Raw genomic sequence first — 113,935 nt, forward strand, 5'->3', positions numbered from 1 at the left:
CACACCTTTTTAGAAATAAGCAATAATTCAAAGCCGCAAAAATCCTATCCCTCATCCCTCATCCCTCATCCCTCATCCCTCATCCCTCATCCCTCATCCCTCATCCCTCATCCTTAACAAAGGCTACCATATCATCGCGGTGAATGACTTCATCGCCGTAGGAATAGCCGAGGATACTTTCGATGTCGCTGGTGCGTGAGCCTTTGATTTGAGCAACTTCGTGGGCGGCGTATTGGCATAAGCCACAGGCAATCGCCTGCCCATCGGGAGCGACAATCGCTACGGTTTGGCCACGTCGCCACTCGCCCTCAACCGCCACAATTCCTGCTGGCAACAGGCTGCGGCCTTGCTGAGTGAGGGCTTGCACCGCCCCAGCATCAACCGCAATATGCGCTTGGCGCACGCGCTCGGCCATAATCCAACGCTTGCGGCTCTCCAAGCGGGTGCTGACTGGCCGAAAGCGCGTGCCAATACTCTCGCCAGCGGCCAAACGCAACAGCACATCAGGCTCGTTGCCAGCAGCAATGATCATGCTTGTGCCAGCCCGCGTGGCTAATTCGGCAGCCTGAATTTTGGTGAACATCCCGCCAGTGCCCCGATGCGAGCCAGCCGCCCCCGCTAAGGCATAGACTTGTTCGGTTACCACTGCCACATCGTCGATTAACTGAGCTTCGGGGTTATGGCGCGGATCGGCGCTATACAAGCCAGCAATATCGCTCAAAATGACCAAAAGCTGCGCATCAACCAAATTTGCCACCAACGCCGAGAGCGTATCGTTATCGCCAACCCGAATTTCATCAACCGCCACCGCATCGTTTTCGTTGATAATCGGCAGCACGCCAATTTCCAAACAGGTTAATAAGGTTGCGCGGGCATTGAGGTAGCGCACCCGATCGCGCAGATCGGCGCGGGTCAGCAGGGTTTGGGCAACTGGCACATCGTAAATTTCAAATAATTGGCCGTAGATGTGCATCAATCGACCTTGGCCAACCGCCGCCAAGGCCTGTTTATGGGTCAATTCTCGCCGCCGTTTGGGAAAGCCCAAGCGCTCCCAACCTGCTAATACCGCCCCCGAGGAAACCAACACGACTTCGTGGCCAGCAGTGCGCAAGTGGGCCATCTGACGGGCCAAATCGACCATGCGCGGGCGCTGTAAACGGTCAGTGCCATCGGTCAAAACGCTGGTGCCAAGTTTAATTACAATTCGCATAGTAAGCTCTATTCATCAAGATGAGTATAAAACGCTATTTTAACGCCTAGCTCCAAATTGATTTCAACCAAACCATAAAAGCTGCGTTTTGAAACCACGAAGAGCACGAAGAGCACGAAGATCGAAAATCACGAATGTTATTTTTTTAGCCACGAATTACACGAATTGCGCCAAGCTGTGGCTATCGGCTATTGAGTTTTGACCTTTGACTTTTGACCTTTGATTTGGTATTTCATCCCTCATCCTTCAGCCTTCATCCTTATTTTCTGCCTTTTGATTTTTGACTTCTGAATTTGCTCTATGCTCTATGTTCTATGTTCTAAAATCAACAGGCCACAGAGCAAAATACTCCATGGCCTGTAGGAACTTAGTCGTTATATCAAAGATTATTTTTTGCCAACAGCTTGGGCGTGGGTGTGTTTGACCGCCAAAATTGCTTCAAGCTCGGCTTCTTTGCCCGGCAAGCCATGGCATGCTTTGAACTTCTTGCCGCTATCGCAAGGGCAAGGGTCATTGCGTCCGATTTTGATAATAATGCGGCGGGCTGGAGCAGCTTGCCCAGCGGCATTGCTGACGCGGCGTGCAGCACCACCAACACCTCGTTTGGCTGGCTTGGGTGCTTCTTCAGTAGCGTTTTCTGAGCCACCAGCGGTTTGGGCCATTGCCAAACGAGCTTCCATTTCCAGTTCAACTTGGCGCAAGCGCACTTGCCAGTTGGCTGCATCGGTGAAGAAGTTGTAGACAATCCGGTTTTGAATATTGCCTTTGAGTTCATCGAACATCTTATAGGCTTCGCGCTTGAAAGCCACCAACGGATCTTGTTGGGCAATCGCGACGTTGCCAATGCCTTGGCGCAATTCATCAACCGCCGTCAGATAATCGATCCATTCGCGATCGATTGCGCCGAGCATTTCTTGGCGCTCAAAGTGGGCAAAGAAGGCTTCGGGGCCGCTAACACCAGGAATTGGCTGCACACCACGTTGCAACAAACCAGTGTATTGAGTTGCCAACTCTTGGCCCAAGCGATTGTAGGCTTCTTCGACAACATCGGTCGCAATTTCGCCAATTTCATCAGCTTGGCGGCCTTTGAAACGAGCGGCCAATTCAGTTTCTTGGGCTTTGAGTTGCGGCACAATCGCATACAATTGGCGCAAGAAGCCTTCCATATCTGGCTGATCAAGCTCTTTGTTATCGAGGAAATCTTCGACATGGGCTTCGATTTCGTCAACCACCATCTCAAGGATGCGGTCGCCCATATCTTCGCCGCCAAGAATGGCATGGCGGTCGGCGTAGATAACTTCGCGTTGTTTGTTCACCACGTCGTCATATTCGACCACGTGTTTACGCACATCGAAGTTATAGCCTTCAACCCGCGTTTGCGCGCTTTCGATGGCTTTATCGAGCAAGCCCGATTCGAGTGGCAATTCTTCCTCGCCATCAGACATACGTTCCATCAAGCGTTTGATTGTGTCGATCCGACCGAAGCGGGTCATCAACTCGTCTTCCAGCGAGATGAAGAAGCGTGATGAGCCAGGGTCGCCTTGACGGCCAGCCCGACCACGCAGCTGATTGTCGATCCGGCGGGCTTCGTGGCGCTCAGTACCAATGATGTGCAGGCCGCCAGCGTCCATCACCGCTTTACGCTCTGCATCGACATCGGCTTTGGCTTTGGCGGTTGCTTCGGCCAATTGCTCAGGCGTGGCTTCGGTGATGGTTGTGCCCAGCGCTTTAAGATGCTCCTCGACCAAACCATCGGGATTACCGCCAAGCAAAATGTCGGTACCGCGACCAGCCATGTTGGTTGCAATCGTGATTGCGCCAGTGCGCCCAGCTTGGGCCACAATATAGGCTTCACGTTCGTGTTGCTTAGCGTTCAAGAGATAATGTTCAAGCCCTGATTGATTCAGCAAATTGCTGACAATTTCTGAGCTTTCAACCGAGGTTGTACCAACCAAGACTGGACGGCCAAGCTCGTGCATTTCTTTGATTTCGCGCAACACAGCGTTGTATTTAGCTTTTTGGGTTGCATAAATATGGTCGCGATAATCTTCGCGCACCACTTGGCGATTGGTTGGGATAATCACCACTTCCAAATTGTAGATTTTGCTAAATTCTTCAGCTTCGGTGATTGCTGTCCCTGTCATGCCGCCAAGTTTGTTGTACATGCGGAAGTAATTTTGGAAGGTGATGGTTGCCAAGGTGACGTTTTCGCGGCGGACCTCGACCGATTCTTTGGCCTCAACCGCTTGGTGCAAGCCATCCGACCAACGCCGACCAGGCATCGTCCGGCCTGTAAACTCATCGACGATCACAACTTCGCCATTTTGGACCACATAATCAACATCACGGTGGAAAACATATTCGGCTTTGAGCGCGTTTTCCAAGTAGTGGGTCAATTCGAAGTTCTTGGCATCGTACATGTTCTCGCCTTCGGGCAAGTTGAGGCGTTTTTCCATCACCTCTAAGCCCGATTCGGTCAAAGTAATTGAGCGCGATTTTTCGTCGATCCAGTAATCGCCGTCGAAATCGTCTTTCAAGCCTTTGCGCACTTCGTCGGGCGAGATGCTTGAGCGCTTGAGGCCACGCACCAATGAAGAAAAACGGCGATAGTTATCGCTGGATTCTTGGGCTGGGCCGGAGATAATCAACGGAGTACGGGCTTCGTCGATCAAAATATTATCAACTTCGTCGACAATCGCGTAGTGCAATTCACGCTGCACACATTGATCTTTGTGCTGCACCATGTTATCGCGCAGATAATCGAAGCCATATTCATTGTTCGTGCCGTAGGTCATATCGGCCATGTAGGCTTCGCGACGTGAGCAAGGCCGCCAGTGCACCAAACGGCTATCATCTTGTTTGGCGTTGGGGTCGATATAATTGGGGTCGTAAATTGCTGAATAATCGTGGGCGATATAGCCAGTGCTCATGCCAAGGCTATGGAAAATTGGCCCCATCCAACCACCACCAACTTTGGCGAGATAGTCGTTAACGGTGACCAAGTGTGCGCCACGGCCTGGAATTGCATTGAGAAACAAGGGCAAGGAAGCCACAAGGGTTTTACCTTCACCAGTTTTCATTTCGGCAATCCGGCCTTCGTGTAGCACAATCCCGCCGATCATCTGGACATCGTAGTGACGTTGGCCAATGACCCTGCTTGAGGCTTCGCGCACGAGGGCAAACGCTTCGGGCAACAATTCATCAAGGGCTGAATCTTCGATAATTCGTAATTCTTTTTGATACTCTTTTTCGACGGTTGAATCGTGGCGATTTTCGTCGGCGTAGCGGTCGTCGAGCGCTTCACGATCCGCTTTGGTAAGCTCTGCGAACCGTGTGCGTAATTCAGCCGTTTTTTCACGGAGTTGTTCATCGCTAAGAGCCTTGAATGTTGGCTCAAGGGCGTTAATTTCATCTAAGGTTGGCTGCATTTTCTTCACAACCTTAGCGTTGGGGTCGCCCAGTAGTTTCCCAAGCCATTTAAACATGTGGTACCTCGTGGTGTCTGAATATCGGCAGCACGGCTGCATCGCTAGATTATACCACGCAGCTTTGGCGCTTTGAATGGCTTAAAAGCTGCTTAAACGAAATGTTAACGCACTGCCAATAATCCTCGATCTTCGCGATTAAGCAGCTGTTGAAACTTACCAAGGAAGCGTCCGAGCTGGGGATCACTGCGTTCTAATGGCACGTCATCAAGCGCAAACCAACGAATTTGGGCGAATTCAGCCTGATCGTAATGCAATGCTTGCTGAGAATCAGCCTGCACCACATACCACAACGAAACATCAATATGGCCTGCGGTGAGGCCAACAGTTTCAGTTACGGTAATAAAGCATGGCTCTGGCCAATAAAACTGCGCTTCTATCCCCAATTCTTCCTCAATTTCACGGCTGACGGTGCTGGCTGGATGTTCATCTGGCTCAACGTGGCCACCACAAGGCAACCACAACTGGGCATTACGATGATCAACTAATAAAATCTGAGCGGTCGCAGGATCATAAACCACAATGTAGGAAACGAGGTGCATCGGCGGCGTAGCAGGCTTGGCGGTGCGAAACAATGGCGCATCGCTATCGATCCATGCCACGGTTTCGTTACAATCTGCTTGCTCACGTAAATCCAAGGGGGCAATTTGGGTCACTAAGCTACGAATAGTTGAACGCATAGATTCCTCCAACAATCCTCAATCTGATCCACGAAGGGCACGAAGAGCACGAAGAACGAGAAACCACGAAGAGCGAGAAACCACGAAGGACGCGAAGCTCGCGAAGGCTGTTTTTAGCCACAGATTTTTAGTATGAGGCTATGGGCTATGGGCTATGAGCTTTTGGAACCAGTGTCATTCACCAAACGTTCCGATAGCCTATAGCCTTCAGTCTATAGCCAAACATCCTCTGAGCCTCTGCGTTAAAAATACGCTTTTGCCTTTTGCATTCTGCCTTTTGCCTTTCATCCTTTTAACGCTTCGATGCTACCAACCAGCAAGGGCACGCTATCGTTGATAAAGTTTTCGAGGTTTTGGCAGCGATCACTATAGAGCCAGCGGGCGGCCAAGGCAAATACCGACCAACTGAGCATAGTTGCCAAAAGTTGGCGTTGCATTGCTGCTACGTTGCGTAACGGCAAATAATGATCAAGCCATGTTTGAATATGTTGCTCTAGCATGCGTTTGATCTGGGTTTCAGCCAACGAATCGAAAAAACGATGATATTGATTGCACTGGCCATGAATCATCGCCCAATGGTCGGCGATTGCCCACAGCAAAGCTTGCATATAGCGGGTTGGCGTGTCGGGATAATGCTGCATACGCCGATCAAGAAACATCATAAAGCCATCACGAATCAGTTCATCAACTAAGGCATATTTATCGCTGAAATGAGCATAGAAGGTTGCCCGATTAATCGTCGCAGCTTCGGCAATCTCGTTAACTGTCACTTCCTCGAAGGTACGTGTGCGCAAGAGCTGAATCAAGGCATCGAGAATTAATTTGCGCGTGCGCTTGGTGCGCGGGTCAATTTTAACAGCGTTTCCCAACATTTTGGCTCCTTTGTTGCCTAAGCAACAAATTTTCGTTTTTGCTGGTTGACACTATAGCACGGGTTCTCTATGCTATTCAACAGATGTCAATTAAACAACGAGTGTTGTTTAGACTTCAATTCATCAGTGAGGTTTTTAATCATGGCTCATACTCAAGGTTTGGTCGCAATCACCGGTGCAGCAGGTCAATTAGGACGCTTGGTTTTGCAAGAAGTATTGGCAAAAGTTGGGGCAAATCAAGTTGTAGCAATCACCCGTGATCCAGCCAAATTGGCCGATGTTGCCGCTCAAGGCGTAAAAGTTGTCGCTGGCGATTTCAACGATCCAGCAAGTTTGACCGCTGCGTTGGCCGGAGTCGAACGAGTTTTGCTGATCAGCATCGATGTAGTTGGCAGCGAACGAGTGCGTTTGCAAACTGGTGCGGTAAAAGCAATCGCTGACGCTGGCGTGAAACACATCGTTTATACCTCAGCAACAAATCCTGCCGCAGCCCCAATGGAATTTGTGCGCGAACACGCTGCGACCGAGGAAGCAATTAAGGCCAGTAGCTTGAGCTACAGCTTCTTGCGCAATAACTTCTATTTTGAAACGATCACCGATAAGGTAAAAGGCGCTTTGGCAAGTGGCGTAATTGCCGCCGCCGCTGGCGACGCTGCTGCTGGCTTGGTTGCCCGCGCCGATTGTGCTGCTGCCGCCGCTGCTGCCTTGGTGAGCGATAGCACCGCTTCAGAAGTGTACAACATTACTGGCCCGGTCAGCTTAACCCACAAAGCCATTGCTGAAACCGTCGCTGAATTTGCAGGCCGCGACGTGGTGTATCAGCCAATCGATGCCGCCAGCGCCCAACAACAACTTGAGCAATACGGCCTGCCAGCGCCAGTTGCCGGTTTTGTCGTCGCCATCGATCACGATTTGATCGGCTCAGGCGCGTTGGATGTTGTGAGCAACGATGTTGAGCGCTTGACTGGCAAACCAGCGCAATCATTGGGCGAATATCTTAACGCCAATCGGGCGTTGTTTAGCTAATTTCCCTCACCCCAACCCCTCTCCCGTCCAACGGGCGAGGGCTTTTTGATTCCGTGGTTTTCGAATGATTCAGCGACTCCCCCCTCTCCCGTGGCGCGGGCGAGGGGCTTTTGGTTGTGTGGGTTTGGCATGATTGGGGGTGAAAACGGGTGCTCCCCCTCGCCCGCGTTTTCGTGGGCGAGGGGGTTGGGGGGTGAGGGAACGCTCCACCACCGACCAATCGCTCAAAACCGACCCTTGAAAGAATGGGGCTGGGGGGTGAGGGAACTACACTATTTGCTGGTCGTAGGGTTATGAATTGGCAAGCCAACCACATTGCCCCATTCCGTCCATGAGCCGTCGTAATTGCGCACGTTTTTGTAGCCCAAGAGTTCGTGCAGCACAAACCACGTCAACGATGAGCGTTCGCCAATGCGGCAATAGACCACAGTATCGCTTTCGGGCGTTACGCCAACATCGCCATACAATTGCGTAATTTCATCAGCGCTCTTGAAGGTGCCATCGTCGTTAACTGCTTTGGCCCAAGGCACATTGACCGCGCCTGGAATGTGGCCGCCACGCACCGCGCCTTCTTGAGGATATTCGGGCATGTGCAATTTTTTGCCAGTAAATTCATCGGGCGAGCGCACATCGACCAAGCTATGGCCTGCTGGCAAGTCAATTGCGGTTTGGCGGGCATTTGGGCGGCCAATATGGGCCAGCACATCATCGCGGAACGCGCGAATTTCGGGCTTTGGTTCGCCAACAACATACTGGGTTGGCTCGAAGCTTGGCACCACCCGCGTCAATTCGCGGCCTTCGTCGATCCATTTTTTGCGCCCGCCGTTCATAATTTTGAGCTTTTCGTGGCCAAGCAATTGAAAAACCCAATAGGCATAGCAGGCCCACCAATTATTTTTATCGCCATAAAAAACGATGGTGGTGTCGTTGCTAATGCCAAAGCGGCTCAGCAGCGCAGCAAATGCATCGCCATCAATATAATCGCGAATCTGCACATCATTTAAATCATCTTGCCAATTGATTTTAACCGCGTTAGCGATATGGCCCATTTCATAGAGCAAAATATCTTCATCCGATTCAACCAAACGCACATCGGCATCGTTCAAATGCTCAGCAACCCAATCGGTGCTCACCAACACATCAGGATTCACGTAATCGCTCATCGATTGCTCCTTTATTGAAATTAATAATTAAGCTTCAAGCAAAATCTGATCGTTTTCGATTTTGAGGTTATAGACCTTCAATGGCTCGGTCGCTGGCAATGAGCGCGGGCGGCCACTGGCCAAATCAAAACGTGCGCCATGCAGCGGGCATTCGATTGTGCAATCATCCTCATCCAACTCGCCTTCGTGCAATTCGGCGTAGGCATGGGTGCAAATGTTGCTGGTGGCAAAATACTGCGTGCCACAGCGAAAAATCCCCACTTGCTCGCCAGCAAAATCAACCTGAATCGCTGGCGTGTCGGCCAAATCGTGCAGCGTTGCAACAACTTGATAGCTCATCTCGTTATTCCTTAATTTATTAACTAAATTGATTAACAATGATCGAGCAAAGAAAATGCCGAGGACGCAGGGTTTGCGCCTCGGCGTTGGTAGGCCAGCACTAGCCGACCGAGCCTTCCATTTCCATTTGGATCAAGCGGTTCAATTCGACAGCGTATTCCATGGGCAATTCACGGGTGAATGGCTCCATAAAGCCCAATACAATCATCGAAAGTGCTTCGGCTTCGTCGAGGCCGCGGCTCATCAGATAGAACAATTGCTCTTCGCCGATTTTGCCGACGGTTGCTTCGTGGGCCACAGTCGCTGAATCTTCCTCGATCTCGATGTAGGGAATCGTATCCGAGGCTGAGCGATCGTCGAGAATCAAGGCATCACAGACCACGTTGATTTTGGCGTTGTGTGCGCCCCGTTGAACTTTGGCCAACCCACGATAGGTTGTGCGACCGCCGTTCTTCGAGACTGATTTGTTGGTGATGCGGCTGGTGGTGTCGGGAGCGCCGTGCACCATTTTGGCCCCAGCGTCTTGATGTTGGCCTTCGCCAGCGTAGGCAACTGAGAGCACCTCGCCCTTTGCGCCGCGACCCATCATGTAGACTGCTGGATACTTCATGGTCAACTTCGAGCCAATGTTGCCATCAACCCATTCCATCGAAGCATCTTCGTAGGCAACAGCGCGTTTGGTCACCAAATTGAAAATGTTGTTGGCCCAGTTTTGAATCGTGGTATAGCGGCATTTACCACCTTTCTTCACGATAATTTCCACCACTGCTGAGTGCAGCGAGTTGGTGCTATAGACTGGCGCGGTACAACCTTCGATATAGTGAACTTCTGCGCCTTCATCGACGATAATCAAGGTACGTTCGAATTGGCCCATGTTTTCAGCATTGATGCGGAAATAGGCTTGCAATGGAATATCGACCTTGACACCTTTTGGCACATACACGAACGAGCCACCAGACCAAACTGCTGTGTTCAAAGCAGCAAATTTGTTATCGGCTGAAGGAATGATCGTGCCGAAATATTCCTTGAATAACTCAGGATATTCTTTCAAACCTGTGTCAGTGTCAAGGAAAATTACGCCCAGTTTTTCCCACTCTTCGCGCAACGAGTGGTAAACAACTTCTGATTCGTATTGAGCGCCAACGCCAGCCAAGAACTTGCGTTCGGCTTCAGGAATACCCAATTTTTCAAAGGTATTCTTGATATTTTCTGGCACATCGTCCCAGCTATTTTCGGCCCGTTCGCCAGGCCGCACATAATAGTGAATATCTTGGAAATCCAACTCAGCCAAGCGTGGGTTGGCCCACACGCCACTGACTGGCAGTGGTTTTTTATGGAAAATTTCCAGCGCCTTCAAGCGGCGTTGCAACATCCATTCAGGTTCGCCCTTCATTTCCGAGATCGTGCGCACAATATCGGCATTCAGACCTTTTGAAGATTTGAATGTATAGTTCTCTTCGTCGCGAAAGCCGTACTTCGAGTAATCAAACTCGATCTCGTTTTGTGCAGGGTTGGACATGCCCTGAGCCTCCTATAGTGTGATCACGAATAAGTGATGAGATTACTTGATTCAGAATCTTGCAATTCTGTTTCCAGATGCTGCCATTCATTAGCAGAAAATTCAGCTAGTGTCGTAGCAATTGATTGTTGATAATGCTGCTCACGCCATCGTTCTATCAGTGCATAGATTACCCATAGAACAAGTGCTACTCCAGCCAATCTACCAACGCGAACGATGGTAATTAATGCTGAGTGCGGAGCAAGATGGCTCAAAGGCTATCCTCATCGTCGTCTACGAGATTGACCCCGTAGAGACCGGCTTTGAGCGTTTTGAGCGAGAGCAAGGCGCATTTCAGCCGCACAGGCCCAATCGGTATCCCCAATAAATCGAGGATGGTTTGTTTATCAAAGGCTTTGGCTTCGTCGACGCTTTTGCCAGTGAGTTCTTCGCTGAGCATCGAGGCTGAAGCTTGGCTGATTGCGCAGCCTTTACCTTTAAATTTTACATCAACAATTCGCTCGTTTTCGACCAATAAATAAATGCTGAGTTGATCGCCACACAACGGGTTATGCTCATGTTGCACAATCGTTGCTTGCTCAAGCTCGCCGTAATTTCGCGGATGGCGATAGTGATCTAATATATTTTCACGATATAAATCGTCCACAATGCCTCACAGTTGGAAGGTGTCGCGCGCCAAAACCAAGGCTTCAGCCAAACGATCAATTTCTTCCTCAAGCGTGTATAAGTAGAATGATGCACGCACCGTTGCTGGTACGCCAAAAATATCGTGCAATGGATGGGTACAATGATGCCCAGCCCGCACCGCAATGCCCTGTGTATCGAGGATTGCCGCCACATCGTGGGCATGCACTCCAGCCAAGGTAAAGCTCAACAAGCCACCGCGCTCAGCAGCAGGCGGACCAAAAATGGTCAGCCCATCGATGGCGCTGAGTTTATCCCAAGCGTAGTGGGTCAATTGGCGTTCGCGCTCGTGAATCGCCTCCATCCCAAGCCCATTCAAGAAGTCAATCGCCGCGCCAAGGCCAATCGCCTCGGCAATCGCTGGCGTGCCTGCCTCGAATTTCCATGGGAGGTCGTTCCATGAGCTTTCGCGCAACCCAACCCGTTTGATCATATCGCCGCCGCCCATAAACGGTGGCATCGCTTCAAGTAATTCGCGCCGCGCCCACAGCACGCCAATGCCAGTTGGCCCGCACATTTTATGCCCCGAAAAGGCCAGAAAATCGCAGCCAAGCGCTTGCACATTGACTGGAATATGCGGCACACTTTGCGCTCCATCGAGCAGAACCAAGGCCCCAACCTGCTTGGCGGCGGCAATCACCTGTTCAACTGGATTGATCGTGCCCAGCACATTCGACATATGGGTCATGGCTACGAGTTTGGTGCGTTCAGTCAATAATTGCTCAAGATTGCTCAGCTCAAGCCGACCTTGGGCATCAAGCTCGATAAAATCAAGCTCTACGCCAATTTGGGCCGCCAGTAATTGCCATGGCACCAAATTCGAGTGATGTTCGCTGACCGTGAGCAAAATCCGGTCGCCAGCTTGGAGATTGGCACGGCCCCAGCTTTGGGCAACCAAATTGATTGCTTCGGTGGCGTTGCGGGTAAAAATAATTTCCTTGGTCGATTTCGCGCCAATAAAGCGGCCAATCGTGCGGCGTGTGCCTTCATAGGCTTCGGTCGCCGCTTCGCTAATCTGATACACGCCCCGATGCACATTCGCATTAATCGTGCGATAGTAGCGATCCATCGCATTGAGCACAGCCAGCGGCTTTTGCGCAGTTGCAGTGCTATCCAAATAGGCTAGGCGATGGCCGTTAATCGATTGATCCAAGAGCGGAAATTGCTCGCGAATGGCGTTAATATCAAGGGTTGTTTGTACAGACATAACTCACCAATATCCGATCGACAAAGGACACGAAGCAGAGAAACCGCGAAGAGCACCAAGAATTGCTTTTTGATCCAAGAAGGACACGAAGAGCACGAATGTTTAGATTTGGCGCTTCGGTCAGGGTTCATAGGCAATTAATGGGTTGGGATGTCAACGAACTAAACGTTTCCATTCCAACTTGCTCAGGCTGCCAAAATTAATCAATAGGCCAACCCGAAACTGGGTTGCTTTGAGATAATTAATCAGTTGCGCTTCTTCGAGCGTTGTCAAACGATTCAGCGCTTTTAGCTCAACAATAATTTGGTTGTAACAAATAAAATCAGCAATATTAGGTTTTTTGGAGTAATTGCTGTTTGTAGCGAATTGCTAAAGATGCTTGGGCTGCGAATTGAATTTGGCGTTGAGTCAATTCCAATTCAAGTGCTTCTTGGTACACTGCCTCTAAGAAACCACTGCCCAACTCGCGATGCACTTCTATCGCCGCTCCAACCACAGCGAACACTTCATCGGCCAAAAGAATCGTTGCCATCCACGCCTCCCAAAAACAGTTGGTTCCGAATTACTAGATACACAAACCAACTATTTTTGGGATGGCACAAAAAACAAACTTCGTGTCCTTGGTGCTCTTCGTGGATCACATCATTAAACTTCATCGACCAACAAATCATTTTCATCCACTTGTGAATCACACAAAAAACAAACTTCGTGTCCTTCGTGCCCTTCGTGGATCAAAACTTAGACTTTTTCGGCGACGATGGTTTCGACGCGTTCGCGTACAGCTTCGTCAGGAATCATATCGATGATTTCGCCGACAAAGCCCAACACGATCGTGCGCTTGGCTTCGGCAAATGGCAAACCGCGTGATTGCAGATAGAACAACTGCTCTTCGTCGATTTGGCCGCTGGTCGAGCCGTGGCCTGCCTTAACTTCGTTGGCATCAATCTCCAAACCTGGAATTGAATCCGAGCGTGAAGTTTTGCTCAAGTGCAAGGCATTTTCGCGCAAGTCGGAGTTGGTACCTTGGCCAGTGGCGGGTATTTTCACCATGCCATCGAAAACAGCATAGGCTTCATCATCAACCACGGTTTTGAAGTTAATTTGACCTTCGGTGTTCAAGCCAATGTGATTCAGTTTGGGTGCAACAAGCAAGTTTTGCTTGCCATTGCCATACAACAACCCATTCCAATTGACGCTTGAACCATTGCCGCTCAAATTGGCTTCCAAGGTAACGTGCTGCACAGCGCTGCCAACCACCACATTCAACCATTCTGCTTGGGCATCGCGGTTGATGCGGATTTGTTGGCTACCGAGCACATAGACATTGCTGTTCAGAATTTGTACGCTGCTGAAATTAACTTGGCCACCATCGCCAACCTCAATTTCAACTCCAGTCAAAACCACTGCGCTGGCATCAAAATCAGCTGAGCTAATTTCTTCGATCACATTGATCGAGCTATGGCGCTCGGTCACGATCAGCGTGCGGGGCGCGACAATTGTGCCAGCCTTAGCGACGTGATAGCGAATTCGTACCAATTCTTCGACCACAACATCTTTGGCAACGTGGATGAAAAGCCCACCGTTGACCAAGGCATTGTTGAGCGCTGAATAGGGATCGCGGCTGGTTTGCACAGCGCTGCCAAGCACCCGTTGCACCAACTCGGCATGGCTTTGAATCGCTTCAGCCAATGGCAAAATCGTTACGCCTTCAGCGCCAGCAAATTCAACCGAAACTTCGGCTTCAGCAACGCTATAATCGGCCAGATTAAAGCCCTTGAGGTTGGTTCGTCGCCAATCTGGTTGCTCGGCGGTTTCGAATGCTTGCCATGCTTCGCGGCGGCGGCTCGTGAGCCATTCTGGCTCGTTGCGGCTGGCCAGCAAGGCCTCAAATTGCGCCACATCAAAGGTAGATTGCAAATTAGCTGGCATTGCCAAACACTTCCTCTCGAATGAAATCGTAGCCTTTTTCTTCGAGTTCCAAAGCCATTTCAGGGCCACCTTCGCGCACAATTTGGCCGTTCATCAAAACGTGCACATAATCGGGCTTGATGTAGTTGAGCAAGCGTTGGTAGTGAGTGATGACCAACACGCCAAGTTCAGGCTTTTCGGCTTTAACTTTGTTGACACCTTCGGCCACAATTTTCAATGCGTCGATGTCAAGCCCTGAGTCGGTTTCGTCCATGATTGAGATTGAAGGCTGCAACATGGCCATTTGCAAAATTTCAAGCCGTTTCTTTTCGCCACCAGAGAAACCTTCGTTCAAATAGCGGCGGGCAAAATCAGGAGCCATTTCCAACATATCCATGCGCGATTTGATCACTTTGCGATATTCGGCCATTGGAATGGCGGTCGACTTTGGATCAACGCCTTCTTGAGCGCGATGAGCGTTCAAGGCTGCGCGCAAGAAGTTGGCAACAGTTACGCCTGCAACCGCGACTGGATATTGAAATGCAAGGAACAAGCCCAATTTTGAACGATCGTTTGGTTCGAGGTCAAGCACATCTTGGCCTTTGTACCAAACTTCGCCTTCGGTCACTTCGTAGCGTGGGTGACCAGCGAGGGTATATGCCAAGGTCGACTTGCCTGAGCCATTTGGCCCCATGATGGCGTGAATTTTGCCTTCTTCGATGGTCAGATTAATACCTTTGAGAATTTCTTTGCCATCGACCGCAACGTGCAAGTTGCGAATGACCAAATTGTTGGCGCTCATGACACTCCTATTCAAGATTGCTATTCAAGACAACAGCATGGCATGCCCCTGCATTACCAGCCGCCAAAGAACTTAGTTATGCTTCTCGATCCCAATCTCATCGGCTTTAATCACAAAGTGACAGCCGTTATGACCTTCGACCATGCGGCGTTGAATTTCAACTTCATGGCCGAGTGCAGTTTCCATCATTTGGCGTTCCATGCTACACAAGCTATCGTGGGTTTGCGCGACCTCAAAATAGGGGCAGGCATACTCACTCACCACCCAACCACCACCAGGCGATTCGGCGACATTAATCGACATACCTTTGCGGTTCATCGTGTAGACAAATTGCATCAAGCGCTCACGCAAGGCCACGTTGGCTGGATGATCGCCCGTGTAGAGCGTTGCCAAGCGCGTACCAACCCGACTGAGCAATTGAGCCATACCCTCTGGGCCTTCGGTTGCCAAAATTTCTTCGAGCAACACATTGAGTAACACATCGTAGCCCTTGGGAAACAGCGATTGCGCCTTAGCAGTCAGGGTGTAGCGATAGGAAGGACGGCCTGGGCCTTGGCGAATCTTGCTTGGGCTAATGAGGCCTTGGTTGGTGAGATGAGTTAGTTGTTCGCGCACCGCAGTTGTGCTCACAGCCAGCGCATCTTCCAATTCCTTGACAGTCGCTGAACCTTTACGCTGAATGTAGCTCACAATATCGCCGGCGGGCGTTCCTTCTCGGATACCAAACACGGTCATAGATACCTCGCATGTTGCCTTTGACCATACCGTTGCATGGTTCGTTATTGAGAATGATTATAAATCGAGAATCATTTTCTGTCAATAAAATCGGAAAAAACTGTGTTTATTCGTATCTTCGGCCTGTTTTAAACCAAAATAAGCCCATTGCAGGGCAGATTTGGGGCAATAACCATACCAATGCTTGCGCAATGCAGCCTAGGCGGCTGCAAAAACGTTGATGAGAAGTTGATTAAGCGGCCAATAGTTCTTGGTGCAAGCGTTGGAGTTGGGCAATTGTGCGTTGGGTGCGTGGGTGTTGCTCGCCAAAACGGGCCAGATCGCCTTGCAAACGCACCTCGACGGTTTGCAAATTGCGCCGCCGATTGAGCCAACGCTGATAGTGGGCGGTGGCATGCCGATAGACTGCTTGGGCTTGAGCAAGCACAGGGTTGCCATACATTGCGCCAATCAAGCACCACAAATGTTTATCGCTGGCCAAGGGACGCAAATTGGCAGGGTTATGCCGCCATGCTTTGAGCAAACGGGTATTGGCGTTGACCGCACTGCGAATTTGCTCGGCCTCACTTGAGGAATAGTGTTCAGCAAACCATTGCAATACCGCTTCGATTCCCGTTACTGGATGCATTGCAGACCTCCTAACCAATGTTGGTTTGAGCATAGCAGCACGTTGTGACAACAACTGTCACAAGTTTTTGTCACAATTTCGATTCAGGGGTATAGTTGCGCTCTATTGAAGGCTTGCTGTTGAAAGGAAGATCGACATGGTTTGGTTGAGGGTAGCCCTGGTTGGGCTGATGCTAGCAGTGTTGCTGGGAAGTATCCCGCAAACCCAAGCTGCGAACCCAAACTCTACAGAGCGAATTTTTGGCGAAGGTGAGGGAGATCCAGCAGGCGCATTTCAGGTGCTACGGCTGCATCCGATTCCCACAACAATGAATTTTGGCGATGCTGTGCGTGGGGTCGCCAGTGGCGATAGTTGGTTGGTTGGGGTTGGTCAAAAAACCTTTTTGACGCTTGATGCAGGCAATCATTGGCAACAGCTTGATCCACAAGCGCTGTTTCCGGCAGCGGCAGGCGGCTTATGTTGTCAACAAGCCTTTGCGTACGATTATGGCCGTGATCTGTTTATTTGGTTGTTGCAGTATGCGCCTGATACTCAACGCGGCTTGGTGCGCATTGCATACACCGATAGCGCAGGTTTGGCCGAACACGAATGGGAATGGTATGACGTGCCAGCTGCCCAAGGCTATACTTGGGTTGAGCCACAGCTTGAGCTAAGCGCCAACCAAATTTGGCTAGCAATGGATCGCCAAGCCATCGGCGGGGCAATCGAAAGCACATGGGTCAGTCAGCTTCAAACTGATACGCTTGAAGATGAGTTGGTTTTTATGCGCAGCTATTCATCAGCAACGGAGCGGGCCTGGCACTTGGTGCGGGGAGCCAAAGACATGATGTATTTTGCAACCCACATCAATCAAACAACCTTGCGCATGTATGTTTGGGATGAAAACCAACCAGTTCCTACGACGAGCGACGTAACTGTGGCCGAATGGACAGCAGGCGCGCGAATTTGCCCAACGCCAGATCAGCAGAATTGGTGTGCCGACGATGATGGCCGAATTCGGGCGGGCTGGGTCGCCAAAGGCACGGTCGGGTTTATGTGGAATGCTGTTTCCAGCAACACCATTACCTTTCCCTATATTGATGCAGTGCGAGTCTATGAGCGTGACCTGAGCTTATTGCCATTTAGTTTAGCACGGCCATTTATTTTCAATGCCCAAAATGGCTTTTCGCTGCCGAGTGCTGCGGTGAATGGCCGCGATGATGTAGCGGTCAGTTTTTACCATAGCAGCACCGAGCAATATCCCACCCTTTCGAGCAGCATTTTTGATGATTTTAATGCGCCGCCCCCAGGCTGGGCCTATTACAACGTCCAAAGCAGCAGTACGACACCTCATCAACAGCGATGGGTTGGCCAACTTGATACCCAAGTATTCGGCCCAACCAACCTTGGCTGGAGCGTGACTGGCGCGAGCTTGAATGGCTGTGCTGAGGCCAGCTGTTTGCAGCCATTTATTGCCATATTCAGCCGCGAGCGCGATCGCCCAGCGATTGAGCGCTGGTTAAGCCCGGTTATGCATGAAATATTCAGCCCATTGGTTCAGATGAACTAAAACAACAAAAAACCACTGGTCGAATGACCAGTGGTTTGATTTGGTGCCACCTTCCGGGCTCGAACCGGAGACCCTACAATTTTCAGTCGTATGCTCTACCAACTGAGCTAAAGTGGCATTGGTGGGTGATGAGGGACTCGAACCCCCGACCTACTCGGTGTAAACGAGACGCTCTACCAACTGAGCTAATCACCCATATGTATGAAGAACGAATTGGTGCCCAGAGTGGGACTTGAACCCACACGAGATTGCTCCCACTACCCCCTCAAAGTAGCGCGTCTGCCAATTCCGCCACCTGGGCAGGTGGTTTGCAACATTTGGTTTGTGTTGCATTTCGTTATTCAATTGTTTAGTGCCGTGGTATTATAATCAGCTTTGGCATTCTTGTCAAATTTTATTTTCCTGCGCCAAAAGGCCGTTGTTTCGCCCGCAAAACTAGCTCAATTCTAGCTTTGCTGATTGAAGATTTCCATCCATGGTTCGGCTGATGCCAGCGGGCCAAAACCAACTTGGGCATACAAGCCTTGGGCATTTCTGGTGGCCAACAGCCAACGCCGCAAACCTTGCAACTCAGGGTGCGCGAGCATGCTTTGCACCAGCCACTTGCCAAGCCCTTGGCCCCGATATTCAGCCAAAATATAGACATCATCGATATAAGCAAAAACTGCATAATCGGTAATGACGCGCGCCAAGCCAATTTGCTGCTGGCCGTGATAGACCCCAAAACACAACGAATGCTCGACCGAGCGAATAATCAGCGCTGGATCACGTTCGGCGGCCCAATAGGTTTGGTGCAGCCCAGCAACAATCGCCGCATAATCGAGCAGGGCAGGATCGGTGCTGATTGTATAGTCGCCACGTTGCCATTGCATAAATAATCCTTCACAAAAAACAACAGCCCCAGTTGCATGAACTGAGGCTGTTGCAAAAACGAAGATCTATGGGGTGCAGCTTGGTTTGGCATTCAGCCATGGACTGAAGGTCAAGTTTACGCCGACTGCATCGCCAGTGCCAGCGCCATTTTGCTCAGGGTGATACGGGCCTGAGGCATCGCCCCACCAGTTGTTGCGGGCATCAAAGCCCACATCGCCAGTTAAGCCATAATTTTTGTGACTTTGGAAGCTATTGGCACTAATCAAAATGCGCGAGCCATCTAAGGTTGGGTCGGTTGATTTGATTTGCAAGCCATATGCGCCGCCGCTGAAGCTATTGCACTGGAAGACTGCATTCAACGATTGGTTGAATTGAGCGCGAACATTCGTGCCGCTATTACCACGGAAGCTATTCTTTTCGAGCACAATTTCAACATCATCGGCGGTTGCGCTGAGGCTTACGCCAGTTGCGCCATCGCTGGCTGTGTTGTTAATCACGTTGCTGAATAGGCGTAAGCTCTTGCCGCCACGCACCTCAGCGCTAATCGGCGCATAGCCAACCACGCGGCTGCGTTGCATATCGAAGTTGCCGCCGCTAATATACATGCGGCCTTGGTTTTCTTCAAAGACGCTATCTTGGATGATCGTATTGCCGCCGAGCGCTGAGATTAGCACGCCTTCGGCCCCGCCACCACGTACATCGACCCCGTTCAAATTGGCTTGGCCGCCATTATTAACCACAATCGATTTCCACAAGCTTTGGCCACTTTTGCGGAAGCGCGCGCCATTGGCGCTCAAGCTACCATCAACGACCAACGAGGTATTGGCATCCATCAGCACTTCAACGCCATCGTCAATCGTCAGGGTTGCGCCTTTGGCGATAATAGTATCGCGGCGAACTTTGACTGGGCTTTGAGCGATTGACCAACGGGTATTGCCACGAATCATGTCGTAGGGCAATGGCGTTGGAGTTGGCGTATTGGTTGGCGTTGCGGTTGGGCCTTCGGTCGCAGTCGCGGTTGGCGTTTCGAATGGCTCCTCAGTGCTGCTGGGAGTTTCCATAGGATCTTCGGTTGCCCTTGGATCATCGTCTTCCTCAGTTGGGAAAGGCAATTGATCGGTTGGCAACGGAATCGAATCAGTTGGTACAGGAATATTGGTTGGGGCTGGAGTGCTCTTGGTATCGGGAGTAGGATAATTGCTGCCAGAGCCTTGGGTTGGGGCAGTTGTGCTGCGATTCCCAGTGCTACTGGTTGGAAAGAGCGGCATTGACGTACCACCAACTGGCAACGTTGGAAAAGGATCAATTGTTGGAGTTGGCCCATCGCCCATTGGCGGCGGATAGGCCCCTTCAATTGTTGGGGTTGCCCGATTTGGCGCTGGAGGCCCGACTGGCCCGCCGCCTGCCACATCAGTTGCAGTTGGGCGATTGCTGGCTACTTCGGTGCTGCTAATCAGCGTTGGCGTAATTGAGCCATCGGCAGGGGCCAGCGTTGCTTGGGCCAACGTCGTTGGGCTAGACCCAGTTGCAGGCGCTTCAATTGGCGATTGCGAATTAAGCCCAAAGATTGCAGCCAACACAAAAAATGTACCAGCCATAAGAATTGTCTGATACTGGCGGATTTTTTGCATCGCACGACTTGAACGCAGGGCGCTGAGCAACTTCGCTCGTTGAGTTGGTGGGCCACTTGGTGGCAGGTTTTGCATCTCCATAGTGCGCCATGGTAGCACAGCCTGAGCCATCGTGCAATGAAGATTGGTTAAGAAATTATACTTAGTTGCCCATTGATTATGTCTATGGTATAGTCAGTCTCTACGAGATTTAACCATCAGTTAAAGCAGCATTGACATGCGGTTTATCTTCTTTATGCAGCATGACATTCCAGAACTGAAGGTTCCGCTTTGGTTTAGCCGTCACAGTTGGTGTGAACGGCCTTTCTACATGAATCGTGGAGGATTCTGTGCAATTTAAGGGTTTACGACTCCTAACAGCGTTAACGATGCTGTTCACGTTGATTGGTACTTCGTTGTCCGCGACCTACACCAAGCCGACCAGTGCTGTCTCAACCTCTCTGGTTATTAGTCAATTTCAAACTGCTGGCGTTAATGCCAGCGATGAATTCATTGAACTGCATAACATCAGTGCTAACCCAATCGATCTGAATGGTTATCGCGTAGTATATCGTTCAACGTCGGGAACGACCGATACTGCAATCACCAACTGGTCAACCTCGGTTGTGATTCCTGCTGGTGGGTTTTATCTCTTAACAAACAGCGGCTATGATGGCACTGCAACCTCTGATGGAAGCTTTAGCAGTGGCTTGGCTGCTGCTGGTGGCGGGATCGCCATCCGCAATGGTGCTGCCAATACCGGCACTATCATCGATTCAGTCGGCTTTGGGAATGCTACCAATGCCTTTGTTGAAGGCACAGCTACTGGTGCTCCTGCGGCTAATAGCAGCTATCAACGCAACAATTCAAGCTGTGCTGATACCGATAACAACGCTGCTGACTTCAGCTTGTTAACCCCTTCAGCACCACGCAATAGCAGCAGCCCAGCCGCAACCTGCGGTGGCTCACCTGTTGATAACGCACCAACCGTTGCCAGCACTGTGCCAGCCAACGCTGCCAACAATGTTGCCTTGAACGCTAACGTTACGATCACCTTCAGCGAACCAGTTACCACAACTGGCACGTGGTACACCATCAGCTGTACCAGTGGCGCTCGCACTGCTACCGTTACTGGCGGCCCAACAAGCTATGTGCTTGATCCAAGCAGCGATTTTGCTGCTAGCGATGCTTGTACGGTAACGGTTGTTGCTAGCCAAGTAACTGATCGCGATGGCACGCCAGATCAAATGGCTCAAAACCATAGCTTCAGCTTCAACACTGCGAGCGGTGTTGCCTGTGTCGGCGGCACGGTTACGCCAATCGGCCAAGTCCAAGGCACTGGCGAAACCACCCCTGCCAATGGTACGGTTGTAACCGTTCAAGGGACTGTGGTTGCCGATTATGAAGGTGCTCAACCAGCCTTGCGCGGTTTCTACCTGCAAGATGCTGGCGATAGCAACCCAGCCACCTCGGATGGTATTTTCGTGTTCAATGGTGGCGCTGACCAAGTTGCCTTGGGTCAAGTCGTCCGCGTCACGGGTACGGCTGGTGAAAACCAAGGACAAACCCAATTGAGCGGCAGCTTGACGGTTGAGCTTTGTGGCACAACCAATGTGGTTACGCCAGCACAAGTGACCTTGCCATTCGCCTCAGCTACCGAAGCCGAGCGCTACGAAGGCATGCTTGTGCAGTTCAACCAAAAATTGGTTGTTTCAGAGCACTACTTGTTGGCTCGCTTCGGCCAAGTTACCTTGTCGCTCAACGAACGCTTGATGCAACCAACCAACGTGGTTTCACCAGGTGCGCCAGCTTTGGCCTTGCAAGCTGAAAACAACTTGCACAAAATCATCCTTGATGATCCATTCAACAACCAAAATGCTGATCCGATTCTGTTTGGTCGTGGTGGCAATGGCTTAAGTGCCAACAATACCTTGCGCGCTGGCGATAGCATCACCGGTTTGCAAGGCGTTATGACCTACACCTGGGGTGGCGCAACTGCAAGCCCCAACAGCTACCGCGTGCGGGTCAGCCAATCGCCAAATTTCGTGGCCGAAAACCCACGCCCAACCTCGCTTGAGCTTGATGGCTCGTTGCGCGTGGCTGGGGTTAACGTGTTGAACTACTTCAATACCTTTGGCACAAACGCTTGTACTGGCGGGGTTGGTGGCGCTGCTACCGATTGCCGTGGGGCTGAAAACGCCACCGAATTCACACGCCAAAGAGACAAAACCATTGCCGCAATCATCATGACCCAAGCCGATGTTATTGGCTTGATGGAAATTGAAAACGACGGCTTCGGCAGCAACAGCGCCATCCAAGATTTGGTTAATGGCTTGAACGCTGCAACCGCACCAAACACCTATGCCTTGATCAATGTCGATGCGCGGACTGGCCAAACCAATCCATTGGGCACCGATGCAATCAAGGTTGCTTTGCTCTACAAACCAGCCAAAGTAAGCTTGACTGGCACGACTGCCGTGCTCAACACTGGCGCATTCGGTGAATTCAACACCGGCAGCGGCCCAACTGGTCGTAACCGCCCAGCGTTGACCCAATCGTTCACCGAAACCAGCAGCGGCGAAACCTTCACCGTTGTGGTCAACCACTTGAAGTCGAAGGGTAGCGCGTGTACCGATAACATTAGCCCAGTGCCAAGCGACCCAGATTTGGGCGATGGCCAAGGCAACTGTAACTTGACCCGCAAAACCGCCGCGCAAGAGTTGGTCAACTGGTTGAATACCGACCCAACCAATGTTGATGATAGCGATTATTTGATCATCGGCGACTTGAATTCATACGCCATGGAAGATCCAATCACCGTTATCCGTAACGCTGGCTATGTCAACGTACCAAAAGCCTTGCTTGGCGACGAAGCCTACTCATACATTTTCGACGGCCAAACTGGCTCGCTCGACCATGCCTTGGCAAGCAATTCGTTGTTCGGCCAAGTTGCCGATGTACAAGAGTTGCACATCAACGCCGACGAACCAATTGCCTTGGATTACAACACCAACTTCAAGAGCCCTGGCCAAATCACCAGCTTGTATAGCAACAACGCCTACCGTGCGTCAGACCACGACCCAATCGTGGTTGGCTTGAACTTGGGTGCAGCTCCAACTGCCAACTTCGGCACCTCAACCAAGACGGTCAGCGATACCAGCGTCGAACAAGGCGAAGTCTTCACCTACACCTTGACGATTCGCAATAGTGGCGCGGCAGAAGGCAGCTTCAGCTTGAGCGACGTGATCAACAGCAATTTGCAAATTGTGAGCGTCAGTGCTGGCTTGACCACCAGTGGCCAAACCGTCAGCACCAACAGCAGCCTTGCACCAAACTCAATCAAAACCTACACGATTGCCGTGCGCAGTGTTGGTAATTTCGTTGGAACGGTCAGCAACACCGCTGTGCTCAATAGCGATATTGATTTGACTGCCGATGACGTGACGATTACCGCAACCTCAAACCCAAGCTTTACGGTCTACTTGCCATTCGTGAACAAAAACTAATCTGGCCTGAGACCAAGCGCCCAGCACTAATTGCGGTGCTGGGCGCTTTTTTGTTAATCAGCCCAAAGCCGCTAGCCAAATTCCATTCAAAAGCCCATTCTGATGCTGCCATATCCAAAGCTTATCGATTCAAATCAGTGCCAGATCAACCTTTAGCCTAACGATCAATAAGCCAAATTGGGGCTTGAATGTGCTGATTGCAGGTTGTAAGCTAGCAGCACCACAGCTACTCAATTTGGAGCGAGAGATGCAACACCTCAAACGCATGAGTTTGATCGTCTGTTTAGGCTTGGCTTTGGCAGCATGCGCAATTCCAGGCAATTATTCCTCGGATAATCCACCGACCAGCCCACCAGCCGAATTGCAAATCGAAGCAGGCTTTACGATTAGCCCAATCATTACTGGTCTCGATCAGCCAACTGGGCTAGCCTTCGATCCTCAAGGGCGTTTGTATATTGCGCAACGCTCAGGCAGTGTGCTGATCAAAGAGGGCGCTGATCCGCCGCGCGAGTATGCCACGGGCTTCAATAAACCGCTCAGTTTGCACTGGTTTGAGCAAGCGTTATATGTGGTTGAGCAAGGCCAAATTCAGCGCTTGGATGATCACAACGGCGATGGCAGCGTCGATCAGCAAACAATTTTATTAAGCGATCTGCCTGATCAGATTGAAGCCGCAACCCTTGTCTCCGATGCGCAAGGCTGGCTCTATCTTGGGGTTGGCACCCAAGCAGATCACACTGCAACCGCTGGAATTCAAGAGGGTTATATTCGGCGCTTTCGGGGCGATGGCAGCGAAGCCAGCGTTTATGCAACTGGTTTGCGCATGCCGTTTGGCTTGGCGTTCGATGCCCAACAGCAGTTGTATGCAACCGACAACGGACGCGAAGGCTTAGGCGATGATCTGCCGCCAGATGAGGTTAATCAGATTGAGGCGGGGGCCAATTATGGTTGGCCTGCGTGTTGGGGCCAGCGCCAGCCAGATGCTGATGGCGGCGGCGATCAAGCAGCGTGTGCAACGACCAGCGAGCCAGCAGCGCTTTTGCCAGCCCATAGTGGCGTGACCGGAATTGTCTTCTATCAAGGCACAGCGTTTCCTGCCAGCTATCAGGGCGATGGGTTTATTAGTTTATCAGGTTCGTGGTATAGCCAAGAATTGCGTGGTCATAGCATTGTGCGCATGAACGCAGAAGATCAAAGCATTGTGCCATTTGCCAGCGGCTTTGCGCGCCCAGTTGGCTTGGTTGTTAGCCCGCAAGGACAGTTGCTGGTGGCAGATTATGACCGTGGCATGATCGTTATGATTGCAGCGCAACCCTAAACCTAGAGAAAGTTGCCGAATATGCCTCAATTTATCAGTATTGCATATGAACTGTAAACATTGGGGTTCTCATGTATTTTTTGACAAGCTAATCGCGAAAGTAGGCAGAATCTATGCAACAGCTTATCCTCGCCTGTGGGGTAAATCCATTAGGCCCAATTATTTTACTCTTTGGGACAGCAATTCTGCTATTTATCAGTAATATGACAATTAAATATTTCTTGCTTGCAAAAACCCATCGTTCAAAACGTCGTTCATTAATGATCGATAGTTTGAGCTTGACATTTATTGAAGGCTTTGTAATCGGCTTGGTTATTCTAGCTGCAACAGTGTTGCCACGTGTTGTATTTATTACGAAAATTGGATTTTTATTTTCCTATCAAATTATCATTTGGGCATTGTTTTGCATCATCGATACGTTTTTTATCAAACGTTGGTCAATCCAAACCAAATTTCAAGCGATTAGGCTAGACGACAGTCAACAATTACAGGTTGAGCCAGCACATCGCACTTATCTGCCGCCATGGCTGGTAGCAATCCTATCAAATACATTAATCCTTGGCTTAATTGGCTTATTGGTTTGGATAGTCAATTAGTTTATAACGAGGAGCAGCAATGCAAAAAATAATCCTTGCCTGCTGCTATGGTTTATGGCCCCAATCATTTGGCTGGCTCTATGGGTTTATCGGTTTTTGGGTAATTATAGCGCTTGTTATTGTGGTGAAAGCCTGGGTTTTCCCGCGCAGCCAATGGATTCAGCGGCGGGCACCCTTCCTTAAAAGTTTTTTGCTTTTTATGTCGGGAGCCAGTCTTAGCATGCTTGTGTTGAGCGGCATCTATTTTTTTGCGCCAGCCATGTTCAGCAATCGCCTTGGATTCGTCCCCGCCTATCACGTGATTCTGCTTGGGGCAATCTGCGTTCACGATACGCTGATATTGAACTATTGGCTCAAACAAGGCTATGCCCAAACCATCGGAGTTGATCCAAATCAGCAACTTCAGGTCGAGTCAGCCCAAAGCCACTGGTATCAACCGATCGTGCTTGGATTCGGCACTAATCTCATGCTCTTTTTGGTTATTCAGGCAATGCTTAGCCTTGCTGGCTAATGCCATTGTTACCATGGAGCAAAAGGTTGTTGATTATGACTGCACTTAATAATTCACTTGTAGCCTCAATTGAACCAGACGAGTATGATCCTTGGCTTAGCTTGCGCTATCAAACGCCACAGCAGCAAATCGTGCTCTATAGCGGCTCAATCTATCATAGTGGCATATTTGATGACGATCAAACTGAATTTTGCTTAGATTTTAATTTTGGCCATAGCTACCTGATTCAACCCTATCGCCTCAGGCGGTTTGCCGAATGGCTTGTTTTTGTGCCCATGATCGATCAAGCTACTGAGCTTGATAATGTTTGGGCTGATCACGCCCAGTTTGGGCAAGGGTTGCTAATTCCCCAACACAGCTGGGATGTTGTTTGGCAAGCAGCCGGATTTGCTGTGCGCAGCGCTGCAAGCATCCCACTTGCAACCAATGCCGATCTACAATTGCTTTGGTTGCTGACAAGCCAATTTAAGCAAGTTTCACCAGCCATGACGGGGCTAACAACTTCTATCAAGGCACTTCAGCATGCGATTCTTGCAGAAGCGCCAAACCATCAGCCTTCGATTAAACAGCTGCTGCAAGCAATGCTTGATCAACAACTGCTGCTTGAGCCAACTCCAAGTCCGCAACTCGCCGAAGGCCTGACGATTACAGCTTACTGGACTGACCACCAGCAGCGGATTCAGGAGTGGCCAGCACTTATCGTCCAGCAGCAGCAGCCTTACCTGCTGATTTTTGGCCAGCTGGTTAAAATTCTCGAAGCCTAAAATAGGGCAGTTTGCGGGCAAAAACTGATATGTTGCTGAAAATGCTGAGAGTTACTTGAAAAAGGGAACACAATTGGCCTCGTATCCGTTATGATAAGACAGCCGAAACGATTTTAGTGTGTGGAGTATTGGGTATGCGCTGGATACGCTGGTGTTGGCTGCTGTTGCTGATAGCCCTACCGATCAGTGCAGCATCGGGCCAAGAGCAATCAAATAATGGGCTAATTTGGCAAGTTGAGCCAGTATTTGGCACCACCTATCGCCCTGGCGAGTGGATGGCCTTGCGGGTCAAGGTGAGCAATACTGGCGTTGATCGCAAGGTTGAAATTCACGTTGGCAACTACAATGTTGAGCTTGATGTGCCCGGCGGCAGTCAAAAAGAAACTTTGTTATATGGCCAATTTGATCAAGCGTTTCGGGTGCCAATGGCGCTCTATTTAAATGGCGAAAAACGCGAAACCGCCACGCTTCAACTGCGCTCAACCGATCGCCCGATGGTGGCAACCTTGTTGGAGCAACCGCTGCCCCAATTGACCAAGGTAGTGCTGGTTGCGACTGATAGCAAGCAATTGCCGAATTCGGCGATTGGCCTCGATATGCTCAATGGCATTGCGCTCAATCAGCGGTCGTGGGGCGAGCTATCGCCAGAACAACAGCAAGCAATCAAACGGTGGGTCAACAATGGTGGGATGTTGTTGGTCGAGCCAAATCTGCTTGAAGATTTGCCTGCCGAACTCCAGCCAGCCCAAGTTGCAGGCGAGCAAGCTATTGCCACCACAACCTTAAGCCAAGTATTTCTTCAGCCGTTCAATGAAGCAAGCTTGAATATTGCCCTGCTTCAGCCAAATAATCAATCGGCTGCGAGCCTGAAGCAAGATCAAACGCCGATTTTTGTTAAACGCCCAGTTGGCAAAGGTTTTGTCATCGCCAGTGCGTTTAATCTCGATCAGCAGGAAATCATCGCTTGGCGTGGCTACGAAAATATGCTGGTTTCGCTCTTTCCCCAAGCCCAAAATACTGGCTGGATGGGGCCTGGCAGCAGCGAAAATATGATTCGCGATACGAATGCGCCAGCATTGCTCAACAATTTACCAGCGCTTGACCTGCCACCGCTCAAAACCTTGTTAATTCTGTTGGGGCTTTACATTGTGTTGGCGGGGCCAGTGACCTACCTCGTGCTGCGACGGCTTGATCGCATGGCCCTCGCATGGCTGACAATTCCCTCATTAACCTTGGTTTTTGCAGTGCTGGCCTATGGAATTGGCTCAAAACAACGCGGCACTGATATTTTGGTTCATGATGTGGCCTTAATCTACCCCGATGCTGATGCTAATGCGACCGTGCTTGGCTATGCAGGGATTTTCTCGCCTGTTCGCGACGAATATCAGGTAACAATCAAAAACGGGGCCTATCCACGACCACTTTTGGTCAACCCCAATATGGGCGGCAATAATGGCGGGGTCAATGCAACCCGAGCACTCTATAGCCATCAACCAGGCGATATTCGCGACTTGACGATTAATCAATGGTCGATGGAAATGTTTGCTTATGAACAAAGCATCAGCGATGCGCCGCACGTGCAAATTGAAATCAGCATGCAAGAAAAGAAAATCATTGGCACCGTGCGCAATACCAGCAAATATACGCTCAACGAAGCTGCATTTATTATGTTAGGTAATGCCCAAAAGTTTGGCACAATCGAGCCAGGCGCTGAAAAATCGATTGAATTGCAAATTAACAATAATCCTTCGATGTCGGGCGCAAGCTATTTGCTGTTTCAAAAAGAGCTTGATGCTGGCTATCAAACGCCATCCGGCCCACCACGCGACCTGTTGGCCAAAACCCAAGCACTTGATATTGCACTGCCCAACACCTATAGCTCGGTTGATCGCAACGCCGTGTTTGTGGCATTCGTCGATTTCAATCAATCGGTGATCGATTTGCCCGAAAAACGCTTTGCCGCAACCCAACGCAGCTTGTTAGTACAATATCCACAATTAAGCTATAGCCAAAATGTGGTTGAACTGAACAACAATTGGTTCAGCTATACCATGGAAGAAGATCCCAATATGGGCATGGGTTCGGCCTGTACTACCAGTGCCCGTGGCTCAGGCACAAGCATTTCGCAAAAGACTGGCATCATCCAACTTAACTTACCAGCAACGCTTAGTTCAATCGAAGCCCAATCGTTGCGCTTTTTACCAACAATCGATGGTGGCATGGTCGCACCCAACAAAGTCAACTACGAACTTTATAATTGGGTTACTGGGCAATGGGATGGCCTAAGCTTCAAAAATGGCGCGCTTGATCTGACCACCAACCCAAGCGATTATTTACAACAAGGCAGTTTGCGCATGCGCTACACCATTGATCCATCGATCGACACCACTGCTGGGTTGTGGGGCTGTTTCTCGGTTGGGCCGGTGCTTACGGGAGTGGTCAAATGAGCGAATTAGCGATTCAAACTGTTGATTTACTGCGCCGCTATGGCAAATATACTGCCGTCAACAAGCTTAACTTAGCCATCGCGCCTGGTAGTATTTTTGGCTTTCTCGGCCCAAACGGCGCTGGCAAAACCACAACCTTGCGGATGCTGGCGGGCTTGCTTGAGCCAAGCAGCGGCCAAGTCTTTTTGCATGGCCAGCTGATTCAAAAAACCAGCACAGCGGCAGCCATCGTTGGCTATATGCCCGATTTCTTTGGGGTTTACGATGATCTGCGGGTTTGGGAATATCTTGATTTCTATGCGCGTTGCCATGGAATTGAGCCAGCCAAACGCAAAAGCACCGTTGATGGTTTGCTCGATTTGGTTGATCTGAGCGACAAGCGCAATGCTTTTGTGCAACATCTGAGCCGTGGGATGCAACAGCGCTTGTGCTTGGCTCATGCGCTTGTGCACGACCCCAAAATTTTGTTGCTCGATGAGCCAGCCAGCGGCCTCGACCCCCAAGCGCGGGTTGAATTACGCGAGTTGCTGCGCACCCTACGCGATATGGGCAAAACGATTATTCTTAGCTCGCATATTTTGAATGAGCTAGAAGATATTTGTACCAATTTCGGAATTATGGCGCGTGGCCAATTGCTAGCCCAAGGCTCACTTGAAACCTTGCGCCAACGCAGCCGCCCAGCCCTCCAAATCAAAGTGCTTGATGATTTAGAGCGGGCGATGCGCTTGATTGGCGCTCAATCAGGCGTGTTGCGGGTGCTTGAGCCAGCGGAAGAAACGCCCAACCTGATCGAAGTAGAATTTGATGGCAATGAGCAGCAAGCATCACAGTTGCTGCTTAATTTAGCGCGCGCCGAGTTGCCAATTGCCGATTTCCATCGCGAAGACGATTCGCTCGAACGGCTCTTTTTGCAGCTTGTCAATGACCATGTTACGGAGGAACAGCTATGAGCAATCGTGCGGCGAGCAGGCGTTGGAGATTGCAACCAAACCCAATTGTGGTCAAAGAGTTGCGTTCGCGTATGCGTGGTGGTCGAGCCTTTATCTTGCTCACGGGCTTTTTGCTGGGCTTGGGATTGGTTGGCTATGGCTTATTTCTGCGCGCTACCACCGGCCAAAACAACGGTGCACCGATTTTTAGTGCTCAAGTTGGCCAAACCCTGTTTGCAGGCTTAGCCTTTATGTTGCTGTTTTTGGTGATTCTGATTGCGCCAGCAGTAACGGTTGGGGCAATTAGCAGCGAGCGCGAACGCCTCACCTACGAAATGTTGATTGCCACCAATTTGCCATCGCATCGCTTGCTATGGGGCAAATTGATTTCAGCGCTATCGTACATTGCGCTTTTGCTTTTGGCGGCAATTCCGCTGGGCAGCATTGTCTTTCTCTTTGGTGGGATCACCTTGCGCCATGTCATCCAAGCAGCAGTTATTATTGTGCTGAGTGCCATCACCAGCGCCATGCTTGGGATTTGGGCCTCGGCAATGACCGGCAAAACCGGACGGGCAGCGGTCGTCAGCTATGTAATTATTGCCTTGGTGTTGGGTGGATTTTTGTTTGGAGCAGAAATCTGGACGAATCGCACGACCGATCCAGTACCAACTGGGTTATTAGCGCCAAACCCGATTAGCGCCTTAGCTTCGAGCCTTGGAACCTTATCGGGGTCAAGCAGTAGCGGCATGCCATTTGAAGCAATCCCGAGGGCGGCTGGCGGCGGGCCTGGTTGGTGGCCAGGCAGCAACCCCTTCAGCAATACGGGCCTCAATTTTCCAGGTTGGCGAACCTTTTCGATTGGCATTTACCCAGCAACCGATCAATTTGGGCCTGATGGCATGCCAATTATTGCCGAGCCACGTTCGGTTTGGCGCATTACCATCATCATTTTGATTATGGCATGTCTGGGCTTCTTTTGGATGGCGCTGCATGCCGTCAAACCACGCCGCCGCTGGTGGCCAACCTGGGGCGACGCAGCAATGCTCTCAGTCACCTCGCTCAGCTTGCTTGGTTTGGGCTTTTGGATTGGCTGGTGGTTCCGTTAGACCAAGTTCAAGCGCCAATCAATAGCTCAAAAACACGAATTAAACGCCAACCCCGCGCCAATTGGCACGGGGTTGATGCATTGGAAGAAAAGACCAGGTTATGGAGTTGGGGTTGGTTGTTGCAAGGTTGGCGTAATGCCCGTGGTTGCAGTTGCCAACGGCCCAGTAGTCATAGGAGCTAAGGTTGTGGTTGGCTGGGTTGTTGGCATCAACGAAGGCACGGCCACCACATTTTGGCCTGGCGTTGTCGTCGTATCAGGAAACAGCAAACTCATTGGGGGCAACTTGAAGAAATACAATATCCCTAAGAGCGCCGCCAACACGACCAACGAACCTAGAATGCCCCACCCCGATAAACCACCGCCTTCGGCCTTGGCCGCAGCGCGCGGCGCAGACGCAACAGGACGGGCATGAGCCTCGGCCATCGCTGGAGTCAAACGACCTGAAGCAGTCAGCGGCACGTGCTGTAGGGTTTCATCATCGTGCATCCCAACTACCGCCATAGGCTTGGTGCCAGTTGGCCCAGCAGGCAACTCAAATTCCTCAGTGATCGGGTCGGCACTGCGGGCTGGCGTATTCAGTGGCTGGTTTAATAATGTTTCCAGCAATGGATCATTAGCTTCAAGCTCATCAAGCTCATCAACTTCAACCAACAAAGCGGTGATATTATCGTAACCGCCAACTCCATTGGCCAGATCGATCAGCTTTGGCACAATCTGATCGAATGGCAACGTATTGATCGTACGTAAAATGGTTGCCTCATCAACGAAGCCATGCAAGCCGTCAGATGAGATCAAAAAGCGATCGCCAACCTGAACAGGCTCGCGAAACACATCAACTTGAACCTCGCGTTGATGCCCAACGGCGCGGGTAATGATGTTTTTGATCTTCGACTGTGACGCTTGTTCGCGGGTCATTAAGCCTGCGCGAACTTGCTCTTCAACAAATGAGTGATCAACCGTAATTTGGCGCATCGAGTTATTGCGAATTAAATAGGCTCGACTATCGCCAACATTGGCTAGAAACGCTACATTTTTGAAAACCAGCAAGGCCACCGAGGTGGTTCCCATATTGCCACGGCCACGGTCAAACACAGCCTGATTCGCACTCACGATAGACGTAGTGAGGGCCTTGGGAATATCGGTTTGAACAACGTTCGGAAATGTTGCCAACATGGTTTGCACAGCCGTTTGACTGGCGACTTCGCCAGCTAAATGACCGCCCATGCCATCGCAAACAACAAAAAGTTGGATTCCGTTTGGTAGCGGGTCGCCCACGCCATAGGCATCTTGGTTAACTTCGCGTGAACGCCCAATGTCGGTTTGTGCGCTGTGGCGTAGCTTCATCGATACTCCTGTCAATCCCGGGACGATTTACATCGTGAGTGTATCGGCGCGAGTATAGCATAGGCCGTACTATGCGGCAACAATTGATTCACGGCGTAAAATACATTTTGAGCTATTTTTGTTATTGTATTGATCATCTGGGTGAATGTCTATAGGCAGAAAGCCCAAAAAGCCCTGTGCTATAATTGCGCAATTAAAGATCCGCATGAAAGGTATTGGTTTTTTGTATGGCATTTGCAATCGGGATTGATCTCGGTGGCACCCATTTACGGGCTGCCTTAGTAGACCGAGAAGGTGAAATTCTTGCCCATGAACGGATTCGGACTGAAGCCCACGAAGGTGCCGAGGCAGTGGTTGGTCGGATTACCCAATTAATTAACGCCATGATCGCTGCGGCGAATGGTGAAACAATTGTCGGCGTTGGCATCGCCGCCCCAGGCCCGCTTAATCCTTTTACGGGCACGGTCATTACTATGCCCAATTTGCCAGGCTGGGAGAACTTTCCGATCCGCGAACGAATCGCAGCCCAAGTGCCCTTCCCTGTTGTGCTGGGCAACGATGCCAATCTCGCAGCAGTTGGCGAATGGTTGTTCGGCGGCGGGCGAGGCATGCAAAATATGATCTATGTCACAATTAGCACTGGCGTTGGCGGCGGCGTTATTTGCGATGGCCGTTTGTTGCTTGGCTACAATGGCTTTGCCGCCGAAGTTGGCCACATGGTGCTCGATCCCCACGGCTTTGCTCCAGCTACGCCTACTCCCGCAGGCTCGTGGGAAGCCTTGGCATCGGGCACGTTTTTGGCCTACCACGCTGCTGAAGCGATGCGCGCTGGCACAGAAACGGTGCTTAATCAATTAACCACCCCCGATGCAGTGACGACCCATCATTTGGATCTTGCGGCCCAACAAGGCGACGAGTTGGCAATTCGCTTGATCGAAAACGCTGGTTTTTGGTCGGGCATCGCCTTTGTCAACCTGTTGCATATGTTCAGCCCTGAGGCAATTTTCGTGGGTGGCGGGGTCTCCAACTTAGGCGATCGCCTGCTCAACCCAGCCCGAGCCGAAATTAGCAAACGCGCCTTGCCTGGCTATCGCAATGTGCCAATTCATCAAACCAAAATGGGCGATAACCTTGGCGTGCTCGGTGCCGCCGCCTATGCATTTAGCTCAGTCGAATTCGCCTAGTTCTCTGGCAAGCCGCTCGGTTCCAAAGCATCCCGCTAACGCGTCTTTGGGTCTTGGCGGCTTGGCGTTTTTAGCACAAAGGATTTCAGCATGTCGCTCAGGATTCGCCGCAGTGAAATGACCTGCCCAGCGCATAGCCTCGCCATGATCAGCAAAGCCGCTGTTTCTGAGGCCGATGAGGTCATTATCGATTTGGAAGATGCGTGTGCAGTTTCACAAAAAATTGCTGCCCGCGCTACGGTCATTCAGGCCTTGCAAACGCTTGATTTTGGTCAAAAGCTGGTGGCGGTGCGGCCAAACGCCGTCCAAACTCATTATCACTATCGCGATGTGGTTGAAATTGTCGAGGCTGCTGGTGATAAAATCGACGTGCTGGTGATTCCAAAAATCGAAACTGCTGATGATGTGCGCTTTGTTGATCGTTTGCTGAGCCAAATCGAAGCCAATATTGGCCTTGCGGTTGGTTCGATTAAACTCGAAGTATTAATTGAAGGCACGCGGGCGTTGCAAGCGGTTGAGCACATTGCCAATGCTTCGCCGCGTTTGGAAAGCCTGATTTTTGGTTTGGCCGATTATGCAGGCGATTTGGGCGCACGTTCTGCTGACGATCAATGGGGCATGTTTGCCTACCCCAAGCACAAAATGCTGGTTGCTGCCAAAGCGGCTGGGCTGGCGGCGATTGATAATGTAACGTTTGCCTTCCGCGATTCTGAGGCTTGTCAACGCGATGCTAAGCGGGCCGCTGCGATGGGCTTCGATGGCAAATGGGCAATTCATCCAGCCCAAGTGCCAATCATCAACCAAGCCTTTTTGCCAACTGCCGCCGAAATCGCCGAGGCCCAACGCTTAATCAACGCCTATGCCGCCGCCGATCAAGATGCAGGGTTGGGCGCAATTGCAATTGATGATCAGATGATCGATGCGGCAAGTTTGCGGGTGCATGCCAAAAAATTAGCCCTCGCCCAACGCGCAGGGTTAGTGGAATAGTTCAGAATGATGGTGATTCCCTCACCCCCCAGACCCCTCGCCTACTGAACGCGGGCGAGGGGGAGCAGCCGTGGTTCACCAAGGAATTGGGAGAGAACCACAGGATTAAAGCCCCTCTCCCGTTGGGCGGGAGAGGGGTTGGGGTGAGGGGAACGGATCTCACTAGCCATAACTCAATCAATTTCGTGCCTCATGATATACTGTGAGCAGACTGACATTGCAAGCCCTCACACATAGGACATAAAAAACACAATGGCTGAACAGACGCACATTCGCAACTTTAGCATTATCGCCCACGTCGATCATGGCAAAACTACCCTCTCGGATCGCCTGTTGGAAGTGACCCAAACTCTTTCATCACGCGAGATGCGTGCCCAAACCCTTGATGCCATGGATTTGGAACGCGAAAAGGGCATCACAATCAAGATGCACCCCGTCCGGCTAGAATATACTGCCAAGGATGGTCAACAATATGCCTTGCATATGATCGACTGCCCTGGTCACGTTGACTTTAGCTACGAAGTTTCACGCTCGTTGCAAGCCTGTGAAGGCGCATTGTTGATCGTTGATGCTTCGCAAGGCATCGAAGCCCAAACCTTGGCCAATGTCTACTTGGCGCTCGAAAACAATCTCGAAATTATTCCAATCTTGAATAAAATCGATTTGCCTGGGGCCGAGGTTGAGCGGGTTTCCGAGGAAGTCGAGCATGTGCTGGGCTTGCCACGCGAAGAGATTATTTTGGCTTCGGGCAAGGAAGGCACCGGCGTGCCCGAAATTCTCGAAGCAATTGTCGCCCGCATTCCACCACCAAAAGGGAAGAACGAAGCCCCAGCCCGCGCGTTGATTTTCGATTCGCAATATAACGCCTATAAAGGGGTGATTGCCTATATTCGGGTCGTCGATGGCACGATTCGCACTGGCGATAAATTGCGCTTGATGGGCACCGACGTGCTGACCGAAGCGATGGAAATTGGCTTCTTCCGGCCCGGCATGGTTGCTGGACAATCGCTCAGCGCTGGCGAGGTAGGCTACATCGCGACGGGCTTGAAGTCGGTGCGCGATTGCCAAGTTGGCGATACGATCACTCTAATTGATAACCCTGCAACGGAAACCTTGGCTCCCTACGAACCAGCCAAACCAATGGTCTTTGCTGGTTTGTATCCCGTTGATTCAGGCGATTACACCTTGCTGCGCGATGCGCTCGATAAATTACGCCTGAACGATGCAGCGCTTTCCTTCGAGCCAGAAACCTCAGCCGCCTTGGGCTTTGGCTTTCGGGCTGGCTTCTTGGGCTTGCTGCACATGGAAATTGTTCAAGAACGATTGGAACGCGAATACAACATCGACTTGTTGATCACCGCGCCAAGCGTGGAATATCAAGTGTTGACCCATGCTGGCGAGATTTTGATCATCGATAATCCGTCGGAATTGCCCGATGTTGGCATGATCGATCAAATCGAAGAGCCAATGATGGCGATCAGCATTATCGTACCAACCCGCTATATCGGCGTGGTGATGGAATTGGTCACTGGCAAGCGTGGCGTGTTCCAAAGCATGGATTATCTCGATAAAGAGCGGGTGGTGCTGAAGTACGAAATTCCACTTTCTGAAATTGTGGTCGATTTCTACGATTCGCTCAAATCGCGCACCCAAGGCTATGCCTCGTTGGATTATCATCTGAGCAGCTATCGCACTTCCGATTTGGTGAAGCTCGACGTATTGGTCAATGGCACGCCAGTCGATGCGCTTTCGATGATCACCCACCGCGATAATGCCTATCGCCAAGGCCGCCAATTGGTCGAAAAGCTACAAAAGCTGATTCCACGCCAAATGTTTGAAGTGCCAATTCAAGCAGCAGTTGGCTCACGGGTCATCGCCCGCGAAACCATTCGCGCAATGCGCAAAGACGTGTTGTCGAAATGTTATGGTGGCGACATCAGCCGCAAGCGCAAGCTCTTGGAAAAGCAAAAAGAAGGCAAGAAGCGCATGAAGATGGTCGGCAACGTCGAAATTCCGCAAGATGCCTTTATGGCGGTCTTAAAGCTCGACAGCTAGGCCTGAGATTCCCTCACCCCTCTCCCGTTGGACGGGCGAGGGGATTTTTCGTTCGGTGGTAAAGATCCCCTCTCCCCAGCCCCCTCGCCCGTGACGCGGGCGAGGGGCTTTAAGCCTGTGGTTTTGCATGATTTGTGGTAAACATTGGTGCTCCCCCTCGCCCGCGTTTTCGTGGAAGAGGGGGCTGGGGGGTGAGGGAACGCTCCACTGCCGACCAATCGCTCAAAACCGACCCTTAAAAGGAGCGGGCTGGGGGTGAGGGAATACGAAAACAGCAACTCCACACGCATCAAAACGTGTGGAGTTTTTTTGTGCCTGTGATACTTTGGCATGTTATTGGTATTAACTTACGAACGTTCATTGAGAATCGAACCTAGCGCGAGGTAGCCTCATGACCAATGAGCAGGAGTTAAGTTTTGACCAACTCTATACCACCCATTTCAAAGCAATTTACAACTATGTGTACTACCGAGTGCATAACAACGCCGTTGCCGATGATCTGACGGCGCAGATTTTTGAGCGTGCATTGCGCCATTTTGACCAATATCAACCAGCCAAAGCGCCATTTGTGGTTTGGTTGTTTACCATCGCGCGGCGGGTTGTGCAATCGTATATGCGTCGTCAACGCTTAATCCAATGGTTGCCGCTCGATAGCTTTCGCGAATCGCACAACCAGCACAACCCAGAAACTGTTGTGTTGGCCCAAATCGAACAGCAAGCCTTATTGACGGCGCTGCGAGGGCTGAGCCAACGCGAACAAGAGATCATCACGCTTAAGTTTGTGGCTAGGCTAACCAATCGTCAGATTGCCCAAATTAGCAGCTTAAGCGAATCGAATGTTGGCACAATCGCCGCCCGCAGCTTGCTCAAATTACGCCGTTCACTCAGCCAGTCGCAAGGAGAAACCAATGTCGAAACAACAACCCCAACCTGGTCGCACTGATCGCGGCTTGATCGCCGAAGAAACTGTGCTGAGGCTCTTGAGCGAAAGCGACCCTTCGGCTCAGAGTTCGCTCTATCAGCCGCTTCGCCAACGTTTATTCCAACAAAAAACATATAAGGAGATTAAACCAATGCGGACACCACGTTTTGCTTTGCTGTTTGGCTTGGCGTTGGTCGCGCTGCTGGCGCTAACGCCAGTTCGCAGCAGTTTGGCCGCAGTTTTACAACAATTTGGCTTGATTCGGGTCACTGATCAGGCAACTTCAGGCCAACAATTCCAAGGCCAGCAACTGCCTGCCTATGATCCAAGTTTGCCTGAACCAACCAGCGTGCCAGCACCAAGCATCGCAAGCATCGAAAGCCTTTCAAGCCAACTTGGCAGCCATGTGTATGCTGCAAGCACTGTGCCAGCTGGCTATCAACTTTTGGAGCGCCACATGAACGTTGGCAGCATCGGTTCGACCGTGATTAGCTATTATGCGAATCAACAAGATACGACCAATGCCGATCAGGCAATGATCAGCCTGAGCCAAACCCACCAAACTCAAGCCAATGCCCAAGCCTACGATTTTGCGGTTGGTTCAGCTGCTAGCACACCAGTGCAAGTGCGCGGCGTTAGCGGCCTCTGGATTGAACAAGCACCATTGTTGTTGGCCGACGATGGGACTGGTCATTTCACAACTGTCGGAGTCAATGTATTGGTTTGGAGCGACGGCGCTAATAGCTTCAAACTCGAAAGCAATCGTTTGGACTTAGCAGCAATGAAAGCTTTCGCTGAATCACTCCAATAAATCGAACATCCCTATAATTCAAGCCCAACCCAAATGCAGATTTTGGGTTGGGCTTGAAATTTAAAGGCTAGATTCGCGCCGCAGGTGACCGACGACGTTGGATAAATCCCGCCAAAATTGGCGTGCCAACGCCAAGTGCGGCAATCCACAGCGCTTTGTACAGCACTGGCAAGAAACTAGTGGGGAAATTGCTTGGCACATCGCCAATCAACACCAACATGCCGAGCGTTACCGCAACGCCCACGATATAAATGAGCAGCAGCTGCCACCAAGCAACATGGCCTGTTGCCTGATGCCGCTGCCATGTCGTTGCTAAAATTCGCCCTAATTGATCAGCGCTGCCAAATTGATCCAGCGCAGTTGTCACCGCCGTCGCCTGATCAGCACCTTGCTGCATTGCTTGATCAACCAACGCCTCAAGATGGCTGCGAAGCTCACGAATTTCATCTGTGCGCTGAGCGGCAGGCAAGTTGGAAAATTCGGCAGCCACGGTTTTCAAATAACGTTCAATTCGATCAGATGCTGGGGTCATAGCTCAGTCTCCGTTTGCCCATCAGGGCTTCAATTGCCGTAGCATAGCGTCGCCATGCAGCAATGCGAGTTTCCAACTCGGCCAAACCGGCAGCGGTCAAATGATAGACTTTGCGCGCAGGCCCTTGGGCTTGAATTTCCCACGAGCTGGTCACCCATTCGGAGTTTTCCAGCGTGCGTAACGCAGGGTAGAGCGAGCCTTCACGCATACGCAAAACCTGATCACTATCGCGCTCAATCGCCCGCGCAATTGCATAGCCATGCAACGGGCCATGGGTCAAAACACTGAGAATTAAGGTGGGCAAATCACCCCGAGTTAAGTCAACACTCATTGCACCTCCCATATAGCAACTGGCTAGGAGTATACATAGATTCAAGATGTATGTCAATATGTAACTTATATAGATAAATTAGCTCCTAGCTCCTAGCAATGCAAGCACTAACCTCGTGCTAGTCATCGATCATTGCGCTGCGTGATGGAGTATGATCGCTATGAGCTACCAAGCGATCGTATTTACGCATGGCAAAATTAATCATCAGATAGCCAAGTAGTACACCGATTGCATTCATTAACACATCATCAATGTGGGTAATTCGAAATTGATAGCCAAAGATTAACCCAGTCACTAGCTGAATTGTTTCTGTACTAAAGCCAACCAGCAGCGCAATAGCAAACACGCTTTGGATGCGGAGCTTTTTGAATAAGCGTAAAAATATCCCAAACGGAATGGTAAGAATTATGTTGAGGAGATACGATTTGAGTAATCTTAAGACATCATCATGTTCATCAAACACAAAATATTGTTGCTTAAAGGGAATCAGATAGATAGCTTCGCGATAAGGATAATTTTTGATAGTATTCCAAAGTGATATACCATGATAATTTATTGGTAAACAGATTTGGGCAATTAACCCAAAAATATAGACTATGAAAAGACAATACAGCATTACTTTATATCTAGGTTTATCGTTTTTCAGCATCCATAATGCTAAGGGGATAATAATAATCAGCGAATAGCCAAGAAATGCTAATGTTTGGCGTAGCATATCGTATGCATCATCCATGCTAAAACAGTCGAGTTCATAACTCTGTGCAAGATCATTGAGGCTGAGTGGAGTTGAGCAATCTATGCGTGCAGGAATGGGAAGAAGAAGACTAAATTGCGGCAGTTGCAAGCTCGCTGATGCTTAAATTGCGAATTTCTAAGGCTTGGGCTTGGTGGGCCAGCACGCCGCCACGCACAATCCCGCGCGGTGAAACCTGAGCATATTGGTTATCGAGCCAGAGAATCAAGCCTAATTTGCTGGTTGGCAGATTGTGTGTTTTGAGCACCAATTGCTGATCCAGCCAAAATTCGACCCGATCGGCATACCAATCGATTTGATAGTGTTGCCAAGCATTCCATTTGAGCTGAATCGGCTGGCTGCGCACGCCCAAGGCCAATTGCAGCAAGGGCAAGCAACAGCGTTGGCGCAACCAGCTATTTTGGCTGAGCAAAACGGCCAAGGGAGCAAGTGGTAACAAAGCCAAACACAGCGCCAAACGCGGCACAAAACTCATCGCGAGCCAGCCATTGCTCGCACCATTAGCAGTTAATTCAAGTTTGCTGGCCGCGCTTGCATAGAAAAACCACAACGCTTGAGGCAAACGCAAACGCCGCAAGCCAGTGCCAGCAGGATCATTCCACCAACCAAAGCCTGCGGTACCCACAAAATGCTCAGGATCACCACAAAACTGGGCTTCAAGGTGCAAGCGAACTGGCGCATGCCAACATAAATCGCCAGCAACATAATCATCCAATTGCGCATCGCTATAAACTATGCGATCATGCTTGGTAAGGGCTAAGCGCACTCCAGCAGCAAGCGGCTGAATCTCAGCATTGTTGGGTGTCCAAGCATGCCAGCGCCGCCCCCAAAACGAGCGAAACGTCATTAGGAGACTCCTATGTCGCAAGCATTGTTAATTTTTGATGGAACCTGCGATTTTTGCACCCGCGCCGCCCGTTGGATCAAAAAACTCGATCGCCAGCAACGAATTCGGATTGAGCCATTTCAAAAAGCTGGCATTCCCGAATCGGTTGGCTTAACCTATGCCCAATGCGAGCAAGCAGCATGGCTGCAAACCAGTGATGGTATATTGTGGCGCGGAGCTGGGTCGGTTAATGCGGCGCTGAGCATTGCCACAGGCAAGCGTTTGCCATTGATTTTGTACCAAATGTGGGGCATCCGCCAGATTCAAGATAGCGTCTACAAACTGATTGTCAAATATCGCCATCGGATTCCAGGCGATACCCCGCATTGCCAACAGTTTCCCGCCGATTGCGCGCGCTAAGCAGCGTTCAACTGTTCGAGCAGCCATTCAAGCGCCCGTTGCGCCGAAGCCTGCTTATTGCCCAGCCGATCGTAGGGCCAAATATGTTGCTCGACCAAGGCTTGATTCGGCAAAGCCAAACCTAAATACACTAAGCCGACTGGCTTTTCAGCGCTGCCGCCACCAGGCCCAGCAATGCCAGTCGTGCTTAGGCCAACCGTCGCGCCAAGTGCTTGGGCTGTGCCTTGAGCCATGGCTAAGGCTGTTTCTGCACTCACCGCGCCAACCGTTGCGAGGGTTGAAGCTGGCACATGCAAAAGCTGCTGTTTGGCGCTGTTGGCATAGGCGATGATGCCGCCCAAATAAACCACAGAGCTGCCAGCAATGTTGGTCAGCCAATCGCCTAGCAAACCACCAGTGCACGATTCGGCGGTAGCGAGCGTCCATTGGCGTTGGGCCAAGGCCGTAATGACTGCTTGGGCTAAGGCCATCGATTTAGCCTGCACGCTGTTTGCCAAGTAATTGAAATGCCGTAAAGCCTAAATAAATAATAGCACCAATAATTAAAAGCTTGATTAGGCCCTTAAACAGCGTGCCAACAAACAATAAGGCCAGAATGACCACAATAATTTGCACAAGTTTACGATTCATTATCGATTCCTTCTATGATAAGCCAATATCCCACGTGGCGGCGATTTCTTCTTTGGTGAATGAACGGAAGGCTAAAACCGTCGAGGTGCGCACAATCCCCTTTAGGCTGCCAATTTGGTCGGGCACGGTTTTGGCCAGTTGATCGTAATCGGCCAAGCGCACAATTGCGATAATATCCCATTCGCCGGTAACCGAGTAAACCTCGGCCACGCCTTCAATCGCGGTCAGGCCAGCTGCTACCCCATTGGCGGCACTTGGTTCTGTTTGAATATGCACAAATGCGGTGATCATTGCTGGTTCCTCGCCATAGAATGCAAAAAATTCAGCTTATTTTAACATATTTGCCATGCGCCAAGCGTACAAGGGTTAATTATATAAGCCCCTCACCCCCAACCCCTCTCCCGTGGCGCGGGCGAGGGGCTTTTCGTTGCCTAGATTTTGCCATGAATTATCATGGAAACATGGTCTTTCATAATCTAGCTCCCCCTCGCCCGCGTTCAGTGGGAGAGGGGGCTTGGGGGGTGAGGGAAGCTTAGGGCAGTAGGCGCAAGCGTTGCAACCTCACTGTTTGCTGCTCAGCGCCAGCCACCACCGGATCAAGCCGCAGCATACCAATTTGGCCTTGCCAAGTTGGAATTTGGCTCAGATCGAGGGTATAGGTATGCAGCGCGCCATCACCAATCACATCCCAAGCAACCGAATGATCTTCAGTTGCGCCTTCGCCTGGAGCCATCCAATACAGTTGGCCGTGTTGATTGGGCAAGCTGGTGGCCATCGTAATTTCTAGTTTGCGCCATTGAGCACTATCAAGCGTGATGCGTGGGCTAAGCAAATGCGGGTCTTGCTCGGGCACAAATTGCCAAGCATCAACCCACGTCGTGCCAGCGATAAAATTCTCGCGCCAACCCAAACTCCAATCTTGCCAATGCCAATCGGGCATACCTTGAGGAATGGGGTCGAGCTTAAAGTAGCTGGCATAGGTCAGGGTAATTGGTTGCGCTTGGTGCAAAAACGGCGCAAAGCATTCAGCCACCGCTTGCGGCTCTAAGCCATAGCGTTCGAGCAAAATTGGGCTAGGCGCAACCGCCTGCTGATCGAGCCAAACTGGATAGCCAGAGCTAGTGGTATCGACAATTTTGGCGCTAATTTCCAAGCAGCCATGCTGCCAATCGCCAGGGCTGACACTGAGCGGCAGACTATTTGGGCGGGCAAATTCATATTCTGCATACAAGGCTTGCAAGCCATTTGGCACGAGATAAAAATCATTGCTGCTGCCAATTTGGGCCAATTCAGTAATGATCATGCGATCTTGATCGTTGGCAGCATTGCCGTTGGCTTTAATTTGCCAGCCATTGTTTAAAGCCAAGCCAACCAAAGCCGCGCTGAGGGCTGGCTGCCACCACGGCCAACGCGCCAAACTGAGTGTATTTAGCGCCAGCGTGATCAACAAGGCCCACGGCGGCAAGCAGGCAATCCAAAATTCAATATTATCTGGCTCCCACCAGCCAAAAAAGAGGCTGTAGCTTACCAGCCAGGTTGTGGCCAGCAACACCAACGGGCGGGATTGGACCCAAATCTGCCGCCAACGCCAGCCAATCAGGCCAAGGCTTGCCAGCAAAACGACACCCCCAAGCCAGCCATGAATCGTATGTTGCCAACCGCTAAGCAAATTGCCAACACTCGTTGCGCTTGGCGTAGCACCCCACAAGCCAGTATTGGCATATTCAAACAGCCATTGTTGGATTTGTGGCCAGCTGCGAAAGCCACTCAAGCCAAACATCACAAGCGCATAGCTACCGCCAACTACCAGCAAGCCAACCAAAGCATAGTGGATGAATGCCCGCCAGCGTTGGCTCCATAGCGTGGATTGCCAATTGGCACTCAGCCAAACCGCCAGCACTGGCAACAACCACAACACATTAGTTTGATGAAACAGAATCGCGCCGCTATGCGCCAAACCAAGCCAGCGCCATAAGTTCACGTTTTGGGGCGTTTCAGCCAAGCGCAGCAACAAACCGGTGGCAATAATCAAAAACAAGCCAGCCAAGGTATAGACCTCGACTTCAACCGCGTAATACCACCAGGCATATGCGCCGCCAACCAGCAGACTGCCAATGCTCGCCAACCATGCTTGCTTGGTGAGGCGATAAAGCAACCTCCACCAGATGATCACGCCGCTTGCGCCAGCCAGCACATTGAGCAATTGCAACGGTCTAAAAGCCATGCCCTGATAGCCCACAACCTGACTGAATCCATAAACAATTTCGCCAAGCGGCCCATACAACAAATGATGGGGATGAAACGATTCGCGCCACGGTTTGGCTTGCACCGCCGTCGCATACGAATAGGCATCGAAAGTATGAATCTGCGTGAGCGTTAGGCTATAGAGCAGAACTAAGCCCAGCCACGCCAAACCAAGCTTTAAACGAAATTGTTGCTGCATTGCGGTATCCAGAAAGCGCGCTAAAACAATGACACAGCCTGTTGTTACAGACTGTGCCATAGTACCATTGAATGACATTCAGCTTATTTGGTCGTCCAAGGCAGATAGACTTTATAGCTAACTGCTGGAGCGGTCACGATAACCGTACCTTGCATATTGCTGTGCAACGTACAGACATAACTGAAGCTACCAACCGTATCAAAGGTTACTGCATACTCTTGGTTTTGGCTCAGAGTGCCCGACTCCCAAGTAAATGGGGTTTGAGTACGGGTTGTGTCATGGGGAGCGCTATCAAGGTTGCGCCACAGAACATTGGTACCCAAGGTAACCGTAATGGGAGTTGGGCTAAAGCGGAAGTTTTGAATGTTGACGGTTTGGGTCGCGGTGTAGGCAAAGTTTTGGGTTACGCTCTGATTGAGTGCAACCGTGACTGTTGCCACTTGCGTTTCCAAGGCCATCAAATCGCTCGCGATCGTGTAAGTGCCTGGCGCTAAGGTCAAGCTATACACCCCTTGAGCGTTGGTTTCGGTCGTCACGTTGCCTGGGTTAGCGGTGATCACCGCGCCAGCACGGCCAATGCCGTTGAGGGTCACGCTACCAGTTGCAGTACCAGTTGGGCCACCACTAAAAGCAAAATCTTCGGTAGTAACTTGGCCTTTGACAATCGTCACTTGGCGGGTAATTGGATCTTGGCCTGGTACAGTTACGGTGGCGGTATACACGCCTGATGGCAAGCTGGTGCTATAGACACCAGTGGTTTTGCCAAATTCAACCACGCCAACGCTGTTTTCCAAGCGCACGGTGGCCGAAGTTGCGGCAGTGCCATTAAGCGTGATGCGGCCTTGCAAGGTTGGGGCAATTGCGGTCAAGGCATTGACATAGCCATGGCCAAAGGTGTTGTTTGGAATGCTTGAGCCAGGTACGCCACCACAGGTTTCGGTTGAAGGAGCAGCGGTTGCGGTTTCTTGCAAGATTGCGCGCGTCAGATCAACTTGGCCTTGCAATTCTGGCCGAGCTGACCACAACAAGGCCACCACACCAACCACGTGCGGGCTAGCCATACTCGTCCCGTTGCTTGAGCCATAGCTGGTGTCACTGCTGCGGGTAGCCGAACGAACACTAACCCCTGGAGCAGAAATATCAGGGCCAAGTCGGCTTACGCCGTTATTGGTAGCAGGGCCACGGCTGCTAAAATCAGCAATTAGACTAGCAGAATCGTGGGCACCAACTGTAAAGCTTTCAGGATAAATTGCGACTGGTGTTCTAATCGAGCTACAGCCCTCATCACCATAATTTCCGGCCGAAGCCACAAACATAATCCCAGCATTGGTCACGTTTTGAACTGAGGTCTGAATCCCATCAGCAGGCGTATTATTACAGCCTTCATCTGCTGGACAGCCCCATGAGTTGTTAATCACATGCGGAGCTTTGCTGGGGTCGCCTTCAGCGCTGGTGCCAGCACTTGGGAATGGAGCCAACATCCAGTCGATACAGCGGATATAGGTTGCAGGTGTCCCAGCACCAGCATCCATGTTGCGGCAGGCAATCCACTTCGCACCTGGCGCAACCCCAATTTGCTCACCAGAGCCGTTATCACCAACCACTGTCCCAACAGTGTGAGTCCCGTGTGAGTTATCGTCACATGGTGCGTTAATCGCAATCCCACAGGGGTTGGTGCCACCTAATGAGGTACGAATACCATCATACCAGTTGTAATCGTGGCTGGCAGTTGTGCCGTTCCAGCCGCGATATTTGTTCTTGATGGCGGCGTGCGTCCAGCGCACCCCAGTATCTTCGCCAGCAATCACAATCCCTTGGCCAGTAATACCCTTGGCCCAGACTTGCGGAGCTTTAACGTAGTTCACACCCCAGGTTATTGCATTGACTGCTTGTGGTGCGGGGCTGGTTTCAGCAACAGGGTTTTCAACCTTGGCCACAATCGTATCTTCGATCAATTGCTTGACGCTGGCTTGTTCAGCCAACCATTGAGCGCTGGCTAAATCAAGCGTCGCATACACGGCGTTGACTGAAAGAAAGCCTTCTGATTGAATTCCACGGTTGCTGAGTTCGTTTAGGAGCGGGGTTTGATCGCGTTGGGCTTGTTGGCGCAAGGCGGCGACAACGGCAGCACCTTTGGCTTCTTTGCTTGCTAAGCGATCAGCGAAGTTGGTGTCGACTTGGGCGTGTAACAACACCAAGGTTGGTACTCGTTGGCCTGCATTCAGCTTGGCCAGAAGGGCTGAATCGGCCTTGTTGGCCAAGCGATCGGGTGTGTTGGCGGAGGCGCTTGGCAGACAAAAGCCCGCTAACACCATCAGGAGAATGAATGGTTTGAACAGACGCATAGGCTCCCCACAACAGGTAAAAGATATTAACTTAGCTGCAAGTATAGCAAACTTTTGGGCATGGTAAAATAGCATGATGCTGATAGATTGCGACATGCTTGAAATGGACGATTATGGAAGATTTTTTGCGCCGAGCAGCGGCGGATTTACATATTGGGGTTGAACAAACCAGCCCAACCACGTGGACATTAACTATTCCCGGCAGCTTGGCTCGGGTTTTTGGCAAAGAAACAGTCTTGGTCACAACTGATAAACAAGTTGCGGCGCTCGACCCTGATCTACAATTGCTTTCGCCCAACTCATCGTTAACCTTGCGCCTCGCCGAGCAGTTGCGTTCACGCGGGCGGCCAACCCACCGCGCGCGCTTGGAATGGTATCCTGATCAAGCTAGCTTGTTGGCCGATGTGCAGCAAGCGCAGCTAATTCAAGGCCCAGCCTTGCAAATTAGCGCCTTGCAACAGCATATTGTGCTGCGGATTACCTTCCGCATTCGTTTTGAGCGCGAAGTGATCGAAGAAAAAATGGTGGCTTGTTGTGTCGATTATGAAACTGGCCAAGTTTGGCCCACGGTTACCGACATCACCAATCTGCGTGAGCAATTAACGCCCTTGCCCACAACCGGCCTAACCGAGGAGCACGTGAATGTCGCCTTGCACCATGCTCGGCGCTGGCTCGAACGCTTGCTCTACCCGCAAAAAGCCCTGCACGAAGCCCAACTTGCCCAATTGCTGGCGGTCGAAAAAGCGCGCATCAATGCCTTCTACGATGCCCTAGAGGAAGATTCAGGCTTAGCCTTGGGGGCCAAAGAGGGCGAATCGAACAAACAATACGCGCTCGAAGAAGAACGCAAACGCTTGCTTGATGAGCAAGAATATCGTTATGCGCTTTCGCTAGCCGCCGAAACGGTAAGCGTCGCCACCCTCCACGTGCCAGTTTTGCACATTGGCAGCAAACAACAAGCACAATTAATCGCGATCTCGCCCTTGTTTGAGCCAATGATTCAATTGCCCCATTGCCAAGCCTGTGGCCGTCAAGCAAGCTTAGTCCAACACAAAAATCAACTTGTTTGCAATGTTTGCCATCAAGTGCTCGCTCAATAGTGTTTTTTTTCAAGCCAATTTTAGTTCCCTCACCCCCCAACCCCTCTCCCGTGGCGCGGGCGAGGGGGAGCACCCGTTTTTATCAGGGATTTTTGCACGAACCACGGCGTTAAAGCCCCTCGCCCGCGCCACGGGAGAGGGGTTGGGGTGAGGGGATCTTAACTACTACCCTTGAAAGGGAGAGGGGTTCGTTAACTCACACAATTCATCTATTAACAAAAGTTAATAAATTGATCGGACTTAAGGCGCTTGCACGGGCTGCCAAACACCCCTATGATACTAGCCAAGCATAGATCCTTTGGCCACGAGCATTTCACCCTTTCTATGCACATCGGTCATACCAGCCACTAGGCTTGGCTTTACCCTGATCGTTGGAGAATTGAAAGGGGAAGTATGCGTTACACCCAAGCATATCTTGAAGCGTTGCGTCCAATTGGCGACCCTGCCGCCGATAGTTTAATTGCCCAGTTGGCTGCTCATGGCGATTTAGCGCGCGTAAGCCAAGTGCTGCGCCAAATTGCCAAAAACGACCAGCCATCGCCCCACGATTTGCCGCCGCTGCTCATTGCATGGCTCGCACAACATTCTACTCCTCCTGCAACGATCGATTGGCAACGAATTAATAATGGGGCAGCTTTTTTTGCCCGCTATGGCATGGCAATTACGGTTGTGCTCTCAACCGCCGCGTTGGTTGGCTGTTATGCGGCCCAAAAAGGGGTCAAAGTGCTCACCCAAACCCAGCGCTTGCAAACCGAACCCTACCGCCGCGTCACCGAATCGGGCCATTTTGTGATGGCAGTCTTGCAACCAAATGCTTTACAAGCCAATGGCGAAGGATTGCAGATCATTCAAAAAGTGCGCCTGATGCACGCCGCTGTGCGCTACCACATTGACCAAGCTGGCCAATGGAATTACAGCGAACTGGGGGTGCCAATTTGCCAAGAAGATATGTTGGGCACGCTGATGGTGTTTTCGTATGGCGTAATTTGGGGCTTGGAGCAACTTGGCTATCGCATCGCCAAGCAGCAAGCAGAGGATTTTCTGTATACGTGGAATCTGATTGGCAGCTTGATTGGCATCGATCCTGCCAGCTTGCCACGCTCAATCGCCGAAGCCGAAGATTTGGCCTATAGCATTTCGAACCGTCAGCATGGCCCTTCGGACGAGGGCCGCGAACTGACCCAAGCACTGCTGGCAATGCATACGGGGCTATTACCAAGCCGTTTTTTCGATGGCATGGTTCCCGCATTGATCCAGCATTTGGCAGGTGCTGAGGTGGCGGCATGGATGGGCGTGCCCCAAACCCGCTGGAAATATGCGCTACGCTATCTTAAAGCGCTCAACAGCGCCATGCGGACGATTACCCAGCACGTTCCTCTAATCGATACCCAATTCGATCGCTTAACATTTTTGTTGTTGCAACGCTGGACGGGCGCAATTCATCGTGGCGAGTTGAGCGCAACCCTCAATGAATGGAGCGCTTAATTCAATCAAGCCCCCCGCTAATGCTACACTAAAGCCAATCTGGCGCTTGCCACGATTGGTCTTTTTTAGGTCTTGACAGTATTCGATTTACAGTGTAAATTCATTTATAAGATTTACACTGTAAATCTATTGAGGTTTTGGAATGGCGCGAACGCGGAATCATGTACTCAATGCTGAAACAACCGTTCAAATTAAGCAAGCAGCTCGCCAACTTATGGCGCAGCATGGCACAGCAGGCTTATCAATCCGAGGGATTGCCAAAGTGCTGTCGGTGAGTCCTCCGGCGCTGTATCACTACTTTGCCAACTTGGACGACCTGATTACAACCTTAATCGCTGATAGTTTTAATAGTTTGGCCGATCGCTTGGATGAGGTCGGACTCAAAAGCCGAACCAAGACCAAGGCAGGCCGCTTATTAGCTGTGCTCGAAGCCTATCGCAGCTGGGCGTTTGAGCATCCAATCGATTTTCAACTGATCTATGGGAATCCGATTCCAGGCTATAACGCCCCGCGCGAAATTACCGTACCTGCCGTGGTGCGCACGTTTGTCACCCCAGTACGCTTGGCCGATTTAGCCATCAAAGCTGGCGAATCGAGCCTCAACGAATTTGTCATGACCGAGGCCTGTGCCGAACGCATGACCGCCATGATTACCCAAAATAACTATCCAGTTTCGCTTGAATCGATGTATGTTGTGATGACGCTTTGGACGCAAATTCATGGCCTGATTATGCTGGATTTATACGGGCATCTTAGCTCGAATGTTGGCAATGCTGAGGAATTCTATCGCCATCGGGTGATGGAAATGCTGCACAGTTTTGGCTTTCACGACTTAACTTAATCAACCTGGCAATGACACTTAAATTGGCCTTGGCAATAAGGCTGAGCTTGCTGTTGCCAAAATTAATAAGGAAACTCCCCATGACAAACGAATTACACGTTATTTTTGGCACTGGCCCAATTGGCAAAGCGACCGCCCGCTGTTTGGTTAGCGCAGGCAAACAGGTGCGAATGATTAATCGTTCCGGCAAGGCCAGCCATCTGCCAGAGAGCGTTGAAGTGCTAGCTGGCGATATTTACGATCAACAATTCGTCGCGCAGCAAGCCCGCGATGCCGCCAGCGTTTACCAATGTGCCCAGCCAGCCTACTACGAATGGACGAGCAAATTTCCCGCTATGCAAGCGGCTGTGATCGCAGGCGTAGCCCAAAGCAATGCGCGCTTGGTCGTGATGGAAAATTTGTATGGCTACGGCCGCTGCACGCAGCCAATGACCGAAGCAACGCCATTTGCCGCCCACACCCGCAAAGGCAAACTGCGCGCCCAAATGAGCGAGCATCTGTTTGCAGCCCATCAGGCTGGCCGAATTCGCGCAACCAGCGTGCGCGCCTCAAATTTCTATGGCCCAGAATATCAGCTGATGGGCGATCAGGTGGTGAAACCTGCTTTGCAAGGCAAAAAAGCAACCTTGCTTGGCAATGCAGATATGCCACATAGTTTCAGTTATGTCAATGATATTGGTGCAACGCTGGCGCTGTTGGGCAGCGATGATCGCGGTTTGGGCCGCCCGTGGCATGCACCAAGCCCAGCCGCGCTGACCCAGCGCGAGTTTGTAGCAATTTTGGCCAAGATTTTGGGCAAGCCAGTTGGCTATCGTACCATCAACACAGCGATGGTTTGGCTACTTGGACGCTTTGTCAAAGAAATTGGCGAAACGGTTGAGATGATGTATGAGTGGCAAGCGCCGTTTGTGATGGATAGCAGCGCGTTTAGCCAAACCTTCGGGCTTGAAGCCACGCCAATCGAAGAGGGAATTCGCTCGATGGTGGATTGGTTTCGCAATTAACCAGCGGCGCAGCGCAGGCGTTCAAAAGCTTGCGCTGCACTCCAACGCCTCGGCCAGCAGTTGTTTATAGTCGCTGCGCGGAATTTCATAGGCTCCAAAGGTTGCCAAATGCGGCGTGATAAATTGGGTATCGAGCAATTGGAAACCGCCAGCCCGTAAGCGCTCAACCAACGCTACCAAAGCAACTTTGCTGGCATCGCGCACCTTGCTCCACATACTTTCGCCAGCAAACAAGCCAGCCAAGCCAACCCCATACAAGCCACCAACCATCTCGCCAGCTTGCCATGCCTCGACGCTATGCGCCAAACCACCAGCGTGCAATTGGCTATAAACTTCAATAAATTCTTGGCTGATCCAAGTTTCGTCGCGTTCAGCACAGGCTTGCATGGTTTCACGAAACGCCGTATCAAAGCGAATTTCAAAGGTTTGGCGGCGAATCGTGCGTTGCAACGAATGCGCCACATGAAAACGCTCATCAAGCGGAATAATCGCCCGTGGATCGGGATCGTACCAATAAATTTGGCCATCCTCGGCCATGGGAAAGATCCCTTGGGCATAGCCATAAATCAATAATTGTGGTGAGAGTCGCTTGGTCATGCTATCATGTCTCCAAAAAGTGAGGTCAATCAACCAATGAATACACCACGGGATGTGGCAACCGCCGAACCACAAACGACCACTGATGTCGAGCTAGATTTTATCACGCTCAGCGATGAGGAATTGGAAAAGCCCTATCGGGTGATTTTGCAAAACGATGATATAACCCCCATGGAAGTGGTGGTCTGGGTTTTGGAAAAGGTCTTTGAGCAATCGTTTGAACAAGCCAGCAGCATTATGCTCGAAGCCCATCTCAAGGGTCATGCTTTGGTCACGATTTTGCCCTTCAAAGAGGCCAATTCGCGCGTGTATAGCGCCCAAAGCCGCGCCCGCGATCTGGGTTTTCCGCTCGTTTTGTTCCTCGAACCGGATTTTTAAGCATTGGAGGTCGGGGGCTGGTAGTTGGGGCAGGACATTGGAGCTATGAAGTTCGGTATGAATGAGATGCATGCCCTCACCCCCAGCCCCTCTCCCACTGCACGCGGGCGAGGGGAGCATGGGCCTCGTGGTTTGCCAGCTCATAGCCATAATTCTCTGTGTTAAGTATTTGATCCACGAAGGATAAGTTTTTTCGCCCCCAATTCCACAGTCGGTATGAATGAGATGCATGCCCTCACCCCCAGCCCCTCTTCCACTGCACGCGGGCCAGGGGAGCGTGGGCCTCGTGGTTCGCCAGCCCATAGCCATAATTCTCTGTGTTAAGTATTTGATCCACGAAGGATAAGTTTTTTCGCCCCCAATTCCACAAATTGTTGCGATTATGTTCCTTTAGCATCTCATCCTTCATGCCTCATCCTTGATAATTTCGCAACTCTGCGCCTCTGCGTTAAATTTCTGCCTTTTGACTTTTGATTTTTGCCTTTGCATGTTCCCATAGCCCATAGCCTATATTTTGACTCCTGCCTTTTGCCCTTTGACTTTAGCTTTCATCCTTCATAATTCATCCTTCATCCCTGTATTAAATGTCATAGCAATTGTCACAACTGCGGTGTATGCTAGCCCTAGCATAGCAGCGGAGGACACAATGATTATTCCTTGGATCTACTACGTTCAAGCTGATGAACAATTATTAGTCGAGAGTTTTAGCCGCCGTTGGACGGTCAATGGGCCGCAACGCTACACCGCTCGACCCTTCGAGCGAATTACGCGGCGCAACGGTTTGGTGCTTGGCCCAACCGAATATGTGTATGTCACCGATTCCTTGAGCGGCCAAGTACGGCTCGAACGCGGCCCACAACTGCTCTTCCCCAACGCCTACGAAGAGCTTGGCAAAATCCTTTTGGCAATTCCGCTCAAGAAAAATCAATATGCCCGCATTTTGGATCGCAGCACGGGCCAATTACGGGTTGAGCGCGGCGAGCAAAGCGTCTATCTCCAACCCAACGAGATTCAAGTTGGCGCGATTGAGGCTGGCTATAATATCGATGAGCATCACGCTGTTTTGGTGCGCAGCACCACCGATGGCCAATTAAACCTCATCACCACGCCGCAAGTCTTTATTCCCACCGCCGAACAAGAAGTGATCGAGCATCGCCAACGGATTTTGCTCGAAAACCATGAAGTTGTGGTAATTAAAGATCGTGATGGACGCTATCAATTTCGCCGTGGCAGTCAACGAGATCGCTCGTTCTTCCTCGAACCATACACCGATTTGGTGACTTTTCGCTGGTCGTCGGGCTTGCACAAAGATAAACGCAATTTAGTCATCACCCATTTGGATATTCGGCCAAAATTTATGTGGTATGCCTTCGAAGCCCGCACCCAAGATAATGTCGAAATTTTGATCGATATTACCTTCTTTTGGCAATTGGCTGATGTTGAGGCCATGATTGTGAGCACCGATGATGCACCAGGCGATATTTGCGCCCACGCTCGTAGCGCCATCATCCAAGCTGTTTCGCAAACCAGCCTAGAACGCTTTTTAGCCAATTTCAATAGCATTGTGCGCGATGCAGTAATTGTGCCCGAAGACGATTTTTATGCAGAGCGCGGCGTAAAATTGCATTCGGTCGAAGTGCGCTCAATTACCTGCAAAGACCCCAATACCCAGCGCGTACTGCAAGAAATTATTCAAGAAACCACCAATCGGCTCAATCGGTTGCAAAAACAAGAGAGCGAGAACGAAATCAAGGTCAAGCAACTTGAGGGTGAAATTGTGGCCCAGGAAACTCGCAGCCGCTTGCTCGAATTGCAGCGCCGCATCGCCCAAGCAGAAGCCGAAACCCACGGTTTGGCCGAAGCCGAGCGCGTCCATGCGTTTATCCAAGGCCTCGGCGACGATTTGCCAATCAGCGAAAAGTTGGCGATTTTCAATATTCTGCGCCGCCAAGAGGCAATTGCAAGCCTCAGCCAAGGCAAGGCCCAGTTGTATCTCACGCCTGCTGATATTAATTTGAGCCTTGAGCATCATTAGCGAGGGGCCAGGGGCTAGAGATTGGGGATCGGGGATCAGATAATGGGATTTATTTAACCACGAAGAACACGAAGAGCACGAAGGTTTAAGCTATTGAGTCCCAAGTGCTTATTCGTGTAATTCGTGCAATTCGTGGCTAAAACGGCTGGTTTTTAACGCAGAGGCGCAGAGCACCGAAGGATGAATTATGCGAGATGAAGGATTAAAGCCAAAGTCCAAAAGCCCATAGCCTAGAGCCTCATTCCCTTCGTGCTCTTTGCGTTCTTCGCGGTTTCGCGCTTCGTGCTCTTCGTGCTCTTGGTGGATCAAAACTCATTGCTCATCCCGACGCTGCACAAACCGAAATTCGCCGCCTTTTTCGACATCCATCACATGGCCGCGCCAAACGATGCGCTGCGGGGCAAGCAAAGCCTGAATCAATTGCAGGGGAATTAGCAATTCTAAAAATGGCACGAGCAGCCAATAGCGGCGTGGCGTGGATTGCTCAAGATACTGCTGATCGATTTGGATGAAATTCAATAGCCCAAACAGCGTGTAGATCGCACTAAACCAGCGCTGGCGTTGGCTTGGGCGCAGCACGGTTACAATTGCCAAAATTAAAGGAAACATGGTTGGCACAATCACCAAACACAACAACAAACTGCGTTCGCGCCGATTCAAATGGCGCAACAACGATTCGCGCGGAAAAATAAACCAGCGTTGAATCAAGCTCCGATAACGCTGAGCATTGGTCACGGTCGTGCGAATTGCATGGCGCATGCTGGTTTGTTGCAAGCCCAAGCCAGCCTGTTTGACCCGTTGCGCCACCGCAAAATCATCGGCCAAAATATGCTCTAGGCCATTGAAGCCATTCAATTGCTCCAGCACGTCGCGCCGCAACGCATAGAACATGCCATTAATCGTAAATGGCTTGCTCACTTGAATATAGGGCACATAGGTCAGCAAGCTATTGCTATTGACAAACAGCGCCACCAAACTCGACCAAGCATTATCAAACGAGCGATAGTAGGGCAAACCAAACGCCAAGCCAACGCCCGCTTGATCCAGCCATGGCAAACACGCTTCCAAGCCATAGGCTGGCAGGCTAGTATCATCATCGAGCACGCAAATGATCTGGCCTTGGGCTTGCGCCAAACCAGCAATTAACTTGAAAGTTTTGGGATTCACCCGCTCCGCAGGTGCAGGCAAGCTGATAATCCGAATTGTTTGGTTGGCATATTCAGCTTGCAGTTCATGGCAAAGTTGCTGCGCTACCGCATCATTGTCATCAATCAGCCACAACCATTCGCGCCCATAGCTGCTTGGTGCATCCAAGTTAGCCCGTAAACAAGTTGCTAAATGCGGATCGCCGCTCAAAATTGGTTGCAGCAAACTCACCAAAGTTGTCGCTGGCTCGCGCTGCGATTGAGGCGTGGGCTGGCGAAAAAAACGCCAAACTTGCCACCACTTCCAGCAGCGTTGGCCAAGCATTAAGCCGCACAACAGCAGCCAAAGCCGTTTAATCATGATTTTGCTCCTTGCCCAACCACTGCGCTGCTGCCAAATGCCGCAACCGCATGCGCTCGCCACGCCAAACAATTGTGTCATCGCCAAGCAAGCCCCAGAGCATCAGCAATGGGTCAAGCAATGTTCCCAAAATACTCAACGGCCAAGCCCACCACGGCGTTGTTTGCTGGCAATAACGCCGCATTTGCCAAGCATGCAAGCTCAATTGCGCCGCCAAACAAGCCACCAACCAAGGCCGTAGCTTCGCATTAGGCAAACTTGCCAACGCCAACAGCGGCGGAATCGGCTGAGCAGCGCTCGTCAGGCCAGTTACTAACTTATCGCGCTGATTAAGCTCAGGCAACATCAACACCCGCGGAATCGTAAACCAGCGCTCCATCTGCAAGCCATAGGCCTTGAGGTTGGCAAAATAATTATCAACACTGTAGATTAATGGCGTTTGTAGATTGCGCAAGCCATGTGCTTGTACCCGCCGCGCCAACTCATGATCATCATCAATTCGCCCATGCATGGCTTCAAAACCACCAATTTGCTCAAATACGCTGCGTTGCAAGGCAAATTGATGCCCAGTAATCGTGTATGGCTCGGTCAGCGTCGCTACGCCCACGTAGCTTGGCAAGGCATTGGCGTTCACAAAATTGCTCATCAAAGCCGAAGGCAAATTTTGCCAATTCGTATAACAGGCCAAGCCGAAAATCGCCCCAACCTGTGGCTGTAACAGATACGGAATTGCTTGGTGCAAGCCATCAAGCGGCAACGTCACATCGTCATCAACAAACCAAACCACATCGGCTTGGGCTTGGGCCAACGCTGCGCGCATCTTACCCAATTTCGAGGCCAAGCGGCCCCAATCAGGCTCAATTTGCAAAATGGTAATTGCATGATTTGGATTGTTTTGCTGTAGCGCAGCACAGATTGCAAATGTTGCCTGATCAGCGCGATCAACCACCCAATAATGATTAAGCTGGCCAGAATAGCGCAACTTCAGCCGTTGCTCCAACGTTGTGGCCAAATCGAATACGCCATGGGTCAAAGGCTGAATTAAATCAATGCTTGGCCAATCATCAGGCGCAGCAGGCTTGGGCTTGGCAAAAAAGCGCCGCAACACCAACCAACGCCAGCAGCGGTCAAGCAAATACCACAGGGCCAACAATCGCATTATGTCGCCTCAATCTGCACCAACGCATAATCAATATATTCATCAATTTGGGCTAGCGAAGCGCAATGTTGGGCCTGTGGCACGCGATAATAGCTCGCCGTCGGGTAATACTGGCGCAATAATGCTTGATCACGCCGCCCAAACAAGCCATCGTGTTCAGCCACAATCATGGCCAGCTTGCCATGCCACCGCGCTGCACCCAAATGCCAATCCAGCTCGCGCCACCAGCGCAGCAAGCTCAGATAATCGTGGCGTTGCATTTTTTGCAGATTTTGCTGCAACCGCTCAGCCCAAAATGGCCGCAGCATGGTGGCCATTGGCTGCAAAAATTGCTGCGTGCCGCGCCAAAACAGCCAACGTACCAAGCCCAATGGCAAGATCGCGACCAGTGGATGCAGCAAACTAAGCCATAGCCAACGCCAACGCCGCGGCACACCAGTATCCGAAAGCAGCAAGCCTTGAGCTAATTGAGGGCGATAGTGTAAAACTGCCTGCGCAATCAAGCCGCTATATGAGCCAGCCACAATCCAACTCGCTTCAAATTGCAAATAATTGAATAAGGCTTGCAGATTGGTCGCCAAATCAGCGAGCTTATCAATTGTGTTGGGATACGCAAGGCTAAGCACCCGATAGCGCTGCTGGCAACGATCCAGCCAACGAAAAGCCAAATCGGCTCGCGCTAAGCCACCAGGCAAAATCAACAAGCCAGGCAAATTGCCGCCAGTATCGCAAATTTCCCATTCGTGGCCGTTGATGCGCACCCGCTGCACTGGATAGCGCTCAAGGGTTTGCTCGTAACAGGCTTGGCAATCGGCAGCGCTCACTAACTGCTCATACGCATGCTGAATCATTCAGGCTGCCTCTGAAATTGCGCTATTGCTGCGCCTAAATTGCTGCAAAGTTGCTCTAGCTGCTCGCTTGGGATTGCTACACTCATTCTAAGCTTTTTATGCTAGGAGTTTTGCAATGGATAGCGTCGCAGTAGCAGAAATTGATCGACCACAACCTTGGTGGCAAAGCATGGTTTATGGCTGGGATTTGCCAGCATGTTTGGCGCTTGTTTGGTTCATTGGCCCATTCTGGTTAGAATACGATCGCATCTATGCTCCCGATGGCAATCTAACCCAGGCCATTGAGCTTCACTACAAACTTTTGCGCTATGGATTTATTGCCAGCCTCCTGTTCAATTGCGGGATGCTGCTAGCCCTGAATCCTAAAAAGCATATTTGGATCGGGCTGACATGGTTGCTTAGTAGTACAAGTGCGACGATGCTATACCCGTTGCTGGATAATTCAGCAGGCCTCAGAGCAATATTCAGATTGGCAATTCCAAGCGCCGATAAACATTATTATATGGTTAGCCCCACCAACATTGTGCTTGGAATGTTAATAAGCTTTAGTTTGATTCTGGTTCAGCATGTAGTTAATCCGCATGCATATCGATCTGGGCGCAGCATGATTTTGGCATGGCTCAGCCTCTGGTTTATCTCAATCGTCTACATTAGCCCTAAATCGCTGTTAGATTTACCAATCGTCAGGAATCATCTTGGCTAAACTATTCCAATGGCAGGCTTAATTGAATATGTGCACCTTGCTCGCTAGGAATCAGCACTGCATCGCCGCCATGCGCGCGCAGAATCGCCCGCACAATCGCCAAGCCAAGGCCCGAGCCACCTTCAGCACCGCGCACGCCGCGCTCCCAAATTGCTTCGCGCATAGCTGCCGGAATGCCCTCGCCAGTATCTTGAACATCGATCACAACTTGATCGGCGGTTAAGCTGACCCGCATAATAATTTGGCCGCCAGGAGGCGTGGCCCGCAAGGCATTATCAAACAAATTCAACAAAGCCTGCTTCAAACGATCACGATCAGCGTCGATTGCAATTGGGCGCGGCGGAACTTGGGCCAGCAATTCAACCCCGCTGCGTTGGGCACGCCCACTCAAATTCTGCACCAATTCATAAATCATTTCGCCAAGATCGAGGCTTTGTTTGGGGCCAAGGGTCAGGCTTGGTTGAGCATCATTGCGCAAAAGCTCATCGGCCAAACGGGCAAGCCGCGCAATTTCGGCCTGCATTGCCTGAATCGATTGCGCTTGTTCGTCGGCGTTCTCAGCATCCTCAATATTTTCCAAGTAGCCACCCAAGGCCATCATTGGCGTGCGCAACTCGTGCGAAACATCACGGTAAAACCGCCGTTGGGCTTCCGATTGTTGCTCGATCCGTGATAAACGCTCGGCCAATTGATCAGTCATGGTGTTAATTGAACGCGCAAGCTGAATAATTTCCGAGGGGCCACGCTCAAGCGCCCGTTCGGTCAGATCGCCATCGGCCACTTGTTCGGCAGTTGCGCGCAATTGGCCAATCAGTCGCGCCAACCAACGGGCTACCAACGACGAGCCTAAAAAGGCTGCCGCAAAAGCCAAAGCAATCGAAATAAAGACAAAGCGGCCCAGCACACGCAACAAGCGATCCTCGTCGGTAACACTTTGTGAAACCTCAACAACCCCCACAACTTTTTGCTGCCAACGCACTTGGCCTGCCACATAACGTCGCCCACGGGCCTCGCCCACAAACACGGTTGGAATACTGGTTACAAATTGGCTAGCAGCAGCCCGACTTGGCAAAGCAGAGTTCGAGCCGTTGGCCCCAAAGATTTGGCCTGCACTCCCAAAGACCCGAATTGCGCCATCGCCATTGCCAATTGGCCGACTCAGCAGAATATTGGTTGCCGATTGTAAATCGCCATCGCTGGCTATCAGTTGCTCGGCAAAGGCAATATACAACTCAAGCTGATTATTTAATTCAACACTGCGACGATCAGCTTCGCTAATACGTACACCCATCAGAATAATGATCGCGATTAATGCTAAAGGCACAACGCTCACCGCCACCATCGTGATGGTTAGGCGCACAGCTAAGGTTACAATTTTGGGTCGATGTACTTTTTTCATAACAGCATTATCGCATAGCTAGCCACTTGCATGGCATGATATAATCGCCTTTGAGAAAATTTCTCCCCTTAAACGAAAATTGATGTAGAAAGTGTAGAGGCAATGTCTACGTTAACCTATCCGCACCTGCCCGCGCCCTTTGAAATCATCGGTGCTTGTGGCAAGCAGTCGAGTCATCGGCGTTTTTTTATGGCCAAAAAAGCGGGCATTCCCTACCTCGTTTGGTGGGAAAGCCGCATTCCCGATGCCTTGCGCAAACAACAAATGGTGGTACAAATTGCCGAGCAGGCAGGCAGCGAGGTCGCTATTTTAGATGTTCAGGCTTTATCGCTGCAACAACTCTTGGATACAGCTGGCAGCCTGCCTGCGCCGGTTGCCGCCCAATATGCCTTAGGCCTCATCGAAACAGCCGAATTTAACCATCGCCAACGCACTGCACTCACCAGTAGCAATTTGTATGGGCCAAGTTTGCTCGACCTTGGTTCGCAAGGCACAATTGTGCCAAAAATCGATTCCAGTTTGGGCCAAAAAGCTGCGCCAATTCCAGCGCAATTATTGCCAGTGAACGAACAGCCCAGCCCAGCAGGCGATAGCTATTATATCGGAGCCTTAATTGCCTGGATGATTAGCGGCCAAGTTGCCCCCCAAGGGAATCCTTTAGCCATGTTGCCAGCAATTGATGGCCGCTTAGCGAGCATTTTACAACGCGCCACTGCCGCCAATCCAAAACAACGCCCAAGTGCCCAAGAGCTTGGCCAACAAATCCAAGATTGGTTAGCAGGCAAAGTTACCCAAGTTGCCAAAAAGAAGTCTTCAAAGCTGAAATGGCTGGTCGGTGCAATTGGCACGGCAATCATTATGTTCTTAGTCATCTATGGTTTATCGCAGCGGGATAAAGCAGCGGATACTGAGTTTGGCCAGGCCAAAGCCAATGGCCCAAGCACCGATTTCCAACCAGACAAACCAGGCACAGGCTTGGCAATCCTCAGCGATGTCAATGGAGTTGAGATTAATCGCATCGATGATACGGGCTATCCCGACATTGATATGTATCTGAGTATTATGCGCCCGACCGGGGTCGTAACCGATGTCCCACGCCAAAATGTCAGCGTCTTTGAGAATAATAATAAAATTGAAACCTTCTCATGGGTCAATCTTTCGAAGATTCGCGATCCGCTGAATATTATGTTGGTGATGGATACGAGCGGCAGTATGGGTCCCAGCAAAGAAGGCTTAACTGATGGCGGTTTAGATGCAGCCAAAATTGCTGCGCTTGATTTTATCGATCAGCTACCGTCAAATACCAATCTTGGCTTAATTCACTTTGGCACGATGGTCACGGTTGATCACTCATTAACCGACGATATTGGCGCAGTGCGCCAAAGCATTACCGAGCTTAAAGCCGAAGGCCAAACAGCAATTTATGATGCCTTGGCAATCAGCTATACCCAATTACGCCGCGCAGAAGGCCGCACCTTTATCGTGCTGATCTCTGATGGCGCTGATACCGCCAGCAAAGGCGATACTTACGATAGCATTGTGACCAAAGCAGCCAAAGCCAAAATTCCTACCTATATTATTGGCTTGACCAGCCCAGAATTTGATGGCAAATTGCTGGAAGATTTGCAACGCGATACCAAAGCGATGATCTACCAAACCCCATCCAAAGAGCAATTGACCAGCTTCTATGGTGAGGTCGCCCAGGAAGTCGCTGGCCAATACCGGGCCAGTTTCAGCGTGCCTGATAGCTATCCAAGTGGCGCTGGAATTACGCTCAAGGTCGAGGTCAATGCTGGCGATGGCCGCTTAGTCACCAAAGAACGCAACTATAACAAACCTTAAACTTCTCACCTACAGCATGTTTTCAATCGCAGCATCTTAACCAATGCTGCGATTTTTGTTTTGGCTTAAAATTGTGCTACAGTGCAAACCACAATCGCACCTATGAGAAAACCCTATGCTGGATTTACAAAAACTGCGCATGTTTGTGGCCGCTGCCCAAAGCCGCAATTTTACTCGCGCTGCCGAGCAACTCGATCTCACGCAACCGACGGTTAGCCAACAAATCCAAACGCTCGAACGCGAACTCGGTGTGAGTTTGTTCGAGCGGCTGAGCCGTGGCATTGAGCTAACCGCTGCTGGGCGAGCGCTTTTACCCCACGCCGAGCAAATGATTGCGCTCGAACGAATTGCCGAACAGGCGGTGCGCGCCGCTGCGGGCCAAAGCGAACGCACCTTGCTCTTGGGCGTTGGCAACACCTTAGCCACCTATGCGCTGCCCGATTTGCTGCAACGCTTCAACTGGGAACACCCAGAATTTGTCGTCCACATTGGTACTGGTAACACCGAGCAATTGCTGGCTCAAGTGATTTCTGGCGAATTTGAATTGGCGCTGGTTGGTTCGCCGATTAGCCACAATCAATTGATCGTGAGGCCATTTCTCAGCACCGAATTGGTGGTCATCGTCAGCCCCGATGATCCTTGGGCACGCTTGAAACAGATTAATCTCGAAGCCTTGCATGGGCGACGCATGCTCTTGCGCGAAGAAGGCTCGGCTTTGCAAGCAAGCGTCAGCGAGTTGCTCACCAAGCAGCAAATTCGCCCTAAACAGCCAATTGTGCTTGGCAATCTTGAGGCGATTAAGCGCTCGGTTGAAGTTGGCTTAGGCATCGCCTTAGTGCCAGCCATGGCTGTGCGCCGCGAAGTAGCGGCTGGGCGCTTGCGTCAATTGCATTTGGCCAATATGCCAACGCGGCGGGTGTATAACGTGGTGCATCATCGCGACCGCCACATTACGAATGCAGCCCAATTGTTCCTCGATCTCTTGCGCAAACCGTTGGGGCCTGATACTAACGAATAAGGCCTTGATATGCTATGATACGATCTATTGCTTCCGACCACCTTTTGGAGCAGAACCCGTTATGGGCTTGGGGGAATGGCCTGCATGACCGATGCAGAACGACAATGGGTGAGCGCCGCCAAAGCTGGCGACGTTGAAGCCTTCAATCAATTAGTGCGCATGTACGAAGGGCGGGTCTATGGCTTGGCCTATCGAATGCTGGGCGATAGCGATAGCGCTGCCGATGTGGCCCAAGATACCTTTATCTCGGCATTTAAGGCAATTAAACGTTTTCGCGAAGGCTCGTTTGCTGCTTGGTTGCTACGCATCGCCACCAATGCGTGCTACGATGTGTTGCGCGCCCAAAAACGCCGCCGCACCACCTCGATGGATCAAATGCTTGCTGGCGACGATGATAGCCCAGGCGAGCAATTTGAAGATCAATCGCTGCCTCTCGATCAGCATATGATCAATCGCGAGTTGCAAGCAGCCATTCAAGCAGGCTTGGCAACTTTGCCCGAAGATCAACGCGCAGTGTTAATTATGTGCGATATTCAAGGCTTTGCCTACGAGGAAATCGCGGCAGCTACTGATACCCAACTGGGCACCGTCAAATCGCGGCTCAGCCGAGCACGGGCAAAGTTGCGCGATTATCTTAAAAGTCGGGAACTTTTGCCAACTGCCGAACGTTAAGCTTGATATGACGACACAAGTGGGTATGCAATGACACCAATATCTGAACAACACCAAGAACTTCTTTCGGCAGCCCTCGATGGTCAGCTTAGCGCCGCCGAGCAAGCTCAGTTGGATCAACAGCTTGAGCACGATCCTGGCTTAGCTGTCGAATTTGCCGAGTTGCGCTCGATGCAGGCGTTGTTGCAAGACCTCCCGCCTGTTCGACCGCCACGTAGTTTTACGCTCGACCCTGCCCTGCATGCGCCCAAACGCAGCCTCTGGCTCAGCGGCTGGACACGTTGGGTCACGGTGGTTGGCGTATTCGCCTTAATGCTGACGGTTGGCTTACAGCTTACTAATCAGGCTGAGCAATCGATGACTATGGCTCCTGAATCGCGCATAATCAGCACTGAATCAGCTGCTGTTCAATCCCAGCAAAACGAAAATGAAAATCCTGCAGCGACATCAATGAGCACGGCAAGAAGCGCAGCCATGCCAACTCCAGAGATGGCACTGCTACAACAACCAACTGGTGGAGCTGCCGATGCAATGCTTGGGGCTTATCCACCGCCGGCCCAACCATACGCTGCTGGCTCAGGTCCAATGAGCGATACGAGCGATATGGCCCGTAGCATTAGCCCTGAACAAGCGACCGCCATGGCTGGCAATCCCTTGAACGAGCCACTAATCGAGCCGAATGGCACTTCATCGCCCGATACAATCAGCTTGGAGCCGCCAGTGCTCAAGGATCAAGTGCTTGAGCAAGCAGCTCCTGCGCCAGCCGAGTCTGAATCATCATTATTGCTCTGGTTCAGCATCGCGCTCGTGCTTGGGGTTGGCTTAGCCTTCGCCATGGGCTACTGGTTCAAATTGCATAAACAAGCCTAAATTTACCACGGCTGCCCTTGCGCTTCTGCTTGGGCAGCCCTAATAAATTGGGCTAGCAGCGCAATTCGGGCTTCAGCCAAACCCTGGGCGCTAGCAAGCTGCAATTGGTTTGGCAAATGATGCAGATTCTGCTCTAAGGTCGCCAAAGCTTCGGCAAAGGTTGGGTAGCGCGTATCACGACCAACCTTGCTGACAATTCGCAAGATTCCTACTGCCCCTAGTTGCTCCAAAATATCAGCATCGCGCAATAACCTGGCTTCAAGGCTGGTTGGGGTTTGCTGCGGGCTATGTTGAGCAATCGCCGCTAAAACCGCTGCAATCTTATCAATTGGAAATTGCCATTGGTGCAATAAATCTGGCACGGTTTTTAAGGCATAGGCTACATTATCCCAAGCAGCCAATTCTGATGGTTCAGCAGGCCGATGACCAATAAAGACCCCAAGATCATGCAACCATGCTGCCGCATACAACACATCATCATCATAGACCAAACCTTCGCCAAGTGTTGTCGCCAACTGATATAAGCGCGGTTGATGGCTATATTTATCGATCGGTAAAGCTTGTTCACGAATATAGGCCTGAATCTGGGTGCGAAAATCTGACATAACCCGACCTCTTATACGACCAAAACTCCATTGTACCCGCCAAAAGCAACCCATCTGTCACCCGTGTAGACCCTACTTTTGAGAATTGACATAAACGTCGTATCACAGGTACACTACAGCGACCACTCAACCACAACCCATTTTAGCAAGCAATGCTGCGTTGCCGAGCTTTAGGCGGTATGGTATAGTTTGGTTGACAGCAGTCTGCAACGTGAGAGCATCACCATGAGCGTAATCGTCATTGATGACCAAGTTGTGCATTACGAGACCTTTGGGCGTGGTCGTCCAGTCCTATTTCTTCACGGCTGGCTCGGTTCGTGGCGATATTGGATGCCGACGATGGAATTCGTTTCCAAAGATTTCCGCACATATTCGTTCGATTTTTGGGGTTTTGGTGATTCAGATAAAACAAGTACTGCCAAGAGTATTAGCATTACCAATTTCTCTGATCAAGTGATTCGATTTTTAGATGCCATGGGCATCGATAAGGTTCCGCTAGTCGGCCACTCAATGGGCGGAATGGTCGCGCTCAAAACTGCAATCCGCCACCCCAATCGGATTAGCCGAGTTGCGGCTATTGGTGCTCCAATCGTTGGTACATCGCTTTCAGGCTTGCTCAAACTCACCGATAATCAGTATGTTTCGCGAGCAATGGCCCGCGTGCCAGTCGTCACCAAGTTTTTGTTTCGCTGGTTTTTGGGCAATGTCAACGATACCGCCTACGGCGAAATTCTCGACGATAGCGTTAAGCCAACCGAAGAAAGTTTGCGCCGCGCCGTTGGCTCGATGATGCGCACCGATCTGCGGCCTGAACTCGAACAATTGACGATTCCGACCTTGGTTGTCCATGGCGCTCGTGACGATATTGTCAATCCTAATCAGGCAGATATTTTCTTACAACGCGATATGGCCAACACGCAAGTTTTTGTGATGCCAGAAAGTCGCCATTTTCCCTTCCTTGACGAGCCAGCACAATTTAACAAGGTGCTTCACGCCTTCTTAAAACGGCCAGTCAATGAAACCCGTGCTGCTGCTGAAGCAGCATAGGTAGTTAGGTCAAGTTCATGATTGATGAACAAACTGAAGCCTTAGTTCGGCGACTCAAAAGTATCGAGGGCCATGTGCGCGGCGTGCAACGCATGCTCGAAGAGGATGCCTACTGTATCGATGTGCTGCGCCAAACCTTAGCTATTCGCCGCGCACTCGAAAAAGTCGATGCTCTCGTGCTCGAACGACATCTCTCAACCTGCGTTACCAATGCAATTCGCTCACCCAACGAGGGCGAACGCGAACAGGCAATTACCGAAATTCTCGAAATTTTTGCGGCAACCCGCAGCGTTAGCGAGAAATAACCAACCCTATGAATGAGCTGCTACCCTACCCATTGTTGGGAATTGTCGGCCAAAGCGAGCTAAAAACCGCGCTTACCTTGGCCTTAGTCAATCCCGCTGTGGGTGGGGTTTTGTTAAGTGGCCCCTATGGCGTGGGCAAAACCACCGCCGTGCGCGGCTTGCTCGATATTATGCCCTTGGTCAAACGCTCGCGCTGCGAGAATAATTGCCCCCCCGACGACGAGAGCGACCTCTGCCCAACTTGCCTCGACTACCTCGAACGCGGCGAATCACGGCTCAAAGATGATCTCATGCGCTTAATCGAGCTGCCACTCAACGCTCGCTTAGAGGATGTGGTCGGCGGTCTGAACGAACGCGTCGCCATCGAACAACAACGCGTCCTGCTCGAAGAAGGGGTTTTGGCCCGCGCCAACAATAATTTGCTCTATGTCGATGAAATTAATTTGCTTGATCACGCGGTGATCGATGCGATTCTCGATGCAGCAGCCCAAGGACAAACCTTCGTGCGTCGCGGGGCAATGGTCAAACTCTATCAAAGTCGCTTGGTGCTCATTGGCTCGATGAACCCAGAGGAAGGTCGGTTACGACCCCAAATCTTGGATCGTTTGGGCTTACGGGTATGGGTTGGCCCGCAGCCAAACGCCCGCGAACGGCTTGAAATTTATCGCCGCGCAATTGCCTTTCGCCAAGACCGCACAGCCTTTCGCCTGGCCTATGCCCAAGCAACTACCCAACTGCGGCTCGATGTACTCAAAGCGCGCGAGTTGCTGCCCAACGTTCATCTAACCAAAGCTGCTGAACGCTATGCGATGCAGATCATTACTCAATTGGCAATTCCTTCGCATCGCGCCGAAATTGTGTTGCTCGAGGCCGCCCGCGCCCGCGCTGCTGCTGATGATCGGCTTCGGGCTACACCCAACGACATCAAAGCAGTTGCCCCAATGGCCTTACGCTGGCGACAAAGCCCGCATCTCAACGATTTTCTGAAGCAGCACGAAACCGAGGAAGGCCTCATCGCCCAAGCCTTGCAGGCTTAATAATAGACTTCGCGGCCAAAAAAGGCTTCGACATCACGCGAATTCATATAGGCCAACACAATCACATTCCACAACATGCCGCCCCAAGCCCAGCGCTCGCCCAATAAACCATCTAAAATGTAGCCACCAATCGAAACATAGGCGCTAATAATCACCACCCACCACATGATGCGCCAGCCTTGAAACAGCGCCAATCCCATCACAATCTGAAAACAGGCGGTCACAACCAACACAATTGGATCTTCCGATAAGATAAACGATTGCAAGAAGGCCGGCACGCGCCCCAACAAGGCCACGCCAATCTCAACCAGTGCGGTCAGCACATAGCCAATCGCAATCACCGTAATCAAAAATGGGCGGCCAAAAGCCAACGATTCATTGCGTTTGAGCATGCTTGCTCCATTTCTATAAAATCGGCCACAGTGGCGAGAGCACCAGCTCGGCAGCCTTGGTATACCAAGGACGCTTAATCCATTCGGCCAAGGTCAATTCGCGGGCATTGGTCATATCGCAGGCAAAAATGGCTTCCATGCGTTCAGCAAAGGCCGCATTGTAAATTTCAAGATTAATTTCGTGGTTGCCCGCCAAACTCAGCCGATCAAGATTGGCCGTGCCAACCGTCGACCAAATGCCATCAATCGTCGCTGTTTTGGCATGAATCATGGCGTTTTCATACAGAAAAATTTTAATTCCATGGCGCAAGCAAAATTCAAAATAATGGCGCGCCAGCCAATCAGCCAACACATGGTTCGATTCAGCTGGCACCAAAATCCGCACATCAACCCCACGCCGCGCAGTGAGCACCAAAGCCTCTAAAATTGCCCGATCAGGAATAAAATAGGCATTGCTGATGTAGACAAAACGCTCAGCTCGTTCAATTGCATCGAGATACATCGAACGAATTGGAAACACCAAACGCCCAGCATCGTTGCGTTGCACCCGCACCGTCGATTGCCATTCCAAATCAAGGTCGATGTTGAGCCGAGGCAAGCGCCGCCGATAGCGATTCCATTGCGAGGCAAACATCTCGGCCAAATTGCGCACAATCGGCCCACGCACTTGCACATGGGTGTCGCGCCACTCGGTGCGATACAATTCGCCTAAATTGTAGCCCCCAATAAAGGCTACGTCATTATCGACAACCAACAGTTTGCGATGGTCACGTGCATACGAACCAATATCGAAAATTTGCGATAAGCGCGGAAAAGCAGGATAGGTCAACAAGTGAATTTCAGCAGGAAACTTTTTGAATTTACGCGGCACCACCAAATTCGCAAACCCATCGACAATCACATACACGGCCACGCCGCTATGGGCTTTGCGCATCAAAGCATCGCGAAATTTTTGGCCTAATTCATCGCCTTTGAAAATAAAGGTTTCAAGCAAAATCAAGCGTTGTGCCGATTCAATAGCCTGCAACATCGCCGGAAATAGCTCTTCGCCCGACATATACAACTGAAATTCATGGCGATCGTCGCTGGTTGGCGGCAGGCTAATCCGTGGGTAGCGCTTATAGGTAGTTGGTCGCCATTTGCGCACGCCAATCAACAAAAAAGCCAAGCTCACTTGGAGTACCACGATTACCACCAGCATCGTTATCAGATCTTGAAATGATTCAAATGGCATCCGCCGTACTCCATCAACTATTGCAATTCGCCAAACAGCACAATTTCGGCGTATTCACCACGAATAATGCCACGACTTGCCTCTGGCACAATCAACAAGCCATTTGCTCGCGCCATCGAGCTAACCAAGCCTGATCCTTGAGCACCGGTTAATTGAGCAGTCAAGCCTTCAGCGCTGCTTTTAACAATCACCCGCAAATATTGGCGACGTTCGTTGCTTTCCAAATCGGCATCGAGCAGTTTCGCCCAAACACTAGGCCGAAAGAGCTGTTGATAACCGCCAAGCTTGCGTAACGCAGGCCGTACAAACAGCTCAAAACACACCATGGCCGAAACTGGGTTACCAGGCAAGCCAAAAATTGGTTTGCCATTGATCGAGCCAAAGGCCAAGGGTTTGCCTGGGCGCATACGCACGCGCCAAAATTCTAGTTTGCCAACTTCGTTCAAAATTTGCTTGACCAAATCATAATCGCCAACCGACACGCCGCCAGAAGTCAACAATACATCAGCTTCGGCCACTGCTTGGGCTAAAGTTGCGCGCAAGGCCTCAGCATTATCGGGCACAATTGGCATTAAGATCGGAACCGCTCCCGCTTCGCGCACTTGGGCGGCATTGGCATAGCCATTCGAGTTGCGAATTTGGCCAGGATTTGGCTCAACGCCAACATCAACCAACTCATCGCCAGTTGCAATAATTGCGACGCGTGGTTGGCGAAACACTGGCACTTGAGCCGCGCCAATCGTAGCCAAAACCCCAATGCTGCCAGCATGCAAGACCTGCCCAGCGTTTAAAACCAAGGCTCCAGCCTGCATATCTTCACCCGCTGGGCGAATATTATTGCCGTGCTGGGTTGCTTGAAACATCCGCACAACCTCAGATTGGGCGTTGGGCTGACCTTCGTCGGTTTCCTCGAAGGGCACAACCGCTTCAGCATTAGCCGGAACTTGAGCGCCAGTCATAATCCGAATTGCGCTGCCAGCCCGCAGTTCATGCTTTGGCACCGCTCCCGCCGCAACCCGTTCAATAATCTGCAACGATACAGGCTGATCGGCACTGGCTTGAGCCAAATCGCCAACCAACACCGCATAGCCATCCATAGCCGAGTTAGCAAATGGCGGTGCAGCGCGATCGGCATACATGGACATGGCCAAGACGCGACCTAAGGCCTCAGTTAACGCAATTGATTCGCTGGCGAGGGTGGTCATGCGCTCAAGAATCGCCGCTTGAGCATCGGCAACAGCAAGTAAGCTCATATAAAAAAAGGCCATGGATGGGCCAAAACCCAATCCATGGCACACTCCTCACAACAACTAACGACCACCAGCAGGCTGCAAGGCCTTGACCTCGGTAATCGCGTTTTGTTCGTCAACAAAGACCACGGTTGGCTCCCATTCTTCGGGCTTGGCATCAACTTGGGCATAGGCCATGATGATCACCAAATCGCCAACATTGACTAAGTGCGCCGCAGCACCGTTGAGTTGAATTGTGCCCGAGCCACGTTCGCCGACAATTGCATAGGTTTCGAGCCGCGCACCGTTATTAACATCGACTACTTGAACCCGTTCAAATGGCCAAATTCCCGCTGCTTCCAAAAGATCCTCATCAATGGTTATCGAACCAACATAATTGAGGTCTGCCCCAGTGACGGTGGCGCGGTGAATTTTGGCATGCACGAGGGTACGAATCATCGTTGATTACTCCTTAGGTTGGTCGCCGCTGTTCATCCCATCGATCAACAGTCGCCGCCATACATCATGATACGGCTGTCAGTGGTCTAACGCAAGTCATTTTTATTGAGGTTTCTATTTGATTCTTAAAAGATTTAGATGAATCCCCTCACCCCAGCCCCTCTCCCGTCCAGCAGGCGAGGGGCTTTTACGGTGTTCTTGGCCTGATTGCTGTGCTCCCCAAGCTTGCTCCCCTCGCCCGCGTTCAGTGGGCGAGGGAAACTGAGTTATTTTTGCGGATTAGGATAGCGTTCGAGCTTACCATCGAGGTCAGCAATGCGTTCGCGTAATTGCTCAACGCTCAAGGCAGTACCGTCGTCATCGGTTGGCAACACAATGCCTTCAGCCTCAAGATCCCAGTTTTGTTCAAGGCCTTCCAAGGCGCGGGCCAATTTGCGGCGTTCCGAAAGCCATTCCTTGCGATACATCCGATTTTTATATTGTGGCATACAATCCTCCAATTCAAGTAATAGCTCTATTGTACCATTCAGCGTTGCGCGCTTTGAGCCAACCACGCGGGCAACTCACTGAGCTGATTTAAGATCGTTGCTGGTTGGGCTGCGCTGAGCGTTGCCAGATCATGCGTGCCTGTTGTAACCGCTACGCTCGCAACTTTGGCGTTATGGCCAAGCGTAATATCGTGGGTCGTGTCGCCAATCATCAGTGCTTGGGTTGCATTCAGGCCAAAATAGGCCAAGGTTTTTTCCAACATCTCGGCATGCGGCTTGGGCTGAGTTACCGAATCGTTGCCCATCAGCAAATCAAAATACTCAAATAAGCCAACTTGCTGCAATACGGCAGCGCTCACTGGCGTAATTTTCGAGCTAGCAATCGTCAACCGATAGCCAGTAGATTTTAATTTGCTGATAGTTTCGGCCACGCCTGTAAACAAACGGCTGCTCGGAATCGCAATCTCACGGTAGATTGTACGATAGCGCTCGGTCAAAATCGCATAGTTTTCAGGCCCAAAATCGGTCAAGCGTTCCCAAAAAACCTGCAATGGCAAGCCAATCCATGGTGCAATCTGGCGATATTCAGCTCCAGCAAAGCCATGTTCCGCCAACACTTGATTGACCGTATCCACAATCCCTTGCGCCGAATCGACCAACGTTCCATCTAAATCGAAAGCCAATAATTGAATCTGCTGCGAATCAACCACCACCGACTCCTAGCCTAAGCAACGAATCTAAACAGCTATTATGCAACGTTTGAGCAGTTTCGCAAATTGCGCAGCAACCCATGCCAAAAATCGTGATCAAGTGTATCTAACCAAAGCGAGTGAATAGATTTACCAGCTATGTATTGCATAGCATCCATTCCACAGAGGCTGGCAATCTTCACCCAAACCAGCCTTTGTGGAGTTACCAATGCGCTATCTTGGCCTGAGTGGCCGCATTTTGAAACGACCTGATTTACAAGCGCCCAACCAGCAAGGCCTAAGTCAATGGGTTTTGTATCTTTACGATGTGCTGCGCTATCTCGACCAACAACACATTCATTGTTATCGTTTGCCAGCCTGGCCGTATGAATTGCTGAATAGCTGGCCCGAATCCGCCGATCAACTCAGCTTAATTGGCAATTATGCCCAACAAGCCAAAATTCGCCTAACCTATCATGCGCCAAGCAATGTGCTGCTCAATAGCCATGATCAGCATATTCGCCAGTATGCGCTGAATTATTTAACTAGTGCAGCAGACTTTTTGTCCCAGCTTGGCAGCTATGATCCAGTGATTGTAGTCCATATCGGGGCGCAATATGGCGATCGAGCTTGGGCCTTGGCGCAAACGGTCGCCAGTTTGCAGCAGCTTGATTCCGCAGTTCTCAATTGCTTAGCCCTAGAGGCCGATGGCCGAGTTTGGAGCTTGCTCGATGCATTGCACATTCATGCCCAAACTAAGATTCCGGTGATTTTCGATTGGCTACATCATCAACTTTACAACCCAGCCCAACTCAATGCTGGCGCTGGATTAGAATATGCGCTGGCGACTTGGCCAAGCCAACGCAAGCCCAAAGTGCATTTTAGCTCACCTAGAACCGAAATTCGGCTTGGTCAACGCCAACAATTATTGCTGCCAACGTGGCATGAGCACAGCGATTTGGCCAATCCATTTGAATTAATCAGCCTGCTACGGTTGCCATTCCAGCGCGATTACGATCTGATGCTTGAGGTTAAGGCAGGCGATTTGGCGCTTGAACGAGCGCGCAGCGATCTCCAACGCTTTGCGCCTGAACTTGTTGATGTGGAGTAGGTTATGCCAGAAGCCAATACGCCAGTTTTAGTCGCAGTCTTGAATAACCAAGCAGATTGGCAACGGATTCAGGAGCAGCATTGGTATCGGGTTCCGTTAGCCCACGCCCCACGGCGCATGACTGCTGGCATTTTGGCATGGTATCAAACCAAGGCGTTTGGTGCTGAGGGCGGTCAAATTCGCTGGTATGCAGAAATAAATCATGTGAGCCAAGCCACCCGCAGTCAGCTAATCCCCGAGCAACCAGCGCATCCTCGTGCTCAAGAGCGCTACTGGCGACTCCAAATTGGCCAATTGCAAAGCTTGCCGCAGCCAATTTTAGCCCAACGCTTTCGACGAATTACCTTTATTAGCACCAATTGGCAGCAGTTCATTCACGCCAAGCAGATCAACGATCTCTGGCTAGGTGATAGCTTAATCGAGCAACTAAGCCAACAATTAATCAGCGAGGGCATGAACGTAGCGCGACGGCGCTTACACGATGGTAATACGCCGCCGCAAGGCACATGTATTCTGATTCCGTTGCTCAATCAGATTGAGCTCCAGATTGGTGGGCAGGTTTTACGACTCGAACATGAGGATTTAATTTGGGATTTTGCTGGCTGCTTAGCCCAAATTCGCGCCTTACAACGCCGCAATTGAGCTAGGTTCAGCCTATTGACCAGCAAGCAACAAACGGGCAAGGCGCTCGCCGCCAACCAAATCGGCCAAATGGGCCAATTGGTTATCTTCGTAGGCTTGATTAAACAGTGCTACATCGAGGGCTAGAACTTTGCGGAAGGCAATAATTGCATTAGTGGGGTCGCTGCTCGTAGCGGCAATCTGCTCACCACACGGCATAATAATATCCAGCATCGCCAACGGATAGCGCACAGGCAAACCGATGCGCACATGAATTTCGCCAATTTTCAAGCGTTGCTGAGCATACGCTTCATCATACGTCCCACGAAACAAATCGCTAAACCATGTTCCAAGCATGCCCGTCAAGCGTTCTACCGAAACGCCATCGAGGTATTCAGCGGTAGCGGCGTGGCCAAGCAAGCGCTTGTAAAATGCATCGGTAAAATCTTTGGTTTGAGCTTTGGCCTTTTCGTGTAAGCCGCCAAGTAATTGCGCTTCGGCAGCAGAAACATCCATCATTTTGACCAACTCGGTGAGAATGGCCGTGCCTTTCACGCCCCAACTTTGACGATCTGCCATGAGCTACCTCCTTGATTAAGCACTCATCAGTTCGGCGATTGCCCGACCAGTTTCCCGCGCTTCAATCCGAATCATGCCAAGATTGGCTTGTTGGCGCAGAATGATTGCCAGAATCATTTGGGTAGCAACTGGCATAACTAAGAGATAGCCACTTTCGGCGTTAACAATGGCCTCGTTGGCCTTCCCAATTTTCAAATCGTTAACCACGCGGGTCGTAACCCCCATCATCGTGGCTGCAATCGCGCCCATGCGGTCGGCATTAACATCTGCCGACATGCGCGAGCTAATCAAAATCCCATCTGAACTAATTAATGCGGCCCCATTAATATCGTTACCGTTATTGGTAACCAATTGGCCTAAAATAGTATTAATTTGCTCCGAACGACTAGCCATGAGAGTGCTCCTTGTGAGTTACAGGCGAGGAGGATGAATCTTGGGCTAAAACGTCGATTCGATCAAGCAGCGTAGCGATTACATCGCTCACCAGCGCATAGTCGGTTGCGTTACAAGCGAGAATCGGAATATCGTTTGGTAGCCCTAAACGGCGGCGAATATACGTTGGCGGCAAGGCCCCAGGTAAATCTTGTTTGGTGGCGGCAACCACGAATGGTACGGGGGTCAGTTCCGCGAAGCGTTCCAATACAACAATTGTTTCGTTAAAATGGGCTGGGCGACAGCTATCAACTAAAACAATATAACCCAAACAGCCTTCAGCTAAAATTTCCCACATAAAATCAAAACGTTCTTGGCCTGGCGTGCCAAATAAGAGCAAGCGTTGTTCGGCATCAATCGTCAACGTGCCGAAATCCAAGCCAACCGTTGTATGATGTTTCAATTCTTTTTCTTCAGCGTGTGTGACGGCAACATCAGTATCAACGACATCGATTTCGCTGACTGTGCGAATAAATTGCGATTTACCCGCCGCGTATGCTCCCGTGATAACAATTTTATAATTGACCATTGTCACTCCTACGCACTAGCGCTGGTACGACGCAGCCGCGCTTTGATAGCTTGAACCAACCCACGCACCCGAGTTTCAACCATATGTTCAGGGTTTGGAGCCATCAAAACTGGGCTAAGCGAACGCTGAGAAACAACAATCTCGCAGGACACCTCCACCAAGTTCAAGGCGATCAAACGATGCAGCACTTTGAGAGTTTGATCGTAATTCCAACCAGTGGCTTCAACCAGTTCAGCCACGCTTAATTCTTGGACTAATTGGCTCAAAATGCGCCAATCTTCGAGGGTCAGGGTGATGTCGCTGGCTTGGCTGAGCTTTGGCACCAAGCGCAAACGCGAGGTTGGCTGAAGTTTGGTCGTGCCAGCCAAGCGTTGTGGTTGGTCGCGGCGACGCAAGCCTTCAATAATCAGCCAATCAATTGAGCGTTGAATTTGCACGCTGACCGTTTCTTGTGGGTTGGGTGGTAAAAAGACAAATTGGGCATCGTCCCAGGCCAGCATATCAAACACCGCTTGTTCACCACACGAAATCCGTTCGTGGGAAGTATTTTTGACCACCCCTGCATTGATAATTGCGCCATCAAAAAACCACAACATCGCCTTGAATGGAGCATTCGCAATCAGTAGACGACCAGTTTTGCGCCCATGATGAAATACATGCATCAAATCAATCAATGGCATATCAGCAAAATTACCTTCGAGAGCCATAGCCGTCTCCTTTTTGCGCAGTACAACCAGTCGATGTTGTCTAGGTTTTGTCCATATTCTGTATAAAAATAATACAAGCTGGAACAAATATATTTTCTAGCAGGCTTGATTGCAGGCATCGACGTAAGAAAAATGACAACTGTATTATGGCCGCAATTGGATGTATCCGTCTATGATATGTCAATACTCTTTATGGCTATGCAGGGGTAAGGTAACGATTGGGATGGAAGTACTAGAAGACGTTTCCATGGAGAGGATCGCAGGTATAACGTGCTAGGTTGATTGAACCATGCCTAAGAGGGGTTTGTCAAGATGGGATACAATAGCCACGATCTGCGGTTTTTTTAGTATTGAGGTTGTTATGGGCTTACATGTATCATCGCATCCATTGGTTTTACATAAATTGGCGTTACTGCGACGCGTCGAGAGCGAACCAAAGAAATTCCGCGAATTGGTGCGCGAAATTTCGCAATTTTTGGTCTATGAAGCAACTGCCGATATGCCGCTTGCGCCCTATACCATTCAGACCCCTTTAGGCTCGATGGAAGGCCACGCCATCGGCGCACGCATTGGCTTGATTCCGATTTTGCGGGCTGGCTTGGGCATGGTCGAGCCAGTGATTGACCTCTTGCCAACCGCCCACGTCTGGCATTTAGGCCTGTATCGCGACCATAACTCGCTTGAGCCAGTTACCTACTATAACAAATTACCAGCCCAACCTGATATTGATGTGTGTTTGATTCTCGACCCAATGTTGGCAACTGGTGGCTCAGCAGTTGCTGCGGTTGATATTTTGAAGGCTTGGGGCGCTGCCAAGATTAAATTCTTGGGGTTAATCGCCGCACCTGAAGGGGTAGAACGCTTGCAAAACGCTCACCCCGACGTGGAAATTCATTTGGCAGCGCTTGACGAACGCTTGAACGAGCAAGGCTATATCGTGCCCGGCTTGGGCGATGCAGGTGACCGCCAATTTGGAACGTAGGCAAGAATGCGCATTTTAGTAACTGGGGCAACTGGTTTTTTGGGTTCGCACACCGCTTTGGCCCTGCACAAAGCTGGGCATACGGTGCTGGGCTTGGGTCGCCGCTGGCAGCAGGTTCCACAGCTTGTGAACGCTGGCATTAAGCCAATTACTGCTGATTTACGCGAGCGCGATGCAGTGATTGCGGCCTGCGCTGACTGCGATCTGGTGGTGCATAGCGGGGCACTTTCGGCACCGTGGGGCAGTCGCCGCGATTTTCAGGCGATTAACGTTGACGGAACGGCCCATGTGCTGGCTGGTTGTGCTGCGCACAATGTTGGACGCTTGGTGTTTATCTCATCACCAAGCGTTCTTTCCAATGGCCATGATCAGCTGGATTTAGTCGATACTGCGCCCTATCCGGCGCGGCCAATCTCGCTCTATTCAGCCAGCAAACAGCAGGCCGAGCAGTTGGTGCTGACCCATGCAACGCCAAGCGTCATTTTGCGGCCCAAGGCGATTTTTGGCGAGGGCGATCAAGCGTTGTTGCCACGAATTATTGCGGCAGCACGGGCTGGGCGCTTACGCCAATTTGGCGCTGGTCAAAATCTGGTTGATTTGACCTATGTGGAAAATGTGGTGCATGCAATTGAGCTGGCGTTAACTGCACCAGCGGCGCTTGGCAAGGCCTACACAATCACCAACGCCGAGCATCCGCAACTGTGGGCGGTCATTCGGCGGGTGCTGGCTGAGTTGGGCGTGAAGAGCGATTTACGGCCAATGCCCTTGCCTGTGGCCCTGTTGATGGCACGCATAATGGAAAGTATTAGTCTGGTAACCCGCCGCGAGCCATTATTGACGCGCTATAGCGTGTTGGCCTTGGCGCGCAGCCAAACCCATTCGATCGTTGCTGCTCAACACGATTTGGGCTATCAACCACAAATTAGCCTTGAGCTTGGCATTCAACGCACAATCGCCGCCCTCAAACAGCCAACAAAGGTGGATTAAATGCAGGTTTTCTTGCTGGATACGGGAATTTGCCGCGTGCCAGAATATCATATGTTGCGCGATGGCAGCAGCCAAATTATCGATTGCCATGCAGTTGTGGCCTTGATTGAGCATCCCCAGCGGGGCTGGGGCTTGTTTGATGTTGGTTATAGCCAAGCGATGCTCAGCGCAACCGAACATTTGCCGTGGTCGCTCTATCGGCGGGCTACGCCACTGCGCTTGTCGCCAGCGCTAGAAGTGATCAATCAACTGCCAAACTATGGCTTGAGCGCCGCCGATATTGGCTGGATTGTGCTTTCTCACGCGCATGCCGACCATGTAGCCGCGTTGGCCGATTTTCCGCAGGCCGATTTATATCTTTCGGCAACGGCGTTTGAGTTGGTTAGCCAAGTTCAGGGGATTAATGCTTTGCGGCGGGGCATTATTCCAAGTTTATTTCCCCAAGCTTGGCACCAACGTCTGCATTTAATTCATACATTTAACGATCAGCCGTTGTTTGCCTTGGGCAATAGCCACGATTTGTTTGGCGATGGACTGTTGCGTTTGGTTGAATTGCCCGGCCATGCACGCGGCCAAATTGGCATGTATGTTGCCAATCAGCGGCCAATCCTGCTGGCGGCGGATGGAGCGTGGCACTCACGGGCGATTCGCGAACAAGTGCTGCCACACCCAATTACCTATTTGATGATCGACGATGCCAAAGCTATGGCCACAACCTTGGCGCGCTTGAGTGCTTTTGCTCAAGCCTACCCTGAGGTATTGATTGTGCCTTGCCATTGCCCAGAAATCTATGCTAGCGAGGTAGCCAAGGCATGAGCATCAGCGATACATTAACTACAGCTTGGTATTTTGGGCGCGCACGTTGGCGTTGGCGGCTGAATCGACAGCGTTTGCGAGATTTTCAAAATACTAAAGCCCAGCAATTAATTCCGTGGGTGGCTCAGCATTCAGCCTTCTATCGCCAGCATTGGCAAGGCCACGACCTGCGTGATTGGCGCAATTTGCCGGTCGTCGATAAACGCTTGATGATGGCTAACTTTCGTGAATTTAATAGCTTGGAAGTGCCAGCAGCAGCGGCCTTCGATCTAGCGCAACAAGCAGAGCAAGAGCGTGATTTTGTGCCGCGCTTGGGTGATCTGACGGTTGGGCTTTCGTCGGGCACGTCGGGCCATCGCGGCTTGTTTTTGCTTAGCCCCGCCGAGCAATTACTGTGGGTTGGCACGATTTTGGCCCGCACATTGCACCAAATCAAGCCAACCAAAATTGCCTTTTTCCTGCGTGCCAACAGCAATCTTTACCAACAATTGGGCGGGCGGTTGATTCAATTTCGCTATTTTGATTTGACTCAAGCGCTTGAGCCGCAGCTTGAAATGCTGAATACCTACCAGCCAACAATCATTGTTGCGCCGCCAGCATTGCTGTTGCAATTGCTCGCCGCAGCCCAAACTGGCGAATTGACGCATCGCCCTGAGCGCATGATTAGCGTGGCTGATGCGTTGGCCCCAGATGAACAAGCGCAACTTAGCACGTTTTTTGGCATTCCAATCGAGCAAATCTATCAAGCAACCGAAGGTTTGCTCGCCATCTCGTGTGCGCATGGCAGTTTGCACATTCAAGAGGATTTGGTGGCGCTGGATTTTGAGGATTTAGGCCAAGGCCGAGTTACGCCGTATGTCACCGATTTGTGGCGGCGCACTCAGCCGATTATTCGCTATCGATTGAACGATGTATTGCGCCTGAGTTCGCAAGCGTGCAGCTGTGGCAGCAGCTTCGCGGTGATTGAACAGATCGAGGGGCGGCGTGATGATATTTGCTACTTTACGGCACATGGTCAGCGCCAAGCAATGTTCCCTGATAGCTTGCGCCGCGCCATTCTCTTAGCGCATCCAGCAATTTTAGAATATCAAATCATCCAGCCAGCAGACGACCAGTTGCAAATCAGCTTGACCATAGCAGATACGGCGGATGCTACATTGGTTAGTACAGCGGTTGAGCAGCAGATTCAGCGTCAGCTAGCCGAATATGGTTGTAGCGCGTATCATTTGAGCATCGATTTTGCAGCAATCGATTATGGGACGCTGAATAAACGTCGGCGTGTAATTCGGCAATGAACTATTGCATCTTGGCGCTTGGCTCGCGGGGTGATGTGCAGCCGTTTATCGCTTTGGCACGTGGTTTGCAGGCCCAAGGCCATCAAGTTGTTATCGCCGCCGCTCACGATTATCGGGCATTGGTCGAAAGCTATGCTTGTCGCTTTGCCCCTTTGATTGGCTCGATTCAAGCTTTGCTTGACCCTGAGCAGATGGCAGCGGGCTTGGCAGCAGGTCGCGGCGCAATTATCAAACAATTTCTCCAACAAACGCCGCCACTTATTCAGCAATTAATCGCCGATGCCTTGGCAGCCTGTCGTGATGCAGATTGTTTGATCGTGGCGAGTTTAGGGTTCTGGCCTGCTTTACATCTCGCTGAGCATTTGCAAATTCCGGTGGTGGTGGTGCATATGCATCCGTATGGCGCTAGCAGCCAAACGGCGCATCATTTTATGCCCCAATTGACTTGGCCCATCTATCGCCGCATGAGCTATGTGCTAGCCGAACAGGTGCAATGGCAAGTGCTGCGTATGGCCTTTAACCAAGCACGCCAGCAGATTTTGCAACGGCCAAGCCTGAGTGTCGGCCAACTTTGGCAACGTAGCCGCCAGTTTCAACCGCCAAGTTTATATGCCTATAGCGCCTTGGTTGCGCCGCCGCCTGCAAACTGGCAGAACGCTGGTGCGATTACCGGCTATTGGATGCTCGAACCAGCAGCAAACTGGCAAGCGCCAGCGGCAGTGCGTGATTTTCTGGCAGCAGGCCCAGCCCCAATCGCCGTGAGTTTTGGCAGTATGATCCATGGCCAAGAGCGCGGCGCAGCATTAAGCCAATTGCTGATTGCAGCCAGCCAAAAAGCCAACCTGCGCTTGATTATCAACCAAGGTTGGGGCGATTTGGGCCAAGGTCAGTTGCCAAGCAATTGCCTAGCCGCTACTGGCTTGGATTATGCTTGGCTGTTTGAGCGCGTTGCGGCGGTGGTGCATCATGGCGGCGCGGGCGTAACCGCAACCGCGTTGCAGGCAGCCAAGCCAGCCTTGGTCACGCCATTTTTGGGCGACCAATATTTTTGGGGCCAACGGGTGTATGCTTTAAAAACTGGGCCTGCGCCTGTGCCAGCCAATCGATTGCAGATTGATCGTTTGGCGCAACTGTTGCGCAGCTTGAGCGAACGCACTGATTATCACCAAGCAGCCCAACAGCTTGCCAGCACATTAGCCGCTGAACATGGCGTACAGCAAGCCATCGCATGGCTAGAGCAACGGTTTTGAACTTTTTAATTACGAGGTAGTACTATGCAGTTTCCTCTGCGCATCGCCGGCATCGGCGCTTACGTTCCAGCAACCATCGTTACCACCAGCGACTTGGCCGAGCGCTTTGGGGTTGATTCCAGCATCATTGAGCGCACCACGGGCATTACCGAGCGCCGTTATGCGGTGGAAGAAACTGCCTTGACGATGGCGGTTCAAGCCTCACAACAAGCGCTAGCCGATGCCAAGTACGAGCTTGATAGTATCGATTTGATTGTGGTGGCTGCGGCAGGCATGCATCAATACATTCCATGTACCGCTGCTTTGTTGCAAAAGGCTTTACAAGCACCAGCGGGCCGCAGCGCATGTTTCGATTTAAACGCTACCTGTTTAAGTTTTCTGTTTGGCTTGCAAGTGTTAGCACCCCTGATTGCCAGCGGAGTGTATCAACGGGTGCTGTTAGTCAGCACCGAACGCGCTTCGGTTGCGCTCGACCCCAACGAATGGCAATCGACAGCGCTGTTTGGCGATGCCGCTGCCGCCGTTATTTTGGAGCGTGGCGATGGCAGCAGCAGCCTCGAACGGAGCCAATTTACAACATGGAGCAATGGTAGCGATTTGATTCAAATTCGCGGCGGCGGCTCAAACCAGCATCCCAATGCAGCCACTACCACGCCCGACATGAATTGGTTTTCAATGCAAGGGCCGCTAGCATTTCGCTTTGTGTTTCGTGAGCTTCAGCAATTTGTAAAGCAATTTTTAGTCGATCTTGGCTGGCAAAATCACGAAGTCGATGCTTTGATTCCACATCAAGCCAACCGTCATGCAATTGAGCAAGTGCAAGTTCGCTTGGGCTTTACAGCTGATCAAGTGATTAGCAATTTTGCCAAACGTGGTAATTGTGTTGCCGCCTCAATTCCCTTAGCGTTGGCCGAAGCTGTCGCCGAGGGCCGCATCCAACGCGGCAATCGGTTGGTGCTGCTTGGCTCGGGCGCTGGCATCACCTTGGGCGTAGTGGCCTTAATTTACTAGGAATTGGCAATGGTTGTGTTGATTACTGGGGCTGGCACTGGCCTTGGTCAGGCCATGGCGCTGGCCTTGGCCAAACGGGGCGCAACAATTATTCTGGTTGGCCGCCGCCGCGAAAAGCTGGCCCATAGTGCTGGCTTGATTACCCAGGCTGGCAGCCAAGCGTGGCCAATTGTTTGCGATCTAAGCGATCAGCAGGCGGTGGAAACACTCGCCAAACAGATTAAACACCGCTATCTTCAGCTCGATTTAATCATTCATAATGCAGCAATCCTCGCTGGCGGAGCTTTTGAACAGCTGCCTGAACAGCACATTTTAGCTGCAATCAATGCCAATCTTGTATCGCCAATTTTGCTTACCCGCCAACTTTTGCCCAAAGCAATCTTGATTGTTGGCAGCACGGTCAGTAGGGTTGCCATGCCCGGCGCAAGCCTGTATAGCTTGAGCAAAGCGGCGCTTGAGGCATGGGCCTTGGCGCTCGCCGCTGAAACCACAATCAAGGTTGTGCGGGCCTATCCGCCTGCCAGCAAAACCGCAATGACCGCCGCCATGGCCCAACAAAGCGGCCAGCGTTTTCCCCTAGCCGAGCCAAACCAGGTAGGCGAGCACATTATTCGGCGCTATTTGGCGGGCGAAAGCGAAATTATACTGAGTATCAATGATCGATTGCTTTTTTGGCTGCAACGCTACAGCCCAAAACTGCTCCATGCATTGCTCAAACGCTATCATCGCCAGCTGATCAAGCTGTGGAGTTCCTAGCGCAAGCATTTGACAAACCAAAGCGAGCCGACTACAATTGCCACCTTGTTGATACTTAATATCAATAACTAATAATGAAAGGTTTGGCAATGCGGCGTTTTGGTGCTCAGCTTTTAGGGCTAATTCTGCTTATACATCTGTTAATCGCCTGTGGCACAGCCAGCGAAACAGCTCAACCCACAACTTCGACGAATGCAGCGAGCGAGCAAACGGCCAATTCCAACGGCGTGTTGCGAATTGGTACCGGTATCAATTTGCCAGTTGGCTTGAATGTAGCGCAAGGCTCCACTGGCTACAACATGGTGACCTATGGCGCGGGCGAAACCCTGATGCGCTTTACTGTTGATAATAAGCTTGAGCCGTGGTTGGCTGAAAGCGTCAGCGCGCTCGATGCTACGACGTGGCAAATTAAATTGCGCCAAGGCGTACGCTTTCATGATGGCAGCGAACTCAAGGCTAGCGATGTAGTTACTTCATTCAACAGTAGCTGGCAAAACTTGAGTGCCGCCAAAAACTTCATTCCTGCAGATAGCAAAACCACAGTGATTGATGATTACACCCTCATCTTGAGCACCAGCCAAGCTGAAGGCAGCGTGCCCTATAGCCTTGCCAACTGGAATTTCGTCATTCACAAGCCTGCAGTCAATGGAATTTCGGTGTTGACTGGCATGTATCAGCCGATGAGTCTCGAAAAAGACCAAGAATTGGTGCTCGAACGCTTTGCTAATTATTGGGATGGTCAGGCAGGCCTGCAAAAAATCAGCGTCAAGAAAATTCCCGATGCCAATGCCCGTTCTTTGGCTTTGCAAAGCGGCGATTTGGATCTGTTGACCAACGTCGCGCCTGATTTGGCCAGCGGCCTACCAGCAGATATTGAGCTTCAGAGCGTTGCTGGCACGCGCATGCATTATGTTATGTTAGATAGTGCCTATCCGCCATTTGATGATCGTTTGGTGCGCCAAGCCATGACCTTGGCAATCGATCGCCAAGCCTTGTTGCAAGCGACACTTGATGGCCAAGGTGCTGTGGCAACCAATCTTTATCCAGCAAGTGTTGGGATTGAACTTGTCGAAGCCCAAATTTTTGATCCTGCCCAAGCTGCCAAATTGCTTGACCAAGCGGGCTGGGTTGTCGGCAGCGATGGCATGCGCAGAAAAAATGGCCAAGCATTGGCTTTTACCTTGCACAGCTACCCAGGTCGCGCCGAAATCACCATGATGGCAATCGCGATTCAAGCCCAATTGAAAGAGCTTGGGATTGCGGTTGAGGTCAAGGAAGTGACCGATATTGGCGAAATCGTCGAAAAAGGCAACTTCAACGCCAGTATGTATTCAATCGGCACCTCGCCAGATCCCCAATATACCGTTGGCACAACGCTGATTAAAGGTGCGGCCTACAACTATGCTGGCTATAGCAACCCAGCAATTGAAAGCGCCTTTGCAGAATTGCGCGCCGAGCAAGACCATGTCAAACGGATCACAATTGCCAAGCGGATTCAAACCGAAGTCAAAAATGATCCAGTGAATATCTATCTTGCCAGCCCGCCGCTGATTACGGCCTATCGCAAGGGCAGCCTCAGCGGCTATGTGCCCAATCCCAATGATGTGTATTTGATCACCAAGGAATTGAAACTCAATCAATGAGTAGCTTGCTCCGCCAAATTGCTGGGCGCATGCTAAGCGGGCTGATCGTCTTATGGATGGTCAGCGTGCTGGCTTTTCTGATTATTCATGCTGCCCCAGGCGACCCAGCCCGCATGCTGTTGAATGCCAACGGCCTTGACGCGCCGCCAGTCGAAGCGGTCGAGGCCAAACGGCGCGAGCTTGGCCTCGATCAACCGTTGCTCAACCAATATAGCAATTGGATTGAAGGCATTGGGCAAGGCAATTTTGGCAGCAGCTACCATTCGGGCAAGCCTGTTTGGCTGATGTATCGTGAGCGTTTGCCAGCAACCTTGATGATGGCTGGCTTGGCCTTGATGCTCTCGCTGAGCATTGCAATTCCCTTGGGCTTGCTGAGCGCAATCAAACGCCACAGCTTATTAGATCATACGGCGCAGCTGTTGGCGGTCATTGGGGCGGCAATTCCTGGCTTTTGGATTGGCTTAGTGCTCATTTTGATTTTTGCGGCCAAACTACGTTGGTTGCCAGCTTTGGGTAGCACCACATTTAAAGGGATGTTGCTGCCAGCAATCATCTTGGCCTTGCCCAATATTGCCCTAACCTCGCGGCTCGTGCGCGCAACGACGCTCGATGTGCTGAATCAACAATACATCCTAACTGCGCGGGCCAAAGGTCGCTCGGAACATGGCTTGTTATTTGCCCATGCCTTGCCCAATGTTGCTGCCAGTTTGATAACCCCAATTAGCCTTGAGATCGCCTTTTTGCTCACAGGGACGGTGATTATCGAGCATGTTTTTGCCTATCCCGGGATTGGGCGTATGGCTGTTGAGGCAGCGTTAATTGGCGATATGCCAGTTTTGGGCTTGGCGGTGTTGATTGCAGGAGGAATCTATGTTGTCGCTAACTGGTGCGCTGACCTCGGTATGGCAGCGCTTGACCCACGGCTCCGCCAACATCGCCAAAGCTAAACAGGCTGAAGAGCAACGAGCCAAGCCTCGCTTGAGCAGCCTTGGCCGCGTGGCAGCGGCAATGTTGCTGCTCATGGTTGTGGCCGTCAGTATCGGCCCATGGTTTTGGCAGGTCGATCCACTGGCGCAGAATGTTGCTGAGCGTTTGGCCCCGCCATCGTTGAGCAATCCGCTTGGCACCGATCAATTTGGGCGTGATGTTCTCGCCCGAATCTTGATTGGCGGGCGCTGGTCGTTAGCGGGAGCGACATTAGTTTGTCTTGGAACAAGTTGTTTAGGCTTGATCATTGGCGCGTGCTGTGCTTTGGGACCGCGCTGGCTTGATTATCTACTGAGCCGCATTACCGAAACCCTGCAAGCAATTCCAGCAGTGTTGTTGGCCTTGGCGCTAAGTGCGATTCTCTCGCGCTCGTTTGGCAATTTGCTGCTGGCCTTGGTGCTGACCAATTGGACGTGGTATGCTCGCATATATCGGGCCTTGATCATCAAAGAATTGGCAATGCCCTATATTGAAGGTGCGCAGGTCATTGGGGTCAAGCCGCTGGCGATTTTAACCCGTCATGTGCTGCCCAACCTCTTTGGCGCGATTGTTGTGGTTGCCACGACCAACTTTGGCGGCGTGATTTTGAACCTCTCAGCCTTATCGTTTATTGGCTTTGGCCTCAACCCACCAACCCCAGAGTGGGGCAATTTGATTAACGAATCGCGAACATTTTTTCAACGTGAACCACGCCTGATGCTTATTCCTGGCCTGTGCATTGCGACCACCGTGCTTTGGATTAATCTCTTGGGCAATGCCCTGCGCGATCGCTTGGATCTTGATAGAAGGTAGAGAGTGGGGATTGGGGATCGGGGATCAGGGATTAGGGGCTATCGGACGATCAATTAGTGGAATTCGGGCAATTCGTGGCTAAAAAGAACAGAGAGCAAAGAACATAGAACAGAGAGCATAGAACATAATCCCAACAATCTGTGCCAATCTGTGGCGAAAAATAATGCTTCGCGTTTTTCGCGCCCTTCGTGGTTTTCGTCCTTCGTGTCCCTTCGTGCCCTTCGTGGATCAAAAACAAACCCCCGCCACCAGAACGGTAGCGAGGGGTTCGTAAGCCATAGTAAAAACTCTTAGTCAAGATAGGCTCGGAGGTGTTGTCCAACATTGGGTTGGCGCAAGTGGCGCATTGCTTCGGCCTCGATTTGGCGGGTGCGTTCGCGGGTAATGCCGAATTCAGCCCCAACTTCTTCGAGAGTGCGGCGTTTGCCATCGGCTAAGCCATAGCGCAACTGCAAGATTTGGCGTTCGCGGTCGGGCAATTGCGAAAGCGCATCGGCCAACTCATCGTGCAACATCATGCGGGTTGCTTGCTCAAGTGGCGCTTCATCGGTATCGTCGGCCAGAAACTCGCCAACCCGACCTTGGCCTTCTTTGCCAATTGGTTGCTCGAGCGACACTGGCTGGACTGAAGCATTCAACATGCGCTTGACCTTGCGCAAACTTACGCCCAAGGCATCGGCCAACTCATCGGGAGTAGCCTCGCGTTGCAGGGCTTGTTCAAGCTGGTAGGCAACGCGGCGCATTTGCGCGATTGATTCGCTCAAGTGAACTGGCAAGCGAATGGTGCGGCTTTGTTCGGCAATCGCCCGGGTCACTGCTTGGCGAATCCACCAAGTAGCATAGGTTGAAAAACGGTTGCCTTTGCGATAGTCGAATTTTTCGACGGCACGCATCAAGCCAATATTGCCTTCTTGGATCAGATCCATGAACGACATATGATTGCCGATATATTTTTTGGCGACGCTGACCACCAAGCGCAAATTGGCTTGAGTTAGCTTGCGCCGGCCTTCGTTACCATAATCGACGCGGCGTTCGAGCGCTTTGCGCTCGTCCCACGTTGCGTATTGTTCGGTTTGCAACTGGAGCTCCGCCTTGCGCCCAGTTTCAATTTGTTTGGCGAGAGTAATTTCTTCCTCGGCGGTAAGCAACTCGACCTCGCCGATTTCACGCAAATACATCTGGACTGAATCTTCGACAGCCTCGGAATAGAGCGTTTTCTTGCGGCGTAGGTTTACTATGGCTAATTCTGCGTCTTCATCATTAAAACCCGGCTCAAGCTCCCAGCCCTCAGGGGCATCTTCAAGCTCCGGTTGGTTTTTTGCTACATTCATCGTTTCATACTTTGTCATCGTCCACGCTCGCTGGGCTACGCCCACTATGGCTTTCGCTGCTGGCGGCGCACGAAAGCTATCTATTGAACCCGCAGGATTCTTTATACAATGTACTACGTTACGTCTGGTAAGCTTGGATGTTTGCTGGATTGTGACGGGCTGCTTCCACATCCTGGATTATGTCTAAAGCAAAAACCACGCCACGAACTGTAATTCTTACAGTTACAGTATAACAAGTATAGTATAGCAAGAGATTCGTCAAGATCAATAAGCCAAAAGGGGTAGTTTATAGATGTTCAAAGTTTCTTCATAGGTTAGGAGTAAAGTGCTAGTGTACAATGGGACTATTGTATGCATTGGAGGATTTATCGAATTGTTAGGTATCAAAAAGTAACTTGAAATGAGGTCAAATAATAGTTAAAAACTATTGCAAAGGGTATAGCTATCCGCTATAATGCGTTGCGGTCAAAACCGAGGTTCCTTGCCGCAACGCACCTCTGCGGTGATAAAACCATTAGCGATCTTTGTACATGGTGCGAATATAGCGGGTGCTAACTTTCATTCGCTTCATTTGACCATTAACTTCAACCATAGCCCATTGGATATTTGGTTTCCATGAGCGATTGGTACGGTTTTTAGCGTGGCTCACATTGTGGCCGAAGGAGCGCTTTTTCCCCGTCATTTGGCAGACTGCCATGGGCGGACCTCCGTAGTTGAGACTTAAAAAGAGCCACCCTTGGTGGCTGTACCCGCTGACTATACCATAGGACGCGCTCTGATGCAACTTTTTAAATTATGCAAGTTTTCTGGCTGAATGCCCAGCAATCAAGGCCAATTGGGCTTCAGATTGAAGCCAATTATGGCATATGCTAGCTCTTGCATAATCGAGTATCATACAGCAGTAGCGCGGTTAGTTCCGCGCTATTCTCATCAAAAAACCGACGCTCGTGAGCGCCGACCATCGAACCATCTAGTTGCGAGGACTGTTCGAGTGAACGAGAAAACAAGTCTCGCGAATGTGCGCCAAAACGACGCTGGACGCATCGAGGTACATTCTCGCGCCATTGCTACTGTAGTAGCCGGAGCGGTAGTGCGGTGCTACGGCGTTGTGGGCATGGCCCCGCGCAACTTACGCGATAGTGTCGCCCATGTGTTGCGACCGGAAGATCAATATAAAGGTATTGACGTGCAAGTCAGTGCCGAGGCAATTAACATCGATCTGTTTGTGATCATCGAGTATGGCACACGGATCGCTACTGTTGCCCGCAATATTATGGAAACTGTTCAGTACGCGGTTGTGCATGCACTTGGCGAGGCCAATATCACGGTCAATGTGCATGTTCAGGGCCTGCGGATTGAGCAAGCAGACAAAGAACCAACAAAAGATGCAACCGAAGGCCAGCCCAGCCGCTGGCGACGTTTTGGCGTAATGGGAGGTCTGCGTGGACAGCGCACCGAAGAATCAAATTGATGGCACCCGGCTGTTGGCAGTTTTTCGCGCAGCCGCAGCGTGGTTTAGCCAGAATGTGGCAACTGTCAACGCCCTAAATGTGTTTCCTGTGCCCGATGGCGATACAGGAACCAACATGAACCTTACGCTGACAGCGGCGCTCAAGGATGTGCAGGATGATGCCTCGGTCGCGGTCGTGGCCGAACGAGTGTATCGCGGGGCTTTGATGGGCGCTCGCGGCAACTCTGGGGTGATTCTTTCGCAAATTCTGCGCGGGCTTTCGCAGGGCATGGCCGGCCAGCAGGTTTGTACGCCCGAAATCTTGGTTGCAGCCTTAGAACAAGCCTCAACTACTGCTTATAAAGCGGTGATCAAACCAGTCGAAGGCACAATGCTCACGGTTATTCGCGAAACCAGCGAAGCAGCCCGAGCAGGCTTTAAGCCAGAAATGAACTGGCATGAAGTGCTTGATTTAATTGTTAAAGGGGCACGGGTTTCGGTCGATAATACGCCCAACCTGATGAAAATGTTACGCGACGCTGGCGTAGTCGATGCTGGCGGCGAAGGTTTGTATGTGCTCTTCGAGGGCGCGATGGCATTTGCCCGTGGCGAGAAGCTTGAACAACGAGTTGCCCCAGTCGATCAAGTGGCGATGGCCTTTGACGATATTCATAGCGACGATGATTTTGGCTATTGCACCAACTTTATGATCCAAGGCGAAGATATTCCCTACGAGGATGTGCGGCGCACGATTGCCGAAATGGGTACGTCGGTGGTCGCGGTTGGCGATGAACGCTTGGTCAAGGTGCATTTGCACACCCTACGGCCTGGCGATGCACTGAATTATGCAGTGCAATGGGGCAGCCTTGGGGCAATTGAAATTACCAATATGGATAAACAGCGCAGCGATCTGCATGAAGCCAAAGCCCAACAAACTAGCCAACCAGCCCGGGTAAAACCCGATGAGCCAGTGAGCGATGTTGGCGTGGTCGCGGTTGCGCCTGGCCAAGGCTTTCGCGAGCTGTTTGAATCGTTAAATGTTGGCGAAGTGGTCACTGGCGGCCAAACCATGAATCCCTCGATTCAAGATTTGGTGACGGCAATCGAGAAATTGCCCCAGCCAGCAGTTGTGGTGTTGCCAAATAATAGCAATGTGATTTTGGCAGCACAACAAGCGCAACAATTAACCAATAAAGTTGTGCATGTAATTCCAACTAAAACCGTGCCGCAAGGCATGGCGGCAATGTTTGCCTTTAATTATGCGGTTGGCGCTGAAGAAAATGTGCAGGCCATGAGCCGCGCAATTAAGGATATTACTACGGCGGAAATTACCACTGCCGTGCGCGATGCTACCGTAAATGATGTTGAAGTGCGCGATGGCCAAACGATTGGCTTGCTCAACGGCGCACTGGTTGAATCTGGCGATCAGCCCGACGACGTGATTGATCGCATCTTAGCCCGGATGGATTTGGACGACCATGAGATCGTTACCATCTATTATGGCGAACAATGTTCGGCGGAACAGGCTGAAACACTAGCCCACAAAATCAACGCAACCTACCCTGCGCTTGATGTTGAGGTGCAAAACGGCGGACAACCATTTTATGATTACATTCTCTCTGCGGAGTGATACACAGCCCCGTTTCTGACGGCGCGATGGAGATATGTTGGGTTATGGCGCGAGTAAAGATTATTACCGATAGCACTGCTGATATTCCACCAGCCTTGGCACAAGAGCTGAACATCACCGTGATTCCAATCTATGTGCATTTTGGTGATCAGACGTTGCGAGCTGGGATCGACATTAGCAACGAGCAGTTTTATCGGCGGATGGCCGAGGGTGGGCCGTATCCTTATACGACTGCACCAGCACCAGGAGTGTTTGAACAGTATTATCGTCAATTTTCCCGTGAATATGACGGGGTCTTTTCAATTCACTTGTCGAATCGCTTTGGCGGCGTGGTTAAATCGGCAACGATTGCCCGCGATAAATTGCCAGCCTCGCTGACCCGCGTTGAGGTGATTGATAGCACCTCGACCTCGTTGGGCTTAGGTATGGTGGCGATCGCCGCAGCCAAGGCAGCACTTGATGGTGCATCACTTGATGAAGTGCATCGAACGGTCATGCAAACTATTCAATTGACCCATGTAGTGTTTTTTGTTGATTCAATTGATTATCTTGAACGCAGCGGGCGTTTATCGCAAGCCTCGGCAATGCTTGGCTCGATGCAACGGATCAAGCCGTTGCTGATTCTTGATGATGGTGAAATTGTGCCTTACGATCGCACCCGCACGCGAGCCAAAGCAATTGAAGGCTTGTTTACCTTTATTGAGGACTTTCCCAAGGTCGAGCAGGTGGCGATTATGCACAGCACCACGCCTGATGATGTGGAGAAATTGCTAGAGAAGATTGACCCGATCTATCCTCGCGATCAGGTCATGATTGTGGAATATGGGCCAGCGCTGGGCGCACATCTGGGTCCAAATGCAATGGGTGTCGTGGTTTACGAAGGGATCGAGTAAACCAGCGCCGCAGATCAACTGTGCATCAACCAGTCTTAAATAAACCAACGTAACACCCCACGCAGCGTCATTTTCGGCTATTATACGGCTGCGTGGGGTAGCTATTCCCTTAGCGAGCAGTGTGCTGGCAGTGTAGCCAAAGGCCGCTCGCTACGATTTGGCGAAAATAAAGCCAGAAGGAGGCCAAGTGGCGATTATTGTAACCGACAGTACTGCTGATATTCCGCCTGGGTTGGCAGCAGAACACGACATTCATGTGATTCCATTAACGGTTAATTTCGATGCAGAATCGTTCTCCGATGGTGTCGAAATTACCCATGATCAATTTTATACTCGCCTCGTTGCCAGCAACAATTTGCCAACCACGTCGCAGCCCTCAGTTGGGGCCTTCGAGCAATTGTATCGCGCAATTGGCAACGACGAGCCAATTATCTCGATTCATATTGCTGGCAAATTGAGCGGCACGATTCGCTCAGCTCAACAAGCAGCCGAATTATTGCCCGATTTTGATATTCGGGTGATTGATGTCCAAAGCACCACCATGTCGCAAGGCTGGGCAGCGCTTTTGGCAGCTCGCGCCGCCAAAGAAGGCAAATCGGCTGATGAAATTGAAGCCTTGGTGCATAGCATCGTTGAGCGCACTCGCTTGCTTGCAGCCTTGGATACCTTGCGCTACCTCGAAAAAGGTGGTCGGATTGGCAAAACCCGTGCGTTGCTGGGAACTTTGCTCAACGTCAAGCCAATTATCGACGTGCGTGATGGCGAAGTTAAACCCTTCGAGCAAGTGCGCAGCAAGAAAAAAGCTGTGGCCCGCTTGATCGAAGAAGCACGCAATATGGCTCCCTTCGAAGAATTGGCGGTACTTTATTCACGCAACGAGGAAGAAGCCCAAGAGTTTGCCCAAAGCCTCAACGAAATTTTTCCCGCCGAACGAATTGTACTGGCCGAAATTGGGGCAGTTGTGGGAACCCACATTGGGCCAGGCGCTTTAGGTTTCACTGGCGTGCGTAAAAATAAATAGGCGATCAGGAATAAGGGGTCAGGGATCAGGCTTAAAAAACGCGAACTCTGGCCCCTCGCCCCTGAATTCCGCCCCCTAGCTCTGAGTTAATGATCTACGCAGGACACGAAGGCTTGAAACCACGAAGCGCGCGAAGAACGCGAAGCATTATTTTTTCGCCACAGATGAGCACAGATTGGCTTGATTATCGTTCCCAATAGCCAATAGCCAATAGCCCTGACTCCTCGCTTTTGACTTCTGATTTTTGACTTCTGATTTTTGCCTTTTGCCTTTTACTTTCACAGCTTCTATGTTCTATGTTCTTTGCTCTATGTTCTCCTTCATCCCTCATCCTTAACGACAGCGACTTAAGTCATAGCTAGTCGTGCTATAATCGTTCTAAATAGCATAACAAGATTGCTCAATGGTGCGCGACACTCGCATCATTGTTATAGGAGCGCATAGCACCATGGGCTTGTTTGGGAAACGGGCGGATGCGCCAACACAAGAGGCAGTCTTGGCTGCCCTTGCAACGGTGCAAGAGCCAGAACTCGGTGGCAACTTAGTTGCCCGCAAAATGATCAAAGAACTGACCATCGATGGCGGACGCGTCGTTGTCTTGGTCGATCTGACCACGCCAGCTTGTCCGTTCAAGGACCAGTTGGCCAACGATGTGCGCGCAGCTTTGGCCCAAGTGCCAGGCGTGAGCGAAGTCGAGGTCGATTTTACCGCTACCGTGCGGTCATACAATGGGATTCCTGATAAAGCCCGCGTGCCTGGCGTGAGCCATATTTTGGCTGTGGCTTCGGGCAAGGGCGGCGTAGGCAAATCAACAGTTGCAGTTAATCTTGCGGTCGCGTTGGCCCAAGAAGGCGCACGGGTTGGCTTGCTCGATGCCGATATTTATGGGCCAAGTGCCCCGTTGATGACTGGCGCACGCGGCAAACCAGGCATTACCGAAAACCAAAAAATTGCCCCACTCGAAGCACATGGCATTAAAGTCATTTCGGTGGGCTATTTTGTTGATGATAGCCAGCCCTTGGTTTGGCGTGGGCCGATGATTTCATCGATGTTGCGTCAATTTTTGTTCGAGGTTGATTGGGGCCAGCTGGATTATTTGGTCGTCGATTTGCCCCCGGGCACTGGCGATATTCAATTAACCTTGGCCCAAGCGATTCCACTTTCTGGCTCAGTTGTGGTAACCACCCCGCAAGATGTAGCCCTTGCTGATGCGATTAAAGGCGTTGAGATGTTCCGCAAGTTGAATGTACCCATCTTGGGGATTGTCGAGAACATGAGCTACTTTATCGCACCTGACACTGGCAAGCGCTACGACATCTTTGGCCATGGCGGCGCACAAACCGCCAGCACCAAATTGGGTGTACCATTCTTAGGCGAAATTCCGTTGGGCATGCCAATTCGCGAAGGTGGCGACACTGGTCAACCAGCGGTTACTCAAAGCGCCAAAGATGCCTATGCAGATGCCTTCCGCGAAGTTGCACGCACACTCGCAGGCCGCATCAGTATTGAAACCATGGTGGCGGCCTAGCGCCTTGCCACTGGCAACGCTTCAATGACGCATGGCTGCTGCTATGCGTCATTGTTGTCTGAAAGAGCAAGCCGATGATGCCGATTGAACTACTGGAAAGCCCTCAAACCAGCCAAATTCACGCCAGCACCCCTGCCCACGATGCTCATGGGCGGCGGATTAATTACCTGCGGATTTCACTAACCGACCGCTGTAATTTTCGCTGTTTCTACTGTATGCCTGAATGGGGCATGCAATTTGCGCCCAAACCAGAATTGCTGACCAATGACGAGTTGATTCGTTTGGTGCGAATTATGGCCCAAACTGGCTTTGAAAAGATTCGCCTAACGGGCGGCGAACCAACTTTGCGCCGCGATTTGGTCGGGCTGGTCGAGGCAATTGCCAATACTCCAGGCATTAACGAAGTTTCGATGACCACCAATGCCTTATTGTTGGCCCCGATTGCTCAGCAATTGGCCGATGCAGGCCTCAAACGGGTCAATATCAGCATCGATTCGCTCAACCCCGAAAACTTCCGTAAAATTACGCGCGGTGGCGATTTGGCGCGGGTTTGGGCTGGCATCGAAGCCGCCGAACAGGCTGGTTTAACGCCACTCAAGCTTAATTGTGTGATCGTGCGCGGCGTGAATGATCACGAAGTGCTCGATTTGGCGCGCCTGACGATCGACAAGCCATGGCAAATGCGTTTTATCGAGGTGATGCCCTTGGTTGGCGTGGCTGATGTGGCTGATAATGGCGTAGTGCCAAGCAACGAATTAATTGGCCAGATTGAAGCCAACTTGGGCCTCGATTTCCTTGGCTGGTATGGAGCCGACCCAGCGCGCACCTATCAAATTCCTGGGGCGCAAGGCAAAATTGGCTTTATTAGCTCAATTAGCGACCCGTTTTGTGCCACCTGCAATCGAATGCGGCTGACAGCCGATGGCAAATTACACCTGTGTTTGCTGCGCGATAATGAGCTTGATCTGCGGGCAGCGCTGCGTGGCAAGAGTAGCGATGAAGAGCTAGCAGCTTTGGTGCGCCATGCAGTTTGGATCAAACCTTGGGGCCATGGCTTGCCCGAAGGGGTTAAACCGACAGTTCGAGGAATGTCAGAGCTAGGCGGGTAAATCGAGCAGAAGGAACAAATTGATGCCAAAGCCATTACGCATTAGCGCCAACGAATTGCTGAGCAGCGATCAAGCAACGACCTTCGCCTATGTTTGTCGGTTTGAAAATAACCGCGAATGGTGGTTGCCAGTCACCCATACCCAACACATCAGTGGCGAGGGCGTTGGCGCAATCTACGAGGAACACGCCAAAGTAGCGGGAATTCCGATGAAAATGCAGTTGAAGGTTTATCATTACGAGCCACCAAAGCAAATCAAATTCACCATTAGCTCAGCGTTAATGCAATCGGATATGGATTATCAGTTTGTGGTTGAGCCAGCAGGCACGCGCTTAATCATTAGCACCGCGATTGATTTTAAGTGGTTTTTACGCCCATTTGCTCCGCTGATGCGTTCTGCATTAATTAAAGAAGCGAGCCAACATTTGAGCGTACTCAAGCGGGTTTTGGCCCAAAAAACTGCCCAAGCAAGCGGCCAATAAGCTATTTTTTTGCTTGGGGCAGCCAAATTTTATGGTATGCTATACAAAACTTAGACGCTGAGGTCAACGTTGTTGCTCGGCGTTTTTTGTTGTTGAAAGGATAGTGGCGCAATGGCGCGTACTGATCAAACCAATGAATCGGAAGTTTTAGCAGGTAGTAGCCGGGTTTTACGCTTTGCCTATTGTGTGCTGGCAATTTCTGCTGGCGTGCGAGCCTTGTTTCAAGTTGCCACCAAATTCAATCAAGCTCCACTGGCCTATAGCCTAACCACCATCGCCGCGTTGATTTATGGAATCGCTTTCTTGGGCTTTGGGCGACGCACCCCACAAGCGTGGCGCGTGACCATAGCGGTATGTGCGGTTGAGCTTTTGGGCGTAATTACGGTCGGCATTTTGACCTTAATCGAACGCGATTGGTTTCCCAAGGATACGGTTTGGAGCGATTTTGGGATTGGCTATGGCTTTACGCCATTACTCTTGCCCATCGCTGGGCTGTGGTTATTGCTGCGCCAAGAAACCCGCGAAGCCTATGGAGTCGCCAATAGATCCTGAACCGCAGCCACAACCGCAGGCCATTCGCGACTTGACGGATCGATTAATTCAAAATGATGAGCGTTTGGTAGCGCTACCAAGCGCGACTCATCACCAGCAGCCAGCGCTTGCTCAACATAGCTTTCGCTAATACCAAACGGTACTGGCCCATCATCTGTGCCATGGAGCACGATTTGGGGCACGCCTAAGGGCAATAAGGCAGCTGGAGAAGCATCATGGTAGCGTTCTGGATACTCTGCTGGCGAGCCGCCCAATAATTCTTGCACCGCTTGCTGGCTCAAACGCCGTTGATCAGCCAAGGCCAAATCGGCGACTCCCGCCAAACTAACCACACCTTGTAAGCGCAACGGTTGGGCTTGCCAAAGCGGGCTGGTTGGGGCAAGTTTCGAGCGTGCAGCCAGCCATAAAGCTAAATGGCCACCAGCAGAATGGCCCAAGCTAATCACACGTTGGGCATCAATCGGATAGGTTTGGGCCAACTGAGGCACAAAATCGGCAGCTTGGGCAACATCGAAAAAGGTAGTGGGCCAACCACCGCCATTGCCAATCCGCCGATACTCAATATTCCACGTCGCATAGCCAAGTGCAGTCAGGGCGGCACAAACGTGGCCAATATGCTCAAGGTCGTAGCGAGCACGCCAAAAACCACCATGGACAACGATGACCACAGGAAATGGCCCACTGCCAGCTGGCAAGCGCAAATCGCCAAATTGCAATGGATCGGCAGCATACCAAATTCGCTGATCAGCAGGCGGCGCAGCCTGAGCCAAAATCGAATCACTCATTGGCTATTCCTAAATGCTTAAAAATACATACTTGTTAATAAAGTTTTAAAGGCGAATAGGACTGTTGGCCTATAGTCAATTAGCGCTTAGCATAGCACGATCTACCCATTATTTCCATTTAACTGCCATGTTTGCAGTCACGGAGGAGTGTCTGGTATGTTCATTCGAAGGATGATGTTTGTTCTGCTCGTTATTTTTAGCCTGAGCACAGTTTCGGCAAAGCCGCTCGAAACGAACGCCCCTGAAGCCCAAGTTGTCGCAAGCCCAGCCGCAACCAATGCCTACAATATGCGCGCTGGCTTTCCAGCAACCAAGCCCAATGGCTCCTACTTTTCGTCGCCCACTGTGGTCGATTTGTTCAAAGATGGCTCGCCGGAAATTCTCTCCGCCGATGCAACTGGCTGTATTTGGGGCCATAACATTTATGGCCAAGTGCTGCCTGGCTTCCCATGGATGACTGGCGGCGCATGTGCCAACACGCCACGGGTCAACGGCTCGTTAGTGGTCGCCGATATTAACCAAGATGGTTTGCTAGAAATTGTGGTTGGGACGCGCGGCAAAGGTACTGCTGTCGGCCAACGCGGCAAAGTGATCGTCTATCAACGCAACGGCGCAATCCTGAGCGGCTGGCCCAAAGAGATGGATTGGGCCTATATTACCAATGGCAATTTCCCCGAAGTCGTGCATGTGGCAGCTGCTGATATTGTTGGCGATGGCAAACTTGAGGTGATTGCAACCACGACCAACGAAGCTGGCAGCAATACCAATTTTGCGCCAAATGTCTATGCTTGGTCTTCGAACGGAACCATCCTCAATGGCTATCCACGCAGCGCCGACAAAGGCTCGGGCATTTGGGGCCACCCAGCCTTGGCCGACATCGATAATAATGGCCATTCGGAAATTTTGGTTGGCCGCGATGAAATCTATTTCTATCGCTACAATGGTGATGGTAACCAATATCCAGGCTGGCCAATTCGCACCTATACCAATGTCAACCAAACCACCTGGAATGTCCACGATTATCTGGAGTTTACCCGCTCTGGGCCAGCAGTCGCCGACTTAGATGGCGATGGCAGTTACGAGGTTATTGCAGCAGGCAAAGTGCGGACTCCCGACGGTTTGCCCAATAATAACTATGACCCCCAAATTGCTAGCGCGGTAATTGTGACCGAGCCAAACGGCACGCGCCGCGCAGGCTGGACTGATGCCAAACGGGCAGGCGCGCCCTTGGATGTGAACTTCACGCCAAATAACCCGATTGTCGTCGCCGATTTGGATGGCGATGGCATCAAAGAATTTGTCGTGACCTTCGACGATGGCACGATTCGCGCCTATCGCGAAAATGGGGTTCAAATGTGGTCGTTCTTCTATGCCCAAGAGCCTGTTGCTGGCGCGCCAACCCGCAAAGTCTTTGGTAGCGAAGTCGTCATTGCCGATGTGACTGGCGATCGCAAAATAGATATTGTGTTCGGCACCTATTCATTCGATCGCGTTTATGCAGGAATTGTGGGGCTGTACGCGCTCGATGCCCGTACCGGAACTTTGCATGGCGGCTTTCCATTATCGCTGCCTAATGAAGGCCCATCGAACGATAATAGTGCTGGATCGCAAAAAGGCATTCAAGCTGCGCCAACCATCGCCGATATTGACAACAATTGTTATGTTGAGATTTTGGCCCATAGCCGAGCTGGCAATATTTATGTTTGGGAAACCCCAGGCCGTAATTTGCCCGAATTAATGCCCTGGCCAATGAGCCGCAAAGACTTGCAGCGTACCGCGTGGGTCAAAAACCCTGCGCCAGAGCCACCACGCCAACAGGTGTATGCTCCCGAGCAACTGCAAGGTGGCGATTTCAAGGCCTATTTGCCAATTACCCGCACAGGCTGCGATTTCTAAATTTAGCGCCAGCGCAGGGATAGTCGAGCCATCCCTGCGCTTTTTTTATTGCAATGGAAGGCTGGGATCGATTTTGTAGCTTTGAACAATTCGTTGTAGGTCGGGTTGCAAGCTCTCGAATTGCTCCAAGGGAACCAAAATCTGAATCATGCTGATATACTTGCCATCGCGGCGTACATAGCCATCGCCACTCATCGCCAGCAAGCTTTGCGGATCAACGAAGCTATAGGAAACATAGGTTGTGCCATCTGCTTGCTTGACTGGCTGATCAAGATTAAACTCCGCCGACTCACCCACGATTTGGCTAATAAAATCGTTTAAAAACTCTTCCTCGTTGGTAATTAAATTTTCGCCATCCTCAACTACCAGCAATTGAATAAAAGCTTGTTCTAAAGGATCGACCCAAAACAGCAGATTATTGCCTGCATCAACGCTATCGCGCAGTTGCCAATCGCTTGGCACATCGATTGAAAAGGCCTTGGTTGGATTGGTGTAGGTTTGCAGCTCGTCAATTACGATAAAGGATGTGCTATCGCCTGGCACATTCGCCAAATCGTCTGTGGTTGGGGTCAATTGCGGACGTGGGGTAAACGTCGCTGGCACGGTTGGGGTGGCCGATGGTTGCAACAAAACTGGCTCAGCAGTGGCCGTAGCCGTGGCTGCTTGGGCAACCTGTTCGGTTGGCGGCACCGTTGTGGCCGTCGCACCACCACAGGCAACCAAGCTACAGATTACGAGAAAATAGCCAATAAACCGCATAGATACTCCTTCCGACCAACGGGGTCGGCTCAATGACGGTTTAGAGTGTACTCGATTTTGGCTTAGGCTAATTCGCCGCGCTGCCACAATGCCAATTGCTGCAATTCTTCGTAATAATCAGCTACGCAGGCAATTCCTGCCTGAATGCCATCATCAAGGTGCAAGAGATCGGCCATACTCATGCGATTCACATCGGGGCTAAATAGCAGATCGGGCGGGGTTTCGCGCAAGCGTTGCAAGGTAATTTGATGCACCATAATGCCAATCGCCCGTTCAGCCAAGGCCAATTGGGTGAGTGGAACCCAGCGCCGCCACGAAAAAAGGCTACTTTGGGCAGCGCTGCTCACTTCAAATTGATCAAATTCGCCAATTAAATTAACTGCAATCACCCGTTCAGCGCCAAGCTGACGAGTTATGTCAATTGGTAAATTATTGCGAATGCCACCATCAGCCAAAATATAGCGATCGATCCGGCGCGGCGGAAATACGCCAGGCACAGCAGCACTCGCCAGCGCTGCCTCAACCAAAGAGCCACGTTGCAACACAATCTCATGGCCAGTCACTAAATCGACAGCAACCGCCGCATAGGGAATCGGCAAATCCTCAATCAGCTGATCGCCCAATAATTCGCTGAGCACGCCAGCCAATTTTTCCGAGCCAATCAAGCCCCAGCTGGCCGGATCAAGACTGAGAATGCGGCGCAACGGAGTTGAGCGAAAGGCTTGCTCGATGGTTCTCGCGTTGTAGCCCGCCGCCACAACTGCGCCAATAATCGCGCCAATGCTCGTTCCGGCCACCATATTCGGTTGAATGCCAACTCGTTCTAGCTCGTGCAGCACGCCGATATGAGCGCTGCCTTTGCCGCCGCCGCCGCCAAGGCACAAGCCGATTGTCCGTTGCATGGCCCTACTCCTGAATTCAAATGACGCACTGCATTATATTATATCACGTTAATTTAGGGGTCAGGGATGAGGGGTCAGGCATCAGAGCAGTTACAGAAACCGCGAAGGACACGAAGATTGGAAACCACGAAGGACGCGAAGAGCGCGAAGATTAAGTTTTTAGCCACAGATTCTTGTTCCCATAGCCTATAGCCTATAGCCTGATTCCCTCACCCCCAGCCCCCTCTCCCACTAGACGCGGGCGAGGGGTGTTTGTTTCGTGGTTCTAGTCTCAATCGTGGCGAAACTATCTTCATCCCTCATCCTTCATCCCTCATCCTTCATCCCTCATCCTTCATCCTTCATCCTTCATCCCTCATCCTTCATCCCTCATCCTTCATCCCTCATCCTTCATCCTTCATCCCTCGCTACCCCTCATGGTTACCCTATCGTGGCAATTGTGCAATTTTAATAACTCTGTTACTGTTTTGAGTAACGCTATTATGTGGAGAGTCTGGCATATGTCCTCAGCATCAGGATCGCAGCTTGACAATGCTGACCGAACCGAGACACTGCAAGAGCTAGGGCTACTTGATGTTTCTTTCGACCCAGCCTTTGATCGATTGACCCGCTTAGCAAGCAAGGTGCTGCAAGCACCAGTTTCATTACTTTCCTTAGTTGAACATCATCGCCAATATTTCAAAAGCCATGTTGGCTTGGGCGAGCCTTGGGCCGAGCGCCGCGAAACGCCCTTGAGCCATTCATTTTGTCAACATGTCGTCAGCAATGGCAGCGAGTTGATCGTTACCGATGCCCGCGAACATCCTTTGGTTCACGATAATCTTGCCATCCCCGATTTGGGCGTGATTAGCTATGCTGGCATGCCGATTCGCAGCGATGGCCATGTGCTTGGCGCGTTCTGTGTGATCGATAGCAAACCACGGGTTTGGACAGCTGACGAACTTGATATTTTGCACGAATTTGCTGAATTGTTGATGACTGAACTCAAATTGCGCCAAGAGATTCGCACCCATCAACACGATATTCGCGAACGCGAGCGGCTGCAAACCGAGATTATTGGCCTGCAACAAAACTTGCTCGATGAGCTTTCAACGCCGTTGATTCCGCTCAATGATCAAGTGTTGGTTGCACCATTGATTGGCGCACTCGATCAGCAACGGGCGCAACGGATGACCGAGGCGGTCTTATCGGGAGTTGGCAAATATCGCGCCGATTTCGTGATTCTCGATATTACGGGCGTGCCAGTCTTGGATACCTATGTGGCTTCGTTGTTAGTGCAAACCTCGCAAGCAATTCAGCTGCTTGGGGCGCGCATGGTGCTTACTGGCTTGCGGCCTGAAATTGCCCAAACCATCGTCAGCGTGGGCCTCGATTTGCGCAGCGTCGTGACCTATAGCACGCTACAACAAGGCATCGAATATACCTTTCGACGTAAATAATGAGTTTCTTCAAAACACGGCGGAGTTTGCGCTCCGCCGTGTTTCGTTTAGGCAGCTTTGCGTTTGAATTTACGTTGCAGGGCTTCGCTGAAAAATTGCAGTGCATCGAGTTTGAGCCACCACAATAAGCCCAAATAGATTAAGCCACTGCCGCCACCCGCCACAATCAGCACCAACAGCGCATTCAATTTGCTGGGCGTGGTTGGCAACAAGTGTAACAACCCCCAACATGTTGCGGCCATGACCAAGGCAGCCATGGCTATTTTGGCGACAGCCAGAAGCATGGCTTGGCCATCAAAAACTCGTAAGCGCCGATGGGCCACGACGGCCATCACCAAGGCGTGGATCGTTAATTGAGCCACATTACCAGCAATCAGGCCATACATGCCCCAATGGCGATAGCTCAAACCAGCCACCAAAAAGTAGCTGGCAATCGCTGGAGCTTGTACCAAATTGGGCAACAAGGTATTTTTGCGCGCATAAAAAGCGAAAATTAATGGCTGATCGATCGCCGCCGCCAGCATGCTTGGCAAGTAGGCCAGCAATACCAGCGCTGTAACCCGAGTATTTTCTGGGCTAAACTTGCCACCTTCAAACAAAATCCGCAGCACAGATTCGCCCAGCAAGCCAAAAATCACTAACATTGGCACAATCAGCAGCAACACCACTTTCAGCCCAATGCCTAAGATGCGGCGAAAACCTGCTTCATCGCCGTCGCTGTTGAGCCGCGCTAGGGTTGGCAAAATCGCAATTGAGATTGCTGCGGAAACTAAGCCCAAGGCAAATTGAATAAAGGTTGTGGCATTGCGCATATACGATGCAGATAGATCATCAATGCTGCCCGCCAACTGGCGATCGATCAGCGTGCCAACAAACGAGAAGCTAATGCCTAAGGCAACTGGGGCATACAGTAAGCCAATGCGGCGCACGCCTGGGTGACGTAAACGCAGCATCGGGCGCAAGCGGGCAGCACGCAAAGCTGGCAATTGTAAGCCAACTTGAGCCAAGGCTCCAGCCACCATCGCCCAACCCAACACCCGCGCATCCTGCGGCCAAAACCAAATCAGCACAATCAAGGCCAAATTAAACACGGTCGAGGTAAAGGCAGGCAACGAAAAACGCCGTTGGGCTTGCAATAAACCAGTTAGCACCCCCGACAAGCACATAAAAACCACTGCGATAACCATGGAATGCAACATCGACACGCCAAGGCTGAGCATGGTTGGGCTAGCAACAATTTTAGAAGCCAGTACCTGATTAATCGGCTCAGCAAAGAGCCAAACCAGCCCGCCCAAAACACCCAAAACAAGGCTGAGCATGGTCAAAATTGTGTTGATAATTTGCCACAAATCGCCATCATCCTGCTGATCGATGTAATCGCTGAGCACCGGAACGAGGGCCGCGCTGACCAAGCCACCAACCAAAAAATCGTAGAGCTGGGTGGGCACGGCGCTGAGCAACGAATAGAGGCTAGTTTCTGCGCCAACCCCAAAATTATGATTAATAACTTTATCGCGGACGAGGCCAAGGATGCGGCTCGCAAAATTGCCAACCATTAATAACAAAGCGGCTAGCGCAATACTGCGTCCAGCCGTTGCTTGGGCTTTGGTTTCGAGTTTGGTGTTCATGCAAAAAGTGTCGTTTCTGGCTGATCGTTCAATCCGAACGAAGGATAGACGCGATGTAAATAGGCGGTATTAAACCAATCATGGTTGTCGAGAAATTGTTGCCAATCGTGGCGCTGCGTGGCATGGGCATCTAAAGCTGCGCGCTTGGTTTCGGCAAACTCACTAACATCAATAATCGTGGTTGCTGGCAGCGGGTCAGGGAAATCGCCGCTACTCGCAGCGTTGATCACGCGATCGCTGCCTGGCGCAACGCTCTGATAATACAAGCGTGGCTGTTCGCTACTTGGATTCAAGGCCATATATTGGGCAAAAGCTTGGGTTGTGGCCATGCTAATTGCAATATGGTCGGGGTGGCCATAAATTCCATCGGGGCCAAAGGTCAAGACAATTTCTGGCTGCTCTGCATTCAACACTTCGACAATTTTATCGCGCAATTCGCTGGCATTTGCCAGTGCCAAGCCACCATCGGGATAATCCCAGACGATGCTGCGATCGACTCCGATTGCTTGACATGCTTGATGCAGCTCCTCTAGGCGCACCGAACCCAAGTGTTCAGGATCAATTTCCAGCTCAGGGCTTACATCGCCGCGTTCGCCATGAGTTGCAGTGATAATCACAACCCGATAGCCAGCAGCACGGGCTTGGGCGAGCACGCCAACAGGGCCAAAAGCTTCATCATCGGGGTGCGCCCAAACAGAAAGAATGGTTGGCATAGTTTCGATAGTCCTCGACTAAGCAGGCTTTAGCAGGTTTAAATCAAAGACACGGATAAAAATCCGTATAATGCGTTGTTGCACATCGCTCAAAGCTGGCGCGACAGGCAACAGATCGGCCAACGAGGTTACGCCATAATCATGAATGCCGCAGGGCACAATCGCTGCAAAATCATCCAAATTGGTCGTAACATTCAGGGCAAAGCCATGCGAGGTAACGCCACGGGTATTCGAGCGCACGCCAATCGCAGCAATTTTGCACTCGCCAACCCAAACCCCAGTATAGCCAGGAAAGCGCCGCGCACTCAAACCATATTCAGCCAGCAACTCGATAATCACTTCTTCGAGCATGCGCAGGTATTGGTGTAAATCGCGGCCATGATCGCGAATTTGCAAAATTGGGTAGCCCACCAACTGGCCTGGGCCATGATAGGTAATATCGCCACCACGATCAACCTCGATCAGGGCTGCACCGCGTTGTTGCAAGCTTTCGGGGCTGACCAACAAGTGTTCGTGGCCGCCAGAACGCCCAATCGTGTAGGTTGCTGGGTGTTCCAACAACACCAAGGTATCGGGAATGGTTTCGGCGCTGCGTTGACTAACCAAGTGGCGTTGCAATTCCCAAGCAGCTTGATAATCGAGCATGCCGAGAATTTGCACATCCAATTGGCGTTGGGCTTGTTGAATCGTCATAAAGGCATCAAACTAATCATATCGCCGCCGAATGGTGATGGTTGGCTCAGCCGAGTGCCATAGGTTGCTGGCTCGCTCGCCGCCCAATCTGCATAATCGGCACTATATTGGCCATTAAAGTAGACATGCACCACTTGATTGTGGGTCACGCGGCTCATCGCATCCCACACTTCGTTATCGTCGTGGGAATAAGCCACCAGCATCGCGCGCTCAGGTGCAAATTCATCTTCCTCGGGCGGAATCACCAAGCCGAGCCATTGATTTGGATAGCGGGCTTCGATGATTTCGATGGCTTCGGTATGGCCGCGAGTTTCCATCGCGGTATATGGGCAACCACAATTGCAACTCACGCCACATTCGGCGGTGCCACATTTGCCGGTTGAAACGCGTCCGCCGTGATCGGCAGTGGTTAATTGGATTAAAACAGGCATAGGTTAAACTCACAAGTTGAGAACAAACGCTCTGCGAGCATGATAGCACAATCAAGTTATTTGCACTCAAATCGCTAGCAATTGAGGAATTTCTGCTATACTAGCACGCTAGTTAGCCGCACATTTTGCGCAAACCTAGTTGCTTATGCTCCGTCAATGCCAAGCAATTCAGCGGAGGTACGATAAACAATGAAGCGTGTTGATCCAACTCAAGCAGCGTTAGCACCGGAAGCTGCCGAAGCTCTGCTGCGCAGCTTGCAAGCTCGCTTTGAGCAATTTATGCAGCGCCATCCAACGCTGGAATGGGCCAAAATTGAAGCAAAACTCGTGGCCCAGCCGGCCAAACTGTGGTCGCTCAACGAAATGGAGCGCACTGGTGGCGAGCCAGATGTGGTTGGCTACGATCCAGCAAGCGATCAATATCTGTTTTATGATTGTTCGATTGAAACTCCCAAAGGCCGCCGCAGCATCTGTTACGATCGTGCTGCGCTGAATGCCCGCAAAGAGCATAAACCAGCAACCAGTGCGCAGGATATGGCAGCGGAAATGGGGATTGAATTGCTGAGCGAAGCAGATTATTGGGCTTTGCAACAGCTTGGAGCATTCGATACTAAAACCTCAAGCTGGATTCAAACTCCGCCCGCGATTCGCGATCATGGCGGCGCGCTCTTCGGTGATTATCGCTATAAACATGTTTTTATCTATCATAGTGGTGCCGATTCGTATTATGCTGTACGCGGCTTTCGGGGCTTGATCCGCGTCTAAAGTGGATTTAGCGCTCGCGTCGCGGCACTCTATGCTACGCCAATAGAAAGGTCGATCAATGGTTGGACGTGAACTTTATCGGTTGTTGCAATGCCCTACCTGTAACTCACGGGATTTGGCGGTGTATGCTGAGCACGTGCTCTGCGCTGGCTGCCGCAACGAATATCCCATTCACAAGGGCTACATTGATTTAATGCCGCGCCAAACTGAATTTGATTATATTTCGAAATATGTTTCCGAAGAAGAAAGCATGGGCGAGGAGCTTGATTATCGTGAGATGGCTCCCCCGTTGCTGGCAGCAGGCGTGCGCCATCGCCAAATTCGGCGCATGTTGGCGCTCAAGCCAACCGATATTGTGTTTGATAATGCCTGTGGTAATGGGCGCTTTGGCTTGTGGAACGCCGATGCAGTTGGCTTGATTGTTGGCAGCGACCCAGCGGTGCTCTTCGCCGACCAAGCCTTGGCCGAGATGGAATTGGCGCAAGCTGATTCGCGGCGCTTGCCATTTGTCGATGGTGCGTTCGATAAATCGCTCTCGGTCGATGTGCTCGAACACTTCCCACGCGATGTAATTCACGATTATTTGGTCGAAACTGCACGCGTGTTGCGGGTTGGCGGGCGGGTGGCAATCTTCTCGAATACCCGCGAAATGTCACCAATTCAGCCGATCATCAATATTTCCAAACGCTTGGGCAAATTCTTCGTCAAGCAAGGCGTTTACGATTTCGAGCGCGAAGCACGGCGTAAATCCGACCACATCAAAGACCTTAAAACCTGGGATGATGTTGAAGCAGCCTTGGTTGAAGCAGGTTTGAAGCCGGTTAAAGTTGTATTTTGGAATAGCGTTTTCACCTCGTTTGTTGAGCATGTGCTGATGAAACTGGGCGAATCGTTGATTGCCAAGCGCAAAGCTGCCAAATCAGCCAGTGCTCCGGTGCTAACCGACGAGGCCGTTAATGCCTCGGCTGGCGCACAACGCGAAATCGTGGCCCGGCGCGCGATGCGTCGCCACCTGACCAAAAGCTCGCCAATTTACTGGGCGCTATATCTGGTCACACTGCTGATGGAGCTTGATTTGTGGTTGTTTGGCTGGATGCGCACCGGCCCCTATTTTGTGTTGGCCGAGAAGGTCGAAGGCCGCTATGTGCCAGCGCCCTTGCCAACCGAAGAATAAAAAATCAGCCCTGTTGCTCAAGCGAGCAGCAGGGCTTTTTTGATGACATTCCCTCACCCCAACCCCTCTCCCGTGGCACAGGCGAGGGGCTTTAAGTCCTTGGTTCTTGCCCAATTCGTCCATGAACACTGGCGGCTCCCCCTCGCCCGCGTCGAGTGGGAGAGGAGGTTGGGGGGTGAGGGAATTGCTCCTTAACATTCTTCATCACAACATTCGTCGTTTTCGTGGCGCACGATCATGCTAATTGGAAGGATTGTGTTTTCGCTGCTTGGCGTTTTGCCTTCGATCATTTCGATCAACACATTGGCTGCGGTTGTGCCAAGGTCGTACATTGGCTGATGCAGCGAGGTCATGCTGGGGTTGAGGCTGGCAGCAGTTGGTACATCATCAAAACACACCACGGTTATATCATCGGGAATGCGCAGCCCAGCATCGTGCAAGGTTCGCAGCACGCCAGTTGCCATCACCGCGCTACTCACAAATAGCGCAGTTGGCCGTGGTTGCAAGGCCAAAAGTTGCTGAATTGCGCTTTGGCCACCTTGTTCGCTCTCAGCTCCAGTCACAATCAAGGCTGGGTGAATTGGCAAGCCTGCCTCACGATAGGCTTGTTGATAGCCCTCAATTTGATCATGGCTGGCTGGGGCATGCAACGAGCCAATAATCATGCCAACCGATTGATGGCCAAGCATCAGCAGATGCCGCACCGCTTGATAGCTACCAGCAAAATGGTCAATATCGACGCTCACGATATGGTGCAAAAGCGGGTGTTTGCCGACCAACACCATTGGCACGCGATCAGCAATCAGTTGCGGTAACAAGGGATCATTGATCGTATTCGGAATCACGATCCGGCCATCGACGCTGCGACCATGCAACAATTTGGTCGCCGGATCATCAGCCCGATTAGCGCTATCGAGCGAAACCATCAATACGTAGCCCTTGGCATTACAGGCTTCGGTCATACCTTGCAGCAAATTCGAGAAGGTCGGATTGCGAAAGATCGTCGCGGTGGTTTCGGAGATAAACACCGCAATAACTTTGGGTCGTTGCCCAGCCAAGGTGCGGGCCGCTGCCTGCGGCGTATAATGATGCTCTTGCATCACCGCCAAGACCCGTTCGCGCACTTCCGCTCGCACATGCGGCTGATTGTTCAGCACCCGCGAAACAGTCGCAATCGAAACTTGGGCAATTTCGGCAATTTGTTCAATCGTAATCGATGGCATAATCCGACCTTCTAAACAACTTCTATTGCTAGGCTGACAAGCGCACAAACTTACTGGCGCAATCCTTGCTGCGCTGCCCAACGAACAAACAGAGCTGTTGAGCGAATTCACAAACAGCGCTAGGCTTGCTAAAATTGCGATCAACAGCCGCTCAATGAGAGCGGTTCCGAGCTGCGGATAGCGTTGGCAGCATTATTTTTTGACAGGCGTAAAGCATATTTTGCCATAGCCGAGCCTAATATTGATCAGACTTTCGCCTGAAAAATGAATTATCACTTAAATAAAACACTCCCAGCGCAGCAGCCCTCATCGGGAGAATCAAGGCCAATCCGCTGGGAGTGCAAGGAGAGTATGCTTCGAACACGCGAGGCTCGCGAATCTCGGTTTTTGGAATGTGTTTGCCGCACATGCTCCAAAGACCATTATCAGACGAAACGCTGAAGCAACGCTTGTGTTTCTGAAACGTTACAGAAGTATAGCACAGCAATGCGGCACATGCAATAGACTTATTACAATGATTTGAATAACGCGGCACAACTGCTGCTATAGCCAAATCGGTAAAAATAGCTGGGGACTCTATGAAGTATCGTGAATATCGCATTCCTGCGCCAAACGTGCGCTCGTTATGCTGGAACAATAATAGTTTGATTGATTGGGTTGCTGGCGGAACGCGCTATCAGCTTGATGGCAAGATTAAGCGTTCGGCCACGGTCTATCCGTATCCTTTTGATGCGGCGGTGCAATCGGCCTCAGGCGAGGTGGTCGTCATCTATCAACGCTTGGGAACGAAGGGCTTGGTGCTTAAAAATGGCAAGATTGTGCGCGAAATTAACCGCAGTTATTACTACGCCGATAGCTATGAATACCCGATAGCCGTGTTGCAGCATGCCGATTTGAATGATGTGCTACTACACTGTCCCGATAAACACAACCAACTTGATCTTGAGGATGTAGCAACCGGACGGCGTTTGACTGAAGGCTGGAAGCGCAAACCAGTCGATATTTTCCATTCGCGCTTGAGCGTCAGCCCCAAAGGAACCTGGGCGGTAAGTGCTGGTTGGCAATGGCAGCCAGCCCATACCGTGGCAATCTACAAAGTCGATGAGCTATGGTCAGAGCCGCAAATTCTTGATACTGAAGGCTTTTGCCCGCCAATCAAAGTTGATATTAGCTCGGTCAGCTTTTTGGATGAACAAACCCTGCTGATCATCACCGATGAATTTGCCAACCTCAATGCAAATTTGGTTGATACGCTGGTGCAACGGCGCGGAGCACATAGCATTGGCTACTACGATTTGGAAAATCGCCAATTTCGAGCAACTGTTCAGGCACAAGAAATTGTGGGCACAGCCATGGCATTAAGCGAGCGCTACGTGGTCGGCTTCTTTGATCATCCCAAAGTATTCGATTGCACAACTGGCAAAGTAGTGCAGCGTTGGCCAGAGTTAGCCACAGGCCGCCAAACCCACAGCATGATTGGCAGGCTTGACCAAGCACTGCCGCCAACCGCCTTTGATTCAGCAAACCAGCGTTTTGCGGTCGCCGATGAAAAAGGCATTACCGTGATTGAATTGGATTTGCAGGATATTAATTAATGCATGATTTGCTTGAATATCAAACCCAGCGCGATCGTTTAATTGCTCAGTTAAGCACAACGCTCGCAGCCGATCAGCGCTTTGTGGCTGGTTGGCTGGTTGGCAGTTTTGGTCGCAATGCTGCTGATGCAGTCAGCGATCTTGATCTGATGGTGATAGTAGCCGAGGCGGCAAGCGCCCAATTATGAGCCAAACCAGCGATTAATCGCGCCAGCACAACGCCCGAGCGGGCAGCGTTATTTACAACATTTGGCCCAATTGCCGCCTTGTACGAGGCCCATCAGAATGCACCAGCAGGCGGAACCCAAAGCTTTGTCTGCTACCAAGGCATTGGCTTAATAGTTGATTGGACATTAGTTCCAGCTGACAAGGCGCAACGCCCAGTCGATGCGATGATCTTGTTTGAGCACGTGCCAATTGCCGTGGCAGCTGCCTCGCAGGCTGAGCCAAACCCAGCTGAATTAATCAAAGAACGGGTAGCATTTTTTTGGATGATGAGCACAGTCACGATTAAATATCTGATTCGCAAGGATCATGTGTTTGTGACGACATGGCTGGAGGAATTGCAACGGATTGTGCTTGAAGTCGAACGCTTAATCGAACAGCGACCATGGAGCTATCAGCATGGCTCGCGCAGCCAGTTTACGGCCACAACCCTCGCCCAAAAACAGGCAATTCAAAGCTTGATTGCGGCAATGCTGCAATTAACCTCACCGCTTGCTGAGCTTAGGCCTGCGCCTTTACCAGAGCTTGAGCGTTTGTTAGCATTGGTTGATACAGAGGATCTTATGCTCTAGGGCTTAAGATGTTCAATTCAATCTATCGCTACGACATTGTTTCGCCACCCTTCCGTCCCTCCGCCGGAGGGAAACGCCGGGGGTTTTCATCCCCCAGCGCCCCCTAATATTTATTTTGTGGATTATTTGGGCAGAACATTAGCTTCAATCTTGGTTAAAAAATCCAAAAATCATCCTCATCATAAAGCTCCAATGGTACAATAGCCGCTGCTGATGTGTAGATTGGGGCTGGCGATGCGGCGAAAAAAACCATTGGATTGGGCAACTCTTGGGCCAATTGCGGTACTTTTGGGCTTATTGCTGTTAATTGTCAACCAGCTTAATCAACCAAAAACCCGTTATGCTCCGCTGGGTGCATATTTCAGCGATGCTGCTGCCAGCGTGCCTCAAAGCCAAGTTACACCCCTGCCACCAACCACCTTGCAAGCGATTGAACAAAGCAATGCTGCTGGCAGCTCCAACCAAATCGATTTGGTGCTCGAAACCGAGCTGTACCAAGACCAAAGCAACGAATTGGCGGGCGAGTTGCAAACAGCGCTCGATTATGTTCAAGAGCGCACCAATATTCGCCTCAATGAACGAGTGACCGTCGTAATTAGCCAGGATGCCCAATGTGGTTTTCATGGCGTAACCTATTCCGATGTGCGGGTGATTTACATTTATAGTTGTGCTGGGGTTGCGCGTAGCCGCGTGGTTAATATCGCGGCTCACGAATTTGTGCATCAATTGGAGCAAGATCGCTATGGCGCTGCCCATTTGAGCGCCGACTTGGCGCTTTCTGAAGGCTTTGCAACCTGGGGCGCAGGCCGCTATTGGCTTGGCAGTGCCAGCGATTTTAGCAGTTTTGCCCGCGACTATAAGTCCAATGGTCAAGCCTTGCCGCTTGCCACGCACTACGCCAGCGTTGGCATCGACGGCATGAATGTGCTCTACTATCAATGGGCGAGCTTTGTCGATTATTTGATTAACAGATATGGCCGCGAAGCCTTCGATCAATTGTACGTTTCTGGCGGCGAGCGCCAACCTGGTGCGGCCAACTATGCTGCAATCTACAATCGATCGTTTGGTTTGTTAGAGGCCGAATGGCAGCAAACACTCGATTAGGCCGTGCTACAATGGCCCAAGCAATTGTTCTAAGGAGAGTCTATGCAACCGCCGTTTGGTCCAAATTTGCTTGAATTAGGCCCGATTATTATTCGAATGTATGCGATTGCCATTTTGAGTGGTGCGATGATGGGTGGCTGGTTGGGTGCGCATCGCGCGCGCGCTCGTGGCTATAATCCCAATATCGTGTGGGATTGGTTGATCGTTGGCTTGATTTTGGGCGTTGCCGGAGGCCGCATTTGGTATGTCGCCTCGTCGTGGCCGCAATATCGCGATGGCCCATTCATCGATATGATCAACACCACCAAAGGCGGGCTGGCAATTCACGGAGCAATCGTTGGCGCAGTACTCACGGTGATTATCGCTTCGTGGCGCACCAAAACCAATGCCCTGACATGGATGGATATCATGGCTCCATGTTTGAGTGTTGGCCAAGCAATTGGGCGCTGGGGCAATTTTTTCAACAACGAAGCCTATGGCGGCCCAGTCAATAATGGCCTGCCTTGGAACTTAAATATTCCTGCTCAATATCGCATTCGTGGCACCGAACAATACGATGCAGCAACCCGCTTCCACCCAACCTTCCTGTATGAATCATTCTGGAATTTGGGTGTGTTGTTTGCAATTGTGTTTATCGAGCGCCGCTTCCGGGGCCGCTTGCGCAACGGCGATTCATTGCTAATCTACGGCGTGCTCTATTCAATTGGCCGCTTCTGGATCGAAGATCTGCGGGTTGATAAGCTGTGTACTGGCGGGGTTGGCGGCGCTGCGTGTGGCGATAGCCTTTCAACCGCCCGTTTAACCAGCATTGTTTTAATTGTTGGTTGTAGCAGTTTGTTTGTGTTGCGCCGCGCCTTACAACGCCGCCCACCAGCCAGCAGCTACCAACAATGGGATAATCCTTGGCAACCAGAGCCAAGCGAACCAGCCAAAGCCGCCGCTTAATCACAAAAGAGCTTGGGGTTGCTGCCTCAAGCTCTTTTTCGCAACAATCAACCCCGAAACCACGTACCTTTTGCAAGATTTTCTCCCAATTCTGGCCATTTTCTGCGATGTTCTTTTTGAGAAAGGGCTTATTATGTTTGGCGTTTTGCGTGGGTGCTCGCCGCACCTCGATCAATCGACCCATGCTGCTTGGTGGAGCCATATTTGTGGCATGTGCCTCACATTGCGCGATCAGCACGGCCAAGTTGCCCGCATCACCACCAATTACGATGCGGCCTTGCTTTCGGCCTTGTACGAAGCGCAACGCCCTGAACAAGGCGCACGCCGCACCAGTGTTTGTGCCTTGCGCAGCTTTCGGGCGCTCGATGTGGTAGCGGCTGATGATCATGGGTCGCGCTATGCAGCAGCGGTCAGTTTGCTGATGGCAGCAATTCGGCTGCGCGACAATGTGGCCGACCGCGATGGCTGGGCTGGTAAAGTGCCCTTCGTTGCCAATGGCGTGGCCAAGCGCTGGGATAAGCAGGCAGAACAAACCGCCCGCGAATTGGGCTTCGAGCCAGCCTTGTTGCGAGAACAAGCAATTGCCCAAGCAGCA

The 113,935-nt window shown here is 51.1% G+C and carries 114 protein-coding genes and 3 tRNA genes (1 of these 117 cut by a window edge); 60 read left to right on the forward strand and 57 right to left on the reverse strand.

The genetic code is table 11. The features are described 5' to 3' along the window. Window positions 1-100 precede the first annotated feature (100 nt). The 4 genes from proB to ACFMKP_RS10350 form a co-directional block, all read right to left on the reverse strand. Window positions 101-1,210, reverse strand: coding sequence for a glutamate 5-kinase (proB, locus tag ACFMKP_RS10335; RefSeq protein WP_382291541.1), 1,110 nt, complete (start codon window positions 1,208-1,210; stop codon window positions 101-103). Between the two features lie 386 nt (window positions 1,211-1,596). Continuing rightward, window positions 1,597-4,695, reverse strand: a complete 3,099-nt coding sequence (gene secA, locus ACFMKP_RS10340; RefSeq protein WP_382291543.1) for a preprotein translocase subunit SecA — start codon at window positions 4,693-4,695, stop codon at window positions 1,597-1,599. 104 nt (window positions 4,696-4,799) lie between these two features. Beyond that, window positions 4,800-5,375: an NUDIX hydrolase gene (locus tag ACFMKP_RS10345; RefSeq protein ID WP_382291545.1), complete on the reverse strand. Its 576-nt coding sequence runs from the start codon at window positions 5,373-5,375 to the stop codon at window positions 4,800-4,802. Between the two features lie 284 nt (window positions 5,376-5,659). After that, entirely contained in the window at window positions 5,660-6,247 is a 588-nt protein-coding gene (locus ACFMKP_RS10350; RefSeq protein WP_382291547.1) for a TetR/AcrR family transcriptional regulator, read from the reverse strand. 141 nt (window positions 6,248-6,388) lie between these two features. Here ACFMKP_RS10350 and ACFMKP_RS10355 point away from each other — a divergent pair, with 141 nt between their 5' ends. After that, complete coding sequence (locus ACFMKP_RS10355) at window positions 6,389-7,273, forward strand: NmrA family NAD(P)-binding protein (RefSeq protein ID WP_382291548.1); 885 nt, start codon at window positions 6,389-6,391, stop codon at window positions 7,271-7,273. 272 nt (window positions 7,274-7,545) lie between these two features. On the opposite strand, the gene ACFMKP_RS10360 is transcribed toward ACFMKP_RS10355, so the two are convergent. The 12 genes from ACFMKP_RS10360 to ACFMKP_RS10415 form a co-directional block, all read right to left on the reverse strand. Next, on the reverse strand, window positions 7,546-8,436 hold the full coding sequence (locus tag ACFMKP_RS10360; protein WP_382291550.1) for a sulfurtransferase: 891 nt from the start codon (window positions 8,434-8,436) through the stop codon (window positions 7,546-7,548). A 27-nt stretch (window positions 8,437-8,463) separates the two neighbouring features. After that, window positions 8,464-8,775, reverse strand: a complete 312-nt coding sequence (locus ACFMKP_RS10365; protein WP_382291552.1) for a Rieske (2Fe-2S) protein — start codon at window positions 8,773-8,775, stop codon at window positions 8,464-8,466. A gap of 100 nt (window positions 8,776-8,875) precedes the next feature. Beyond that, on the reverse strand, window positions 8,876-10,294 hold the full coding sequence (sufB, locus tag ACFMKP_RS10370) for a Fe-S cluster assembly protein SufB (RefSeq protein WP_382291554.1): 1,419 nt from the start codon (window positions 10,292-10,294) through the stop codon (window positions 8,876-8,878). A 23-nt stretch (window positions 10,295-10,317) separates the two neighbouring features. Beyond that, window positions 10,318-10,548, reverse strand: a complete 231-nt coding sequence (locus tag ACFMKP_RS10375; protein ID WP_382291555.1) for a hypothetical protein — start codon at window positions 10,546-10,548, stop codon at window positions 10,318-10,320. Continuing rightward, window positions 10,545-10,940 carry a Fe-S cluster assembly sulfur transfer protein SufU gene (gene sufU, locus ACFMKP_RS10380; RefSeq protein WP_110513240.1) on the reverse strand — a complete coding sequence of 132 codons (396 nt, stop codon included), beginning with the start codon at window positions 10,938-10,940 and terminating at the stop codon, window positions 10,545-10,547. Before sufU ends, ACFMKP_RS10375 begins: the two co-directional genes overlap by 4 nt. Window positions 10,941-10,946: 6 nt before the next feature. Continuing rightward, entirely contained in the window at window positions 10,947-12,185 is a 1,239-nt protein-coding gene (locus ACFMKP_RS10385; RefSeq protein WP_382291557.1) for a cysteine desulfurase, read from the reverse strand. Window positions 12,186-12,338: 153 nt separating this feature from the next. Continuing rightward, the gene (locus ACFMKP_RS10390) at window positions 12,339-12,458 is read right to left on the reverse strand and encodes a GxxExxY protein (protein ID WP_382291559.1); all 120 of its coding nucleotides are present in this window, start codon (window positions 12,456-12,458) and stop codon (window positions 12,339-12,341) included. Window positions 12,459-12,516: 58 nt separating this feature from the next. Further along, entirely contained in the window at window positions 12,517-12,717 is a 201-nt protein-coding gene (locus ACFMKP_RS10395) for a GxxExxY protein (RefSeq protein ID WP_382291561.1), read from the reverse strand. Window positions 12,718-12,923: 206 nt separating this feature from the next. Beyond that, window positions 12,924-14,114: a Fe-S cluster assembly protein SufD gene (gene sufD / locus ACFMKP_RS10400; RefSeq protein WP_382291563.1), complete on the reverse strand. Its 1,191-nt coding sequence runs from the start codon at window positions 14,112-14,114 to the stop codon at window positions 12,924-12,926. Then, on the reverse strand, window positions 14,104-14,895 hold the full coding sequence (gene sufC / locus ACFMKP_RS10405) for a Fe-S cluster assembly ATPase SufC (RefSeq protein ID WP_054537202.1): 792 nt from the start codon (window positions 14,893-14,895) through the stop codon (window positions 14,104-14,106). Before sufC ends, sufD begins: the two co-directional genes overlap by 11 nt. A gap of 72 nt (window positions 14,896-14,967) precedes the next feature. Continuing rightward, a complete protein-coding gene (locus ACFMKP_RS10410) occupies window positions 14,968-15,630 on the reverse strand; it encodes a metalloregulator ArsR/SmtB family transcription factor (RefSeq protein WP_204755381.1) in 663 nt (220 codons plus the stop codon). Between the two features lie 232 nt (window positions 15,631-15,862). Continuing rightward, window positions 15,863-16,258, reverse strand: a complete 396-nt coding sequence (locus ACFMKP_RS10415; RefSeq protein WP_382291566.1) for a hypothetical protein — start codon at window positions 16,256-16,258, stop codon at window positions 15,863-15,865. Between the two features lie 136 nt (window positions 16,259-16,394). Here ACFMKP_RS10415 and ACFMKP_RS10420 point away from each other — a divergent pair, with 136 nt between their 5' ends. Beyond that, window positions 16,395-17,807 carry a hypothetical protein gene (locus tag ACFMKP_RS10420; RefSeq protein ID WP_382291568.1) on the forward strand — a complete coding sequence of 471 codons (1,413 nt, stop codon included), beginning with the start codon at window positions 16,395-16,397 and terminating at the stop codon, window positions 17,805-17,807. Window positions 17,808-17,848: 41 nt separating this feature from the next. Here ACFMKP_RS10420 and ACFMKP_RS10425 read toward each other — a convergent pair. From ACFMKP_RS10425 to ACFMKP_RS10445, 5 genes are all read right to left on the reverse strand, one after another. Beyond that, window positions 17,849-17,924: transfer RNA gene (locus ACFMKP_RS10425), tRNA-Phe, on the reverse strand. A 2-nt stretch (window positions 17,925-17,926) separates the two neighbouring features. Continuing rightward, window positions 17,927-18,002 (reverse strand) — tRNA-Val (locus ACFMKP_RS10430). 19 nt (window positions 18,003-18,021) lie between these two features. Next, window positions 18,022-18,108, reverse strand: a tRNA-Leu gene (locus ACFMKP_RS10435). 145 nt (window positions 18,109-18,253) lie between these two features. Next, on the reverse strand, window positions 18,254-18,679 hold the full coding sequence (locus tag ACFMKP_RS10440; RefSeq protein ID WP_382291570.1) for a GNAT family N-acetyltransferase: 426 nt from the start codon (window positions 18,677-18,679) through the stop codon (window positions 18,254-18,256). Window positions 18,680-18,745: 66 nt separating this feature from the next. Beyond that, complete coding sequence (locus tag ACFMKP_RS10445) at window positions 18,746-20,392, reverse strand: hypothetical protein (RefSeq protein WP_382291572.1); 1,647 nt, start codon at window positions 20,390-20,392, stop codon at window positions 18,746-18,748. A gap of 287 nt (window positions 20,393-20,679) precedes the next feature. On the opposite strand from ACFMKP_RS10445, the gene ACFMKP_RS10450 reads away from it, so the two are divergent. The 8 genes from ACFMKP_RS10450 (at window position 20,680) to ACFMKP_RS10485 (ending at window position 31,467) form a co-directional block, all read left to right on the forward strand. After that, a complete protein-coding gene (locus ACFMKP_RS10450; RefSeq protein ID WP_382291574.1) occupies window positions 20,680-23,796 on the forward strand; it encodes an ExeM/NucH family extracellular endonuclease in 3,117 nt (1,038 codons plus the stop codon). Between the two features lie 247 nt (window positions 23,797-24,043). Next, window positions 24,044-25,114, forward strand: a complete 1,071-nt coding sequence (locus ACFMKP_RS10455; RefSeq protein WP_382291576.1) for a PQQ-dependent sugar dehydrogenase — start codon at window positions 24,044-24,046, stop codon at window positions 25,112-25,114. Between the two features lie 113 nt (window positions 25,115-25,227). Beyond that, window positions 25,228-25,710, forward strand: a complete 483-nt coding sequence (locus tag ACFMKP_RS10460; RefSeq protein ID WP_382291578.1) for a hypothetical protein — start codon at window positions 25,228-25,230, stop codon at window positions 25,708-25,710. A 19-nt stretch (window positions 25,711-25,729) separates the two neighbouring features. Next, window positions 25,730-26,221 (forward strand): hypothetical protein, encoded by a 492-nt coding sequence (locus ACFMKP_RS10465; protein ID WP_382291579.1) that lies wholly within the window; start codon window positions 25,730-25,732, stop codon window positions 26,219-26,221. Between the two features lie 35 nt (window positions 26,222-26,256). Beyond that, complete coding sequence (locus ACFMKP_RS10470) at window positions 26,257-26,985, forward strand: hypothetical protein (protein ID WP_382291581.1); 729 nt, start codon at window positions 26,257-26,259, stop codon at window positions 26,983-26,985. Window positions 26,986-27,119: 134 nt separating this feature from the next. Beyond that, a complete protein-coding gene (locus tag ACFMKP_RS10475) occupies window positions 27,120-29,432 on the forward strand; it encodes a hypothetical protein (RefSeq protein ID WP_382291583.1) in 2,313 nt (770 codons plus the stop codon). Next, window positions 29,429-30,382 carry an ABC transporter ATP-binding protein gene (locus ACFMKP_RS10480; RefSeq protein WP_382291585.1) on the forward strand — a complete coding sequence of 318 codons (954 nt, stop codon included), beginning with the start codon at window positions 29,429-29,431 and terminating at the stop codon, window positions 30,380-30,382. The genes ACFMKP_RS10475 and ACFMKP_RS10480 overlap by 4 nt, the downstream gene beginning before the upstream one ends. Further along, window positions 30,379-31,467: an ABC transporter permease gene (locus ACFMKP_RS10485; RefSeq protein WP_382291587.1), complete on the forward strand. Its 1,089-nt coding sequence runs from the start codon at window positions 30,379-30,381 to the stop codon at window positions 31,465-31,467. The genes ACFMKP_RS10480 and ACFMKP_RS10485 overlap by 4 nt, the downstream gene beginning before the upstream one ends. 98 nt (window positions 31,468-31,565) lie before the next feature. On the opposite strand, the gene ACFMKP_RS10490 is transcribed toward ACFMKP_RS10485, so the two are convergent. Continuing rightward, window positions 31,566-32,813: a Stp1/IreP family PP2C-type Ser/Thr phosphatase gene (locus ACFMKP_RS10490; protein WP_382291589.1), complete on the reverse strand. Its 1,248-nt coding sequence runs from the start codon at window positions 32,811-32,813 to the stop codon at window positions 31,566-31,568. A 227-nt stretch (window positions 32,814-33,040) separates the two neighbouring features. Between ACFMKP_RS10490 and ACFMKP_RS10495 the strand changes: the two genes are divergently transcribed. The 5 genes from ACFMKP_RS10495 (at window position 33,041) to ACFMKP_RS10515 (ending at window position 38,772) form a co-directional block, all read left to right on the forward strand. Next, window positions 33,041-33,997: an ROK family protein gene (locus ACFMKP_RS10495; RefSeq protein ID WP_204755396.1), complete on the forward strand. Its 957-nt coding sequence runs from the start codon at window positions 33,041-33,043 to the stop codon at window positions 33,995-33,997. Window positions 33,998-34,087: 90 nt separating this feature from the next. Next, a complete protein-coding gene (locus ACFMKP_RS10500) occupies window positions 34,088-34,984 on the forward strand; it encodes an HpcH/HpaI aldolase/citrate lyase family protein (RefSeq protein ID WP_382291591.1) in 897 nt (298 codons plus the stop codon). A 252-nt stretch (window positions 34,985-35,236) separates the two neighbouring features. Further along, window positions 35,237-37,039, forward strand: coding sequence for a translation elongation factor 4 (gene lepA, locus ACFMKP_RS10505; protein WP_382291593.1), 1,803 nt, complete (start codon window positions 35,237-35,239; stop codon window positions 37,037-37,039). A gap of 391 nt (window positions 37,040-37,430) precedes the next feature. After that, window positions 37,431-37,982, forward strand: a complete 552-nt coding sequence (locus tag ACFMKP_RS10510; RefSeq protein WP_382291595.1) for a sigma-70 family RNA polymerase sigma factor — start codon at window positions 37,431-37,433, stop codon at window positions 37,980-37,982. Continuing rightward, window positions 37,948-38,772 carry a hypothetical protein gene (locus ACFMKP_RS10515; RefSeq protein ID WP_382291597.1) on the forward strand — a complete coding sequence of 275 codons (825 nt, stop codon included), beginning with the start codon at window positions 37,948-37,950 and terminating at the stop codon, window positions 38,770-38,772. The genes ACFMKP_RS10510 and ACFMKP_RS10515 overlap by 35 nt, the downstream gene beginning before the upstream one ends. Window positions 38,773-38,839: 67 nt before the next feature. Here the strand turns inward: ACFMKP_RS10515 and ACFMKP_RS10520 are convergent, their stop codons facing one another. The 4 genes from ACFMKP_RS10520 to ACFMKP_RS10535 form a co-directional block, all read right to left on the reverse strand. Continuing rightward, window positions 38,840-39,304, reverse strand: a complete 465-nt coding sequence (locus tag ACFMKP_RS10520) for a permease prefix domain 1-containing protein (protein ID WP_382291599.1) — start codon at window positions 39,302-39,304, stop codon at window positions 38,840-38,842. Continuing rightward, entirely contained in the window at window positions 39,288-39,635 is a 348-nt protein-coding gene (locus ACFMKP_RS10525; RefSeq protein WP_382291601.1) for a PadR family transcriptional regulator, read from the reverse strand. Before ACFMKP_RS10525 ends, ACFMKP_RS10520 begins: the two co-directional genes overlap by 17 nt. A gap of 118 nt (window positions 39,636-39,753) precedes the next feature. After that, complete coding sequence (locus tag ACFMKP_RS10530; protein ID WP_382291603.1) at window positions 39,754-40,479, reverse strand: VanZ family protein; 726 nt, start codon at window positions 40,477-40,479, stop codon at window positions 39,754-39,756. After that, window positions 40,460-41,236, reverse strand: a complete 777-nt coding sequence (locus ACFMKP_RS10535) for a hypothetical protein (protein WP_382291605.1) — start codon at window positions 41,234-41,236, stop codon at window positions 40,460-40,462. Before ACFMKP_RS10535 ends, ACFMKP_RS10530 begins: the two co-directional genes overlap by 20 nt. Before the next feature lie 12 nt (window positions 41,237-41,248). Between ACFMKP_RS10535 and ACFMKP_RS10540 the strand changes: the two genes are divergently transcribed. After that, a complete protein-coding gene (locus ACFMKP_RS10540) occupies window positions 41,249-41,635 on the forward strand; it encodes a thiol-disulfide oxidoreductase DCC family protein (RefSeq protein ID WP_382291607.1) in 387 nt (128 codons plus the stop codon). On the opposite strand, the gene ACFMKP_RS10545 is transcribed toward ACFMKP_RS10540, so the two are convergent. The 5 genes from ACFMKP_RS10545 to ACFMKP_RS10565 form a co-directional block, all read right to left on the reverse strand. Further along, a complete protein-coding gene (locus ACFMKP_RS10545) occupies window positions 41,632-42,120 on the reverse strand; it encodes a CinA family protein (RefSeq protein ID WP_382291609.1) in 489 nt (162 codons plus the stop codon). The genes ACFMKP_RS10540 and ACFMKP_RS10545 overlap by 4 nt on opposite strands. Continuing rightward, complete coding sequence (locus ACFMKP_RS10550) at window positions 42,110-42,265, reverse strand: hypothetical protein (RefSeq protein ID WP_382291611.1); 156 nt, start codon at window positions 42,263-42,265, stop codon at window positions 42,110-42,112. The genes ACFMKP_RS10545 and ACFMKP_RS10550 overlap by 11 nt, the downstream gene beginning before the upstream one ends. Window positions 42,266-42,277: 12 nt before the next feature. Further along, a complete protein-coding gene (locus ACFMKP_RS10555; protein ID WP_012190730.1) occupies window positions 42,278-42,556 on the reverse strand; it encodes an Lrp/AsnC family transcriptional regulator in 279 nt (92 codons plus the stop codon). 241 nt (window positions 42,557-42,797) lie between these two features. Further along, entirely contained in the window at window positions 42,798-44,708 is a 1,911-nt protein-coding gene (locus tag ACFMKP_RS10560) for a hypothetical protein (protein ID WP_382291613.1), read from the reverse strand. Window positions 44,709-44,791: 83 nt separating this feature from the next. Continuing rightward, window positions 44,792-47,053: a S8 family serine peptidase gene (locus ACFMKP_RS10565; protein WP_382291615.1), complete on the reverse strand. Its 2,262-nt coding sequence runs from the start codon at window positions 47,051-47,053 to the stop codon at window positions 44,792-44,794. A gap of 113 nt (window positions 47,054-47,166) precedes the next feature. On the opposite strand from ACFMKP_RS10565, the gene ACFMKP_RS10570 reads away from it, so the two are divergent. From ACFMKP_RS10570 to ACFMKP_RS10585, 4 genes are all read left to right on the forward strand, one after another. Beyond that, window positions 47,167-48,153, forward strand: coding sequence for a hypothetical protein (locus ACFMKP_RS10570; RefSeq protein WP_204755406.1), 987 nt, complete (start codon window positions 47,167-47,169; stop codon window positions 48,151-48,153). A gap of 393 nt (window positions 48,154-48,546) precedes the next feature. Next, a complete protein-coding gene (locus ACFMKP_RS10575) occupies window positions 48,547-49,638 on the forward strand; it encodes an oxygenase MpaB family protein (RefSeq protein WP_382291617.1) in 1,092 nt (363 codons plus the stop codon). A gap of 142 nt (window positions 49,639-49,780) precedes the next feature. Next, on the forward strand, window positions 49,781-50,479 hold the full coding sequence (locus ACFMKP_RS10580) for a TetR/AcrR family transcriptional regulator (RefSeq protein ID WP_204756261.1): 699 nt from the start codon (window positions 49,781-49,783) through the stop codon (window positions 50,477-50,479). 80 nt (window positions 50,480-50,559) lie between these two features. After that, a complete protein-coding gene (locus ACFMKP_RS10585; RefSeq protein WP_382291620.1) occupies window positions 50,560-51,483 on the forward strand; it encodes an NAD-dependent epimerase/dehydratase family protein in 924 nt (307 codons plus the stop codon). A gap of 21 nt (window positions 51,484-51,504) precedes the next feature. On the opposite strand, the gene aat is transcribed toward ACFMKP_RS10585, so the two are convergent. Beyond that, window positions 51,505-52,080 (reverse strand): leucyl/phenylalanyl-tRNA--protein transferase, encoded by a 576-nt coding sequence (gene aat / locus ACFMKP_RS10590; protein ID WP_382291621.1) that lies wholly within the window; start codon window positions 52,078-52,080, stop codon window positions 51,505-51,507. 36 nt (window positions 52,081-52,116) lie between these two features. Here aat and ACFMKP_RS10595 point away from each other — a divergent pair, with 36 nt between their 5' ends. Then, the gene (locus ACFMKP_RS10595; protein ID WP_382291623.1) at window positions 52,117-52,458 is read left to right on the forward strand and encodes an ATP-dependent Clp protease adaptor ClpS; all 342 of its coding nucleotides are present in this window, start codon (window positions 52,117-52,119) and stop codon (window positions 52,456-52,458) included. Window positions 52,459-53,104: 646 nt separating this feature from the next. Then, the gene (locus ACFMKP_RS10600; RefSeq protein ID WP_382291625.1) at window positions 53,105-54,493 is read left to right on the forward strand and encodes an SPFH domain-containing protein; all 1,389 of its coding nucleotides are present in this window, start codon (window positions 53,105-53,107) and stop codon (window positions 54,491-54,493) included. Window positions 54,494-54,805: 312 nt separating this feature from the next. On the opposite strand, the gene ACFMKP_RS10605 is transcribed toward ACFMKP_RS10600, so the two are convergent. From ACFMKP_RS10605 to ACFMKP_RS10615, 3 genes are read right to left on the reverse strand one after another with little or no spacing between them, the layout of a single operon-like run. Then, window positions 54,806-55,999 (reverse strand): glycosyltransferase family 2 protein, encoded by a 1,194-nt coding sequence (locus tag ACFMKP_RS10605; RefSeq protein WP_382291627.1) that lies wholly within the window; start codon window positions 55,997-55,999, stop codon window positions 54,806-54,808. Then, window positions 55,992-57,158, reverse strand: coding sequence for a glycosyltransferase (locus tag ACFMKP_RS10610; protein WP_382291629.1), 1,167 nt, complete (start codon window positions 57,156-57,158; stop codon window positions 55,992-55,994). Before ACFMKP_RS10610 ends, ACFMKP_RS10605 begins: the two co-directional genes overlap by 8 nt. Further along, window positions 57,158-58,009 (reverse strand): alpha/beta fold hydrolase, encoded by an 852-nt coding sequence (locus ACFMKP_RS10615; RefSeq protein WP_382291631.1) that lies wholly within the window; start codon window positions 58,007-58,009, stop codon window positions 57,158-57,160. The genes ACFMKP_RS10610 and ACFMKP_RS10615 overlap by 1 nt, the downstream gene beginning before the upstream one ends. 115 nt (window positions 58,010-58,124) lie before the next feature. Here ACFMKP_RS10615 and ACFMKP_RS10620 point away from each other — a divergent pair, with 115 nt between their 5' ends. After that, window positions 58,125-58,712 (forward strand): hypothetical protein, encoded by a 588-nt coding sequence (locus ACFMKP_RS10620; RefSeq protein WP_382291633.1) that lies wholly within the window; start codon window positions 58,125-58,127, stop codon window positions 58,710-58,712. A 1-nt stretch (window position 58,713) separates the two neighbouring features. Here the strand turns inward: ACFMKP_RS10620 and ACFMKP_RS10625 are convergent, their stop codons facing one another. Continuing rightward, window positions 58,714-60,111, reverse strand: coding sequence for a sensor histidine kinase (locus ACFMKP_RS10625; RefSeq protein ID WP_382291635.1), 1,398 nt, complete (start codon window positions 60,109-60,111; stop codon window positions 58,714-58,716). A gap of 102 nt (window positions 60,112-60,213) precedes the next feature. Here ACFMKP_RS10625 and ACFMKP_RS10630 point away from each other — a divergent pair, with 102 nt between their 5' ends. The 4 genes from ACFMKP_RS10630 to ACFMKP_RS10645 all read left to right on the forward strand — a co-directional run bounded on the left by ACFMKP_RS10630 (window position 60,214) and on the right by ACFMKP_RS10645 (window position 64,513). Continuing rightward, window positions 60,214-61,953: a VWA domain-containing protein gene (locus tag ACFMKP_RS10630; RefSeq protein ID WP_382291637.1), complete on the forward strand. Its 1,740-nt coding sequence runs from the start codon at window positions 60,214-60,216 to the stop codon at window positions 61,951-61,953. 115 nt (window positions 61,954-62,068) lie between these two features. Then, entirely contained in the window at window positions 62,069-62,971 is a 903-nt protein-coding gene (locus ACFMKP_RS10635) for a LysR family transcriptional regulator (RefSeq protein ID WP_382291639.1), read from the forward strand. 84 nt (window positions 62,972-63,055) lie between these two features. Then, window positions 63,056-63,643 carry a sigma-70 family RNA polymerase sigma factor gene (locus ACFMKP_RS10640; RefSeq protein WP_204756273.1) on the forward strand — a complete coding sequence of 196 codons (588 nt, stop codon included), beginning with the start codon at window positions 63,056-63,058 and terminating at the stop codon, window positions 63,641-63,643. A gap of 30 nt (window positions 63,644-63,673) precedes the next feature. Then, window positions 63,674-64,513: an anti-sigma factor family protein gene (locus ACFMKP_RS10645; protein WP_382291642.1), complete on the forward strand. Its 840-nt coding sequence runs from the start codon at window positions 63,674-63,676 to the stop codon at window positions 64,511-64,513. Between the two features lie 2 nt (window positions 64,514-64,515). Here the strand turns inward: ACFMKP_RS10645 and ACFMKP_RS10650 are convergent, their stop codons facing one another. Further along, window positions 64,516-65,118: an HD domain-containing protein gene (locus tag ACFMKP_RS10650; protein ID WP_382291644.1), complete on the reverse strand. Its 603-nt coding sequence runs from the start codon at window positions 65,116-65,118 to the stop codon at window positions 64,516-64,518. Window positions 65,119-65,343: 225 nt separating this feature from the next. Here ACFMKP_RS10650 and ACFMKP_RS10655 point away from each other — a divergent pair, with 225 nt between their 5' ends. From ACFMKP_RS10655 to ACFMKP_RS10665, 3 genes are read left to right on the forward strand one after another with little or no spacing between them, the layout of a single operon-like run. Beyond that, window positions 65,344-66,165 (forward strand): alpha/beta fold hydrolase, encoded by an 822-nt coding sequence (locus tag ACFMKP_RS10655; RefSeq protein ID WP_204756276.1) that lies wholly within the window; start codon window positions 65,344-65,346, stop codon window positions 66,163-66,165. 17 nt (window positions 66,166-66,182) lie between these two features. Further along, entirely contained in the window at window positions 66,183-66,470 is a 288-nt protein-coding gene (locus tag ACFMKP_RS10660; protein WP_012187950.1) for a metal-sensitive transcriptional regulator, read from the forward strand. A gap of 8 nt (window positions 66,471-66,478) precedes the next feature. Continuing rightward, the gene (locus tag ACFMKP_RS10665; RefSeq protein ID WP_382291647.1) at window positions 66,479-67,507 is read left to right on the forward strand and encodes an ATP-binding protein; all 1,029 of its coding nucleotides are present in this window, start codon (window positions 66,479-66,481) and stop codon (window positions 67,505-67,507) included. Here ACFMKP_RS10665 and ACFMKP_RS10670 read toward each other — a convergent pair. From ACFMKP_RS10670 to ACFMKP_RS10695, 6 genes are all read right to left on the reverse strand, one after another. Next, on the reverse strand, window positions 67,504-67,899 hold the full coding sequence (locus tag ACFMKP_RS10670) for a hypothetical protein (RefSeq protein ID WP_382291649.1): 396 nt from the start codon (window positions 67,897-67,899) through the stop codon (window positions 67,504-67,506). The two genes, ACFMKP_RS10665 and ACFMKP_RS10670, sit on opposite strands and share 4 nt — an antisense overlap. Before the next feature lie 13 nt (window positions 67,900-67,912). Further along, the gene (locus ACFMKP_RS10675; RefSeq protein ID WP_382291651.1) at window positions 67,913-69,133 is read right to left on the reverse strand and encodes a phosphatidylserine/phosphatidylglycerophosphate/cardiolipin synthase family protein; all 1,221 of its coding nucleotides are present in this window, start codon (window positions 69,131-69,133) and stop codon (window positions 67,913-67,915) included. 17 nt (window positions 69,134-69,150) lie between these two features. After that, window positions 69,151-70,386, reverse strand: a complete 1,236-nt coding sequence (glp, locus tag ACFMKP_RS10680) for a gephyrin-like molybdotransferase Glp (protein ID WP_382291653.1) — start codon at window positions 70,384-70,386, stop codon at window positions 69,151-69,153. A 57-nt stretch (window positions 70,387-70,443) separates the two neighbouring features. Next, the gene (gene panD, locus ACFMKP_RS10685) at window positions 70,444-70,821 is read right to left on the reverse strand and encodes an aspartate 1-decarboxylase (protein ID WP_054537250.1); all 378 of its coding nucleotides are present in this window, start codon (window positions 70,819-70,821) and stop codon (window positions 70,444-70,446) included. A 266-nt stretch (window positions 70,822-71,087) separates the two neighbouring features. Next, complete coding sequence (locus ACFMKP_RS10690; RefSeq protein ID WP_054537251.1) at window positions 71,088-71,309, reverse strand: hypothetical protein; 222 nt, start codon at window positions 71,307-71,309, stop codon at window positions 71,088-71,090. Between the two features lie 38 nt (window positions 71,310-71,347). Then, the gene (locus tag ACFMKP_RS10695) at window positions 71,348-72,019 is read right to left on the reverse strand and encodes an HAD family hydrolase (RefSeq protein ID WP_382291656.1); all 672 of its coding nucleotides are present in this window, start codon (window positions 72,017-72,019) and stop codon (window positions 71,348-71,350) included. Window positions 72,020-72,227: 208 nt separating this feature from the next. Between ACFMKP_RS10695 and ACFMKP_RS10700 the strand changes: the two genes are divergently transcribed. Both ACFMKP_RS10700 and ACFMKP_RS10705 read left to right on the forward strand, forming a co-directional pair. Continuing rightward, entirely contained in the window at window positions 72,228-73,109 is an 882-nt protein-coding gene (locus ACFMKP_RS10700) for a hypothetical protein (RefSeq protein WP_382291658.1), read from the forward strand. Between the two features lie 3 nt (window positions 73,110-73,112). Next, window positions 73,113-73,751, forward strand: a complete 639-nt coding sequence (locus tag ACFMKP_RS10705; RefSeq protein ID WP_382291660.1) for a hypothetical protein — start codon at window positions 73,113-73,115, stop codon at window positions 73,749-73,751. A gap of 12 nt (window positions 73,752-73,763) precedes the next feature. Here the strand turns inward: ACFMKP_RS10705 and ACFMKP_RS10710 are convergent, their stop codons facing one another. From ACFMKP_RS10710 to ACFMKP_RS10725, 4 genes are read right to left on the reverse strand one after another with little or no spacing between them, the layout of a single operon-like run. Then, window positions 73,764-74,309, reverse strand: a complete 546-nt coding sequence (locus tag ACFMKP_RS10710) for a protoglobin domain-containing protein (RefSeq protein WP_382291662.1) — start codon at window positions 74,307-74,309, stop codon at window positions 73,764-73,766. A 15-nt stretch (window positions 74,310-74,324) separates the two neighbouring features. Next, window positions 74,325-74,702, reverse strand: coding sequence for a roadblock/LC7 domain-containing protein (locus tag ACFMKP_RS10715; protein ID WP_110515036.1), 378 nt, complete (start codon window positions 74,700-74,702; stop codon window positions 74,325-74,327). After that, window positions 74,695-75,270 (reverse strand): ATP/GTP-binding protein, encoded by a 576-nt coding sequence (locus ACFMKP_RS10720; RefSeq protein ID WP_382291664.1) that lies wholly within the window; start codon window positions 75,268-75,270, stop codon window positions 74,695-74,697. Before ACFMKP_RS10720 ends, ACFMKP_RS10715 begins: the two co-directional genes overlap by 8 nt. Window positions 75,271-75,278: 8 nt before the next feature. Continuing rightward, window positions 75,279-75,977, reverse strand: a complete 699-nt coding sequence (locus ACFMKP_RS10725; protein ID WP_382291666.1) for a DUF4388 domain-containing protein — start codon at window positions 75,975-75,977, stop codon at window positions 75,279-75,281. 361 nt (window positions 75,978-76,338) lie between these two features. Here ACFMKP_RS10725 and upp point away from each other — a divergent pair, with 361 nt between their 5' ends. The 10 genes from upp to ACFMKP_RS10775 all read left to right on the forward strand — a co-directional run bounded on the left by upp (window position 76,339) and on the right by ACFMKP_RS10775 (window position 86,496). Next, complete coding sequence (gene upp, locus ACFMKP_RS10730) at window positions 76,339-76,959, forward strand: uracil phosphoribosyltransferase (RefSeq protein ID WP_382291668.1); 621 nt, start codon at window positions 76,339-76,341, stop codon at window positions 76,957-76,959. A 6-nt stretch (window positions 76,960-76,965) separates the two neighbouring features. Next, entirely contained in the window at window positions 76,966-77,946 is a 981-nt protein-coding gene (locus tag ACFMKP_RS10735) for an NAD-dependent epimerase/dehydratase family protein (protein WP_382291670.1), read from the forward strand. After that, entirely contained in the window at window positions 77,947-78,762 is an 816-nt protein-coding gene (locus ACFMKP_RS10740) for an MBL fold metallo-hydrolase (protein ID WP_382291672.1), read from the forward strand. Next, window positions 78,759-80,057: a F390 synthetase-related protein gene (locus tag ACFMKP_RS10745; RefSeq protein WP_382291674.1), complete on the forward strand. Its 1,299-nt coding sequence runs from the start codon at window positions 78,759-78,761 to the stop codon at window positions 80,055-80,057. Before ACFMKP_RS10740 ends, ACFMKP_RS10745 begins: the two co-directional genes overlap by 4 nt. Next, window positions 80,054-81,307 (forward strand): glycosyltransferase, encoded by a 1,254-nt coding sequence (locus tag ACFMKP_RS10750; protein ID WP_382291676.1) that lies wholly within the window; start codon window positions 80,054-80,056, stop codon window positions 81,305-81,307. Before ACFMKP_RS10745 ends, ACFMKP_RS10750 begins: the two co-directional genes overlap by 4 nt. A gap of 24 nt (window positions 81,308-81,331) precedes the next feature. Further along, window positions 81,332-82,318 (forward strand): 3-oxoacyl-ACP synthase III family protein, encoded by a 987-nt coding sequence (locus tag ACFMKP_RS10755; protein WP_382291678.1) that lies wholly within the window; start codon window positions 81,332-81,334, stop codon window positions 82,316-82,318. A gap of 9 nt (window positions 82,319-82,327) precedes the next feature. Further along, complete coding sequence (locus tag ACFMKP_RS10760; RefSeq protein WP_382291680.1) at window positions 82,328-83,074, forward strand: SDR family NAD(P)-dependent oxidoreductase; 747 nt, start codon at window positions 82,328-82,330, stop codon at window positions 83,072-83,074. Window positions 83,075-83,163: 89 nt separating this feature from the next. Then, window positions 83,164-84,717, forward strand: a complete 1,554-nt coding sequence (locus ACFMKP_RS10765) for an ABC transporter substrate-binding protein (RefSeq protein WP_382291682.1) — start codon at window positions 83,164-83,166, stop codon at window positions 84,715-84,717. Beyond that, window positions 84,714-85,664 (forward strand): ABC transporter permease, encoded by a 951-nt coding sequence (locus ACFMKP_RS10770; protein ID WP_382291684.1) that lies wholly within the window; start codon window positions 84,714-84,716, stop codon window positions 85,662-85,664. The genes ACFMKP_RS10765 and ACFMKP_RS10770 overlap by 4 nt, the downstream gene beginning before the upstream one ends. Continuing rightward, window positions 85,588-86,496 (forward strand): ABC transporter permease, encoded by a 909-nt coding sequence (locus ACFMKP_RS10775; protein WP_382291686.1) that lies wholly within the window; start codon window positions 85,588-85,590, stop codon window positions 86,494-86,496. The genes ACFMKP_RS10770 and ACFMKP_RS10775 overlap by 77 nt, the downstream gene beginning before the upstream one ends. 290 nt (window positions 86,497-86,786) lie before the next feature. Here ACFMKP_RS10775 and ACFMKP_RS10780 read toward each other — a convergent pair whose 3' ends face one another. Next, complete coding sequence (locus tag ACFMKP_RS10780; RefSeq protein WP_054532437.1) at window positions 86,787-87,845, reverse strand: RNA polymerase sigma factor RpoD/SigA; 1,059 nt, start codon at window positions 87,843-87,845, stop codon at window positions 86,787-86,789. 496 nt (window positions 87,846-88,341) lie between these two features. Next, window positions 88,342-88,524, reverse strand: coding sequence for a 50S ribosomal protein L28 (rpmB, locus tag ACFMKP_RS10785; RefSeq protein WP_041303856.1), 183 nt, complete (start codon window positions 88,522-88,524; stop codon window positions 88,342-88,344). Window positions 88,525-88,818: 294 nt separating this feature from the next. Here rpmB and ACFMKP_RS10790 point away from each other — a divergent pair, with 294 nt between their 5' ends. From ACFMKP_RS10790 to ACFMKP_RS10825, 8 genes are all read left to right on the forward strand, one after another. Continuing rightward, window positions 88,819-89,298, forward strand: a complete 480-nt coding sequence (locus tag ACFMKP_RS10790; RefSeq protein ID WP_204756296.1) for an Asp23/Gls24 family envelope stress response protein — start codon at window positions 88,819-88,821, stop codon at window positions 89,296-89,298. Next, entirely contained in the window at window positions 89,270-90,907 is a 1,638-nt protein-coding gene (locus ACFMKP_RS10795) for a DAK2 domain-containing protein (protein WP_382291689.1), read from the forward strand. Before ACFMKP_RS10790 ends, ACFMKP_RS10795 begins: the two co-directional genes overlap by 29 nt. 44 nt (window positions 90,908-90,951) lie before the next feature. Next, window positions 90,952-91,800: a DegV family protein gene (locus ACFMKP_RS10800; RefSeq protein ID WP_204756298.1), complete on the forward strand. Its 849-nt coding sequence runs from the start codon at window positions 90,952-90,954 to the stop codon at window positions 91,798-91,800. Window positions 91,801-91,987: 187 nt separating this feature from the next. Then, window positions 91,988-92,821, forward strand: a complete 834-nt coding sequence (locus tag ACFMKP_RS10805) for a DegV family protein (RefSeq protein ID WP_164689359.1) — start codon at window positions 91,988-91,990, stop codon at window positions 92,819-92,821. A 448-nt stretch (window positions 92,822-93,269) separates the two neighbouring features. Then, on the forward strand, window positions 93,270-94,349 hold the full coding sequence (gene apbC, locus ACFMKP_RS10810) for an iron-sulfur cluster carrier protein ApbC (protein WP_382291691.1): 1,080 nt from the start codon (window positions 93,270-93,272) through the stop codon (window positions 94,347-94,349). 74 nt (window positions 94,350-94,423) lie between these two features. Continuing rightward, window positions 94,424-95,458 (forward strand): GTP 3',8-cyclase MoaA, encoded by a 1,035-nt coding sequence (gene moaA, locus ACFMKP_RS10815; protein ID WP_382291693.1) that lies wholly within the window; start codon window positions 94,424-94,426, stop codon window positions 95,456-95,458. Between the two features lie 22 nt (window positions 95,459-95,480). Continuing rightward, window positions 95,481-95,939 (forward strand): SRPBCC family protein, encoded by a 459-nt coding sequence (locus ACFMKP_RS10820; RefSeq protein WP_382291695.1) that lies wholly within the window; start codon window positions 95,481-95,483, stop codon window positions 95,937-95,939. Window positions 95,940-96,050: 111 nt separating this feature from the next. After that, window positions 96,051-96,491 carry a hypothetical protein gene (locus ACFMKP_RS10825; protein WP_382291697.1) on the forward strand — a complete coding sequence of 147 codons (441 nt, stop codon included), beginning with the start codon at window positions 96,051-96,053 and terminating at the stop codon, window positions 96,489-96,491. Here the strand turns inward: ACFMKP_RS10825 and ACFMKP_RS10830 are convergent. Beyond that, window positions 96,467-97,276 carry an alpha/beta hydrolase family protein gene (locus ACFMKP_RS10830; protein WP_382291699.1) on the reverse strand — a complete coding sequence of 270 codons (810 nt, stop codon included), beginning with the start codon at window positions 97,274-97,276 and terminating at the stop codon, window positions 96,467-96,469. The genes ACFMKP_RS10825 and ACFMKP_RS10830 overlap by 25 nt on opposite strands. 156 nt (window positions 97,277-97,432) lie before the next feature. On the opposite strand from ACFMKP_RS10830, the gene ACFMKP_RS10835 reads away from it, so the two are divergent. Beyond that, window positions 97,433-99,172 carry an FG-GAP repeat domain-containing protein gene (locus tag ACFMKP_RS10835; RefSeq protein WP_382291701.1) on the forward strand — a complete coding sequence of 580 codons (1,740 nt, stop codon included), beginning with the start codon at window positions 97,433-97,435 and terminating at the stop codon, window positions 99,170-99,172. Between the two features lie 45 nt (window positions 99,173-99,217). Here ACFMKP_RS10835 and ACFMKP_RS10840 read toward each other — a convergent pair whose 3' ends face one another. Both ACFMKP_RS10840 and ACFMKP_RS10845 read right to left on the reverse strand, forming a co-directional pair. Next, window positions 99,218-99,931, reverse strand: coding sequence for a hypothetical protein (locus tag ACFMKP_RS10840; RefSeq protein ID WP_382291703.1), 714 nt, complete (start codon window positions 99,929-99,931; stop codon window positions 99,218-99,220). A 62-nt stretch (window positions 99,932-99,993) separates the two neighbouring features. Next, the gene (locus ACFMKP_RS10845; RefSeq protein ID WP_382291705.1) at window positions 99,994-100,833 is read right to left on the reverse strand and encodes a patatin-like phospholipase family protein; all 840 of its coding nucleotides are present in this window, start codon (window positions 100,831-100,833) and stop codon (window positions 99,994-99,996) included. Between the two features lie 500 nt (window positions 100,834-101,333). Here ACFMKP_RS10845 and ACFMKP_RS10850 point away from each other — a divergent pair, with 500 nt between their 5' ends. Beyond that, complete coding sequence (locus ACFMKP_RS10850) at window positions 101,334-102,272, forward strand: GAF domain-containing protein (protein WP_382291707.1); 939 nt, start codon at window positions 101,334-101,336, stop codon at window positions 102,270-102,272. A 47-nt stretch (window positions 102,273-102,319) separates the two neighbouring features. Here ACFMKP_RS10850 and murJ read toward each other — a convergent pair whose 3' ends face one another. The 4 genes from murJ to ACFMKP_RS10870 are packed head-to-tail and all read right to left on the reverse strand — an operon-like array spanning window position 102,320 to window position 105,737. Continuing rightward, window positions 102,320-103,900 carry a murein biosynthesis integral membrane protein MurJ gene (gene murJ, locus ACFMKP_RS10855; RefSeq protein WP_382291709.1) on the reverse strand — a complete coding sequence of 527 codons (1,581 nt, stop codon included), beginning with the start codon at window positions 103,898-103,900 and terminating at the stop codon, window positions 102,320-102,322. Further along, on the reverse strand, window positions 103,897-104,613 hold the full coding sequence (locus ACFMKP_RS10860) for a PIG-L deacetylase family protein (RefSeq protein WP_382291711.1): 717 nt from the start codon (window positions 104,611-104,613) through the stop codon (window positions 103,897-103,899). The genes murJ and ACFMKP_RS10860 overlap by 4 nt, the downstream gene beginning before the upstream one ends. A gap of 18 nt (window positions 104,614-104,631) precedes the next feature. Next, window positions 104,632-105,306 (reverse strand): lipoyl(octanoyl) transferase LipB, encoded by a 675-nt coding sequence (gene lipB, locus ACFMKP_RS10865; protein WP_382291713.1) that lies wholly within the window; start codon window positions 105,304-105,306, stop codon window positions 104,632-104,634. Beyond that, the gene (locus tag ACFMKP_RS10870) at window positions 105,303-105,737 is read right to left on the reverse strand and encodes a hypothetical protein (protein ID WP_382291715.1); all 435 of its coding nucleotides are present in this window, start codon (window positions 105,735-105,737) and stop codon (window positions 105,303-105,305) included. The genes lipB and ACFMKP_RS10870 overlap by 4 nt, the downstream gene beginning before the upstream one ends. A 189-nt stretch (window positions 105,738-105,926) precedes the next feature. Here ACFMKP_RS10870 and ACFMKP_RS10875 point away from each other — a divergent pair, with 189 nt between their 5' ends. Both ACFMKP_RS10875 and ACFMKP_RS10880 read left to right on the forward strand, forming a co-directional pair. Next, window positions 105,927-106,502, forward strand: coding sequence for a DUF4256 domain-containing protein (locus tag ACFMKP_RS10875; protein WP_382291717.1), 576 nt, complete (start codon window positions 105,927-105,929; stop codon window positions 106,500-106,502). A gap of 58 nt (window positions 106,503-106,560) precedes the next feature. Further along, window positions 106,561-107,676, forward strand: coding sequence for a class I SAM-dependent methyltransferase (locus ACFMKP_RS10880; RefSeq protein WP_382291718.1), 1,116 nt, complete (start codon window positions 106,561-106,563; stop codon window positions 107,674-107,676). 191 nt (window positions 107,677-107,867) lie between these two features. Here the strand turns inward: ACFMKP_RS10880 and ACFMKP_RS10885 are convergent, their stop codons facing one another. After that, complete coding sequence (locus ACFMKP_RS10885; RefSeq protein ID WP_382291720.1) at window positions 107,868-108,899, reverse strand: LacI family DNA-binding transcriptional regulator; 1,032 nt, start codon at window positions 108,897-108,899, stop codon at window positions 107,868-107,870. A gap of 578 nt (window positions 108,900-109,477) precedes the next feature. Here ACFMKP_RS10885 and ACFMKP_RS10890 point away from each other — a divergent pair. From ACFMKP_RS10890 to ACFMKP_RS10915, 6 genes are all read left to right on the forward strand, one after another. Continuing rightward, window positions 109,478-110,494: a hypothetical protein gene (locus ACFMKP_RS10890; protein WP_382291722.1), complete on the forward strand. Its 1,017-nt coding sequence runs from the start codon at window positions 109,478-109,480 to the stop codon at window positions 110,492-110,494. Then, entirely contained in the window at window positions 110,494-110,682 is a 189-nt protein-coding gene (locus ACFMKP_RS10895) for a hypothetical protein (protein WP_382291724.1), read from the forward strand. The genes ACFMKP_RS10890 and ACFMKP_RS10895 overlap by 1 nt, the downstream gene beginning before the upstream one ends. Window positions 110,683-110,760: 78 nt before the next feature. Next, window positions 110,761-111,291 (forward strand): hypothetical protein, encoded by a 531-nt coding sequence (locus ACFMKP_RS10900; RefSeq protein WP_382291726.1) that lies wholly within the window; start codon window positions 110,761-110,763, stop codon window positions 111,289-111,291. A gap of 234 nt (window positions 111,292-111,525) precedes the next feature. After that, window positions 111,526-112,395 (forward strand): hypothetical protein, encoded by an 870-nt coding sequence (locus ACFMKP_RS10905; protein ID WP_382291728.1) that lies wholly within the window; start codon window positions 111,526-111,528, stop codon window positions 112,393-112,395. Window positions 112,396-112,437: 42 nt separating this feature from the next. Next, window positions 112,438-113,340 carry a prolipoprotein diacylglyceryl transferase gene (gene lgt / locus ACFMKP_RS10910; RefSeq protein WP_382291730.1) on the forward strand — a complete coding sequence of 301 codons (903 nt, stop codon included), beginning with the start codon at window positions 112,438-112,440 and terminating at the stop codon, window positions 113,338-113,340. Window positions 113,341-113,473: 133 nt separating this feature from the next. Further along, a protein-coding gene (locus ACFMKP_RS10915) for a DUF5685 family protein (protein ID WP_382291732.1) crosses the window boundary here: on the forward strand, window positions 113,474-113,935 show its start. The gene runs 918 nt beyond the window's last position; only the first 462 of its 1,380 coding nucleotides appear in the window; its start codon is at window positions 113,474-113,476; its stop codon lies beyond the right edge, outside the window.

It is taken from the genome of Herpetosiphon sp. NSE202, assembly GCF_042688385.1.
In the GTDB taxonomy this organism is placed as follows: Bacteria; Chloroflexota; Chloroflexia; order Chloroflexales; family Herpetosiphonaceae; genus Herpetosiphon.

Coding starts and splice junctions, on each gene's coding strand:
- proB (WP_382291541.1), bottom strand. CDS start 1,210: ATGCGAATTGTAATTAAACTTGGCACCAGCGTTTTGACCGATGGCACT.
- secA (WP_382291543.1), bottom strand. CDS start 4,695: ATGTTTAAATGGCTTGGGAAACTACTGGGCGACCCCAACGCTAAGGTT.
- ACFMKP_RS10345 (WP_382291545.1), bottom strand. CDS start 5,375: ATGCGTTCAACTATTCGTAGCTTAGTGACCCAAATTGCCCCCTTGGAT.
- ACFMKP_RS10350 (WP_382291547.1), bottom strand. CDS start 6,247: ATGTTGGGAAACGCTGTTAAAATTGACCCGCGCACCAAGCGCACGCGC.
- ACFMKP_RS10355 (WP_382291548.1), top strand. CDS start 6,389: ATGGCTCATACTCAAGGTTTGGTCGCAATCACCGGTGCAGCAGGTCAA.
- ACFMKP_RS10360 (WP_382291550.1), bottom strand. CDS start 8,436: ATGAGCGATTACGTGAATCCTGATGTGTTGGTGAGCACCGATTGGGTT.
- ACFMKP_RS10365 (WP_382291552.1), bottom strand. CDS start 8,775: ATGAGCTATCAAGTTGTTGCAACGCTGCACGATTTGGCCGACACGCCA.
- sufB (WP_382291554.1), bottom strand. CDS start 10,294: ATGTCCAACCCTGCACAAAACGAGATCGAGTTTGATTACTCGAAGTAC.
- ACFMKP_RS10385 (WP_382291557.1), bottom strand. CDS start 12,185: ATGTCTGTACAAACAACCCTTGATATTAACGCCATTCGCGAGCAATTT.
- ACFMKP_RS10395 (WP_382291561.1), bottom strand. CDS start 12,717: ATGGCAACGATTCTTTTGGCCGATGAAGTGTTCGCTGTGGTTGGAGCG.
- sufD (WP_382291563.1), bottom strand. CDS start 14,114: ATGCCAGCTAATTTGCAATCTACCTTTGATGTGGCGCAATTTGAGGCC.
- sufC (WP_054537202.1), bottom strand. CDS start 14,895: ATGAGCGCCAACAATTTGGTCATTCGCAACTTGCACGTTGCGGTCGAT.
- ACFMKP_RS10410 (WP_204755381.1), bottom strand. CDS start 15,630: ATGACCGTGTTTGGTATCCGAGAAGGAACGCCCGCCGGCGATATTGTG.
- ACFMKP_RS10415 (WP_382291566.1), bottom strand. CDS start 16,258: ATGCATCCAGTAACGGGAATCGAAGCGGTATTGCAATGGTTTGCTGAA.
- ACFMKP_RS10420 (WP_382291568.1), top strand. CDS start 16,395: ATGGTTTGGTTGAGGGTAGCCCTGGTTGGGCTGATGCTAGCAGTGTTG.
- ACFMKP_RS10440 (WP_382291570.1), bottom strand. CDS start 18,679: ATGCAATGGCAACGTGGCGACTATACAATCAGCACCGATCCTGCCCTG.
- ACFMKP_RS10445 (WP_382291572.1), bottom strand. CDS start 20,392: ATGGAGATGCAAAACCTGCCACCAAGTGGCCCACCAACTCAACGAGCG.
- ACFMKP_RS10450 (WP_382291574.1), top strand. CDS start 20,680: ATGCTGTTCACGTTGATTGGTACTTCGTTGTCCGCGACCTACACCAAG.
- ACFMKP_RS10455 (WP_382291576.1), top strand. CDS start 24,044: ATGCAACACCTCAAACGCATGAGTTTGATCGTCTGTTTAGGCTTGGCT.
- ACFMKP_RS10460 (WP_382291578.1), top strand. CDS start 25,228: ATGCAACAGCTTATCCTCGCCTGTGGGGTAAATCCATTAGGCCCAATT.
- ACFMKP_RS10465 (WP_382291579.1), top strand. CDS start 25,730: ATGCAAAAAATAATCCTTGCCTGCTGCTATGGTTTATGGCCCCAATCA.
- ACFMKP_RS10470 (WP_382291581.1), top strand. CDS start 26,257: ATGACTGCACTTAATAATTCACTTGTAGCCTCAATTGAACCAGACGAG.
- ACFMKP_RS10475 (WP_382291583.1), top strand. CDS start 27,120: ATGCGCTGGATACGCTGGTGTTGGCTGCTGTTGCTGATAGCCCTACCG.
- ACFMKP_RS10480 (WP_382291585.1), top strand. CDS start 29,429: ATGAGCGAATTAGCGATTCAAACTGTTGATTTACTGCGCCGCTATGGC.
- ACFMKP_RS10485 (WP_382291587.1), top strand. CDS start 30,379: ATGAGCAATCGTGCGGCGAGCAGGCGTTGGAGATTGCAACCAAACCCA.
- ACFMKP_RS10490 (WP_382291589.1), bottom strand. CDS start 32,813: ATGAAGCTACGCCACAGCGCACAAACCGACATTGGGCGTTCACGCGAA.
- ACFMKP_RS10495 (WP_204755396.1), top strand. CDS start 33,041: ATGGCATTTGCAATCGGGATTGATCTCGGTGGCACCCATTTACGGGCT.
- ACFMKP_RS10500 (WP_382291591.1), top strand. CDS start 34,088: ATGTCGCTCAGGATTCGCCGCAGTGAAATGACCTGCCCAGCGCATAGC.
- lepA (WP_382291593.1), top strand. CDS start 35,237: ATGGCTGAACAGACGCACATTCGCAACTTTAGCATTATCGCCCACGTC.
- ACFMKP_RS10510 (WP_382291595.1), top strand. CDS start 37,431: ATGACCAATGAGCAGGAGTTAAGTTTTGACCAACTCTATACCACCCAT.
- ACFMKP_RS10515 (WP_382291597.1), top strand. CDS start 37,948: ATGTCGAAACAACAACCCCAACCTGGTCGCACTGATCGCGGCTTGATC.
- ACFMKP_RS10520 (WP_382291599.1), bottom strand. CDS start 39,304: ATGACCCCAGCATCTGATCGAATTGAACGTTATTTGAAAACCGTGGCT.
- ACFMKP_RS10525 (WP_382291601.1), bottom strand. CDS start 39,635: ATGAGTGTTGACTTAACTCGGGGTGATTTGCCCACCTTAATTCTCAGT.
- ACFMKP_RS10535 (WP_382291605.1), bottom strand. CDS start 41,236: ATGACGTTTCGCTCGTTTTGGGGGCGGCGCTGGCATGCTTGGACACCC.
- ACFMKP_RS10540 (WP_382291607.1), top strand. CDS start 41,249: ATGTCGCAAGCATTGTTAATTTTTGATGGAACCTGCGATTTTTGCACC.
- ACFMKP_RS10550 (WP_382291611.1), bottom strand. CDS start 42,265: ATGAATCGTAAACTTGTGCAAATTATTGTGGTCATTCTGGCCTTATTG.
- ACFMKP_RS10555 (WP_012190730.1), bottom strand. CDS start 42,556: ATGATCACCGCATTTGTGCATATTCAAACAGAACCAAGTGCCGCCAAT.
- ACFMKP_RS10560 (WP_382291613.1), bottom strand. CDS start 44,708: ATGCAGCAACAATTTCGTTTAAAGCTTGGTTTGGCGTGGCTGGGCTTA.
- ACFMKP_RS10565 (WP_382291615.1), bottom strand. CDS start 47,053: ATGCGTCTGTTCAAACCATTCATTCTCCTGATGGTGTTAGCGGGCTTT.
- ACFMKP_RS10570 (WP_204755406.1), top strand. CDS start 47,167: ATGGAAGATTTTTTGCGCCGAGCAGCGGCGGATTTACATATTGGGGTT.
- ACFMKP_RS10575 (WP_382291617.1), top strand. CDS start 48,547: ATGCGTTACACCCAAGCATATCTTGAAGCGTTGCGTCCAATTGGCGAC.
- ACFMKP_RS10580 (WP_204756261.1), top strand. CDS start 49,781: ATGGCGCGAACGCGGAATCATGTACTCAATGCTGAAACAACCGTTCAA.
- ACFMKP_RS10585 (WP_382291620.1), top strand. CDS start 50,560: ATGACAAACGAATTACACGTTATTTTTGGCACTGGCCCAATTGGCAAA.
- aat (WP_382291621.1), bottom strand. CDS start 52,080: ATGACCAAGCGACTCTCACCACAATTATTGATTTATGGCTATGCCCAA.
- ACFMKP_RS10595 (WP_382291623.1), top strand. CDS start 52,117: ATGAATACACCACGGGATGTGGCAACCGCCGAACCACAAACGACCACT.
- ACFMKP_RS10600 (WP_382291625.1), top strand. CDS start 53,105: ATGATTATTCCTTGGATCTACTACGTTCAAGCTGATGAACAATTATTA.
- ACFMKP_RS10605 (WP_382291627.1), bottom strand. CDS start 55,999: ATGATTAAACGGCTTTGGCTGCTGTTGTGCGGCTTAATGCTTGGCCAA.
- ACFMKP_RS10610 (WP_382291629.1), bottom strand. CDS start 57,158: ATGCGATTGTTGGCCCTGTGGTATTTGCTTGACCGCTGCTGGCGTTGG.
- ACFMKP_RS10615 (WP_382291631.1), bottom strand. CDS start 58,009: ATGATTCAGCATGCGTATGAGCAGTTAGTGAGCGCTGCCGATTGCCAA.
- ACFMKP_RS10620 (WP_382291633.1), top strand. CDS start 58,125: ATGGATAGCGTCGCAGTAGCAGAAATTGATCGACCACAACCTTGGTGG.
- ACFMKP_RS10625 (WP_382291635.1), bottom strand. CDS start 60,111: ATGAAAAAAGTACATCGACCCAAAATTGTAACCTTAGCTGTGCGCCTA.
- ACFMKP_RS10630 (WP_382291637.1), top strand. CDS start 60,214: ATGTCTACGTTAACCTATCCGCACCTGCCCGCGCCCTTTGAAATCATC.
- ACFMKP_RS10635 (WP_382291639.1), top strand. CDS start 62,069: ATGCTGGATTTACAAAAACTGCGCATGTTTGTGGCCGCTGCCCAAAGC.
- ACFMKP_RS10640 (WP_204756273.1), top strand. CDS start 63,056: ATGACCGATGCAGAACGACAATGGGTGAGCGCCGCCAAAGCTGGCGAC.
- ACFMKP_RS10645 (WP_382291642.1), top strand. CDS start 63,674: ATGACACCAATATCTGAACAACACCAAGAACTTCTTTCGGCAGCCCTC.
- ACFMKP_RS10650 (WP_382291644.1), bottom strand. CDS start 65,118: ATGTCAGATTTTCGCACCCAGATTCAGGCCTATATTCGTGAACAAGCT.
- ACFMKP_RS10655 (WP_204756276.1), top strand. CDS start 65,344: ATGAGCGTAATCGTCATTGATGACCAAGTTGTGCATTACGAGACCTTT.
- ACFMKP_RS10660 (WP_012187950.1), top strand. CDS start 66,183: ATGATTGATGAACAAACTGAAGCCTTAGTTCGGCGACTCAAAAGTATC.
- ACFMKP_RS10665 (WP_382291647.1), top strand. CDS start 66,479: ATGAATGAGCTGCTACCCTACCCATTGTTGGGAATTGTCGGCCAAAGC.
- ACFMKP_RS10670 (WP_382291649.1), bottom strand. CDS start 67,899: ATGCTCAAACGCAATGAATCGTTGGCTTTTGGCCGCCCATTTTTGATT.
- ACFMKP_RS10675 (WP_382291651.1), bottom strand. CDS start 69,133: ATGCCATTTGAATCATTTCAAGATCTGATAACGATGCTGGTGGTAATC.
- glp (WP_382291653.1), bottom strand. CDS start 70,386: ATGAGCTTACTTGCTGTTGCCGATGCTCAAGCGGCGATTCTTGAGCGC.
- panD (WP_054537250.1), bottom strand. CDS start 70,821: ATGATTCGTACCCTCGTGCATGCCAAAATTCACCGCGCCACCGTCACT.
- ACFMKP_RS10690 (WP_054537251.1), bottom strand. CDS start 71,309: ATGCCACAATATAAAAATCGGATGTATCGCAAGGAATGGCTTTCGGAA.
- ACFMKP_RS10700 (WP_382291658.1), top strand. CDS start 72,228: ATGCGCTATCTTGGCCTGAGTGGCCGCATTTTGAAACGACCTGATTTA.
- ACFMKP_RS10705 (WP_382291660.1), top strand. CDS start 73,113: ATGCCAGAAGCCAATACGCCAGTTTTAGTCGCAGTCTTGAATAACCAA.
- ACFMKP_RS10710 (WP_382291662.1), bottom strand. CDS start 74,309: ATGGCAGATCGTCAAAGTTGGGGCGTGAAAGGCACGGCCATTCTCACC.
- ACFMKP_RS10715 (WP_110515036.1), bottom strand. CDS start 74,702: ATGGCTAGTCGTTCGGAGCAAATTAATACTATTTTAGGCCAATTGGTT.
- ACFMKP_RS10720 (WP_382291664.1), bottom strand. CDS start 75,270: ATGGTCAATTATAAAATTGTTATCACGGGAGCATACGCGGCGGGTAAA.
- ACFMKP_RS10725 (WP_382291666.1), bottom strand. CDS start 75,977: ATGGCTCTCGAAGGTAATTTTGCTGATATGCCATTGATTGATTTGATG.
- upp (WP_382291668.1), top strand. CDS start 76,339: ATGGGCTTACATGTATCATCGCATCCATTGGTTTTACATAAATTGGCG.
- ACFMKP_RS10735 (WP_382291670.1), top strand. CDS start 76,966: ATGCGCATTTTAGTAACTGGGGCAACTGGTTTTTTGGGTTCGCACACC.
- ACFMKP_RS10740 (WP_382291672.1), top strand. CDS start 77,947: ATGCAGGTTTTCTTGCTGGATACGGGAATTTGCCGCGTGCCAGAATAT.
- ACFMKP_RS10745 (WP_382291674.1), top strand. CDS start 78,759: ATGAGCATCAGCGATACATTAACTACAGCTTGGTATTTTGGGCGCGCA.
- ACFMKP_RS10750 (WP_382291676.1), top strand. CDS start 80,054: ATGAACTATTGCATCTTGGCGCTTGGCTCGCGGGGTGATGTGCAGCCG.
- ACFMKP_RS10755 (WP_382291678.1), top strand. CDS start 81,332: ATGCAGTTTCCTCTGCGCATCGCCGGCATCGGCGCTTACGTTCCAGCA.
- ACFMKP_RS10760 (WP_382291680.1), top strand. CDS start 82,328: ATGGTTGTGTTGATTACTGGGGCTGGCACTGGCCTTGGTCAGGCCATG.
- ACFMKP_RS10765 (WP_382291682.1), top strand. CDS start 83,164: ATGCGGCGTTTTGGTGCTCAGCTTTTAGGGCTAATTCTGCTTATACAT.
- ACFMKP_RS10770 (WP_382291684.1), top strand. CDS start 84,714: ATGAGTAGCTTGCTCCGCCAAATTGCTGGGCGCATGCTAAGCGGGCTG.
- ACFMKP_RS10775 (WP_382291686.1), top strand. CDS start 85,588: ATGTTGTCGCTAACTGGTGCGCTGACCTCGGTATGGCAGCGCTTGACC.
- ACFMKP_RS10780 (WP_054532437.1), bottom strand. CDS start 87,845: ATGACAAAGTATGAAACGATGAATGTAGCAAAAAACCAACCGGAGCTT.
- rpmB (WP_041303856.1), bottom strand. CDS start 88,524: ATGGCAGTCTGCCAAATGACGGGGAAAAAGCGCTCCTTCGGCCACAAT.
- ACFMKP_RS10800 (WP_204756298.1), top strand. CDS start 90,952: ATGGCGCGAGTAAAGATTATTACCGATAGCACTGCTGATATTCCACCA.
- apbC (WP_382291691.1), top strand. CDS start 93,270: ATGGGCTTGTTTGGGAAACGGGCGGATGCGCCAACACAAGAGGCAGTC.
- moaA (WP_382291693.1), top strand. CDS start 94,424: ATGATGCCGATTGAACTACTGGAAAGCCCTCAAACCAGCCAAATTCAC.
- ACFMKP_RS10820 (WP_382291695.1), top strand. CDS start 95,481: ATGCCAAAGCCATTACGCATTAGCGCCAACGAATTGCTGAGCAGCGAT.
- ACFMKP_RS10825 (WP_382291697.1), top strand. CDS start 96,051: ATGGCGCGTACTGATCAAACCAATGAATCGGAAGTTTTAGCAGGTAGT.
- ACFMKP_RS10830 (WP_382291699.1), bottom strand. CDS start 97,276: ATGAGTGATTCGATTTTGGCTCAGGCTGCGCCGCCTGCTGATCAGCGA.
- ACFMKP_RS10835 (WP_382291701.1), top strand. CDS start 97,433: ATGTTCATTCGAAGGATGATGTTTGTTCTGCTCGTTATTTTTAGCCTG.
- ACFMKP_RS10840 (WP_382291703.1), bottom strand. CDS start 99,931: ATGCGGTTTATTGGCTATTTTCTCGTAATCTGTAGCTTGGTTGCCTGT.
- ACFMKP_RS10845 (WP_382291705.1), bottom strand. CDS start 100,833: ATGCAACGGACAATCGGCTTGTGCCTTGGCGGCGGCGGCGGCAAAGGC.
- ACFMKP_RS10850 (WP_382291707.1), top strand. CDS start 101,334: ATGTCCTCAGCATCAGGATCGCAGCTTGACAATGCTGACCGAACCGAG.
- murJ (WP_382291709.1), bottom strand. CDS start 103,900: ATGAACACCAAACTCGAAACCAAAGCCCAAGCAACGGCTGGACGCAGT.
- ACFMKP_RS10860 (WP_382291711.1), bottom strand. CDS start 104,613: ATGCCAACCATTCTTTCTGTTTGGGCGCACCCCGATGATGAAGCTTTT.
- lipB (WP_382291713.1), bottom strand. CDS start 105,306: ATGACGATTCAACAAGCCCAACGCCAATTGGATGTGCAAATTCTCGGC.
- ACFMKP_RS10870 (WP_382291715.1), bottom strand. CDS start 105,737: ATGCCTGTTTTAATCCAATTAACCACTGCCGATCACGGCGGACGCGTT.
- ACFMKP_RS10875 (WP_382291717.1), top strand. CDS start 105,927: ATGAAGCGTGTTGATCCAACTCAAGCAGCGTTAGCACCGGAAGCTGCC.
- ACFMKP_RS10880 (WP_382291718.1), top strand. CDS start 106,561: ATGGTTGGACGTGAACTTTATCGGTTGTTGCAATGCCCTACCTGTAAC.
- ACFMKP_RS10885 (WP_382291720.1), bottom strand. CDS start 108,899: ATGCCATCGATTACGATTGAACAAATTGCCGAAATTGCCCAAGTTTCG.
- ACFMKP_RS10890 (WP_382291722.1), top strand. CDS start 109,478: ATGAAGTATCGTGAATATCGCATTCCTGCGCCAAACGTGCGCTCGTTA.
- ACFMKP_RS10895 (WP_382291724.1), top strand. CDS start 110,494: ATGCATGATTTGCTTGAATATCAAACCCAGCGCGATCGTTTAATTGCT.
- ACFMKP_RS10905 (WP_382291728.1), top strand. CDS start 111,526: ATGCGGCGAAAAAAACCATTGGATTGGGCAACTCTTGGGCCAATTGCG.
- lgt (WP_382291730.1), top strand. CDS start 112,438: ATGCAACCGCCGTTTGGTCCAAATTTGCTTGAATTAGGCCCGATTATT.